This window comes from Kitasatospora sp. NPDC057940 (assembly GCF_042887425.1).
GTDB lineage: Bacteria > Actinomycetota > Actinomycetes > Streptomycetales > Streptomycetaceae > Kitasatospora.
On record NZ_JBHVPH010000009.1, the window covers coordinates 168,666 to 258,352 of the forward strand.

Genomic DNA, 89,687 nt, shown 5'->3' on the forward strand with positions numbered 1-89,687 from the left:
GGTCTCCTCGACGGCGTCCATGTAGATGCCGCCGTTCCACTGCTCGAAGTGGTTGCCGATGAAGAACGGCGCACGGTTGCTGTTGTAGGCGCGGTCGAAGCCGGCCAGGTAGGAGTCCTTGGCCTGGGTGCGCCAGTCGTTGTACTTGGACGGGTCGCCCTTGGTGCTGCCCGCGGACTGGTTGGCCAGGATGTTGTAGTCCATCGACAGCACCTGGAAGGTGTGCCCGGGGAACGGGATGGACTGCAGCGGGAAGTCCCAGACCTTGCCGTCCTGCACCTTCTGCGGCCATATTTGCAGGCCGCCGGAGGAGCTGGCGTCGTACTTCCAGCCCAGCTTCGCGACCGTCGGCAGGAGCGCCTTCTGGCCCTCCAGGCAGGGAGTGCGGCCGCCGATGAGCTCCTTCTTGTAGTCGAAGGGCAGCGGGTCGACGTCGGTGAAGCCCGTGTTGGTCCGCCACTGGGTCACGAAGCCGATCGCCTGGTCGATCTCGCTCTGCCAGTCCTCCGGGGTCCACATGTTGACCCCGTTCTTGTCCGGGCGGCTGGAGCAGAAGTGCCCGTTGAAGTGGGTGCCGATCTCGTGCCCGGCCAGCCACGCCTGGCTGACGAGCTTGAGCGTGCTCTTGACCGCGCCGTCCGACAGGTACGGGATGTCGGAGGCACCGACCGAGTGCTTCGGCGGGTGGTACAGGTCGGCCTTGCCCTTGGGCAGGGCGTAGATCCCGGAGAGGAAGAAGGTCATCGTGGCCTTGTACTGCTCCGCCAGCTTGAGGAAGCGGGGGAACTGGCCGTCGTCGGTGCCACCCGCGCCGTCCCAGGAGAACACCACGAACTGCGGCGGCCGCTCGCCGGGCTTGAGCTTCTCGGGCTTCGGCTGGTTCGGCTGCGGGCCGGTGTCGGCGTTGGAGCCGTCGCCGATCGGAGTGCCCTTGGGCACCCCCGTCGTGGTCGGGTCGGTCGTGCCCGCCGGGGTGGTGCCCGGGCTGCCGCCGGTCGTGGGGGAGGAGGAGTTCTGGCTCGAACCGGATCCGCTGCTGGAACAGGCTGCGACCGCGCCGAGGGCCGCGGTCGCAGCGGTCGCACTGAGCACCGTCCTGCGCGAGATGCTGGTCATGGTCTCCCCTGGGTGCCGATGCCGGTGGTGAGGGCGGCCCGGGGCCGCACCGGTCAAATCGGGCAATTGATGAATTTTCCGCCGTTAGCATGCCATGTGGCCACAGTGGCCACCAAGGCCGTCGACCCTCTACGAGAGTCAACACGTCAGCAGGACCGGGCTGGGCTGCAAGGATTCGTCGTCTGTTGCCGTCCTGTGACGCTTCGCTCCTCGCGCCGCCAGGGGAGTACGGTACCGCCGGTCCGGTGGGGCGGGTCAGAGTTCGTCAGCGCTCGGTACGACTCGTCGCCCGTCCGGGCAGAGCTCGCCGATGGCGAGGGTGCGGCGGGGTGCGGCGAGGGGTGGCCGGGTGCCCCGGGGTCGGGAGCGCTGGCCGAGGCGCAGCGGTCAGAGCGCGGCGAGCCGCCGGTTGCGGCGCACTATTCGCGCGATCGCGGTGCTGACGATGGTGGCGGCGGTGCAGGACACCGCGAGGCTCAGCCAGGCGGTGTCGAACCAGTGGCTGTTCAGCCAGCCCAGCGTCACGATGTAGGCGGCCCAGACCAGCGCCGCCAGCGCCGACCAGTGCAGGAATCGGTGCGGGTGGGCGGGGGAGTGGCCGATGGCCACGTCCAGGACGGTCCGCCCGGCCGGGACGAACCGGGCGACCACCACCATGGCCGCGGCTGCCCCGTGGGGGCGTTCGACCAGGGCCTGTTGGACCCTGGTCACGCTGGCCGCCAGTTCCGGGCGCTGGGCGAGCCGGCGCTGGAGCAGCGGGGCGCCGCGCCGGGCGAGGTGCAGGAGGAGGAGGTCGCCGAGGAACGAGGCCACTGCCACGCCCAGGCCGAGCAGCACCGGGGCGCCGTCGATCCGCGCCGTCTTGAGCACCGCCAGGATGACCAGTGTTCCGCTGGGGATGAAGGGGAGGAGGGCGTCTCCGAGCACGGCGAAGAGCGCCAGGGCGCAGATCCACGAGGATCCGATCGCCGCCACGAAGTTCAAGGCCTGTACTCCCTCCACGCCGCCCGGGGGAGCAGGTGGCTGCTGAGGGTCAACGCTAGCGCCTCGACTTTTCATGCCATGAAGCACCCCGGTATGCCATGGGTCACAGACCCCGGCCCCGACCTGCGCAAAGGCGCGAGCCCCCGGGGCGGGGTGCCGCTCCGGGGGCTCGCGGGGATCGATCGGCGCTGGTCCAGCCCGACGATCTTGCTGGCGGAACGCGGATCCTGTTGGGCGATCCGGTCCTGTCCGCCAGCCTGCCGGACGCCGACCGCCGGCCGCGAGCCCTCCGCCTGGCGACTTCCGGCGCTGGCGTGAAGTCGCCAGGCGTGTCCGCGCGCTGGCTCTCCGTCATCCGAACGGTCGGTGGGCGGCACCGTACCGGGCCGCGCCCGCCGGCGCCGAACGGGGCCGGAACGAGTCCGGAGCGAGTCCGGCGCGCAGGCCGGAACGTTCCGGGTGCGGGAACAGCCGGCCCGGCGCGGTGGTTGACCCCGGTCGGCAGCAGCGACCGCCGGGCCACCCGAGACCCGCGGTCGCCCACCAGGGCCGGCTCACGAAAGCCAGAAGGGCGGACGGCATGACCACCGAGGACCAGCAGGAGCACCCGACCGAACCGCGGACCGGCGCGGCGATCCGGGGCACCGCCCGCGGCACGGCGCCCGCCCCGCTCTCCATCCTCGACCTGGCGACCGTGGGCGTCGGCTACACGCCCGCCGAGGCCCTGGCCGCGACCACCGCGCTGGCCCGCAACGCCGAGCAGTGGGGCTACCACCGCTTCTGGGTGGCCGAGCACCACGGAATGCCGGGAGTGGCCAGCTCGACCCCGGCCGTCCTGCTCGCCCACCTCGGCGCCAACACCACGACCCTGCGACTGGGCTCGGGCGGTGTGATGCTCCCCAACCACGCCCCGCTGGCCATCGCCGAGCAGTTCGGCCTGCTGGAGGCCCTGCACCCGGGCCGGATCGACCTGGGCCTCGGCCGCGCCCCCGGCACCGACCCGGCCACCGCCCGGGCGCTGCGCCGCGGCCGCGCCGAGGGAGCCGACGACTTCCCGCAGCAGCTCGCCGAGCTGACCCACTTCCTCGACGGCGACTTCCCCTCCGGCCACCCCTACGCCCAGCTGACTGCCGTCCCCCAGGGCGACGGGCGCCCGCCGGTCTGGCTGCTCGGGTCCTCCGGCTTCAGCGCCCAGCTGGCCGGCCGCCTCGGCCTGCCGTTCGCCTTCGCCCACCACTTCAGCAGCGTCAACACCATCCCGGCGCTCGACCTCTACCGGGAGTCCTTCCGACCCTCCGCGGTGCTCGCCGAGCCCTACGCGCTGATCGGTGTGAGCGCGGTCGCCGCCGAGGACGAGGGCGTGGCCCGTCGCCTCGCCCGCTCCGCGGCCCTCGGCATGCTCCGGCTGCGGCGCGGCAACCCCGGCCCGATCCCCACCCCGGAGGAGGCCGAGGCCTACCCGTACAGCCCGGCCGAGGCGGAGTTCATCGACAGCTGGCTCGACAACGTGGTGCTCGGCGCCCCGGGCGAGGTCGCGGACGGGCTGGAGGCCCTGCGCAAGCGGACGGGCGTCGACGAGCTGATGGTCACCTCGCACATCCACGGCCACGAGGCCCGGCTCCGCTCCTACGGCTTGATCGCCGAGGCGTACGGCCTGACGGCGGAAGTCTGACGGCCGAGGCCTGAGCGCGGGAGGTCTGAACGCGGGAGGTCTGAACGGAGTGGCCCGGCCGCCGGGCCCGCAGCGGGTCCGGCCGGACCGGCCCCGGTTACCGGCTGGCGTCCGGGCCGGGGCGGCCCTCGCGGAGTATGGCGGCGACGAGCTCGGCCTCGCCCGGCCGAGCGAAGTACCAGCCCTGGGCGGTGTCGCAGCCGGTCAGCCGCAGCCGTTCGGCCTGCGCGGCGCTCTCGATGCCCTCGGCGGTGACGGTCAGGCCGAGGGTGTGGGCCAGCTGCACCATCGCGCCCACGATCTGCTCGTCGGCGTCGCTGCGGCGGGAGCCGAGCTCGGGGAGGTCCGAAGGGTTCGTCGTCGGGGCCGGGTCGCGGAACCCCTCGATGAAGGTGCCGTCGAGCTTCAGGACGTGCACCGGCAGCCGGGAGAGGTAGGCCAGGTTGGAGTAGCCGGTGCCGAAGTCGTCGATCGCGATCCGCACGCCCATGTCCGCGAGGGCCTGGAGCGCCTGCAACGGCCGTCCGCCGGGGCCGAGCAGGGCGCTCTCGGTGATCTCCAGCTGGAGCAGCCGGGCCGGCAACCCGGTGCGTTCGAGGGCGCGGGCGACGTCGGCGACCACGTCGGAGTCCCAGATCTGGCGGGCGGCCAGATTGACGCTCACGAAGGTCTCGGTCTCGGGGAACTCGGTGAGCCACTGCCGGGCCTGGCGGCAGGACTCCTCCAGCACCCAGGTGCCGAGGGGCACGATCGCGCCGGTCTCCTCGGCGAGCGGGATGAAGCGGTCCGGCGAGAGCGTCCCGTAGCGGGGGTGGCGCCAGCGGACGAGGGCCTCCGCGCCGTGGACGGCTCCGTCGGCCAGGCCGACCAGCGGCTGGTATTCGATGGTGAACTCGCCGCGCTCCAGGGCGGGCCGCAGTGCGGTGGCGAGGAGCTGGCGGGTCAGCTGGTGGGCGCCGCGGTCCGGGTCGTAGAGGGTCCAGCGGGCGCGGCCGTCGGCCTTGGACCAGTAGAGCGTGGCGTCGGCGTCCTTGACCAGGTCGGTGGGGGTGGTCTCGTGCACGGACCGTTCGACGACGCCGACGCTGGCCGTGATGACCAGCCGGTGTCCGGCGACGTCGAAGGGGTGTTCCAGTTCCTGGAGGATGCGGGCGGCCAGGTCGGTCAGTTGGTCGCTGCCCCGGCTGTCGGTGACCAGGACGGCGAACTCGTCACCGCCCATCCGGGCCACCAGGTGGGCGTCGTGCTCGGAGAACCCGCGGCGCAGCCGGGCGGCGACGGCGATCAGCAACTGGTCGCCGATGTGGTGCCCGAGCGTCTCGTTGATCGCCGCGAAGCCGTCGAGGTCCAGATAGCAGACGCCTACCCGGCGCCCGTCCGCCGGTGCGAGAACGCTGTCGCTGGTGTCAGGGGTGTCGGGGGTGCCGGGATCCTCGGCGGGATCGGCAGTCGGGGTGGCCCCAGTGGCCCCGCTGGCCGTGACGCAGGCGGCGTCGAGCCGTTCGAAGAAGGACGTCCGGTTGGGCAGCCGGGTCAGCGGGTCGTGCAGGGCCTGGTACTCCAGGCGGTCACCGAGCCGGCGCTGCTCGGTGATGTCCTCCACCAGCGCGAGGGTGTAGAGCGGTTGGCCGGCGCCGTCCCGGATCAGCGAGACGGTGACCTTGCTCCAGACGGTGCGGCCCTCGCGGTGCTTGAGCTGCTTCTCCACGCGGAACCGCTCCCGCTCGCCGTGGACGAGCTCGGGGAAGAGCCGGTGCGGCATGCCCTCCGGATCGATGATCTCGTGCAGGTGGGTGCGGACCAGTTCGCCGACGCCGCGTCCGATCAGGGCGGCGAAGGCGGGGTTGACCTCGATGATCCGGTCCTCGGGGTCGATCAGGGCCATCCCGATGACCGCGTCGCAGAAGGCGGCCCGGAAGCGGGATTCGCTGGCCCGCAGCGCGGCCAGCAGCCGGTCGTTCCCGCCGTTGTCCTGGCCGGGGCCGGCGACGGTGCTCCGGTGGGTGCCGTCGGTCAGCGGCGCCGAGCAGGTGGGGCAGAGCAGCATCCCGGGGTCGTCCAGCACGGTTCCCGCCGCACTTGCCGCACTTGTACTCGCCGCACTCGTCGTGTCGAGGGCCCGGCCGCCGGCCGGGACAGCACCGACGGCCGTGACGGAACCGGCGACGCCGACCGGACCGACCGGACTGATCGAACCGACCGGACCAGCCGGACTGGCCGGACCGACGGTGCCGATGTTCGGGCCCAGGAGGGGTGTTGTGAGGTGACGGTGGTGCGGTGTTTCCTCGTGCCGCACGCCCGGGTGGTGTGCGTCGGCCCCCTCGTTCTGGCCCGGCACGGCATGCTCCCGTCCGCTGCTGACGCTGGATGCTGGTCCGGCCGGCCAATCGGGACTCCGGCGGCCGGCTCCGCACTCTGTCGAGGTCCTCGGAGTCGGTCCGGTGCGGGGCGCCCGCCGTGGGGCGCTGTCGCGCGGAGACCCGCGTGAAGAACAGGGCGCTGCGGCCGATCATAGGCCGCGGCGGCAACGCGCGGTGACCGCCGCCAGGGTGATTCGCCCGCTTTGTGATCATGTGAGGCGGTACATGCAGACGCCCCCGGTGCACATCACATGATGTGCGCCAGGGGCGCGTGCGCCGAGGTCGCGCCCCCGGGCGCCGACCGCGCGCCCGGAGCGGCCGGAGCGCGCCGGGATCCCCTCGGGATCCGTCGGGGCGTCAGGCCAGCTTGGCGGTGAGGGTGATGGTGGTGCCGGAGAGCGCCTTGCTGACCGGGCAGTTGGCCTTGGCGTCCTCGGCGGCCTTGGTGAAGTCGGCCTCGTCCAGTCCGGGCACCTCGCCGGTGACGGTCAGGTGGATGCCGGTGATGCCGGTGCCGGGCTGGAAGGTGACGTCGGCCTGGGTGTCCAGCTTGACGGGCGGGGTGCCGGCGCCGGTCAGGCCGTGCGAGAGGGCCATCGAGAAGCACGCGGAGTGAGCGGCGGCGATCAGCTCCTCCGGGCTGGTCTTGCCGTTGGGCTGTTCGGCCCGGGCCGGCCAGGAGACGGGGTACTCGCCGATCCCGGACGAGGCGAAGGTCACCTGCCCCTTGCCGTCGAGCAGGTTGCCCTCCCAAGCGGTGCGGGCGGTGCGGGTGGTTGCCACGATCGGTACCTCCATTACTGAGGGACTGCTGAGTCGTCACTTCCGGTCATGCGCGCACCAGCCTACGGGGCGGCCCCGGCTCGGCCCGGGGCGGCACGGGGCGGCGCGGGCCCGGATCGGTACGAGCCGACGGACGGCGCGGGCGATGTCCGGATTGTGGACTGATCCGCCAAAAGGTGCGGCTCCACCACGGGGGCCCTGTTAGATTTGCCCGGGCCCGAGCCCGGCCGTCGTACGGCCGGGTGCCCACTTCAGACACCGGGAGCCGCCCCGATGACGGACCACCCCACGACCCCTGACGCAGGCCTGCCGGACGAGGTCGACGCCGCCGTGCGGGCGGAGCTGACCAGCCTGCGCGAGAGCATCGACAACATCGATGCCGCGGTGGTCCACATGCTGGCCGAGCGCTTCAAGGCCACCCAGCGGGTCGGCCGGCTCAAGGCCGAGCACAAGCTGCCGCCGGCCGATCCGGCGCGTGAGCGCGACCAGATCAAGCGGCTGCGGGAGCTGGCCGCCGGGGCCAAGCTGGATCCGGTCTTCGCCGAGAAGTTCCTGACGTTCATCATCGCCGAGGTCATCCGGCACCACGAGGCCATCGCCCGCGCTTGAGAGCACCCCTGAGGGGGTCGGTGGCGAGCCGTCGAGGGCGGCCCCGGCGCCGCCCGGCCCGGACTTGTCGGGGGCGGCTAAACGCCGGATTTCGTGAGGCTCCGGGGTTGGCGTAGCGTGCAGGTTCCCCCAGCCGGAGAGGTGGAGCAGCGACGATGGCGGTGAACCTGCCCGAAACGCCGAGCGATGCCGGGTCCGGTCCGGCCCCCGCCGCCGGACGCGGCCCCGGTGCTTCCGGCGCCCCTGACGCGCTCGGAGGCCGTGCCGAGGCCCGCCGCCGTGCGCGCGGTTCGCGCGGCCGCAAGGCCCGGCGGACCGGGCGCAGGCCCCGGCCCTGGTGGATCGAGATCCCGGCGATGGCGGCGGTGGGCCTGGTGGTCGCGCTGCTGATCAAGACCTGCCTGTTCCAGGTGTTCACCATCCCGTCCGGCTCGATGGAGAACACGCTGCGGATCGGCGACCGGGTGGGCGTGAACAAGCTGGCGCCGCTGACCGGCTGGAAGCCGGAGCCCGGGCAGCCGGTGGTGTTCAAGGATCCGGGTGGCTGGCTCCCGCCGCAGCCCATCGACTCGAACCCGTTCACCAACGCGGCCGGTTCGGTGCTGAGCTTCGTCGGCCTGGTGCCGCCGAAGGACGACAACTACCTGGTCAAGCGGGTCATCGCGACCGGTGGCCAGACCGTGCAGTGCACGGGCACCACGCTGACCGTCGACGGGAAGAAGGTCGACGAGCCGTACCTGCACCCCGGTGACGACTCCTGCGCGGGCCTGGACTTCGGGCCGGTGACGGTGCCCTCGGGTCACGTCTGGGTCGAGGGCGACCACCGCAGCGACTCGGCGGACTCCCGCTACCACCAGCGCGGTCCCGGGGGCGGGGCCGTGCCGGTGGACAACGTGGTCGGGCCGGTGTCGGCCGTGGTGTGGCCGCTCAACCACCTCGACTGGTTCGGCTGGGTCGGCCGCTGACCTACCGCTCGGCGGCGACCCGCTCCGGCGAGCCCGGGGCACCCCCGGCGTCCGGAGTACCCCCGGCGTCCGGAGTACCCCCGGCGTCCGGAGCACCCGCGGCGTCTGCGGCCTTCGCAGGCTTCACTGCCGCCGGCTTGCCGGTCTGCGCCGCGAAGGCGCCGGTCAGCACGAGCAGGCCGCCCGCGATCTGCGGCAGACCGAGGTGCTCGCCGAGCAGCACCCAGGCCAGCACGGTGGCGACGACCGCCTCCAGGTTGGCCACCACCCCGGCGACCGGGGGCGAGAGGTGCCCGACGGCGATCACGCCGGTCAGGTAGGCGAGCACGGTCGCGATCAGGATCATCCAGGCGGCCGGGAGCAGCGCGGGCAGGGTGTGCCCGTTCATCACCACGGATCCGCCGAGCGCGCTCCAGTCGGCCTGCCAGGGCCGGGTGAAGACGGTGAGCAGGACGGCGCCGATCAGCAGCCCGAACGCGCTGACCGCCAGCGGGTCGACCGGGCGCTCGCCCCGGCGTCCGGCGTCGGCGAGCACGAAGTAGCCGACCTGGCAGCAGGCCGCGCCGAGGGCGAAGAGCACGCCCAGCGCGTCGAAGCTCAGGCCGTTCCAGACCTCCACCACGCAGGCCAGCCCGGCGACCGCGACGCCGGCGCCGATCGCGGCGCCCCGGCTGATCGGCTTGCGCTGGACGAACTTGACGTAGCCGATGAGCAGCGGCGGTCCGAGGTACTCGATGAGCAGGGCGACGCCGACCGGGATGCGGGAGATCGCCGCGAAGTAGCAGGCCTGGACGCCGGCCACGGCGAGCAGGCCGAACCCGATCAGCAGGCCGGGGCGGCGCAGGACGGCGTCCCGGTGGCGGTAGGCGATGGGGAGCAGGGCCACGGCGGCGCCGGTGACCCGGAGCCAGACCACGTGCAGCGGTGAGAGGCCGGCCTCGATCAGCGGTTTCGCGGCGGTGCCGGAGCCGCCGAAGGCGAACGCGGAGACCAGCGCGAGGCTGAGGCCGAGGGTTCTGCCTGTGGGGAGGGTGGGCGAGGCCGTTGATCTGTGCACCGACGCATTGTGGCAGTCATACCGGGCGTTCAGTAAGGTGCCATTTCGTCATTTGGTCCTGCACGGAACTGTGCGCAGTGGCGCACTCACCCGGCCCGCGCGCGGCCCTGCGCCGCCCGGGCGCCCCCTCGGTTCGCCCGGGCCCCCGCCGCCGCTACCCGGCGTTCGCCCCCGCCCCGGTGAGCGTGTCCGGCCCGCCCGTGGGCTGGGTGGTCGGCTGCGTGGTCGGCGCCGTGGTCGGGCCGGTGGAGGGCGTCGGCCGTCCGGTGGGCCGTCCGGTGGGCCGCGTCGTCGGCGGGGCGGTCGGCTGCTGGGTGGCCGGGGGCGCGGTCGGCGGGCTGGTCACACCGCCGCCGCCGGAGTTCGAGCCGCCGGCCGGCGTGGTCGGGCCCGAGCCGGCCCCGGCCCCGGTCCCGGCGCCGTCGCTCGGCGGGGTGGTCGGCGCCGCGGGGGCGGTCGAGGCGCCGTTCGAGCCGGTCCCGGTCGACGCGGTGCTGCTCGGCGAGGACGGGGCCGTCGGCAGATCGGTGGCGCCGGAGGAGTCGCCGCCGTCGGCCGGGGTCTGGAAGTCGCTGACCGGCACGCCCTTGAGCGCCGCCTTCATGTAGCTGGTCCAGATCTGCGCCGGGAACTGGCCGCCCGCCGCGCCGTCGATCCCGCCGACGCCGCTCAGGCTGACCTGGGCCCCGCTGCTCGGATCTTGGCCGAACAGGCCCACCGAGGTGACCAGCTCGGGGGTGTAGCCGACGAACCAGACCGACTTCTGGTCGTCGGTGGTGCCGGTCTTGCCGGCCACCGGGCGGCCCAGTGCCTTCGCTCGCCAGCCGGTGCCGCCCGGGTCGCTCACCACGCCCTGGAGCATCGAGGTGACCTGGTTCGCGGTGTCCGCGCTGATCGCCTGGGTGGTCTTGTGCGCGGGCAGCGGGACGGCCTCGCCCTCGCGGTCCACGGACTGCACCAGCCACGGGGTGATCTGCTTGCCGCCGTTGTCCAGCGTCGCGTACACGCCGGCCATGTCGAGGACGCTCGGGGTGGCCGCGCCGAGCGGGATGGACGGCACCGGGTCGAGGCCCGGGGTGCTGCCGGGCAGGCCCAGCGCGATGCCGGTGTCCTTGACCTTCTGGAGCCCGGTGTCCTGGGCCAGCTGGGCGAACGCCGAGTTGACCGACCAGTCGGTGGCCTGCTGGAGGGAGATCTGGCCGTAGCTCCGGTCGCCCTCGTTCGGCGGCGCGTACGGGGTGCCCTTGCCGCCGCGGACCTTGCGGCCGCTGGTGCCGTCGTAGACGGTGCGCGGGGTGACGGTCCGGCCGTCCTGGGTCTTGGCGTTGTTCTCGAACGCGGCCGCCAGGGCTATCGCCTTGAAGGTCGAGCCGGCCTGGTAGTCCCGCCGGGTCGCGTTGTCGACGTAGTGCTTGACGTAGTCGACGCCGCCGTAGAGGGCGACGACCGCGCCGGTCTTCGGGTCCACGGAGACGGCGCCGGCCTGGGCGGCCGCGTCCTTCTTCCGCTTGTCCGGGTTCAGGGTGTCGTGCAGCTGCGCCTGGACGGAGTCCTGGAGGGCCTGCTGGCGGGCCGGGTCGATGCTGAGCTTGATCGTGTAGCCGCCCTTGGCCAGCTCGGTCTCGCTGATGATCTGGTTCGAGGTGAGGTACTGGGTGGCCTCGTTCACCAGGTAGCCGGTCTGGCCGGACAGGCCCGGGTTGGGCTGCGGGTCCTTGACGTCCGGGAAGGTGGTGGCGGACCGTTCCTCGGCGGAGAGCCAGCCCTCCTTGACCATGCCGTCCAGCACGTAGTTCCAGCGGTTGACGGCGTTCTGCTTGCCGGCCGGGGTCGCGGTGGCCACGTCGTAGGCGCTCGGGGCGTTCAGCAGGGTGGCCAGGTAGGCGCCCTGGGCGGGGTTGAGCGCGGAGGCGTCGACGCCGAAGTACGCGTGGGCGGCGGCCTGGATGCCGTAGGCGCCGCGGCCGTAGTAGGAGGTGTTCAGGTAGCCGGAGAGGACGTCGTCCTTGCTCTCGGTGGCGTCCACCTTGATGGCTATGAAGAGTTCCTTCACCTTGCGGGTGACCGACTGCTTCTGGTTCAGGTACGTGTTCTTCACGTACTGCTGGGTGATCGTGGAGCCGCCCTGGGTGCCCGCGCCCTTGGCGGTGTTGACCGCGGCCCGGAGCAGGCCCTGCACGTTGACGGCGCCCTCGTGGTAGAAGTTGCGGTCCTCGGCGGCCAGCGCGGCGTGCTGGGCGGCGGGGGAGACCTTGTCCAGGCTGACGTTCTGCCGGTTGGTCTGGCCGGTGCGGGTGATCACGGAGCCGTCGGCGTAGAGCCAGGTGTTGCTCTGCGCGGTCGCGGCGGCGTGCGCGTCGGGGACCTTCACCAGCGTGACCCCGAGCACGAACAGGCCGACGCCGAGCAGCAGGGCCGCGGCGAGGCCGAGCAGGCTCATCCGCCAGGTCGGTATCAGCCGGCGCCAGCCGGTGCGCTTCGGGCGGCGGGGCTTCCTGCCGCCGGTCACGGGGGCGGCGCGCTTGAAGCGTTTGACCGGTCGGAGGCCTGTCGACGGCGTGCGACGGCCGCTCTGGGCGTTCTCGGACAAGGCGCGGCCTTTCCTGCGGGCGGACCGGGTCAGCCTGCACGGACGGGGACATCGGTGGTTAGGGACCTTTGTCCCGATTCCGGTTTACTGCCCTGGACGAGCCGGGCGGGCCGATTGGCTCCACCGGAACGGCAATCGAGACCGACATCACACGCAAAACGGACGTCGAGGGCCAAAAAATTGAGGAGCCCCTCGCTGCTGCGAGAGGCTCCCCAAATGTCTGTGCGCCGCCAGGGACTCGAACCCCGGACCCGCTGATTAAGAGTCAGCTGCTCTAACCAACTGAGCTAGCGGCGCCTGCTGACCTGGAAAACAATACACGGTCCCGGCGGGTGCCTCGAACCGCCCGAAACCGCCCGCGGCCGCGCGGGAACCGACCCGCCGCCGAGGTGTCCGTTTCCGCCCGGTTGGGGTGCAGTTCGCCGCCGGTTAGGGTGGAACGGTGCCCAGCCCCAAGCCCGGACACCCGAACGCGCGGAAGGCGGTCGCCGCGCTGCTGATGCTCAGCGCCACGGCGTACACCGCGTGGGTGCTGGAGGTCGTGCTGAGCACCGGACTCGACCCGGTGCAGGCGTACATCAGCGAACTCGCGGCCGAGGACCAGCCGCTGGGCGGCCTGTTCCGGGCCACCGACCTGGTCGCCGGGCTCTGTGTGCTCGCCGCGGCCGTCACCGCCCTCGCCGGCGGGCAGGCCGGGCCGCGCGGTGCCCGGCGCGGGTGGGCGGTGGTCGGCTGGTCCGCCCTCGCCCTGTTCGGCGCGGCGACCGCCGCCGACTCCCGGCTGCCGCTCAGCTGCGCCCCCACCAGCGACGAGATGTGCGCCGCCCGCGAGACCGCCGGACTCGTCCCCGCGACCCACACCGCGCACGCCGTCACCAGCAGCCTCGCCATGCTCGGTGCGCTCGCCGGGCTGGCCGCGCTCACCGTCGCCGCCCGCCGCTACGGCTGGTGGCCGCCGGTGCGCCGGATCGGGCCCTGGCTGCTCGGCGCCGAACTGCTGGCCACCGGCTGGAGCCTGGCCGCGATCGCCGCCTTCGAGGCCGGGCGCGGCACCTGGGCGCTCGGGGCCGGCCAGCGGCTCCAGGTGTTGCTGGTGGCGCTCTGGCTCGCCGTCCTGGCGCTGAGCCTGGCCCTCCCCGCGGGGGTGCCGGGCGACGGATCCACCTGGTGGGACGCTTCTCCGCCGTACCGGGAGCCCCGGCCGGCCGAACGGCCCCCGGGCCGGGAGTCGGCATGACCGCACCCGACGACCCCCGCGCCCGGGCGCGCTTCCTGCGCGTCGACGGCGTCCCGCTGCACGTCCGCACCGAGGGCGGCGGCCCGGTCTGCCTGCTCACCGGGGGCCTCGGCAGCAGCTGGTTCGACTGGGACCTGGTCGTCCCCTTCCTCACGCCCTACCGCACCGTGGTCCGCTTCGACCGGCCCGGCTACGGGCTGAGCGCCCCCGAGCCCGCCACCGGGCGGCCCGCCCCGACGGCCGCCGGCGAGGCCGAGCGGATCCGCGCGGTGCTGGACGGCCTCGGGCTGCGCGGGCCCTGCACCGTCGTCGGCCACTCGCTGGCCGGCTTCCACGTCGAGGCCTTCGCCCGGCTGCACCCCGACCGGGCCGCCGGGCTGGTCCTGGTGGACGGCAGCGTCGAACCGGCGGCCCGGCCGTACCCGGCCCCCGGCGCGCGCGACCTGGCGGCCCGGGCGCTCGCGGGCGCCGCCACCGCCGTCGCCGTGCCGTACCTGCTCGGTCCGGCCGCCCGCCGGCTGACGGCCCGGCTGTCCACGGTCTGCCGCGAGGACCTCGCCCCGGCACCGCTGGTGCGGCACTGCTACCGCACCGGCCGGGCCCTGCGAGCCCTGCTGCGGGAGAACGCGCGCTACCTCGACCTGGCCGCCGAGGTGGACGGGCTGCGGCGCACCCGGCCGCTGCCCGAGGGCCTGCCGGTCACCGTGCTCGCCGCCGACGACGGCTGCCGCAGCCGCCGTACCGAGGAGTGGCTGGCCGGCCAGCGGGAGCTGGCGGCGCTGCTCGGGGCCGACTACCGCACCACCGCCCCGGCCGGGCACCTGGTGATGTTCGACCGCCCGGACGCGGTGGCCTCCGCCGTCCTGGACACCGGTTGAGGCCGGGCATCCGTTGGGGCCGGGCGCCTGCTGAGGCGCTCACCGAAACGCCCGCTGAAACGCCTCAGGCCGCCCACCGAAGTGAGCGGCCTGAGACCTTGCCATGTGCGCCGCCAGGGACTCGAACCCCGGACCCGCTGATTAAGAGTCAGCTGCTCTAACCAACTGAGCTAGCGGCGCCTGCTGACTCGGAGAACTTTACACGGCACCCGGTCGATCCGCCGAATCGCTTTCGAGTGGTCACCCGCAGTGATCGCCCGCAGTGATCGCCCGCAGTGATCGCCTGCAGTGATCACATGCGGCGATCACTGCGGGCGATCGCAGGCGGCCGGCTACGACTCCGGGTAGTGGCAGGCCGCCTGGTGGTCCTGCGCGGGGGTGTCGCCGAGGAGCGCCGGCCGCTCCTGTTCGCACCGCGTGCGGGCGGCCGGGTCGGCGAGGCCGGCGTACACCGGGCAGCGGGTGCGGAAGGAGCAGCCGGTGCGGCGCTCGGTGGGGGAGGGCGGGTCGCCGGCGAGCAGGATGCGGTCGCGGGCGCGCTCGGCGGCGGGGTCGGGCAGTGGGACGGCGGAGAGCAGGGCGCGGGTGTACGGGTGTCGGGGCCGGTCGAAGACGGCGGAGACCTCGCCCTGTTCGACCGTCCGCCCGAGGTACATGACGCTGACCCGGTCGGCGAGGTGCCGGATCACCGAGAGGTCGTGCGAGACGAACAGGTAGGAGAGGCCGAGTTCGGCCTTGAGCGCTTGCAGCAGGTTGAGCACGCCGGCCTGGATGGAGACGTCCAGGGCGGAGACCGGTTCGTCCAGGACCAGCAGTTTCGGCCGGACGGCCAGGGCCCGGGCGATGGAGACGCGCTGGCGCTGCCCGCCGGAGAACTGGTGCGGGTAGCGGGCGGCGTGGTCCGGGTCGAGGCCGACCTGGTGCAGCAGTTCGGGCACCCGGCGGGCGATCTCCTCGCGGGCGGCGTGCTGGGCGCGCAGCGGTTCGGCGATGATGTCGCCGATCGGCATCCGCGGGTCGAGGCTGGCCATCGGGTCCTGGAAGACGATCTGCAGTCGGGCGCGCAGCCGGTGGGCCTCGGCGCGGGAGAGCTCGGCGGTGTCGTGGCCGAGCAGTTCGATCCGGCCGGTCTCGGGGGCGGCGAGGTTCAGCAGTTCGAACAGCGTGGTGGACTTGCCGGAGCCGGACTCCCCGACCAGGCCGAGGGTCTCGCCCTCCCGGAGGTCCAGGTCGACGCCGTCCACCGCGTAGACCTCGCCGACCCGGCGCTTGAACACCGTGCCCTTGAGGAGCGGAAACGTTTTGCCAAGGCCGCTCACCGCCAGCACCGGCGCCCGCGAGCTCCGGTCCCCCAGGCCACCCCGGTTCTCCGGAGCGGCCGACGGGGCCGGAAGTGCCGGCACCGGGTAGACGTCGGCCGGCGCGGGCCGCCGCTCGGCCAGCTCCGCCGACCGGACGCAGGCCGCCAGGTGGCCGTCGCCCCCGGCCAGTTCCGGCTCCGCCGCCGAGCAGCGCTCCTCCGCCAGCGGACAGCGGGCGGCGAACGGGCAGCCCGGCGGCAGGTCGGCCATCGGGGCGGGTGCCCCGGGGATCGGGACGAGTGGGCCGCCGAGCCCGTCCAGTCGGGGCACCGCGCCGATCAGGCCGAGCGTGTACGGGTGGCGCGGGGCCGCGAACAGCTCGTCCACCCCGGCGGTCTCGACCACCCGCCCCGCGTACATCACCGCGACCCGGTCGGCCATCCCGGCGATCACCCCGAGGTCGTGGCTGACCAGGACGAGGGCCGCGCCGGTCTCCCGCTGCGCGGTGCGCAGCACGTCCAGCACCTGGGCCTGGATGGTGACGTCCAGCGCGGTGGTCGGCTCGTCGGCGAGCAGGATGTCGGGGTCGTTGGCGATCGCCATGGCGATCATCGCGCGCTGGCGCATGCCGCCGGAGAACTCGTGCGGGAAGCTGTCCAGGGCCCGTTCGGGGGCCGGGATGCCCACCAGGTCGAGGAGTTCGGCGGCCCGGCGGCGGGCGGCGGCCCGGTCGACCCGCTGGTGGATGCGGACGGCCTCGGCGATCTGGTCGCCGATCCGGTAGACCGGGGTGAAGGCGGACAGCGGGTCCTGGAAGACCATGGCGATCCGGCGGCCGCGGATCGCGGCGAGCTCCTTGCCGGGCAGCCCGACCAGTTCCCGCCCGTCCAGCCGCACCGAGCCCTGGACGCCGGCCGTCCTCGGCAACAGCCCGAGGACGGACAGCGCGGTGACGGACTTGCCGGAGCCGGACTCGCCGACGATGCCGAGGGTCTCGCCGCGCCGCAGGGTGAGGTCCACCCCGCGGACGGCGGGGACGGGGCCGTGCGGCCCGGCGAAGTCCACCCGCAGGTCGCTGACGGCGAGCAGGGGGGTGTCGACGGTGGTGGTCACGGCTTCTTCCTCCGGGCGGAGCGGCGGCGGGGCGCGCCCCCGGCGGTGGGGTCGAGGGCGTCGCGCAGCCCGTCGCCGATCAGGTTGACGGCGAGGACGAAGAGCACCAGCAGCCCGGCGGCGAAGTAGAACAGCCAGGGGAACACCGGGGCTTCGCTGGTCCCGGCGGCGAGCAGGGTGCCGAGCGAGACGTCCGGCGGTTTGACGCCGAAGCCGAAGTAGGAGAGCGCGGTCTCGCTCATCACGGCGCCGCCGACCGCGATGGTGGCGTCGATGATGAGGAAGGAGGCGACGTTCGGCAGGATGTGGCGGGTGATGATCCGTAGCGGCCGCACTCCCATGAACCGTGCGGCGCGGACGAATTCGCGCTCGCGCAGCGAGATGGTCATCGAGCGGACCACCCGGGCGGTGATCATCCAGTTGAACAGGGCGAGCAGCAGCACGAAGGCGATCCAGCCGGCGCTCTTCAGCCGGGGCGAGACGATGGTGATGATCAGGAAGCTGGGGAAGACCAGCAGCAGGTCCACCGCGAACATCAGCGCGCGGTCGGCCCAGCCGCCGAAGTAGCCGGCGCAGGCGCCGACCAGGGAGGCCAGCACGGTGGAGAACAGCGCCACCAGCAGGCCGATGACCAGCGACTTCTGCAGGCCGCGGACGGTCTGCGCGAAGACGTCCTGGCCGATCCCGTTGGTGCCGAACCAGTGCTCGGCGGACGGCGGTTGGTGCAGCGCGCCGAAGTCGGGGGCGGCGTAGTCCCAGGGCGTGAGGTACGGCCCGCCGAAGGCGAGCGCGAACAGCAGCAGGACGATCACGGCTCCGGCGACGGCCCCGCGGGCGGCGAGCAGCCGGGCGAGGACGAGCCGGGCCCGGCCGGTGGTGCGGGGGGCGGCGGCCGGGGCGGCCGGTTCCACGGCGACGGTGGTCACGTCAGTTCACCTCCGGTCAGGACCGCACGCGCGGATCGAGGGCGGCGTGCAGGGTGTCGGCGAGGAAGCCGGAGGCGAGGACGACGACGGCGGTGAACAGGTTGACGGCGACGACCGAGTTGACGTCCTGTTCGTTGATCGACTGGATCAGCCACTCGCCCATGCCGTGCCAGCCGAAGATCGTCTCGGTGAAGATCGCGCCGGTGAAGATGCCCAGGAAGCTGTAGGCGAACATGGTCGACATCGGGATCACCGCGGTCCGCAGCCCGTGCTTGACCAGCGCCCGGCGGCGGGTGAGCCCCTTGGCCTCGGCGGTGCGCAGGTAGTCGGAGCCGAGCACGTCGAGCATGGTGCCGCGCTGGTAGCGGCTGTAGGTAGCGAGGCCGCCGAGCGCGAGCGAGATGGTGGGCAGCAGCAGGTGCAGCGCCCAGTCGGCGAGGTGGGCGCCGAGGCCGCCGGTCAGTCCGGGGGTCTCGTAGCCGGTGAACGGGATGACGTCGTGGCCGGCCGCGTCCTTGGCGGCGATGGCGCCGTTCTTGAGGAACAGCGCGACCAGGAAGACCGGGGTGGAGAGCAGGACGAAGGAGAGCACGGTGAGCAGCCGGTCGGAGATCCGGTACTGGCGGACGGCGCTCCAGGCCCCGGCGGCGATGCCGAGGACGATGCCGAGCAGGCTGCCGAGCAGCAGCAGTCGCAGCGAGACCCAGACCCGGCGGCCGAAGTCGTCGGTGACCGGGGTGTCGTGGATGGTCCGGCCGAGGTCGCCGTGGAGCAGTCCGTCGGCCCAGTGGCCGAAGCGTTCGACGACCGGGGTGCGGTCGTTCAGGTTGAGCGCGGTGAGCTGGCGCTCGACCGACTCGGCGGCCGGGCGGGGCACCTTGGCGTCGAAGTAGGTGCGCGGCTGGAGGGCGGTCGCGGAGATCGCGTACGCCAGGAAGACGGCGGCGATCAGCAGCACCGCGTAGTAGCTCAGGCGCTTCGCCAGGTAACGGAGCATCAACGGCCGCCCGGGGTGGGGGAGGGGCCGACGCGTCTGGTGGGCATCGGGTGGTGGCCTTCGGTCGGGGCCCGTTCAGGCCTTCGGACGGCAGGGGGACGGGCGGTACGGGGAAAGCGCAGGTCAGAGTCTGGCAGCGGTGCGCGGCCGGGGTGTTGCGGCAGTGTTGCCGCGGATGACTTCTGGATCAGGCGTGCGGTCCTCCCCCTGGTGACGGAACTGATCGGCTGTTACGTTCTGCTGGCCCGGTGCCGACTTGGCTGCCCACGCTCAAGCCCCGCCACACCTCACGCGGCACAACTGCCCGTTACCGCCCGTTTCGAAGACCTCACCAGGGGGACTCCATGGACGCTTCCACCACGGCCCGCCGCCTCGGCCGGGCGACGGCCCTCGCCGTCGCCGTCGCGCTGGCGGTCACCGCGTGCACCTCGGGCGGGGGCGGCTCGGCCGACAAGGTGGCGAAGAGCGAGCCGCCCCGGCAGGACTCCCAGGACATCAACGCCAAGCCGCTGGACCAGGTCAAGGACGGCGGCGAGGTGCGGTTCCCGCTGTACCAGTGGATCACCCAGTGGAACCCGTTCCAGGTGGACGGCACCTACGGCGACGCGGTCTCGATCATGCGCGCCCTGGAGCCGTCGCTCTTCAATACGGACGCCTCCGGCACCTTCCAGCCCAACGCCGACTACCTGCTGGACGCCAAGGTCACCTCGACCTCGCCCGAGGTGATCACCTACAAGCTCAACCCCAAGGCCAAGTGGTCGGACGGCAAGCCGCTCAGCTACCTGGACTTCAAGGCCGACTGGCAGGCCAGCAACGGCAAGGACCCGGCGTACAACATCGCCGACCCGTCCGGCTACGAGCAGATCTCCGCCGTCGAGCAGGGGGCCGACCCGAGCGAGGTGAAGGTCACCTTCTCCGAGCCGTACGCGGACTGGCAGAACCTGTTCCGCCCGCTGATCCCGGCGGCCGGCATCGCCACCCCGGACGACTTCAACAAGGGCTGGGTGGAGAAGATCCCGATCACCGCGGGCGCGCTGAAGGTCGGCGTGGCGGACAAGACGGCGCAGACCCTCACGCTCGTCCCGGACCCGGCCTGGTGGGGCACCAGGGCCAAGGCGGACAAGATCACCTTCCGGGTGATGACCCAGTCCGCGACCACCCAGTCGTACCTCAACAACGAGATCGACCTCGCCACGGCCGGCACCGCCGCCGCGTACGGGCAGCTCAAGGACGCCAAGGACACCGCGATCCGGGCCGCCAGCCCGTGGGACGAGGTGCACATCTCCTTCGGCTCCGGCGGCGCGCTGGCCGACCAGAAGGTCCGCCAGGCGCTCGGCAAGGCGCTTGACCGGTCCGCGCTGATCAAGATCGCCAACAACGGGGTGCCGGTGGAGTTCAAGCCGCTCGGCAACCACATCTTCATGCCCAACCAGACCGGCTACCAGGACAACTCGGGCGAGTGGGCGAAGTTCGACGTGCCCGCCGCCAAGAAGCTCCTGGACGACGCCGGTTGGAAGGAGGCGGGCGCCGGCCAGCCGCGCACCAAGGACGGCCAGTCGCTGCAACTGCACTGGACGGTCAACGAGTCCACCCCGCAGGCCCAGATCGACCTGGCGACCGCCGCCGCCGCGATGTGGCTGCAGGCCGGGGTCAAGGTGAGCCTGGACAAGGTGCCCGCCAACGACTTCTTCACCAAGTACGTGAACCCGGGCAAGTTCGAGATCGCGAGCTGGCGCAACACCGACTCGTTCCCGCTCTCCAAGAGCCTGGGCAACTTCCGCCTGCCGGTGGGGGACAACACCTTCAACAACCCCTCGCGGATCGGCAGCCAGGAGGTCGACGACCTGCTCAAGAAGGCGGCCGGGACGGTCGACCCGGTGGAGGCCGCGAAGCTCTACAACCAGGCCGACGCGAAGATCTGGGAGCTCGGCCACACCGTCGAGCTCTACCAGCGGCCGACCGTGGTGGCGACGCGCAAGGGCCTCGCCAACTACGGCGCCTTCGGCCTGGCCGGGGAGGACTACGCCAAGGTCGGCTGGGAGAAGTAGCCCCCGCCGCGGACGCGGCGACAGCGACCGGGTGGCAGGCGCTGGCGAGCAGCGCGGTGATCACGAGGCCGGTGGCACGGACACGGGAAGGTCGGCTCCGCCGCCCCCGCTCTCCTGCCACCGGCCTTGACCTTCCGCGTTGCCCGCAGGCCGCCCGTGTCGTGGGGCCCCGCAAGGCCCGCGCTCGCTTCCAACCGGGGACGAATCTAGCGGGGCCGTCCGGCCGGCCGCGGCGCAGCGCGCGGGGCGCGCCCGGAAACCCGCCGCGCTGTCACCCGGTTCGCGCACCGGGGCGTCAACTACGGCTGACGGCAAGGAAAAAAGGGGACGAAAGGCGCAATCGATCCCGGGACCGCGAACCGCTGCGCCCGTCGCGCCGGTGCGTGCGCGGGGCCCGGGCCGCTGCCAGGATGCGCGGGACAGCCAGCCCCTCCCGACCCCGGAGCAGCACCGATGGCCAGCGAATCCGCCGCCGCCCCCCACCCGCGCCCCGTCGACCCGCCCCCGGTGCGCCGGATGGTCCCGCGCGACCGGGACGAGCCGCACCGGGTCGCCACCCCGCTGGAACTCTTCTTCGACCTCTGCTTCGTGGTCGCCGTCGGCCAGGCCGGGCGCGAACTCGCCCACTCCCTGGCGGCCGGGCACTACGGCGACGGCCTGCGCGGCTACTCGATCGCTTTTTTTGCCATTTGGTGGGCCTGGATGAACTTCACCTGGTTCGCCTCCGCGTACGACTGCGACGACGTGCCGTACCGGGTCACCACGCTGGTGCAGATCGCCGGGGTGCTGGTCCTCGCGGCCGGGGTGCCACGGCTGTTCGCCACCCAGGACCTGACGCTGTCGATCGCCGGGTACGTGGTGATGCGCCTGGCGATGGTCACCCAGTGGCTGCGGGCGGCGGCCAGCGAGCAGGGCGAGGCGCGCCGGGTCGCCGTGCGGTACGCGGTCGGGATCGCGCTCTGCCAGGTGGGCTGGGTGGTGGTGCTGCTGCTGCCGGACGCCGCCCGGCCGGAGGTGATCCCGCTCGGGGTGCTGTGCGAGCTGGCCGTTCCGGTGGTCGCCGAACTGCGGAAGCAGACCTCCTGGCACCCGCACCACATCGCCGAGCGGTACGGGCTGTTCACCCTGATCGTGCTCGGCGAGACGGTGGCGGCCGCGACGGTCGCGGTGCAGTCGGCGGTGGACGAGCACGAGGAGCTGGGCCGGCTGCTGCCGGTGGCGGTCGGCGGCCTGCTGATCTGCTTCTCGGCCTGGTGGATCTACTTCGCCCGGCCGGTCCACGAGCACCTGCACTCCAGCCGGCAGGCCTTCGTCTGGGGGTACGGCCACTACCTGGTGTTCGGGTCGGCCGCCGCGATCGGCGCCGGACTGGAGGTGGCGGTGGAGTCGGCCGTGCACCAGGCGGAGATCTCCGCGACGGCCGCCACCGCGACGGTCACCGTGCCCACCGCGCTCTACCTGCTCACCGTCTGGCTGCTGCACTCCCGGCACACCAAGACCGGCCTGGCGCAGGCGCTGGCCCCGACCGCGGCGGTGCTGGTGCTGGCCTGCACCGCGTTCGGGGGCTCCGGTGTGCTGGCGGCGGGCCTGGTCTGCGCGCTGACCGTGGCGGTGGGTCTGCTGCTGCACAGCCGGGAGGGCTGACGGGGGCCGATTCTCGGGCGCTCGGCCGTCGTCCACCGGACGAGCGGGAAGGCGGTGCTCAGGCGCAGTCCAGCAGGATCGGCTCGTGCCGGGCCAGCCAGGCCAGGTAGGCCGGGTTGACCTTGGCCAGGTCCAGGTAGGCGGCGCGCAGTTCGCCGTACAGCGCGTCCAGCGCGGGCTGGCTGAGCGCGCGCGGGCGCCAGGTGAGCAGCAGCCGGACGGCCAGCGGGTCCCCGTGCACGGGGCGCACCACCGTGCCCGGCCCGGGGGCGGAGGTCGGCTGGCAAGGGCGGACGGCCTCGCCGGAGGCGACCAGTTCGGCGGCGGTGGCGTTGTCCCGCACCTGGACCACCCGGGGGTTGAGCCCGGCGTCGCTGAACACCCGGCGCATCGCCGCGTACTCGTGGTCGGCGGTCGGGTCGACCATCCAGGTGTCCTCGGCGAGGTCGGTCAGGTGGACGACCGGGCGGGCGGCGGCCGGGTGTCCGGCGGCGAGCGCGACGAACTGGGGCTCACGGGCCATCAGCACCCGGTGCTCGGCGTCCGGCGGCACCCGTAACGGGAAGCCCTCGCTCTCGTAGACGAAGGCCACGTCCAGCTGGTCGGCGGCGACCATCCGCAGCAGGGCGCTGGCCGAGACGTCGACGTGGATGGTGGTGTCGGTGTCCGGCAGCCGTTCGTGCACCCGGCGCAGCCAGGCGGCGACCGCCCGGCTGCCGACGCTGCCGATCCGCAGCCGGCGCTGCCGCCCGGGGCCGGCCGCGTCGCGGGCCTCCTGGCGGGCGGCGGCCACCAGCGCGGCCATCTCGGTGATCACCGGCCGGGCCCGGGACAGCACCGAGTGGCCGAGCGCGGTGGGCCGGCTGCCGGTCTGCTCGCGGGTGAACAGGGTGCCGCCGATGGCCCGTTCGATGCGGTGCAGCTGGGTGGTGAGGGAGGGCTGGGTCATGCCGAGCTGGAGCGCGGCCTTGCGGAGGCTGCCGGTGTCGGCGATAGCGCACACCACCCGGAGGTGTCTCACGTCGAGCTCCACGCCCGGAGCATAGACGCCACCCGGCCGTATCGCCAAGGACATGACAGAACAAAACGCGGCAGGAGGGCGCGCTGCGGGCCCCGCCGGTATGCGGCGGAGCTATCGCCGGTTGACATCATCCGCCGCGGGCCCGGGCGGGTCGAAGCTCAGGGACAGCGAATCCGCCCCGGCCCCACCGGGGCGCCCCCACCGTCGCCGCAGCCGTGTCCGGCCCCCACCGGCCCCGGCGGTTCGGCGTACCGCGAATCCGGAGCCCCCACATGAAGCGATCCGTGCTGTCCACCGCGCTCGGCCTGGCCCTCGCGGCCGGTCTCGCCGTGCTGCCCGCCACCGTGGCGTCCGCGGCCACCCCCGGCCCGGCCGTCCAGGGCTACACGCCCTCGACGTACGCCGGCTCGGCCGCCGAGGCCGCCGACAACCAGGCGTTCTTCCACGCCGTGATGGCCTCCGCCAAGGCCAAGCAGGCGGCCAACCCGTGGCTGCAGACCGTCACCGTCACCTACGACACCGCCAGCGCGCCCTCCTTCACCAGTCAGATATCCCAGGCCGCGCAGATCTGGAACAGCTCGGTCAGCAACGTCCGGCTCCAGGCGAGCAGCGGCACCGGCGACTTCTCCTACTACGAGGGCAACGACAGCCGCGGCTCCTACGCCAGCACCGACGGCCACGGCCACGGCTACGTCTTCCTCGACTACCAGCAGAACCAGCAGTACAGCTCGCTGCGCGTCACCGCGCACGTGCTCGGCCTGCCCGACAACTACTCCGGCCCGTGCAGCGAGCTGATGTCCGGCGGCGGCCCCGGCCCGTCCTGCACCAACCCCTACCCCGACAGCAACGAGCGCGGCCAGGTCGACAGCCTCTGGTCGAACGGCGTCGAGTCCGTGAACTAGGGGAGCCTGACAACTCGTCGCGGCAGCAGGGAAGTTGCCGATGCCCTTCGGGCGCGGCGGGCCGCCCGGCCGGAATCGGGCGGCCCGCCGCTCGGTTGCTTCCCCGATCGGGAGCCTAACCGCCGGTGGAGCGGAATGCCAGGGGCACGCGCGAGTCAAGGCCGGTTAAAGACATCTCAAATCCCTTTGCGACAAGGGGTATTGATCAAAGCTATCGCGGGTTGACATCATCCGCCCGCCCACCGGGCTGTCCGAAGCTCTGGGGACATCACCCGCTGACCAGGTGTCCCCCAGGGCCGGCCCCCAACCGGCCACGGCACCACCGGAATCGGAGCCCCCACATGAAGCGATCCGTGCTGTCCGCGACCCTCGGCCTGGCCCTCGCGGCCGGTCTTGCCGTGCTGCCCGCCACCGCCGCGTCCGCGGCCACCCCCGGCCCGGCCGTCCAGGGCTACACCGCCTCGACGTACGCCGGTTCGGCCGCCGAGGCCGCGAACAACCAGGCGTTCTTCCAGGCCGTGATGGCCTCCGCCAAGGCCAAGCAGGCCGCCAGCCCGAACCTGGCGACCGTCGTCGTCACCTACGACGCCAGCTCCGCACCGAGCTTCCGCACCCAGATCGCCAACGCCGCGCAGATCTGGAACAGCTCGGTCAGCAACGTCCAACTGCGGGCCGGCTCGGGCGGCGACTTCTCGTACTACGAGGGCAACGACAGCCGCGGCTCCTACGCCAGCACCGACGGCCACGGGCGCGGCTACGTCTTCCTCGACTACCAGCAGAACCGGCAGTACAACTCGGTCCGGGTGACCGCGCACGAGACCGGGCACGTGCTCGGCCTGCCGGACCACTACTCCGGCCCGTGCAGCGAGCTGATGTCCGGCGGCGGCCCCGGCACCTCCTGCACCAACCCGTACCCGAACAGCACCGAGCGCAGCCGCGTCAACTCCCTCTGGGCGCGCGGCTGATCGTCCGGCAGGCGCACCCCGGTCCGGCCGCAGTCCGCAGCGGCCGGGCCGGGGCGCCGTCGTCCGGAGGCCGTCGCCCTTCGGCGGGCTGTCGTCCGGGGCGTTGTGGTCCGGGGTGTTGTGGTCCGGGGTGTTGTGGTCCGGGGTGTTGTGGTCCGGGGCGTTGTCGGTGCCGCGTGCGAGCATGCGGGCGAGACCCGTTCGCCCCCGACCGTGAGGTGCCGCCGCCATGCCGCGTTCCGCCCCCGACCAGCTCACCGACCTGCCGTACGCGGACCTGCTCCGCCCCCACACCGGGCGGCTGCGCAGCGACGAGCGCTACGACACCACGCACTTCGACGGCGGCGAGCACACCGACGAGTCGGCGGCCGGGGCTGCGTTCCTGGAGTGCGCCTTCACCGGGGTCGCGCTCAGCGGGGTCAAGCTGCGCCAGGCCCGCTTCAACGAGGTCTGGGTGCAGGCCGGCCGCTGGGTGGCCTGCGACCTGAGCGACACCGAGTGGCAGGACAGCGCCTTCGTCGGCGGCGTGCTGGCCGGGGTCGCCGGATACGGCTCGGCACTGCGCCGGGTGGTGTTCCGCGGCTGCAAGCTGGAGGCGGTCAACCTGCGGGCGGCCGTGCTGCGGGACGTCGTGTTCGAGGACTGCCTGCTGCGCGACGTGGACTTCGGCGAGGCCAAGCTGACCGAGGTGTCCTTCCCCGGCTCCACGCTGGAGGAGGTCCGGCTGCGCGGTGCCACCCTGAAGAAGACCGACCTGCGCGGGGCCGCCCGGCTCGGACTCGCGGACGGCCACCAGGGGCTGCGCGGCGCGGTCATCAGCTCCACCCAACTGCTGGAGCTGGCACCGCAGTTCGCCCAGGCGCTGGGAATCGAGGTCAAGGACCGCTGACCAGCCGCCCGCTCCGTCCCTCCTCGGCGTTTCCGCCGCCCGTTCAGCCCGGCGTCGCTCGGTGACACCCGGACGAACAGTCCGCCAACCCTGCCGCGCGCATCTGGTGGGCGCCTCCGGCCGGGGTGGAAGATGCTGCGCGATCGATGAGCCCCGACTTGTGTACACAACATCGCCAGATCGCCACTGAAGGGACGGGCCGGGCCGATGGCCGAGCTGAGTCGTAGGAAGTTCGTCACGCTGTCCGGTGCCGCCGCGGCGGGACTCGCCGTGGCCGGCACCAGCGCCGCAGGGGCCGCCCCCGGCGCGCCCGCGGTGGCCTCCACCGCCACGCTCCAGCAGACCGGCACCATCAACGACGTGCAGCACGTGGTGATCCTGATGCAGGAGAACCGCAGCTTCGACCACTACTTCGGCACGCTGCGCGGCGTGCGCGGCTTCGCCGACCGCAGCGCCATCCAGATAGCCGGCGGCTACAGCGTCTTCAACCAGCCCAACGGCCTGCTCGGCCGCCAGTACCCGTGGCAGTTCAGCCAGACCAAGCCGGCCGGCGGCGCCGACCCCGAGCGCCTCGCTCAGTGCAACGGTGACCTCAGCCACGGCTGGAGCGATCAGCACAAGGCCTGGAACAGCGGCAAGATGGACTCCTGGGTCGCCGCCAAGGGCAACGTCCGCACCCTCGGCTTCCTCACCCGCCAGGACATCCCGTTCCACTACGCGCTGGCCGAGAACTGGACCATCTGCGACGCCTACCACTGCTCCGTGCTCAGCGCGACCGGCCCCAACCGCACCTACCACTGGTCCGGCCAGATCGACCCGGCCGGCAGCGCCGGCGGCCCCGCGTACGACGGCGGCGACGAGAAGGGCCTGCACTGGCAGACCTACGCCGAGGCGCTGGAGAGCGCCGGCGTCAGCTGGAAGGTCTACCAGAACGCCGCCGACAACTACGGCGACAACGCCCTCGCGTACTTCACCCAGTTCTCCGGCGCCCCGGCCGGCAGCCCGCTGGCCGTCAAGGGCATGGGCTCGGTGCCCAAGGCCACCGGCCGGACCCCGGACGACATCGCCGCCGCGATCAGGGCCGACGTGCTGAACGGCACCCTCCCGCAGGTCTCCTGGATCGTCCCCGACCAGGCCTCCTCCGAACACCCGTACGCCACCCCCGCCGACGGCGCGCACTTCGTCCACCTGGTGATCGACGCGCTGAACGCCGACCCGAACGTCTTCAACTCGTCCGTCCTGTTCATCAACTACGACGAGAACGACGGCTTCTTCGACCACGTCCCGCCGCCGGCCGCCCCCGCTGGCACCCCGGGCGAGTTCTACAACGGCACCAACATCGGCCTCGGCTTCCGCGTCCCCATGATCGCCGTCTCGCCCTGGACCCGCGGGGGCTGGGTCAACTCCGAGACCTTCGACCACACCTCCGTGCTGCGCTTCCTGGAGACCTGGACGGCCGCCCTCGGCACGCCCGCGCAATGCCGGAACATCAGCGACTGGCGCCGCCGCGTCTGCGGCGACCTGACCAGCGCGTTCGACTTCGCCAACCCGGTCTACGGCCTGCCCGGGCTGCCCGACACCTCGCAGACCATCGGCCTGTCGGCGTGCGGCCCGCTGCCCAACCCGGCCCCGGTCAACAACCAGCTGCCGGTCCAGGAGGCCGGCACCCGGCCGGCCCGCGCCCTGCCCTACCAGCCGAACGCCAACCTGGACCACCTGGAGTTCGGCTCCGGCGGGGTGATGAAGGTCTGGATCGCGATGGACAACGGGGGTGCGGCAGCGGCGAAGTCCGCCCACTTCGCCGCCTACGCCAACGCCTACCGCAGCGGCGGCCCCTGGCAGTACACCGTCGACCCGGGCGGCAACACCAGCGACTTCTTCAACTGCGGCACCAACTTCGGCGGCGGCCCCTACGACCTGACGGTGGTCGGCCCCAACCGCTTCCTGCGCCGCTTCAAGGGCGACGCCACCAAGGCCGGCAAGAACGCGGCCGTCACCGCGTCGTACGCGGTCGAGCCGGGCACCGGCAAGCTCGCCGTCTACTTCAAGCTCGCCAACTCCGGTGCGACGCAGATGACCTTCACGATCGCCTCGAACAACTACCGCACGGACGGCCCCTGGACGTACCAGGTCCCCGCCGGCGGCAACGTCACCGACTTCTTCAACGCCGTGGCCTACAACAACGGCTGGTACGACTTCACGGTGACGGTCGACGCCGACAGCACCTGGTCCCAGCGCTTCACCGGCCACCTGGAAACGGGCACCCCCAGCGTCACCGGCTGACGCTCCGGGCCCCGCTCCCCGACCCTCGGGTAGCGGGGCCTCGGGTGCGTGATCGGAGGGCGCCGGCTGTTCGGGGCGGCCGGATGGCGTAGGTGGTGAATCCGGCCTGCTCACCGGTCGGGACGAATCCTGCCTTGAGGAGGACGCGACCGGAGGCCGGGTTGTCCGGATGGTGTTTGGCGTGTATCTCGGGCAGTCCGAGGTGGCCGAAGCCCAGGGCAAGAATCCTGCGGACCGCCTCCGTGGCGTGTCCCTTCCCCCAGGCATCCGCGCGCAGGATGTAGCTGAGCGCGGCGACGGGGCGGTCCAGGCGGAGCTTGATGATTCCGAGCAGGTCGCCATCGAGGTCGATCCCCAAGGCATGGACCGAACACGGGGATTGGACGGCGTAGGACTCCGAGGCATGTGCGGCGCGGCGGGCTTCGGCGGCGTCCATCGGGCCTCGGCGGAGGAACCTGGTCGATTCCGGGCTGTAGATCCGCTGGAGGGCGGCGGAGTCGTTCCGGGTCAGCTCTCGCAGCACGATCACCCGCCCACCGCCTGCACCACGGTGATCAACTCGGCGGCGGTCGGCCGGTCGTCGGGCCCGGCCAGCAGGACGGACCGCAGCCGGGTCTGGAGTGCGGGCCAGGGCGTCAGAGAGGAGAGAGGGACGGCTTTGGCGGCGATGGCCTCGCGAATCACCTTCATCGGCGTGCCCCGGCCGAGTCCGGCGGACTCGTAGTCCAGCGGCCAGTGGCCCGTGGCGCACGTCCACAGGGTGCCGGCGAGGGCGTGGACGTCGGCAGCCCGTGTCGTGTCGACGGGTTGGGGGCCCGTGATGATCCGGGTGGCCAGTTCGGGGGCGGTGAGGTGGACCATCGTGCCGTCGAAGGTCATCCACGGAGTCGTACCGGCCTTCCGGGACCAGGCGAAGTCGAGGAGGCGCACGGTTCCGTCATCACCGTGGATGCCGTGCTGGGGCTGGAGGTCGCCGTGCACCCATCCTTCGGCGTGGAGGACGGCCACGGCGCGGCACAGCCCGACGGCAGCGGCCAGGGCGTCGTCCCGTCCTCCTTCGCCCTTGCGCACGGGACGGAAGACCTGCCAGGTGGACGGTCCGGCCAGCCATGGGGTGACGAACCAGACGCCGCCGTCGAACCGGCCGGCCGTCACGGTGTAGCCGGGGAGCTGGTCCAGCACGGAGGCTTCGCGCGCGGTGACCTCGGCTGTCCCGCCGGTGCCGACCTTGATGCTCGCGATGCCTCGCGGCCCGGTCGCCTTCCAGACGGACGAGCCCCGCCGGCTGCTGATCTCCTCCAGCTCCAGCTGCCCGCATGCAGCCTCCGCGACCTTCAGGGCTTCGGCGGCCTCGGGAGCGAACTCGCCCATTCTCTTACTGCCTTCCACTCGCAAGGGATGTGCTCGAACACGTCGTGGCCGCCGTCAACGGCCCCGCCCACCGCCGCCGCGAGATCGGGCGTGCTGGTCAGGAGCTTCGGGTCCAGGAGACGGATGGCCGCGCGTACCGGGAGGAACGAGAACGGGGCCGACGGGATGTCGTGCCCGGCCCTGTTGGTCTCGGCAGCCCCCTGGACGAACTTGCCGAACATCACGCCGACCGGCCCGTAGAGGTTCTTCAAGGCCCAGTGTGGCCAGGCCAGCAGCTCGCGGTGGTCGGCGTCGGCGCACTGCCCGATCAGCACCACGTTCTCGCAGGCCAGCGCGCCGAAGGGTCGGGCCATCAGGGGACGAATCCATTCGGCAGCCTGTACGCCTGCGTAGAACAGTTCGGCTTCGACGGCGTACCGGCGAGTGTCGGGCGAGACCTCGTAAACGGTCCACCCGGTCATGCCGCGCGCTGCGGATGGCCGGAGGAACGGGCAGTACTGCTGCATGGCGGGGAGATAACCGCTCACGTCCACGCCGGCCGGGTGCTCCGTCCGGGCCTCGGTGAGGCGGAGCGCCCCGGCTGTCGGCCGGGACGCTCCGTCAGACGGTGCGGTGATCACCGGGTGGTCGCCGCCGGGACCAGGTCGTCGCCGTCGCCGGGCGCGGGCGAGCAGTCCCACTCGGCCCAGACCTCGCCCGTCTCGCGGTAGCGGGCCAGGGCCACGGTGTTGACCGTGCCGTCGGCGTCGGTGAACCAGGTCTCCGGCAGGGGGCCGTACGCCTCCTCGTACGCGCCCACCCAGGAGATGAAGCCGAGGCCCGCGTTCTCGACGTGCGTCAGCTTGCGTCCGCCGTGCCGGATGGTGAATGCCTCGTGGGCGGCCGGATCGCTGAGAAGCCGGTGCCACGCGTTGTCGATGGCGGCGGAGAACATCTCCGCCGCGGCCTGACCCGCGTCGATCCGACGCGCGGCGATCGTGAAGAACTTGCCCAGTTCGTTCAATTCGGTGATGGACTTGATGGTGGCGGTGCTCATGGCCTCTCCCATCGGGTTGGCGCTGCTCGCGTGGAGCGGGCGAGCAGTGGTGCGGGAAGGTGCGCCACCCGGCAGGTTTCCACGGAACCGAGGGGGATCGGATTACCTCGCGCCGGGCGGCGGACCACCAGGTTGGCCGTCAGAGGTTCGGGCGCTCAACGTGCTTGCATCCGTTTGCAGAACTTCAGCCCAGAGAGTCGATCGCCCTGGTGATCAGGGCCCGCACTTGTGCGCCGTGCACCGCGAATCCCATGAGCCTGTCGAACGCCTGAACGTAGAGGCCGACTTCGCTGGGTGCGGTGAGCGTCACCTGGGCCGAGAGCAGCTCTACCCCGGCTTCTGCATCGTCGAAGACGTTGAAGGTCTCCACTGGCCACATGGTGCGCTCTGCGGCGAAAGGGATGAGGCCGAACGAGACGGCTGGCAGGGACATCACCGTCAGCAGGTGCTGCAGTTGCTCAGCCATCGTCTCGACACCGCCGAGGCGGTAGTACAGGACGGATTCCTCCACCAGGATCGCGAAGCGGTGGTGACCGGTGCGGATGACACGGGATCTGGCCAGACGGGCCTTCACGGCCTCGGCGACATCGTCGGGGGTGCGCCGGAAGTCGGCCACCGTGGCGAGCAGTGCGGTGGCGTACGCCTCGGTCTGCAAGACGCCGGGTACCACGCGGGACGAATAGGCGCGGAAGTGTCGCGTGCGCTCGTAGAGCGGTACCGCTGATTCCTGCAGCATACGAAGGCCGGTACGGGTGAGCCTGCGCCACTCGACGTACATGGAGTCCACCGCGCGGTTGGCGGCGATCAGATCCTCGGCCTGGTCGTCCGCACCGCAGGCTCGGCACCACGCTCGGATGTCCTTGTCGGATGGCGCGGTCTTGGCATTGATGATGCGGGAGGTCTTCGCACCATTCCACCCGCACAGGGTCGCCAGCTCCTGCCCGAGAAGTCCGGCGTCCAGCATGATCTCTCGCAGCCGCGCGGCGACGGCTAGACGGGCCTCTTGGGCGCTGGAGGACGGGGAGACGGGCATGAGCTGGCGGTCCTGATCCAAGGCGGGTCAGACGGTGTACTTCTCGTGCGGGATACCGCGCTCCCAGACAGCCTCGAAGGCGGCGGCGCAGAGTTTGGCCACCGCCGGGTCGTCAGTGAGTGTGGGACCGGCAGAACTTCCGTCGCCGGTGAAGTGGTTGAAGCGAACCACGGTTTCGTCGAACAGCCAGAAGTCGTTACCGGGCAAGGCGATGTCCGATGCCTGACGGCGCGGCAGCCAGCGCACCTGCTCGCCGGCCGCCAGGTTCACGACCGTTCCGGCGTGCTCGTACCGGATGTAGTCGGTGACCGGCTCGGAGACGATACGGGCGCGGCGCACGACCACGCCGCGGGCGACTGCCTCCCGGATCTGCGCAACCCAGCCGGACCATCCTTCGGATTCCGGGTCGGTGTCGACGTGGCCAGTGCGCAGGAACTCCGCGAATTCCTCCACCTCGCCGGCGATCCCGTAGCTATCCCTCAGCTCCAGATGGACCGCCGACCTGTGGGCCTGCCTCAGCATCGCCGAGAAGTCCGGCACGTTCTGCATCGTCGAGCGCCTTCCTGATGATCCCCGCCATACGCAGCGGGATGCGGGTCACGTTCTCGTGGTCGGGGATACCAGGGGAGTGGCCGGGCACCCACTCCGTGCTGCCGATCTTCGTCAGCAGGGCCCCGCCAGGCCTCCAGCCCTGAAGGACCAGCTCCTTCTCCTCGTCGTCCACCCACACCATCGGGCTCTCGTCCTTGCCGGTGTTGGGGTCGATCCCGCCGAACCGTAGGGTCATGGTGCCCTCCCGTGCCAAGTCGGTTGCGCGGTTTTGCATGCCACCGTTTCGCGGGACGCGACGGAGCGTCAAGGGCGCGTTTCAGCATGGACGTTCTGGCTGTCCGCAGCGCCGCTGCGACTGTGGGGCGCAGGTCCGAAAGGCGCCGAAACCGTGTCAGTCAGGGTTCGTCCGCGATTTGCGGGATCGAGCCCTGGGCTGGGGCTCAGCCGCTGTGATCGGGAATCCTGCTTCATTCGGGCAGTTTGATGCACGAACCACGCATGTGCGTGGGAGTCCGTGTCAGGCGGTGCCGAACTCGCCGGCTCGGAGGGCGGAGGCGAAGGACTGCCAGGCCTCGGCCGGGAAGGGGAGGGCCGGGCCCTCGGTGTCCTTGCTGTCTCGGGCGGGGACGGTGTCGGACGCGATCAGGTTCCCCGCGGCCTCGATGCAGTCGCCTCCGTTGCTGCTGTGCGAGGACTTGAACCACTGAGGCTCGGCGGTCGCGGCAGGTCCCCCGAAGGCCTTGTCAATTTCGCGTGCCAGGCGTTCTGTTGGGTGACGTCGGCCGGTTTCCACGGCCGACGCGTGCGTGGGTGAATGGCCGATGGCGCTCGCCAGATCCTCCTGCCGTCAACCCCGTTCCTCTTGTGAGCTGCGGAGGAACGTGCCGAACTCGGCGGCTGGAGACGAGCCAGGGGCCGGCTCGTCCTTGGTCATGAGCCACTCTCCAGGCACGTTTGAGAGGTTGAAGGACGTCCAATGCTAGAGGACAGTGGCGACCCCGGGTAGTCATCAAGCTACGGAACGGAGTCAGTCGTGGTGAGCAAGAAGCCCCTGGCCGGGCCGCTCCACCGTCCGCAGGCCGGCGAGTCGGCCGAGGGCGGGACGGCCGACGAGGAGCCCCTCATCCGGTGGGCCACCCTGCGGCGACTCAGCCGGGACCGCCGCCGATGACCGACCACCCCTCCTGTCCCGCACCGGACTGCTGCGCCCCGGTCGATCTGCTCAACGACGCCAACGCCGCCGGACGGACGTGGAACTGCCCGAACTGCTCCCGGTGGGGCGTCGCCTGGTCGGCGGGCTACCTGGCGAACCAGCCGTTCGAGGATCCGCTGGTCGTCCTCGGTCGCCGGAAGGTCCGGAAGGTGGTGAACCGTGAGGCCGAGGTCGGGCCGCGCGATCCTCGGCCTGATGCGTAGGGCCCCGGCCGCCCGACCGACCCGACCGAGATGACGGCTCAGACGAACGGGCCGCGCGGGAACCACGGATCGCGGACCTCCCGGGGCCCGTCCGGAGTCAGCAGGGTGAGGGTGTACGGCGAGGCCGCGTACTCGGCGAGCTGGACCGAGCCGTAGCGGGTCTCCAGTTCGGCCTGCACCGGGACCGGCAGCCTGCTGAGCGCCCGCCGCAGCTGCAGCGCGTCCCGGCGGCTGATCGGGTGCGGGGTGCGCAGGACCAGTCGCAGCGGGCTCAGCGGCCCGGCGACCGGTAGGCCGGTGCCCAGTTCGTAGCCGACCGCGCCGATCGGACCCCAGGACAGCCGGTGGTCCGCGACGATCCGGCCGACCGCCGGCAGCAGGGCCAGCGCCGGGATTCCGGCGACCCGCTCGGGGTCCAGCCGCCCGCACCGCCCGGCCAGCTGTTCGGGGCGCAGTGTCCGGGCGACCGCGGCCCAGGGCGCCAGGGCGTCCAGCCGCTGCCCGGGGCGGGGTCCGCGCACGATCACCGGGATCCACTGTTCGGGCGCGGCCTCCGGGTCCCGGGTGCAGCGTTGCGGGTGCGGCACGTCCGCCGGGGTGCCGACCAGGGAGGGGGCCCGGCCGACCGTCACCCACGGGTGCACCCGCAGGACGGCCCGCGCCCAGTCCGGCAGTTCGCCGCCCGCCAGCGGGTGCAGCGAACTGGGGCACTGCATCAGCAGCAGGTCGTGGGTGCCGGGCAGCCGCCCGTCCAGCGCGGCCAGCGGCCCGACCCGTCGGCGCGGCCCGTCGTGGGGGTCCTCGGCGGTGCGACGGGCTTGGCGGGCGGAAGGTACGACGGTCACGGTGGGCTCCAGACGGTGGCGTCAGTTCGGCCGACGGCTCCAATCTGCGCCGGGTGCCCGCCTCCGCGCCACGGCCGTTGGGCGCGTTCACCAGGGACCAAAGGCTCAACGTGCGGCTCCGGGTGCCCGGTGTGAGAGTGGGGGAAGCCCGGTATCCGTCCGGAGGAGGAGTCATGGGAATCTTCGACAGGTTCCACCACAAGGCGCACGAGGCGACCGGGCAGGACGCCGCTGAGCGTGCCGCCATCGCCCACGACGAGGCCGCGGACGCGTACAGCCCGGAGATCGAGCGGGCCCGCGAGACCCAGGAGGCCCGCGAGTCGGAGCGGCGTGCCCGTGCCGTCCAGGAGGAGGCCGACCGGCGCGCGGCCGAGAACATGACGGCCGAGGGCGATCCCTGGGGCTGAGAGCCCAGGAGTCTCGACACCCTGAGACCTCCAGCAAGCCCAGGTCACCGCGCCCGCGGCGGCAGCGGCGGGCGCCGCAGGTCCGGCCGGGGGGTGTCCTCCGGCGGGGGCGCCGCGGCGGGCGCGTCCTCCAGCAGGTCCAGCGCCAGCTGGACGGCGGTGACCAGCTCGGGGTGGCGCCCGCGGGCCCAGTCGCGCGGGGTGCGCAGCACGTGCACGTCCGGTTCGACGCCGCGGTTCTCCACCGACCAGCCGAGTCCGCCCTCGAACCAGGAGGCGTTCTTGGGCACCGAGATCCGGGTGCCGTCGCCGAGGGTGTGCCGCCCGGTCATCCCGACGACCCCGCCCCAGGTCCGGTTGCCGACGACGGGGCCGAGGCCGAGCAGCTTGATCGCCGCGATGACCACGTCGCCGTCCGAGCTGGTCGCCTCGTCGGCGAGCGCCACGAGCGGGCCGCGCAGTGCGTGCCGGGGCCAGCGGACCGGCTGGCGGTCCCGGCCGAAGTCCCAGGCGAGGACGTGCCGGGTGAGTTTCTCCAGGACGAGTTCGGAGACGTTGCCACCGGCGTTGCCGCGCACGTCCAGGACGAGTGCGGGCTTGTCCAGTTCGCGCCGCAGGTCGCGGTTGAACTGCGCCCAGCCGGAGCCGCCGAGGTCCGGGATGTGCAGGTAGCCGCACCGGCCGTCGCTGAACTCCCGCACCAGGAGGCGGCGTTTGGCCACCCAGTCCTGGTAGCGGACGGCCCGTTCGTCGGTCAGCGGGGTGACGGTGATCCGCCGTACCGGGCCGTCGGGGCTGCCGCGCAGGGCGAGTTCGACGGTGGTGCCGCCGGTGCCGGCCAGCAGTGGCAGCGGGCCGCGCACCGGGTCCACCGGGCGGCCGCCGACGGCGAGCAGTTCGTCGCCGTCCCGGACGCCCTGGGCGGCGAGCGGGGCGCGGGCGCGCGGGTCGGAGGTCTCGCCGGGCAGCACCCGCTCGACCAGCCAGCGCCCGTCGGGGGAGCGGTGCGCGTTGGCGCCGAGCAGGCCGAGCGGCTGCTGGCCGAGCGAGGGCCCTTCGGCGCGCCGGGACGGGGTGACGTAGGCGTGCGAGGTGCCGAGTTCGCCGAGGAGTTCGCGCAGCAGGTCGGCGAAGTCGTCGGGTGAGCAGACCCGGTCCAGCAGCGGCTCGTACTGGGCGGTCAGGGCGGGCCAGTCCAGGCCGGACATCCGCTCGTCCCAGAACTGGTCCCGGACGATCCGGGCGGCCTCGTGGTAGGCCTGGCGCCACTCGGCGGCGGGGTGCACGGTGTGGGTGATCCGCCGCAGGTCGACGGTGCTGCCGGCGCCGCCGGTGACCGGGACGATCCGCAGGGTCCCGGCGGAGTAGACCGCGATGGAGCCGCCGTCCCCGGAGACGGCGTAGCCGTCCAGCTTGTCGACCAGGGTGGTGCGGGTGCCCCGGGCGAGGTCGAAGTACTCCAGCGAGGGGCGGCCGGAGGTGTCGTCGGGGCTGGCGAAGGTCTGCCCGAGGGTGCCGGAGATCGGCCAGCGCAGCCAGACCAGGCCGCCGCGCACCGCGTCGGTGGCCGAGTACTTGGAGGCGATCACCGGGAACTGGAGCAGCCGCTCGCCGATGCCCTGCGGGTCGACGTGGACGGTGCCGTCGCCGCCGCCGTTGCCGCGCGGGGTGCCGTCCTCGGCGGGCGCGGCGAAGGGGGACGGCGTGTCGGCGGTGAGCGGGACGAGGTAGGGGCGGCAGCCGAGCGGGAAGGAGAGGTCGCCGGTGTGCACGTCGTGGACGGGGTCGAAGCCGCGCCAGGACAGGAAGGCCAGGTAGCGGCCGTCCCGGGTGAACACCGGCTGCTCGTCCTCGAAGCGGCCGTCGGTGATTTCGGTGACCGGCCCGGATGCTTCGGTGCGGGTGAGCCGGATCCGGCGCAGCGAGCGCCCGGCCACCGGTTGGGACCAGGCGATCCAGTGCGAGTCGGGGGAGAAGCGGGCGCTGGAGACCGGCCCGTAGCCGGAGGCGGCGAGTTCGCGGACGGCGCCGTCGGCGGCGGCGACCAGCAGCAGCCGCCCGTCGGAGGCGGCGACGGCGAGGTGGGTGCCGTCGGGGGAGGCGGTGAGTTCCAGGACGCGGCCGATCCGGTCGGCGGCGAGCACCCGGTGGCGGTGCTTCTCCGTTTCCTCGTGCCCCGGCAGCGGCATCACCTCGATCGCGTCGGCGCCCTCGGCGTCGGTGATCCAGGCGGCCTCGCCGGTGTGCCCGAGGATCACCGGCAGCCGGGTCCGCACCCCGGGGGTGTCGGCGAGCGCGCGGGCCGGGCCGTCCTTGTGGGTGAGCCAGTACTGGCTGCCGCGCACGGTGATCACCCCGGCCCGGCCGCTCTGGTCGCAGGCCAGGTCCTTGACCTGGGAGGCGGCGCTGACCTGGTACGGGCGGCGGCCGGCCCGGGCGCCGCCGAGCGGGACGGCGAGCCGGCGCGGGGCGGGGGCGTCCAGGTCGTCCAGCAGCCAGAGGTCGCCGGCGTGCTGGTAGACGATCCGGGTGCCGTCGGTGGCGGCCTCGCGGGCGTAGTAGGAGGCGTGGTCGGTGTGCCGGCGCAGGTCGGTGCCGTCGGGGCGGCAGGAGTAGACGTTGCCGATGCCCTCGTGGTCGGAGAGGAAGGCGATCCGCCCGGCGACGGGCATGGGTGAGGCGAGGTGGCCGGGGTGGCCGGCCAGGATCTGTTCGCCGTCCGCCCAGAGCCGGCCGGTGGCGCCGCCCCGGTAGCGCTTCCAGGCGGCGGGCTCGTGCGGGGCGGCGCCGGTGAGCAGCACGGTGCGTTCGCGGCTCATCTGGGCGTCGCCGACGGGGCCCCAGGGCATCCGGCGGCCGGGGGAGCCGTCGGGCGGCAGGGCGTGCGCCCAGGTGTAGTGGCCGAACGGCTCGTGGTAGGAGGTGACGGCCAGTACCTCGCCGTCCGGCAGCCAGCCGCGCACCCGGGTGTCCTGGCTGCCCCAGTGGCTGAGCCGTTCGGCCTCGCCGCCCTCGACGGGGGCGGTCCACACCTCGGGGGTCAGGTTCAGCCAGCTGGTCCAGGCGAGGGTGCGGCCGTCGGGGGAGAAGCGGGGGTGGCTGACCCGGGTGCGGTCGCAGCTGACCCGCCAGGCCCGGCCGGTGGCGCCGTCGGCGTCGAGCGGGGCGATCCAGACGTCGTCCTCGGCGGTGAAGGCGAGCAGCCCGCCGTGCAGGTGGGGGTGGCGGAGGTAGCCGGGCGGGGTCACCCCTCCATCCTTCGACGGGGTGTCACCCCCGGCAACCGGGGCGGCCCGTCGGGGCTGTCGGGCGGCCGGCGCGTAGGCCGCGGACCGGTCTGGACCATTGACACCGCAGTGTCGAATCCACTTCAGTGGTCTAGTCCAACTTGGGTGCCAGGCCGGGCCGTTCCCCCCCCACTGGCGCGTGCTCCGGCGTGCCCTCGGACGTCCCCCACGACCGCGCCATCGCAGGAGCCCCCGCATGCGCAGAACCACACCCGCACCCGCCCCCGCCCGCCGGAAGCAGTCCCGTACGCTGCTCGCCGCCGGCACCGCCTCCGCCGTCGCCGCGGCCACCCTGGTCGGCGTCACCCTGGGCCTGGCGCCCGCCGCCTCGGCCGGCGAGTTCCTGGTCAACGGCGGCTTCGAGTCCGGCTCGCTCGGCCCCTGGAGCTGCACCGGCAACTCCGGCAGCGTCGTCACCAGCCCGGTGCACGGCGGCGGCTACGCCCTCGCCGCCGCGGCCACCGCGGGCGACACCGCCCAGTGCGGCCAGACCGTCGCCGTCGCCCCCAGCACCACCTACACGCTCAGCGCGTACGTCAACGGCTCGTACGTCTACCTGGGCGTCGACGGCGGCGGCCCCAGCACCTGGACCCCCGGCACCGGCGGCGGCTACCAGAAGCTCAGCCTCAGCTTCACCACCGGCGCCACCCAGACCAGCGCCACCGTCTACACCCACGGCTGGTACGGCCAGGGCACCTACTACGCGGACGACGTCTCGCTGGACGGGCCGGGCGCCCCCAGCCCGACGCCGACGCCCACCGGGTCACCGACGCCCACGCCGACCGCGACGCCCACCGGCACCCCGACGGGCACGCCCACCGGCACCCCGACCGGGACGCCGACGGGAACCCCGACCGGGACCCCCACCGGCACCCCGACCACCCCGCCGCCCGGCAGCCACGCCCTGGTCGGCTACCTGCACGCCAGCTTCGCCAACGGCGCCGGCTACACCCGGATGGCCGACGTCCCGAACTCCTGGGACTTCATCGACCTCTCCTTCGGCGAGCCCACCTCCGTCACCTCCGGCGACATCCGGTTCAACCGCTGCTCCGTCACCGACTGCCCGACCGTGGAGTCCGACGCCGACTTCAAGGCCGCCATCGCCGCCAAGCGGGCCCAGGGCAAGAAGGTGCTGATCTCGATCGGCGGCCAGAACGGCCAGGTCCAGCTGACCACCACCGCCGCCCGCGACACCTTCGTCAGCTCAGTCTCGGCGATCATCGACAAGTGGGGCCTGGACGGCCTGGACATCGACTTCGAGGGGCACTCGCTCTCCCTCAACACCGGTGACAACGACTTCAAGAACCCGACCAGTCCGGTCATCGTCAACCTGATCTCCGCGCTGAAGACCCTCAAGGCCAAGTACGGCCCGGGCTTCGTGCTGACCATGGCGCCCGAGACCTTCTTCGTCCAACTCGGTTACCAGTACTACGGTTCCGGCCCCTGGGGCGGCCAGGACCCGCGCGCCGGGGCGTACCTGCCGGTCATCTACGCGCTGCGCGACGACCTCACCCTGCTGCACGTCCAGGACTACAACTCCGGCTCCATCATGGGCCTGGACAACCAGTACCACTCGATGGGCGGCGCCGACTTCCACGTCGCGATGACCGACCTGCTGCTCAACGGCTTCCCGGTGGCGGGCAACGCGAACAACGTGTTCCCGCCGCTGCCCGCCTCCAAGGTGGCCATCGGCATGCCGGCCACCACCAACGCCGGCAACGGCTACGTCGCCCCGGCCGAGGTGAACAAGGCCCTGGACTGCCTCACCAAGCTGGCCAACTGCGGTTCGTACGTGCCGCGTGCGGGCGCCCAGCCGAACCTGCGCGGGCTGATGACCTGGTCCGTCAACTGGGACCAGTTCGGCGGCCGGGAGTTCTCCAAGAACTTCGACGGCTACTTCCGCCGCTGAGGTGACTCCGGGGGGAACCGTGCTTGAACCTGACACCGGTGTGAGGATCGAGCATGGTTCCCATGGCGACCACACAGCTCCCGACTCCCGTAGCCCGCACCCCTTTTCCCCTGCCCGCCCTGCTCGCCCTGGCCACCGCCGTCTTCGTCACCGCGCTCACCGAGACCCTGCCCGCCGGCGTGCTGCCCGGGATGAGCGGCGCCCTCGGCGTCAGCGAGTCGGCCGCCGGGCAGACCGTCACCGTCTACGCGCTCGGGACCGCCGCCACCGCGATCCCGCTCACCGCGGCCACCGCCGGCTGGGGCCGCAAGCGGCTGCTGCTCACCGCGATGGCCGGCTTCGCCGCCGCCAACACCGTCACCGCGGCCTCCACGAACTACCCGCTCACCCTGGCCGCCCGCTTCCTCGCGGGCGTCGCGGCCGGCCTCGCCTGGGCGCTGCTGGCCGGGTACGCGCGCCGGCTGGTGCCGGTCGAGCAGCAGGGCCGGGCCATGGCGGTGGCGATGGCGGGCGTGCCGGTGGCGCTGTCGCTGGGAGTGCCGGTCGGCACCTTCCTCGGCCAGGCGCTCGCCTGGTGGGTGCCCTTCCTGGCCATGACGGCACTGGCGCTCGGCGTGATCGGCTGGATCGCGGCCCTGCTGCCGGACCAGCCTGGACGACCCGCCGGTGGGCGCGCCCCGGTGCGGAGCGCGCTCACCGTGCCCGGGGTGGCGCCGGTGCTCACCGTGACGGTGCTCTTCGTGCTCGCCCACACCATCCTGTTCACCTACATCGCGCCCTTCCTCGACCGGACCGGCCTCGGCGACGCGACCGACACCGTGCTGCTGGTCTTCGGCCTGGCCTCGCTGGCGAGCATCTGGTTCACCGGCGCCCACATCCACCGCCGGCTACGGCAGTTGACGATCGGCGGCGCGCTGCTGGTCGCCCTGACCGCGGGCCTGCTCGGCCTCTGGTCGCACAGCACACCGCTGGTGTACGCCGCCGCCGCGCTCTGGGGCCTGGGCTGGGGCGGCGCCCCGACCCTGCTGCAGACCGCCGTCGGCGACGCGGGCGGCGAGCGGGCGGACGCCGCCCAGGCGGTACTGGTCACCCTGTGGAACGCCGCGATGGCGGGCGGCGGCGTGGTCGGCGGCCTGGTGCTGGGCCGCCTGGGCACCGGCGCCCTGCCCTGGACGGTGCTCGCCCTGATGCTGCCCGTCCTGGCGGTGGTCGCCGGCGCCCGCCGGCACGGCTTCCCGACTGGCCGCGGTTAGCGCAACTGCAGCCCGTTGGCCAGCAGTTCGGCGACCAGCTCGGGCCGGGCCGACGCGATCGAGCCCGCCGAGTACGGCGGCTGCGGGTCGTACTCGATGACCAGCTGGATCGCCTCCGCGGTCGCGTCCCCGGCCATCAGGCCGGTCAGCGTCAGCGCGAGGTCGATCCCGGCCGAGACCCCGGCCGCGGTCGCGTACTTGCCGTCGACCACGACCCGCTCCGTCCCGGTCGGCTCCGCCCCGAACTTCTTCAGCGCGTCGAGGCAGCACCAGTGCGAGGTGGCCCGGCGCCCCGCCAGCAGCCCGGCGGCGCCCAGCAGCAGGGAGCCCGAGCAGACCGAGGTGGTCCAGGTGGTGGTGGCGTCCACCGCGCGCACCCACTCCAGCACGGCCGGGTCGGCCAGTCGGGCCTCCGTCCCGGGCCCGCCCGGGACGAGCAGCACGTCGGCCGCGTCCACCTCGTCCAGGGCGGCCTCCGCGGTCAGCGACAGGGTCTTCATGTCGGTGCGGACCGGGCCGCGCTTCGCGGCGGTGAACACCACCTCGGCGCCGGGGATGCGGGACAGCACCTCGCAGGGGCCGACGGCGTCCAGGGCGGTGAACTGGTCGTAGAGCAGAACGGCGATGCGCATCAGTGTCCTCCAACGGGATCGGGTCGGAAACGGCGTCGGTACTCGGCGGGCGAAGCGGCCAGGGACCGGACGAAGGCGCGCCGCATCGCCTCCGGGGTGCCGTAGCCGCAGGAGCGCGCGATCTCCTCGATGCCGTCGGCGGTGTCCTCCAGCAGCCGCCGGGCGGCCTCCAGCCGGACCCCGTCCACGTACCGGCCCGGGGTCACCCCCACCTCGGTGGCGAAGGCCCGGGCGAAGTGCCGCGGTGACAGCGCCGCCCTGTGGGCCAGCGCCTCGACCGACAGGTCGGCCTCGGGGTGCTCGGCGATCCACCGCTGCACCTCGCGCAGCGGCTGCCGGACCGCCACCTGGGCGGCCAGCTGGGTGCTGAACTGGGCCTGGTTGCCCGGCCGGCGCAGGAAGACCACCAGGTGGCGGGCGATCAGCAGGGCGGCGTCGCGTCCCAGGTCCTCCTCGACCAGGGCCAGCGCCAGGTCGATCCCGGCGGTGACCCCGGCCGAGGTGGCGACGTTCCCGTCCCGGACGTGGATCGGGTCCGGGTCCACCTCGACGTCAGGGAACCGCCGGGCCAGCTCCTCGCAGTACGCCCAGTGCGTGGTCGCCCGGCGCCCGGCCAGCAGCCCGGCCTCGGCGAGCAGGAAGGCCCCGGTGCACACCGACACCACCCGCTCGGCCCGGCCGGCCAGCTCCCGGATGCGTGCGACCAGCGCACCGTCCGGGATACCGCTGCCCAGCCCGCCGGGGACCAGCAGGGTGTGTACGGGCCCGACCTCGGCCAGGTCCGCGTCCGGCAGCAGCCGCAGTCCGCTGTGGCTGCGCACCGGCCCGCCGCCCGGGGAGGCGGTGGTCACCCGGTACGCCCCCGGCTGCCCGGCGGCCGCGCCCGCCCCCGCGAAGACCTCCACGGGACCGGTCACGTCGAGGCTCTGCACGCCCTCGTAGAGGACGACGACCACGCTGCGCGCTCTCATGCGACCAGCCTGTCACCGGGCCGCGATGGCAGCAATGACCCGTTTCCCACCTTTCCTGCCACGACAGACCGGGGTTGCCGACGGGGATCGCGGAAACGCCGAGAGGCCCCTTGCTTTCGCAAGGGGCCTCTCGGCTGTCTGTGCGCCGCCAGGGACTCGAACCCCGGACCCGCTGATTAAGAGTCAGCTGCTCTAACCAACTGAGCTAGCGGCGCCTGCTGACGCGGAGAACATTACCTGGTCAGCAGCCGAAACACACAATCGGCCCGGGTGGCTGCGCGCGGGCCGTCACGGCACCAGGACCACCTTGCCCCGGACGTGCCCGGCGCCGACCAGCCGGTGGGCCTCGGCGGCCCGCTCCAGCGGCAGCGCCTCGGCGATCTCCAGCCGCAGCCCGCCCGCCTCCCACAGCCGCACCAGCTCGGTCAGCCGCGCGGCCGTGCGCGGCCCCCGCAGCCCCCGTGCGCCCAGCCGCTCGGCCTCCGCGTAGTCGACCACGGTGCCGATCCGGCTCCGGTCGGCGACCAGCTCGACGGAGGCCGCCAGCGCGCCCCGCCCGGCGGCGTCGAAGGCGGCGTCCACGCCCTGCGGCGCCACCGCCCGGACCCGCTCGACCAGCCCCTCGCCGTACGCGACCGGGATCGCGCCCAGGTCGCGCAGGTAGTCGTGGTTGCGCTCGCTCGCGGTGCCGATCACGGTGGCGCCCCAGGCCCGGGCGAGCTGGACGGCGACGGTGCCGACCCCGCCGGAGGCGCCGTGCACCAGGACGGTGTCGCCGGGGCCCACCGCGAGCAGGGTGAGCGCCAGGTGCGCGGTCTGGCCGGAGGCGGAGAGCGAGCCGGCCTGCTCCCAGGGCAGGCCGGCGGGCTTGGCCACCAGCTGGGCGGCGTCCACCGTGACGAGCTCGGCCTGGCTGTCCAGGAAGCGGAAGCCCAGCACCTCGTCGCCGACCTGCCAGCCGGAGCCGTCCGGTCCGAGCCGGTCCACCACTCCGGCGAACTCGTTGCCGAGGACGAACGGCGGCTCGGCGGTGGCCCCCGGCGGGCGGAAGCCCTCCCGGATCGCGAGGTCGACCGGCTGCACCCCGGCTGCGAAGACCCGCACCCGCACCTCGCCCGGCCCGGGTTCCGGGTCGGGCACCTCGGTGACGCGCAGGACCTCCGGACCTCCGGACCGCGTGACGGTGACCGCCTTCATGTCTGCTCCCGCCCTCTCGAATGTTCGACATTCGACCGCTTGACTGTTCGAATCAACTGTTCGGCCGCCCCCGATCCTCGGACCTGAAGTCCGCTTGAGGTCAAGCCACTGTTCGGCGTGTCTTCACTGATGGGCGCATTGTCAGATTTATCCTGGGCGGCGCTCAGCCGTCCGTTGTGGAGAGGAACGTTTCCGTGGGCCAGCTGCCCCTGTTCTTCCTGGTGCTGCTCGCCTCCGTGGTGACCATGCCGCTCGCACGCAAGACCGGAGTGCCGCAACCGGTCCTGATGACCCTGCTCGGCATCGTCATGGCGCTCGTCCCGCAGATCCCGGACGTCACCATCGAGCCCGAGCTGATCCTCCCGCTGGTCCTGCCGCCGCTGATCTTCGCGGTCGCCCGGCGCTCCTCGGTGCGCTACTTCAAGGCCAACGTCCGCTCGATCCTGCTGCTGGCCGTCGCCCTGGTGGTGGTCACCACGGTCGCGGTGGCCGGGGCGGTGCACTGGCTGCTGCCCGCCCTGCCGGTCGCCGCCGCGATCGCGGTCGGCGCGCTGGTCTCCCCGCCCGACCCGGTGGCCGCCGTCGCGGTGGCCGGCAGCGTCGGCCTGCCCCGGCGCCTGGTGTCGATCCTGGAGAGCGAGGGCCTGTTCAACGACGTCACCGCGATCGTCGTCTACTCGCTGGCCATCGAGGCCGTGGTCAGCGGCGACTTCTCGGTCGGCCACGCGGTGCTGCGCTTCATCCTGTCCGCGGTGCTCGCCGTGGTCGTCGGCATCGCCCTCGGCTGGGTCAACACCAAGCTCGCCGAGCGCCTGGACGACCCGACCCAGCAGGTCGCGCTCAACCTGCTGGTGCCCTTCGCCGCCTACGCCATCGCCGAGGAGATCCACGGCTCCGGCGTGCTCGCCGTCGTGGTCTGCGCGCTCTACCTCGCCGAGCGGGCCTCCGACGCCGACGCCGTCTCCTTCCGGCTGGTCGGCAACGCCTTCTGGGAGGTCGTCGAGATCCTGATCACCGGTGTCGCCTTCGGCCTGATCGGCCTGGAGCTGGCCACCGTGCTCAAGGAGGCCGGCCGCGGCTGGACCGGCTTCATCGGCGACGCCGCCGTGGTCATCGGCGTGGTCGTGGTGGTCCGGCTGCTCTGGCTGCTGCCGGCCGGCTGGCTGTCGAAGAAGCTGCGCAGCGGCGACGACGAGGACACCCCGTTCAGCTGGAAGGAGAGCGTGATCCTCTGGTGGTCCGGCATGCGCGGGGTGGCCACCGTCGCCCTGGCCCTCGCCATCCCGCTCACCCTCCACTCCGGCGAGGAGTTCCCCGAGCGCGGCCGCCTGGTATTCATCGCCTTCAGCGTGGTGCTGTTCACCCTGCTGGTGCAGGGCCTCACCCTGCCCTGGCTGGCCAAGCGGTTCGAACTGGACATCGATCAGGACAAGCACGAGCAGGCCGTCCGCCAGCTCTGGTGGCGGGCCGCCAAGGCCGGGCTCAGGCGGCTGGGCGAACTGGAGGAGCAGGACCGGCTGCCCGCCGAGGTGGCCGACCGCCTGCGGGACCGTCAGCACGACCGGCTGGCCCGGCTCTGCCCGGAGAACTACGCCGAGGAGGAGGCCGCCGAGGCCAAGCTGCGGCTCAGCCAGTGGCGGGCCGCCCGGGAGGTCGAGCAGGAGATGATCGCCGCCTCCCGGCGCGAGATGCTCGCCGCCCGCAGCGAACTCGGCGCCGACCCGGAGCTGGTCGACCAGGTGCTGCGGGGGCTGGACCTGCGCTCGGAACGCAAGTGACGGCCTGTCCGGCCCCGCCGGGCGGAATGTGCGCGACCGGCTCCGAGGTTGCATAGGCTGAGCCCGGGCAGGCCGTCAACGGAGTCGGCGCACCACCAGTACCCGCACGACCTCGCGAGACCCTCACCGCCTGGCCCTGCCGGTTTCTGCACCCAGATGAATCGAGGAACCACCGATGTCGGAGACCCGTGCCGACGCCCGCACCCCGCTCGACCGCACCCCGCAGTGGGCCGCCCTCGGCAAGCACCGGTCCGCGCTGGGCGAGACGCACCTGCGCGAGCTGTTCGCCGCCGACCCGGAGCGCGGCCGCCGCTACACCCTCCAGGTCGGCGACCTGCACGTGGACTACGCCAAGCACCTGGTCACCGACGAGACGCTGGAGCTGCTGCGCGAACTCGCCGCGGCCACCGGCGTCGCCGAGCTGCGGGACGCGATGTTCCGCGGCGAGAAGATCAACAACACCGAGCACCGCGCGGTCCTGCACACCGCGCTGCGCGCCCCGCGCGGTGCCGTGATCGAGGTCGACGGCGAGAACGTGGTGCCCGCCGTGCACGCCGTCCTCGACAAGATGGCCGGCTTCGCCGAGCGGGTCCGCGGCGGCGAGTGGCGCGGCCACACCGGCAAGCCGATCCGCACCGTCGTCAACATCGGCATCGGCGGCTCCGACCTCGGCCCCGCGATGGCCTACGAGGTGCTCCGCTCGTTCGCCAAGCGCGACCTCGACGTCCGCTTCGTCTCCAACGTGGACGGCGCCGACCTGCACGAGGCGGTCCGCGACCTCGACCCGGCCGAGACGCTGTTCATCGTCGCCTCGAAGACCTTCACCACCATCGAGACCATCACCAACGCGGTCTCGGCCCGCGACTGGCTGCTCACCGGGCTGGGCGCCGGCACCGAGGCGGTGGCCAAGCACTTCGTCGCGCTGTCCACCAACGCCGAGGGCGTGCGGGACTTCGGCATCGACACCGACAACATGTTCGAGTTCTGGGACTGGGTCGGCGGTCGCTACTCCTACGACTCGGCGATCGGCCTCTCGCTGATGATCGCCATCGGCCCCGACGCCTTCCGCGAGATGCTGGACGGCTTCCACCTGGTCGACGAGCACTTCCGCACCGCGCCGCCGGAGCAGAACGTCCCGCTGCTGCTCGGCCTGCTCGGTGTCTGGTACGGCGCGTTCTTCGACGCCCAGGCGCACGCCGTGCTGCCCTACTCGCACTACCTGTCGAAGTTCACCGCCTACCTCCAGCAGCTGGACATGGAGTCCAACGGCAAGTCGGTGACCCGCGACGGCTCGCCGGTGACCTGGCAGACCGGCCCGGTGGTCTGGGGCACCCCCGGCACCAACGGTCAGCACGCCTACTACCAGCTGCTGCACCAGGGCACCAAGCTGATCCCGGCCGACTTCATCGGCTTCGCCAAGCCGGTCGCCGACCTGCTCCCGGGTCTGGTCGCCCAGCACGACCTGCTGCTGGCCAACTTCTTCGCCCAGACCCAGGCGCTGGCCTTCGGCAAGACCCCGGAGGAGGTGGCGGCCGAGGGTGTGCCCGCCGAACTCGTCCCGCACAAGACCTTCCAGGGCAACCACCCGACCAGCACCATCCTGGCCGCCGAGCTGACCCCCTCGGTGCTCGGCCAGCTGGTCGCGCTCTACGAGCACAAGGTCTTCGTCCAGGGCGCGATCTGGAACATCGACTCCTTCGACCAGTGGGGCGTCGAGCTGGGCAAGGTGCTCGCCAAGCGGATCGAGCCGGTGCTGCTGACCGGCGAGGGCGCCGAGCAGTTGGACAGCTCCACCGCCGAGCTGGTCGCCCGCTACCGCGCGCTGCGCGGCCGCTGAGCCCCGGTCGGGCCGTCCGCTCCGGCGGGCGGCCCGGTCCTGTTCGCTCGTCCGCTCGTTCGCTGATTCGCGCGGGAAACGCCGAGAGGCCCCTTGCTTTCGCAAGGGGCCTCTCGGCTGTCTGTGCGCCGCCAGGGACTCGAACCCCGGACCCGCTGATTAAGAGTCAGCTGCTCTAACCAACTGAGCTAGCGGCGCCTGCTGACAGAGAAGACTTTAGCAGCGCCCGGGGTCCGCGCCAAAATCGAATACCGGCCGTCCGCCGTTCACCCCCCGGTCACGGCGGCCGCGCCGGCCGGCACGGCCGCAGCCGGCTCCCGGGCCGCCCGCACGCACGCCCACAGCACCACCGAGGCGCCCGGCAGCCACGGCTCCCGGTCCTCCGGGGCGACGATCCACCGGCCGGAGCCCAGCCCGGGGGAGTCCGGGCCGTTCACCATCCGCTGCACCGGCGGCACGGTCACCGCGTCGCCCTTGCCGTGGCACAGCAGGGGCGGCACGTCCCGGGCCCACTCCTCCCAGGCCAGCAGCCGGCGCAGCCGGGGCCCCGCGCCGGGCTGGACGAACAGCAGCGTCCGCCCCCGGTAGGAGGCGACCGGCCCGCAGCCCGGCCCGGAGGCCCACAGCTCGTCCAGCACCCGGCGGCCGAACAGCGACGGCATGCTGATCACGTCGAAGGCGCGCCCGCAGGGCAGCACCGAGGGCGCCCACGGCCGGGCCTCCCAGAGGGCGCGCATGCTGCGCGGGTACTCGCTGGCGGAGGCGAGCCAGGCCTCGCCGGCCACGGTGACGTACTCCACCGACTGATACGTCCAGATGTCCACGGACAGCAGCCTGTGCCGTCCGCGGGCCGGACGGGAGGGAAAGCGCGGTTTGCCGGACAGGACGACGGGGAACGGCGTACCCTTCCCCGCTCGCGCATATGCCAGCGGCCGATGCCGCAGCGTCGCAGCGCCGGAGCACCGGGGCGCGGCGCTCCGGTGCCCGTGCCCGGCTGCGCTCAGTCCTCGTGGCGGCGGGGCTGGAGCAGCCCGCGGCCGTACTCGATCATCTTGGCCGCGTAGTCGGGGGTCCAGTCCGCCCGCTGCGCGATCTCGGCGTCGGACAGCGCGTCGAAGCGGCGCGGGTCCGCCAGCTGTGCGGCGGCGACCGCCTGGAAGTCGGTGGCCCGCTCGGCGGCCGTCCGGAAGGCCAGGGCCAGCTCGGTGGAGCGGCGCAGCAGGTCCGCGGGGTCGTCGATCGACTCCAGATCGAAGAATCGTTCCGGCTCCGGTTCGGCGGACTGCGGCTCGAACAGCAGCTGCACCGGACGCAGACGCCGCGCGGGGTCGGCCTGACCGCCGTGGTCGGACGCCTTCGTGTGGGAGTCGGGCATGAACGGACACCTCCGGGTCTCGGTGGGGGTGGGCGGCGGCTGCTCCGGGCCGCGCCGCACGGCCGTGGCCGCCGTCCATTGTCGCGCGGCGGCGGCCGGTAACGGAACGGTGCGCGTGCGGGCGCTATTCCCCCGCACGCGCCGGGGTCGCGCTACTCCTTCGGGTGGTCGGGTGCGTGCGGTGGCGCCGGGGCGCCGGGGCCGTCGTTGTCCCGGGTGTTCCAGCGATCCACCACCCCAGGGAGAACCCATGCCCCTACGCAAGGGCCTCGCGGCCGGACTCCTGCTGATCGCCCCGGCCCTCGGGCTGGCCGCGGCACCTGCGGCCCGGGCCGCCGAGACGACCACCGTGGTGACCGGGCCGTGGAGCGGCCCGGGCGGCTGGTCGACGGCGACCTGCCCCCAGGGCTCCCACCTCACCGGGGGCGGCTACGCCTTCCGGCCCGCCGCCTCCGGCGACGCCGTCCTGGTCAACGCGCCGAACCCCGACGACCCGAGCACCTGGGCGGTGCGGGCCGGGCACGGGAGCGTCCAGGCCTACGCCGCCTGCGAGACCGAGACCGAGACCGAGACCGAGACCGAGACCGAGGCCTGACCCGCCCGGCGGCTCAGCCCAGCCGCACCCGGTGGCCGCTCAGGTGGTCCAGCACCTGATGGTTGGCCTCCCATCCGTCCGGGAAGGCGACCGGGACGCCCAGCTGGACCGGCTCGGTGGACGGGTGCTCGTCCAGCAGCGCGCCGATCCCGGCCCGGGCGACCACGATGCAGGCGTGCCGGTGCCGGGAGGCGAGCACGCACAGCCGGCCGGTCTCCAGGTGGAAGGCCGTCGCGTCGGGCCGTCCGGACAGCGGGTGCAGCACCACCGTGACGTCGTACTCGCGGCCCTGCAGCCGGTTGGCGGTGTCCACCGTGACGGCCGGGCCGGCCGCCTGGTCCACCGGGACGCCCACCTTGAGCAGGGCGGCGCGGACGGCCGCGGCCTGGTCCCGGTGGGCGGTGCCGACCGCGATCCGGTCCGCGGTGAGGGGCGCCTCGCCCTGTTCGGAGCGGGCCGTCAGCCCGCGCTCCAGCAACCGCCGGACGGTGGCCGCGACGGCCGCCACCGCCTGCGGATCGGTCCGCACGGTGTGCCGGGCGGGCAGCTCCAGCAGCGCCCAGCCGTGCTCGGCGGCCCGGTCGATCGCGGCGTCCAGCGCGCCGCCGTCCGGCCGGACGGCGGCGCTCAGCCGGCGGTCGTCCGGGCCGGTGCCGGAGCGGAACGGCGTGTACGGGTAGAACGCCCGCGAGATCAGCGGCGCCGCGCTGGCCGGCAGCCGCCAGGAGACCGGCAGCCGGTGCGGCTCGATCTGCGGGTTGTGCGCCAGCATGGTGACCACGGCGCTGCTCGACGGGTCGTACGACAGGCCCGCCCACTGCTCGGTGCCGACCACGGTGAACGGGTCCAGCTGGCCCGGGTCGCCGACGAACAGCGCCCGCTCGAACAGCCGGGCCACCGCGAGCAGGGCGTCCGAACGCATCTGGTACGCCTCGTCGACGATCGCGTGCCGCCACGGCGCCTCGGCCCGCACCCACTGCCACTTCGCCGAGGTGGAGACCACCACGTCGTGCTCGACCAGCTCGGCGACCTTGTCGGAGGGCGTGACGTTGGCGTGCTTCAGCACCTCCGGGCCGGGTCGGGCGTCGGCGGCGTGCAGCCGGCCGATCGTCAGGTCCGGTGCCTTCTCGGCGAGTCGGCCGACCAGGTCGTCCACCTGGCCGTTGGTCTGGGCGACGATCATCAGCCGCTCGCCGGCCTCGACCAGCTCCCGGGCCGCCCGCACCACCAGCGTCGACTTCCCGGCGCCGGGCGGGGAATCGACCACCACGCCGCGCGGGGCGCCGGCCGCCGGGTGGACGGTCGCGGCCAGGATCCGGGCCACGGCGGCGTCTGCGGCCGCGCCCGGTGCCTGCTCGGCGCTCGACTCGGCCATCATTCCCACTCCTCGGAGACGGACGGGGCGGGTACGGGCGCGGGTGCGGCGCCGGGCGGGCCGCCGTGCGTCCACGGGGTGTCGTCCGGCTCGGGCAGCGGCGCGGACTGGCGGACCGTCAGCTCGAACAGGGTGAAGGTGACCGGATCGCCGGGCTCGGGCAGGCTGCCCGGCTCGGGCTCCTTCCGGCGTCCCATGCCGGACAGCAGGCGCAGGGTGATGGTGCCCCCGGCCGGGTCGACCGCCGCGATCTCCGCCTTCTGCGGGGACCGGCCGCCGCCGGCCTCCGGCTGGGGGGAGCCCCATACCCGGTGCGCCTCCCGCCCGAGGTCCGCGTGCGGGCGGTCGGCGGTGCGCAGGGTGATCAGCGGGCGCGGCTTGGGGGAGCGGCCAGTGGTGTCGTAGTCCGGCACCACCTCGGTCACCACGCCGCTGAACGCCTCGCCGGACAGCCGGTGTTCGGCCATCGCCAGCGGATCGTCCAGCGCCTCCTGGACGTCCAGCCGGGTCTGCTCGCGCTCGCGCTGGGCGAGCTTGCGGGCGGCCGTGACGGCGTCGTCCTGCCGCGGCTGCGGCGGCTCGCCGGCCGCCAGCCGGTCCCGGTGGCCGGTGTAGGACCAGCGGTCGCCGGTCCAGCGTTCCGCCAGGTGCCCGGCGGGCGGCAGCCCGCGCAGCAGGTCCAGGCCGCGCCAGACGTCCCGCCAGGTGGGCAGCAGCACGGCCGCCAGCACCTCGCGCAACTGCTCGACCGCCGCCCGGACGGCCGCCCGGGCACGCTCGGCGGCGGCCTCGTCGCGCTGCTCGGCGCTGTGCTGAAGGGCGGCCGTGGCGGTGTCGTAGCGGGCGATCGCCGGGGCGAGCACGAACTCGTCGAAGCGCGGATCGGTGGCCGGGCCGGCCGGCGGGTGCAGCAGCTGCCCCCGGTCGTCCCGGGCGGACTCGGCGCGCTCGGCCGCCTCGGCACCGGTCAGGCCGTCCGGCGGGGCGTGCCAGGCCAGGTGGGCGGCCAGGTGCTGGTCCTCCAGATGGCTCTGGCCGGTGGCCCAGTGCCGGGCCAGCAGGCCGGTCATCGGCAGCAGCAGGCTGGTGCCCGGCACCTGGGCGCGGTCGGTGAGGTGGGTCAGCCAGCGGCCGAGCAGCGGCACCCGCACCGGCGCGGGGTACGGCCCCGGCTCGTCGTCCTCGACCGTGCGGCGGAACCGGGTGGAGCGGCCGAGCAGGGCCAGGTGCCGCACGCCCGCGCCGTTCGGCACGATCAGCTGCGGCGCGTCGGCGCACAGCTCGCGGAACACCTGGGTCTTCTCGCCGGTCTCCGGATCCTTCTCGGAGCCCTCGATCTGCTCCACGTCCTCGGCGAAGGACTCCAGGTACGGCAGCAGGTCGGCGGCCAGCTCGGCCAGGAAGTCGAACCGCAGGGTGCGGTTGAGCGGCTGCGGCACCAGGTGCAGCCGGGGTGCGTCCCGGTCGGTGCCCAGCAGCACCGCCAGCGGCGCTCCGGCCTCACCGGCGGCCGTCAGCGGCACGAGAATCATCGGGCGGTCGGACAGGTGCCGGTGCCGGACGGTGGCCAGCGGCTCGGCCCGCCCGCTGCGGACGGCCTCCAGCCGGGCGAGGGTGGTCAGCAGGCTCATGCGCCCGCCCCCGCCCCGGGCCCGCCGCGTTCGCGCACGGCCGTGCTGCGCCCGCTCATGCGCGGCCCGCCGTCGGGGTCTTGCCCAGCGCCTCGGCGCGCAGCGCGGCCGCGTAGGCCAGCCGCTCGGCCGCCTCGTCCACGTCGGTGTCGGTGTCCGCATCGGCGTCGGCGTTCTCGTCCACGGCGGCGGTGCGCTCAGTGGCGGCGATGCCGGCCTCGGCGGCGGCCAGGGCCCGCGTCACCGTCCGGATGCTGCCCAGTTCGCCGCGCACGCCCCGGCCGAGCTGCTCGACCCGGTCGTCGCAGCGGGCCCGGGCGCGGCAGTGGAAGCCGAGCTCGCAGGTGGAGAGGCAGTCCGGGCCGTACGCGGCGGGCACCGCCTCGACCGAGGCGGTCAGCTCCTCGGCGGAGCGGGCCGGCACGCCCTCCTCGTCGGCCGCCAGGTCGAAGTCGGCGCCCGCCGGCAGCTCCGCCAGCAGCCGGTCGATACCGGTCATCCGGCTCAGCTGGCGGCGGGTGGTGGCCAGTTCGCGGCGGACGTCGACGGCGACGGCCGTCGGCCGGTTGCCGAAGTCCTTCGGGCAGACCAGCAGCACGCTCGACCGGGGGCTGCCGGGCAGCCGCTGCTCGGTGTACGGGTCGACGTCGAGCGGGTGGCCGGCCAGCGCGGCGGCCGTCCGCTGGAGCGCCAGCACGTACACGGCGGCCTGGCGGGCGGCGGCGCCGACCTTGGCCGGGTCCGCGCCGCCGTCCAGCACCGGGAAGGACTTGATCTCGACCACCGTGCACCGGCCGCCGTGCACCACGATCGCGTCCGGCTCCAGGTAGGCGGTGCCGCCCGCCACGTCCAGGCGCAGCATCGGGTGGTCCAGCAGCGTCCAGGCGTCCGGGTCGGCGGCGGCCCGGGCCAGCGCCTCGACCGTCCGGTCGGCCCGGACGGCGGGCCCGGAACGGTGCAGCAGGTCCGGCACCTGCAGGGGGGTGCCGCCGTCCGCGGGGACGCCGAGGTGGCCGCGCAGCGGCTCCAGCAGCGCGGCGTAGTCGTCCGCCTTCAGCCGGGACTCGAAGATCACGCCGCGGGCGATCGCGAACGGGGACTGCCCGAACGGCGCGGGGCGGCCGAGCCGGGCGGCCAGCGTCGACTTGTCCACCCCCGCGGCGTCGAGCACGGCGCGGCGGTGGCAGCCCGGATTGGCGGCGAGCGCGGCGAGGGAACGGGCGTTCAGGCTGCGCTGCGGCGCGGGACCGCGCAGTTCGGCGAGCCGCTGGGCGAGCGGCTCAGCGTGCCCGGTGGACGGGACGTTCGTCGAGACGTTCATGGTGCGGCCCAGTGTCGCACCCGGGTCCGACAATGCGGTGCGGACCGGCCTGTTCCGGCCTGAACCGCGCGTGCGTGACAGGTGGGGACACTCCGCGACCCGGTCGGCCCGGACACCGAGGCCGTTTTCGGCCCGCCGCCGCCTCCGGACCGTTTCGGCCCGCCGCCGCCTCCGGACCGTTTCGGCCCGGCCCGCGATCGTGCCCGCCGTCCGGGTGAGGGATCATGGAACCCGGTGCTCAAGGGTGAGACCGACCGTTGCCACCGCCCCGCTGCGAGGAGCCTGCCATGCCCGCCCGAATCGTGCTGGTCCGCCACGGCGAGACCGAATGGTCGGCCACCGGCCGCCACACCGGCCGCACCGACATCCCGCTGACCGAGGAGGGCCGGGCGATGGCCCGCGCGCTCGGCGCCCGCCTCGCCAAGGCCCCCTGGAACGGGCTGCCGGACGCGCTCGTCTACACCAGTCCGCTCGGCCGCGCCAAGGAGACCTGCGCCCTGGCCGGCTTCGGCGACCGGGCGGTGGACCGCCCCGAGCTCCTGGAGTGGGACTACGGCCAGTACGAGGGCCGCACCGGCGCGGACATCCGCGCCACCGACCACCCCGGCTGGCTGATCTGGCGCGACGGCGTGCCCGGCGGCGAGAAGCTCTCCGAGGTGGCCGCCCGGGTGGACGCCTTCCTCGCCGGCCTCAACGAGGAGCACGGCGTCCCCGAGCCGGACACCACCGTCATGCACTGCGCGGACCGGGACGTCGTCCTGTTCGCGCACGGCCACCTGCTGCGCATCCTGACCGCGCGCTGGCTGGGCCTGCCGCCCGAGTTCGCCCAGCGCTTCAAGCTCGGCACCGCCGCGCTCTGCGTGCTCTCCTGGGAGTACGGCGCGCCGGCCGTGGAGGTCTGGAACGACCTCTCCCACCTGGAGGGCCTGACCGCCGGTCACTGACGGTCGGTCAGGACACGTGCCTCAGGCGGCCGCCGCCTGGTCGTACCCGGCCAGGAAGTGGCGCACCTCGGTCACGGCGGCGTGCGGGCGCAGCCGTTCGGCGGTGTCCGCCAGCATGCTCCGGATCCGGGCCGAGCGGACTTCGCCGAACAGCGCCACGGCGGCCGAACCGTGGTGCGCCGCACCCGCCAAGTCGCCCCGGCCGAGCCGGTCGTGGGCCAGCTCGGCGGTGTACAGCACCCGGTTGCGGACGAAGTGCGGCTTCTGCAGGGCTATGGCCAGCGCGGCCTGCTCGCTGGCGCGGTCCCAGTCGCCGAGTGCGGACCAGCACTGCGACTGCAGGCCGGCGATCTCCGCCTCGCCGAAGAAGGACATCCACTCCGGATCGTCCTCGGAGCGGCCGCGGCCGAACAGCGTGTACGACCGGGCGATCGCGCGTTCGCAGGCGGCGCGGTCCTGCAGCAGCGCCCAGCCGCCGGCCTCCCGCATGGCCAGCAGCGCGAGCAGCCGGGGGGAGTCCAGTTGGCGGGCGGCGACCTGCCCGGCCTGGGCGGCGCGCAGCGCCTCGCGGGGGCGGCCGGCGTCCCGGGCGAGGAAGGCGCTGTTGCAGAACACGTGCGCCTCCAGTGCGGCGTCGCCGGCCATGCGGGCGGTGGCGAGCGCCTCGGCGTAGAGCGAGCGGGCGTCCGCCAGCCGGTTCGAGTCGTGTGCCAACCAGCCCACCGAGATGGCGAGTTCGCCGGCCCCGGCCTGGAGCCGGCGTTCGGTCTCCGCGCTGTACTCGCCCTCGTTGAGCAGCAGGTAGGCGGTGCGCAGCGACTGCCCGGCGCGTTCGAACAGGGTGTCGCCGCCGTGCGCGTCGTCGGCCAGCCGGATCTCCCGGACGGCCTCCTCGACGCCGAGCACCTCGGCGGCGCCGACCTTGCGGGGTGGCGGTACCGGCCCGGGGCGGCCGGGCACGAAGGCGCCGGGGCCGGGCTCGAACAGCACCGGTGCGGCGGGGTCGGCGGCGGCACTGCCGGTGGCCGCGGCGGCGGCCACGGTCGGCCGGTCGATGCCGATCACGGTGGCCAGCGCGGTCGGGCCGCCGGCCAGGAACGTACGGCGACGCACGTCGTCGTTCTCCTCGTCGAGATAGGGCGATCCATCGGGCCCCCGGGGCACCGCGACGGCCTTCGGCCACGGGGGCCCGGTCGGAGCGGCTGGATCCGCGTACGGCGAGGCAGCGTACGGGAGTTGAGTGGAGAGTGGTGAGCGCGGGGCGGGCGGGGGCGGGAACGGTGGGTGGAGCGGGGGGGCTTCGGCCCTCCCGTCGGCGCCGTCCGCCGGGCGGCGGCGGACGGCGGTCCGGGGGGAGAAGCCGAGTTCGGTGAGCGTGCGATCCGGCCACATGTGCCGGAAGACCCGCTCGTAGGCGTAGTTGGGGCAGCGGATCTCACCGGATTCGACCCGCCCGACGTAGCGGGCGTCGCAGGAGACGTGCTCCCCGATCTCCCGGGCCGCCCGGCGCACGGCCATGGCGAACTCGCCGGGTGAGCGGTCGCCGCGCAGTGCGCGCATCACGGCGTTGGGTGACGGGCGGTTCGGCTCGGCCGGTGGGGTGGCTGCCATGGTGCGCTCCGTGGTCGTGCGGAGGGTGGTGGTGCGGGCGCGCGGCCGGCGGCGCCGGAGGTGCGCGGGTGTCGGGTGCGGGGGCGAAGTGCGGGTACGGTCCGGGTGTCGGCACGGTGGTGCGCGACGGTGCGGGAACGGCCCGGTGTGGCCGGTGGGGTCGTCGTGACCCGCCACCGACAGTACCGGGCGTGACCGGTCGACCACAGCCGGTTCGCGGGAGATGTGCCCCCAATTCGGTATAAAGCGGGCGTGGTTGCGGGTTATCCGCCATGAAATGCCATGCCTTGCTGTAAGGCGCCCCGTGGCCTGCGAGGTGTCAGCGGCGTTGTCCTGATACGTGGAAGCCCAGGCCGTCGCCCCGGCCTGCCGTCCGTCCCCGCGGCCCCCACCTCCCGGGTGGCGGCGCTTCCGACCCGACGAGGTACAGGAGGGCCCATGATGGCCACCGGACTGCCGCAGTACCGACCGGCCGCCGGCGGCGTGCTCGCCGGCGCCGCCCCCGCCCTGCTCCCCGACCCGGCCGACGACCGGTTCCCCGGCAGGGGCCCGGTCGAAGGCGGCCGCGCCCCCCGCGGCGGCCGGCACCCCGGCCACCGCCTCGGCCCCGGACCGGACCAGGACACCCTCGTCACCACCTGCGACACCGTGACGGTCGCCCTGCGGCACGGCCTGGAGGCGGTGGACATCCTGCGGCTGCGCAGGGCCTGCGGGGCCGTCCTGCAGAGCCGCAACGGCAGCACCGTCACCTTCCTCGTCCCCGCCGGCACCAGCGAGACCTGGCACTTGCCCGGCAGTTCCTGTACCGCCGGCGCCCTGCTCCCGACCGCCACCGACCCACGGTGGGTGATGCCCCCCTCCGGCGCCACCTGCGCCGCCCGCCCCACCGACGCCTGGGTGCTCCGATCCGCCCTCTGCGAGGCCGCCTGCACGCTCACCGCAGGCGGCCTCGGTCCGTTCTAGCGGGCGTGCCGTGCGGATCCCGCCGGGCCCGCGAGCCTGGCCCGCCCCTCCGGCCGGATCCACCTGGCACGCCCCCCCGAACCTCTCCGACCTCCCCCTGACCTCCCTGACCAGCGGGGCCGCCTCGCCCGGCGGCGATAATGGCGGTCATGGGACGAAGCAGCAGAGCAGCCCGGGGCACGGGCCGCGGCACCGAGCGCGACACCGGGCCGGACGTCACCGGCCCCGGCGGCCGCACCCACGCCCAGGGCCCGCTCACCCGCGCGGTCGGCTCCGGCCTCGCCGAACTGCGCCCCGACCGGGACCGCCCCGCCGCCTGGTCGCTGCTGATCGACGGCGCCCCGCAGTCCATGGTCGACCTCGCCGACCCCACCCACCTCGGTTTCGAGTACCAGCGTCGGCTCGGCCACCTGATCGACCTGGTCGCCCCGTCCGGCCGCCCGCTCACCGTGCTGCACCTCGGCGGCGGCGCCCTCACCCTGGCCCGTTACGTCGCGGCCACCCGGCCCCGCTCCCGCCAGCAGGTCGCCGAGATCGACACCGCGCTCACCGAACTCGTCCGCACCGAGCTGCCGTTGGAGCGCAGCTGGCAGATCAAGGTGCGCGGCGCCGACGCCCGCAGCGTGCTCGAACGCACCCCCGAGGGCAGCGCCGACCTGGTCATCACCGACGTCTTCTCCGGCGCCCGCACCCCGGCCCACTGCACCACCGTCGAGTTCACCGCCCTCGCGGCCCGCGCCCTCGCCCCCGGCGGCTGGTACGCGGCCAACATCGCCGACGGCTCGGCGCTGCCCTTCGCCCGCTCCCAGATCGCCACCCTCGGCGCGGTCTTCCCCGAACTGTGCCTGGTCGCCGACCCCGCCGTCCTGCGCGGCAAGCGCTTCGGCAACCTCGTCCTCGCCGGCGCCCACGCACCCCTCCCGATCGCCGACCTCACCCGCCGCGTCGCCTCCGACGCCGCCCTCGGCCGGGTCGAACACGGGCCCGCCCTCACCGCGTTCGCCGCCGGGGCCGTCCCCGCCACGGACGCCACCGCCGCCCCCTCCCCGGCCCCGCCCCCGGGTGTCTTCCGCTGACCTCCCGGTTGGCCTCCTGGCCGACCACCGGCGGGGCTGCCCACCGCCGCCTGAAATCCCCTGACGGCGATCCGGCTTGCGGCTGACGATGGCGGTCGCCGCCCCGGCCTGCGCCGGCCCGGCATCCCGACTCCGGTCCGGACCCGGAGCCGTTCCGGCCGGCGAGGAGTGCGACCCGGATCGGCAGCACGTCCGGTTCGCCCCCGGGCGTGCACGTCCGCGGCCGGCGCGGGAACCGTCGCCAGGAGCGTGAGCCCGGTCAGTGCCCGCGCGGCAGGCCGCGGTGCTTGCACATGGCCGCGCCGGTCAGCAGCAGCCCGGCGGCGATCGGCGCGAGGACGGCGGTCGCGGTGGCGGACCCGTCGCCCACGACCGTCACCGTGGCGGTGTCGGCGAGTACGAGGGTTTCGGACGGCTGGGCGGGTGCGCCGGGCCCGACCGGCGGGGCGATGGTGGCACCCGTCCGGTCACGGCTGGTGGCGGGCCCGGCCGCGCTCCGCCCGTCCGGGGCGGTGGCCTCCTGGACCGGGGGCGCGTCGGCCGCCCCGGACGGGCGGGTGGCGGCGGCAGGTGCGGCCGAGCGGCCTCCGGTGGCGCCGGACCGTGCGGCGGCGGGGAGTTCGGCGGGCCCGCCCTCCCGGGAGGCGCGGGTCTCGGCGGGGCGGCCCTGGGCGGGGACGGTGTCGACCAGGCCGGAGGCGATCGCGAAGGCGTCGGGGACGGCGGCCCGTTGCCCGGGCAGGGGGAGGCCGCCGGCCCGGATCCGGTCCTGGAAGACGCTGCCGACCGCGTCGGTGGTGCCGTCGATCCCGGCGTCGGGGACGGCGCCGGTCAGTTCCCCGACGAGCCCGGGGGAGGGGCGGTCGGCCTCCTCGGCCGCCGGGCGCCCGGGGTCGGCGGAGCGCTCGGCCGACGGCCCGTCGTACGCGGGCCGCCCGGCCTGGACGAGCCGGCCGGGCGCCGGCCCGGAGGCCAGGGTCCGGAGGACGGCGGGTCGGGTCTGGTCCGGCAGCGGGCCGGCGGAGGCGTCCTGCGCGCCGAAGCCCCCGAGTTGGAGGAGGAGGGCGCCGCCGGCGGCGAGGACGCGGGGCAGCCACCGGCCGATCGCGCGCCGTGCGCCGACGCCGCGGGGGGCGGGTTCCTGGGGCTTGGTCGCGTGATTGGCTCGCATGTGAGTTGAGAACGAGCGGACGGGTCGTGAGGTCACGCCCGCCGTCACGGACAGTCATCGTACGGGTGGCCCCGGGGCCGGGTCGCCCGGGGCCACCGGCCGTGGCGCGGTCAGGAGTTGGGGCGCAGCGTCCAGGTGACGGTCATCACACCGGTGACGGCGCCGTCGGCGCGGGTGATCTCGACGGTGACCGGGAACTCGGGGCGGCCGCCGGCGTCCAGCTCGGCGACGACCTCGGCGGCGGGCCGGCCGAGGACGGCGGTGGCGGTGACCTCGCCCATGGCGAGCTTCTTGTAGGCGATCTCGGCGTTCACCGCGAGCGGCACGGCCCGGGAGAGCTGGTCACCGAAGGCGGCGAGCACGATGCAGCCGCTGGCAGACTCGGCGAGGGTGAACATCGCGCCGGCGTGCGGTCCGCCGACGTGGTTGTGGTACTCGGGCTGGTCGGGCAGCCGCAGTACGGCGCGGTCCGGGGTGGTCTCCAGGTACTCCAGCTTGAGGGTGCGCGCCATCGGCACGGTGGAGTCGAGCAGCTGGCCGATCGAAGGTGTGGTCATGGCAGGAATGTTACTAGCCGGTAGCTTCTGGCGGCAGGCCTGCACCGGGAAAACCCGAACCACGGTGGAGAGTTGAGGGAACGCGAAAACGCCTGAGGGGCCGATCTCTCGAAGAGATCGGCCCCTCAGGCTCTGGGGTGAGTGACGGGACTTGAACCCGCGGCCACCTGGACCACAACCAGGTGCTCTACCAACTGAGCTACACCCACCATCTGTCCGGCTCGTTCCCGCTTCCGCGTTCCCGTTCCGACAGGAAGAACTCTACAGGATCCGAGAGGGTGCTCGCGCCAGGCTTTCGCCCGGGCGAACGCGGGCACCTCCCCCGGGCTCCTCGGGTCAGCCCTCCGGGGCCTGGTACTTCTCGGCGATGGCGCGCGCGGTGTCGGTGTCCGGCCCGGGCTGCGGGACGAACACCGCCTCGCGGTAGTACCGCAGTTCGTCGATGCTCTCGCGGATGTCGGCGAGCGCCCGGTGGTTGCCGCCCTTCTGCGGGCTGTTGTAGTACGCCTTCGGGTACCAGCGGCGGGCCAGCTCCTTGATCGAGGAGACGTCCACGATCCGGTAGTGCAGGTGCTTCTCCAGGGCCGGCATGTCCCGGGCGAGGAAGCCGCGGTCGGTGGCCACCGAGTTCCCGCACAGCGGCGTCCGGCCGGCCTCCGGCACGTGCTCGCGGATGTACGCGAGCACCCGCGCCTCGGCCTCGGCCAGCGTCACGCCCTGCTCCAGCTCCTCCAGCAGGCCGGAGGAGGTGTGCATCGCGCGCACCACCTCGGGCATGCCCGCCAGCGCCTCCGCCGGCGGGCGGATGATGACGTCCACACCCTCGCCGAGGATGTTGAGCTCGGAGTCCGTCACCAGTGCCGCGACCTCGACCAGGGCGTCCTGGTCGAGGTCGAGGCCGGTCATTTCACAGTCGATCCATACCAAACGGTCATTCACACAACTCACCCTACGGCGCGATCACGCGCCGCGGGGACCGGCGGAGCCGAGCGGGGCTCCGGGGCACAGCCCTCGGCCTGGTGCTCCTCCGCGCCGCCGTGCGGGCCGTGGCCGTCCGGCCGCTCGCCCTCCCGCCCGGTCCGGACCGCGTGACCGTCCCGGGTCGGACGGGCCTCGCGCGCCGCCCGGGCACTGTCGGTCGCCGCCGCCCGGCCGCCCTGCGGACGGGCCTGCGGCACCCGCGCCTGGCGACCCCGGAGCTCTCCGGCCCCGGTCGTCGGCTGCCCGGTGGGGGCGGGGGCCGGCACCCGGCCGCTCGCCGAGCCGTGGCCGCGGGCGGAGCCCGCCGCGGCACCCGGTTCGTCCGCGGGCCGTTCGACCGCACTGCGGTGCCCCTGCCCCTGGCCGCGCGCCCCCGGCTGGGGGTGGCCGTCCTCCGCCGCCGCGTGCTCCGCGGTGCGCGGTGGACGCCCCGCCCCCGACCCGGCCTGCGGCGGCACCAGCGGCGACCGCACCGGACCGCGCCCCGCACCCTGCTGCCCGGGGTGCGGCTGCTGTGCGGCCTGCTGGTGCGGGTACGGCTGCCCGGCCCGGGCGTGGAAGGACCGGTCGGCCGGCGTCCCGGCCTGCCCCGGCGCGAACGGGCCGGGCTGGCCGTGCGGGCCCTGCTGCCCCGCCGCGGCCGGCGACGCGCCGTGCGGCAGCGGCTGGCCGTGCGGGCCGCCCTGCGCCGGTGTGCCGTTCCCGGCCGGGAACGGGTACGCGGGCTGCGCACCGTGCTGGCTGCCGTGCTGTGCGCCGTGCTGCGTGCCGTGCGACCCGCCGAACAGCGCCGCGCCCGTCGCCGACCCGGCCGTGGCCGCCGCGTGCGGAAGGGCACCGGGCAGCCGCAGGTCGCCGCCGTGCGGACCGGTCGGCACCGCCGACTGCGGCCCGGGCCGGCGCGCCCGGTAGCTGGTCCGGTACGCGGCCGGCGAGACCCCGAGCTGGCGGCGGAAGTGCCCGCGCAGCGCCACCGGCGAACGGAACCCGCACCGGCGGGCGACGTCGTCCACCGACAGCTCCGAGGTCTCCAGCAGCCGCTGCGCCTGGAGCACCCGCTGGGTGATCAGCCACTGCAGCGGCGCGCTGCCGGTGAGCGTGCGGAACCGCCGGTCGAAGGTGCGTCGGCTCATGTACGCGCGGGCCGCCAGCACCTCGACGTCGAACTGCTGGTTGAGGTTCTCCAGCGCCCAGGTGACCACCTCGGCCAGCGGGTCGTTGCCGATCTCCTCCGGTAAAGACTGATCGATGTACTGGGCCTGCCCGCCGCCGCTGCGACGGCTCGGGACCACCAGGCGGCGGGCCAGCGCGTTGGCCGCCTCGGCGCCGTGGTCGCTGCGCACCACGTGCAGGCACAGGTCGATGCCGGCGGCGGTGCCGGCCGAGGTGAGCACGTCGCCGTCGTCGACGAAGAGCTCGCGCGGGTCCACGTGCACCCGGGGGTAGCGCTTGGCCAGCGTCGGCGCGTACATCCAGTGGGTGGTCGCCGGGCGGCCGTCGAGCAGGCCGGCGGCGGCCAGGACGAAGGCACCGGTGCAGAGCCCGATGATCCGCGCGCCCTCGTGGTGGGCCTTGCGCAGGGCGGTGATCGCCTCGACCGGCGGGGGCTGCGAGATCGAGCGCCAGGCCGGTACGACGATCGTGCCGGCCCGGGCGAGGGCCTCCAGGCCGTACGGAGCGGACAGGGTGAGGCCGCCGGTGGTGGCGAGCGGGCCGTCCTCGCCGGCGCAGACCAGCAGCCGGTAGCGCGGCACCCCGGCGTCCTGGCGGTCGACGCCGAAGACGGACAGCGGGATCGAGCTCTCGAAGATCGGGGCGCCGCCGAAGATCAGCACCGCGACGGTCTCCCGGCGGCGGCGGCCGGAGAGCTTGCGCGGGGCGGAGACCGTCATCGGGGTCGACGAGCCGTTCGCGCCCGGGCCGCCGCCGTGGCCCAGCGGGCCGTGGCCGGGGGAGCCCAGCGGGAGGCCGGCGAGCGGGCCGCCCAGGGAGCCGGTGGGGGCGCCGTTCAGGCCAGGAGTGCCGTTCGCCCCGTTCGTGCCGATCGCGCCGTTCGTCGCGCCCGTCCCCGGGTAGCCGGGGTAGGCCGGGAAGTCGGCGCCGTAGGCCTGCGCCGGGCTGACGACACCTCGGCTGACGGCCTGTCCGGAGTGCGACTGCTGGCCGCCATGCCCTGCTCCGCCGTGTGCTGACCCGCCGTATGCCTGCCCGCCGTACGCGGGACCGCCGTACGTCTGCCCGCCGTGTGCCGCTCCGCCGTGCTCTGCGGCCGCCGCCGGGGTGCCGGTGGCGGCGGTGCCGGTGGAGGGCACTGTGGGGTACGAGGAGTGCGAGGCGGCGCCCGGGGTGCCGGAGTTGCGGGTGGTGGCCGCGGTCGCGGAGGTGCCGGTGCTTCTCGCGGACCGAGCCGCGATACCGGCCGCCGCCTGGCCGCTGTCAGGACCCGCGTCGCTCCTGCTCACCCTGCTCAAGGCGCTCAAGCCCCCTCGGTGGTGTGGTGTGGGTGGTGCGGCACTGCTCGCCAAGATCGAAATCTATCGGGTTGACCATTGCCGTTGTGACAAGTTCACCATCCGACGCTATGTCGACATGGCAATTTGGCGTGATGCATTCGATCACGAAGCGTGGCACCCGTCGACCCTTCTGGGAAGAGGGCCGGTGCAACGGTGGCTGGTTGTCGCGGGGCCGGTCCTGGGGCGTCCGGCCCGCGCGCGCCCGGTCGGTGGGTCTGGGCTGCGGATTTGCCCAAGCGGGAGGGATTGGCGCGAAATTGACCGAAAATCGGCGGTGCACGAGAGGGCGCACGAAATGAGCTCGTGCGCCTCCCAGGCTTCATCCGGCCAGGGCCGGGGCGGCGAAACAGGGGCGTGACGTCCGGGTTACCGTCCTGCCGTGAACACCAACAGCCGGCTCGAACAGGCCAACGACAACGCCGCCGCCTTCTGGCTCGCCCAAGCCCGCGTGCACGGCTGGCGGTTCCGCACCCGCCCGGGCTTGACGGCGGTCCGCTGCGCCCGCACCCCGGAGGACTCGCACCGCTTCGTGGTCACCAGCCCTTATGTCGAACCATCACTGGTGGAAGGGGAGTTGGCGGACCTCCTGAAGGAGTGGGAGACCATCTGCTTCACCCTGGAGGACCCGTACGGCGCACTCGACCTGACCAGGTTCGGCGCCACCCGGATGCCGGTCATGCCGGTGATGGCCCGTGAACCCGGCCCGGTCGACGGCGTCCCGGCCGTCCTCCCCTTCCTCTCGGAGGCGCACGGCGGAGGATCCCTGACGGTCGATGAGGTGCTGGACGGCGATGCGTTCGCGCAGGTCGAGCGTGCGATCGTGGACGGCTTCCCGCTGCCCGCCCGGCAGCCCTGGACCCGTGGCGACGCGCTCCCGGAACAGCTCCTGCGCGAACCCGGGCTCCGGACCTGGCTGGGCCGCGTCGACGGCGCCACCGCCGGCACCTGCCTCACCTACGACGACGGCCGGGCCACCGGGGTGTACTGGGTCGCCACCCTGCCCAGCCGGCGCGGCCAGGGCGTGGCCCGCGCCGTGCTCCAGACCGCCCTGGCCCATGCGCACCCCGACCGCCCGGCCACCCTGGTCGCCACCTCGCTCGGCGAACCGCTCTACCGCAAGCTCGGGTTCACCGAGCAGGCCCGCACCTGCTGGTGGACCCGGACCTCCGCGCACGGCTGACGGCCGGGCCGCCCCGCGGCGGGTCGTCCCGAGGCGGTTCGTCGCCAGGTGCGGGGCGGGTCGCTAGTCGCGGTGCGGGGCGGTGCGGTGCGGTGGGGCGGGGCGGGGCGGGGTGTGTGAAGGGCGTGCGGGGTGGGGTGTACGAGGTGGCGCGCTTTCCAGGGGGGGCCGCTACGGGGCGGCCGCCGCCGGTGCCACGGCGAACGTGGTCCGGGCGGGCCCGGCCCCATCCGCCGCCGTGCGGACGGCCGTTGGGCGCGCCACCGCGACGGGGCGCAGCACGCTCGCCCCAGGGTCCGTCGCCGGGCCCGCGCCGGGGATCAGGCCAGGACGGCTGTCGGCGACCACGGCAAACTCGCCGGTTCGGTTTCGGACATCCGACCCCGCCGTCGAACCATCGGGGGCACTCGCCGTTCCGGCGTTCACGGCGGCAGGCGCGAACGGGCCGTCAGGGGCGGATTCCGTCAGCCGTGCGCCGGTCCGCGCGCTGGTGAGCGCCCCCGCGCGCACCGGCACCCCGGCGGACCGCCGCTGGCCCGGCCCGCCCGCGCGCAGGCCCGGCCTGGCCGACGGCGCGCCGCGTGCGGCGAGCACCTGCCCGACGGCCTCCGGCAGGCCGGCCGCCTTCAGCGTCGGCCGGTAGCCGATCTCGGCCCAGGGCCGGCCGTGGTGCAGCCAGACGCTGCGCAGGCCGGCCAGTTCGGCGCCGGCGATGTCCGCGGGCGCGTGGTCCCCGACCATCCAGGTGTGCGCGGCCCACGTCCCGGTGGGTGCGACGCCGCACCGCTGGGCGGCTATCTCGAAGATCAGCGGATCCGGTTTGACGCAGTCGGCCTCCTCGGAGATGACCCAGCCGTCGACCAGCGGCCCCAGCCCGGTCAGCCGGATCTTCTCCAACTGCGGCCGGGTGCCGCCGTTGCTGACGATGCCGAGCGTCCACCCGGCCGCCCGGGCCGCCCGCAGCGCGTCGACGTGTCCGGGCGGGCAGTGGATGTGGGAGTTGATGCCGCGTCGGTAGTGGGCGAGCAGGAACTCGGCGGAGACGTCCAACCCGTAGCGGCGCCGGACGGCGGACAGTACGGTGCTGCGCGGCACGTAGCCGCCGCCGTCGAGGGTGACGAACCAGTCGAGGTCTCCGGGCGGCAGGTCGCGCTCGGACAGGAAATCCTGAGCCCAGGCCCGGAAAGCGGCGTCCCTGGGGAGCAGCGTGTTGTCGAGGTCGAACAGGAGCAGGGGCATGCCGAGCATGGTGCCAGCGGCCGCGCCTATGCACCTGGCAAATGCCAGACCGCGTCGCGAAGCCGTACGTAGTGGCTGAAACGGGTTCCAGGACCCGGCATACGGGTGGGTCCGGGCGGGCCGACTGAGGCTGGCGGGACGTGACGGTTCGCGACGTGTCGCAACGGATCGTCGCCGATCCATGACAGTCCGGTCACGGTGTCCGGCAGGCCTGTTGCGTCACCCGGTCCGCTCAGTCAAGCTCCAGGGAACCTCCTTTCTGGAGGGGGCGCGTGGCCTGCGGGCAGGGCGCACTGCCGACGGCGGGCGCATCCCCCTTTCGCGGGAACAATGCCGCTCCGAGGCCTCACCGCTGGGCTGGGCCTCACACCCGTCGTACTCTGAAAGGAACAGGTCACATACGGTGCTGCGCGGCGCAGACCGACGTCATCCCGTGGGCGGGCCTGCTGCCCGGGCGGCGTTGTCCTCTCCTGTCGGCCCCTCTCCCATGAAGAGCCGTGAGCCATGGCTGGTTTTGAGTCCTTCCGACCGGTGGAGCCGGACGCGCCCCGCAACGCGGGCGCAGACGCCGGGGACGACGGCGGCCGCGCGGACCTCGCTCCAGCCGACGGCGACGCCGAGGCATCGGGTCGCCTGCCCGCCAGCAGGCAGGCCGATGGCCAAGCCGAGGGTGGCGCCCAGGCCGACGAGCCGGGCTGCGTACCGGCTGACGAGCACGGGGGCGAGCGTGGGGGCGAGCGGCCTGATGACCGTGTCGACGAGCACGCAGGAGAGCGGGTTGTCGGTGAGAGGGTTGCTGGCGAGCGGGTTGGCGACGCCGCCGCCCAGCGAGCCGACGAAGCCGACGAACCGGCCGGCACCTCGGGCGTCACTGGTACCGCCGATCGCACCCCGGGCGCCGAGGAAGCAGGCCCGGAGCCGGGCGCTCCCCGGGGCCTCGTGCGCGCCGTGCGCGGCCTGGTCCGACGAGGCCGCCTTGCCCGGCACGACCGTCCAGGGCCTCGCCAGCGGCGTGGCGGGCACCCGGCCGACCCCGGAGGGTCTCCGGTGACGGGCCGCCTGGGCCCGGGCGCCGAGCGCCCGGAGGCGTCCGGCCTGCCCGGCGCACACACTGGTTCGACGGCCCGGGACGCGTCCGCACGCTCCCTCGACCCGGTCTTCCAGCACGGCGTGGTCGTCGGCTTCGACGGCTCCCTGTCGAGCGAGCGCGCCCTCGCGTACGCGGTGGGCATGGCGCGCCGTTCGCAGTGCGGCCTGGTGATCGTGCATGTCGCCAACCGCCTGCCCGCCACTGTCTGGGCAGGCTGTGAACCTCCCGTCTTCGTCGACCTCCCCGACCACCGGACCGAGGTCCTGGGCCTGGAACTCGCCTGCGCGGACTTCCTCGCCGGGGTGCCGTGGATCCTGATCGAGCGTGGCGGCGACATCTGCCACGAGATCGAGGAGGTCGGCCGTGAGTACGCCGCCGACGCGATCGTCGTCGGCACGACGCACGGCCTGCTCGGCAAGATCTTCGGCTCGGTCTCCGGGCGGCTGGCGCGGCGGGCCAACCGCCCGGTGATCGTGATCCCCTGACGCCCCGTCGGGCGCGGCGTGTCCGCGCCCCCGGAGAGGTCTCCCCGTGGTCGGCCGATGGCATCGGCCGCTACTGGCGTCGACCGCTCCGCCGGCGCCGGCCCGCCCCGCCGCGTCGGGCGCTCCTCAACGCCGCCTGAGGAGCGGGGTGTTGCTCCGGTGGGGCCGGATCAGAACCCGGCGCCGATCTCCCGGGCGATGAGCATGCGCTGAACCTCCGATGTGCCCTCCCCGATTTCCAGGATCTTGCAGTCGCGCCAGAAACGGGCGACCGGGAACTCGTTCATGAAGCCGTACCCGCCGTGGATCTGGGTCGCCTCGCGGGCGTTGTCGACGGCGGCCTCGGACGAGTACAGCTTCGCGATCGCGGCCTCCTTCTTGAACGGTTCGCCGTGCAGCAGCCGGGAGGCGGCGTCCCGCCAGGCCAGGCGGGAGGTGTGGGCGCGCAGCTCCATGTCGGCGAGCTTGAACTGGATGGCCTGGTTGGCGCCGATCGGCCGGCCGAAGGCCCGGCGCGTGCCGGCGTACTTGACGGACTCGTCGACGCACCCCTGGGCCAGGCCGGTGGCCAGGGCCGCGATCGCGATGCGGCCCTCGTCGAGGATCCGCAGGAACTGGGCGTAGCCTCGGCCACGCTCGCCCAGCAGGTTGGCCGCGGGAACGCGGCAGTCGGTAAAGGACAGTTCGCGGGTGTCGGATGCGTTCCACCCGACCTTCGAGTACTTCTTCGATACCTGGAACCCCGGGGTCCCGGTGGGCACGATGATGGAAGAGATTTCGCGCGTTGGCGAGCGGAATTCGCCTTCTTCACTCGAACGAGCGATCGGTTCCGTGAGTGCGGTGACGGTGACCAGACCGGTGATGTCCGTGCCGGAGTTGGTGATGAAGCACTTGGTGCCGTTGATGACCCACTCGTCGGTGGTCTCGTCGTACCGCGCGGTCGTGCGGGTCGCACCGGCGTCCGAGCCGCCCTCGGGCTCGGTCAGGCCGAAGGCGCCGAGGAGTTCGCCGGAGGTCAGTCGGGGCAGCCACTCGCGCTTCTGCTCCTCCGTCCCGAACCGGTGGATCGGCATCGCGCCGAGCGAGACGGCCGCCTCCAGGGTGATCGCCACCGAGGAGTCGACCCGGGCGAGTTCCTCCAGGGCGATGCCCAGTGCGAAGTAGTCGCCGCCCATGCCGCCGTACTCCTCCGGGAAGGGCAGGCCGAACAGGCCCATGCGCCCCATCTCGCGGACGATCTCGTAGGGGAACTCCTCCCGCTCGTAGAACCCGCCGATCTTCGGCGCCACCACGTCCTGGGCGAACTCGGCGACGGTGCGCCGCAGGTCCTCGTACTCGCTGCTGAGCCGGTGGTCGAACACGGTGATCCTCCTGGAGCCCGGCCGGGGTGGCCGCGGGCGTGAGCGGGACGACCGGCGTCCGTCTGACGGTGTGACGGTCGCACGGTGTGGTTGGGCGATGAACGTGGTGCCCGGTGCCGGCCGCGGCCGGGATTCCGCGCGGCCGGCACCGGGGAGCGGTGGTGGGGCGGGGTCAGCCCCGGGCGGCGCCGAGCAGTGCCTGGACGGCGCGGGACGGGCTCGGACGGCCGAGCCGCTCGGCCATCCATCCGCTGGTGGCGACCAGCGCGCGCAGGTCGACCCCGGTTCGGATGCCGAGCCCGTGCAGCATCCACACCAGGTCCTCGGTGGCCAGGTTGCCGGTGGCGCTCTTCGCGTACGGGCAGCCGCCGAGGCCGCCTGCCGACGCGTCCACCGTGGTGACCCCTTCGCGCAGGGCCGCCAGGGTGTTGCTGAGCGCCTGGCCGTAGGTGTCGTGGAAGTGCACGGCGAGCCGGTCGGCCGGCACCCCGGCCCGCGCGAAGCCGGCCAGCAGGGCGCCGACCTGCCCGGGGGTGGCCACGCCGATGGTGTCGCCGAGGCTCAGCTCCGCGCAGCCCATCTCCAGCAGCCGCACGCCGTACCCGACCACCTGGGAGACCGGGACCGGGCCCTCCCAGGGGTCTCCGAAGCACATCGAGAGGTAGCCGCGGACCGCCAGCCCGGCCTCGGTCGCCCGCGCCACGACCGGGCGGAACATGGCCATCGCCTCGTCCGCCGAGCGGTTGAGGTTGCGGCGGGCGAAGGTCTCGGTGGCGCTGGCGAACACCGCGACGTCGGTGGCGTGGTGGGCGAGCGCCCGGTCGAGGCCGCGTTCGTTGGGCACCAGCACCGGCAGCCGAAGGCCGGGGTGGCGCTCCGGCAGGCCGGCGAGGCGGGGCATCAGCTCCTCGGCGTCGGCCAGCTGGGGGACCCATTTCGGGTGGACGAAGCTGGTCGCCTCGACGGTGCGCAGCCCGGCGGCCGCGAGCCGGGCGATGAACTCCGCCTTGACCTCCACGGGCACCAGGGCGCCCTCGTTCTGCAGCCCGTCGCGCGGTCCGACCTCGTGGATCCGGACCTCCTCGGGCAGGCCGGGGGCGCGGACGGGGTCGGGCAGGCCCAGGTCCAGCGCGTCGGGCTCGCGGGCGGGTGCGGTCATGACCGCGCTCCGGCGGCCGCGGGGGCGATCTGCTCGTCGGCGCCGTCCACGGCCGGGGCGACCACGACCAGCAGTTCCTCCATCGCGACGGTGGCGCCGGCGGTGGCCCGCAGCTCGGCCACCACGCCGTCGTGCGGGGCGGCGATCACGTGTTCCATCTTCATGGCCTCCAGCACGAGCAGGGGCTGGCCCTTGCGGACCGTTTCGCCCGCCGTGGTCTTGACGACGGTGACGGTCCCGGGCATCGGGGCGGTCAGGGCGCCGTGGTGGGCGGCGGTTCCGGCGGCGCGCTCGCCCACCGGGTCGTGGGCGTGCAGCGACCAGGCGTCGCCCTCGACACCGAGCCAGGTCACCGGGCCGGCGGCGAGGCCGGGAGCGGCGTCGGTGGCCAGCGCGAACGTGGTCTGCAGGCCGTCGACGGTCAGGTGCAGCCGGTCGGCGGTCCGGGTCGCGCGGGCGCGGTGGACGGGACCGGAGCCGAGCCGGAGCTCGACCTCGCGGGTGAGCTCGGTGGGATTGTCAGTGGCATCGGCTACGTTGCCCGCAGTGATCGAACGGATGCGCACCGAGACCGGATCCTGGCCGGGGGTACGGAGTCGGTGGGTGGTCCAGGCGGGGGTGCCGCTCAGGCGCCAGCCGGAGGGAAGGGAGAAGGGGTCGGTCCAGCCGCCGGGGTCGGCGGCCGGGGTGAGGTCCAGGTGCCGTGCCAGCGCGGCCGCGTAGTAGAGGAGGTGGGCAGGTGGTGGCGTCTCGGCCGTCAGCGGGTCGGCAGCGGTGGCACCGGCCTCGTGCGCGTCATCGGCCTCGTTGGCCTTGTCGGCCTCGCCGGTCGCGTTCGCGCCGCTCGGCGCGTTCGCCGGGGAGTACGGCGAGGTGAGCAGGGCGGGCTGCTGTTGGGCCGTCTGTTCCACCAGGCCGGTGTCCAGTCGGCCGGCGACGACCTCGGGGTGTGCGAGCAGCCGTCGCAGGAAGCCGATGTTGGTGGTGACGCCCAGGATGCGGGTGTCGGCCAGCGCGGCGCGGAGCCGGCGCAGCGCGGTCGGGCGGTCGGGCCCGTACGCGATGACCTTGGCGAGCATCGGGTCGTAGGCGCTGGTGACGACGGATCCGGGGGCGACTCCGGAGTCGACGCGCACGCCCTCGCCCTGGGGCTCGTCCAGGACGAGGATGCGGCCGCCGGTGGGCAGGAAGTCCCGTTCCGGGTCCTCGGCGCAGATCCGGGCCTCGATGGCGTGGCCCAGGAAGGAGATGTCGGACTGATCGAAGGAGAGCCGTTCGCCCGAGGCGATCCGCAGCTGCCACTCGACCAGGTCGAGTCGGGCTGAATCGTCGCCGATGGCGATGGCGAGTTCGGTGACGGGGTGTTCGACCTGGAGGCGGGTGTTCATCTCCATGAAGAAGAAGTCCCGCACCCCCTCGGTGGAGGCGGTGGCGGGGGAGTCCGGGTCGATGCCGGGAACGATGAATTCCACGGTGCCGGCCCCGGTGTAGCCGCAGGACTCCGCGGCGCGGACGGCCGCGGCGCCCATCGCGGCGCGGGTCTCGGCATTGAGCAGAACGGAGGGGGCTTCTTCGATCAGCTTCTGATGGCGGCGCTGGAGGCTGCATTCGCGCTCGCCGAGGTGGACGGTGGTGCCGTGGGCGTCGGCGAGCACCTGCACCTCGATGTGGCGCGGCCGGTCGACCCAGCGTTCCAGCAGCAGGGTGTCGTCGCCGAAGGCGGTCCGGGCGACGCGGCGGGCGGCGGCGATCTCGGTGGGCAGGTCGGCGCGGTCCCGTACGAGGCGCATGCCCTTGCCGCCGCCTCCGGCGGACGGCTTGAGCAGGACGGGGTAGCCGATCTCCTCGGCGGCGGCGAGGAGATCCCCGTCGGTGGGCGCGGTGGCCTGGCTGCCGGGGACCACCGGAACGCCGGCGGTTCGGACGGCTTCCTTGGCGTTGATCTTGTCGCCCATCAGCTCGACCGCACCGGGAGGAGGTCCGATGAAGACGAGGCCGGCGTCGGCGCAGGCGCGGGCGAAGCCGGCGTTCTCGGCGAGGAAGCCGTAACCGGGGTGGACGGCCTGGGCCCCGGTGCGGCGGGCGGCGGCGAGGATCTGGTCGGTGCGCAGGTAGGTCTCGGCCGCCGAGCTGTCGCTGCGGTCGGCCGGGCCGAGCCGGACGGCGACGTCCGCCTCGCGGACGTGCGGCGCGTCGGCGTCGGCGTCACTGAACACGGCGACCGAGCGCACGCCGAGCCGCCGCAGGGTGCGGATCACCCGGAGGGCGATCTCGCCGCGGTTGGCGACCAGAACTGTGTCGAACATGGGAGGTGTTCCTCCGGGTCGAGGGGAGCCGTACGAAGGAGAAGGAGGTGGCGGCAGGGGCGGCGGTGGAGGGGAGGGCGCCGGCCCGGGCGGTGCGCCGGCGCCGAGGGAGTCACGCCCGCAGGAGCGGGGTCACACCGACAGGAGAGGAGAGGTCGCGCGGAAGGGGCGGGTCACACCCGCCGGGGCGGGGTCACATCCGGAAGACCCCGTACGGGCCGGGCGGCGGGAGCGGGGCGTTGGCGCAGGCGGTGAGGGCGAGGCCGACGACGGTGCGGGTGTCCATCGGGTCGATCACGCCGTCATCCCAGAGGCGGGCGGTGGCGTAGTAGGCGTTGCCCTGGCGCTCGTACTGCTCGCGGACGGGGCGCTTGAACTCCTCCTCCGCCTCGGCCGGCCACTGCTCGCCGTGGGCCTCCAACTGGTCGCGGCGGACGGTGGCGAGGACGGACGCCGCCTGCTCGCCGCCCATCACGGAGATCTTCGAGCCCGGCCACATCCACAGGAAGCGAGGTGAGTAGGCCCGGCCGCACATCGAGTAGTTGCCGGCTCCGTACGAGCCGCCGATCACCACGGTCAGCTTCGGGACGCGGGTGCTGGCGACGGCGTTGACCATCTTGGCGCCGTGCTTGGCGATGCCGCCCGCTTCGTACTGCCGGCCGACCATGAACCCGGTGATGTTCTGCAGGAAGAGGAGGGGGATGCCGCGCTGGTCGCACAACTCGATGAAGTGGGCGCCCTTGAGGGCCGACTCGGAGAACAGCACGCCGTTGTTGGCGACGATGCCGACGGGGTGGCCGTGGATCCGGGCGAAGCCGGTGACCAGGGTCGCGCCGTACTCGGCCTTGAACTCGGCGAACCGGCTGCCGTCGACCAGTCGGGCGATCACCTCGCGCACGTCGTAGGGCGTGCGCGGGTCGACCGGGACGGCCCCGTACAGGCCGGCCGGGTCCACGGCCGGCGGCTCGACCGGGGTGAGCGGCCACGGCCTGGCCGAGCGCGGGCCGAGCCCGGCCACGATCGTGCGGACGATGGAGAGGGCGTGGGCGTCGTCCTCGGCCAGGTGGTCCGTCACCCCCGAGGTGCGGGAGTGCAGGTCGCCGCCGCCCAGTTCCTCGGCGGTGACCACCTCTCCGGTGGCGGCCTTCACCAGCGGCGGCCCGCCCAGGAAGATCGTGCCCTGGTTGCGGACGATCACGGCCTGGTCGCTCATCGCCGGGACGTACGCCCCGCCGGCGGTGCAGGAGCCGAGCACGGCGGCGATCTGCGGGATGCCCGCGGCGGAGAGCCTGGCCTGGTTGTAGAAGATCCGGCCGAAGTGGTCGCGGTCCGGGAAGACCTCGTCCTGCATGGGGAGGAAGGCGCCGCCGGAGTCCACCAGGTAGACGCAGGGCAGCCGGTTCTCCAGCGCGACCTCCTGGGCGCGCAGGTGCTTCTTCACGGTCATCGGGTAGTAGGTGCCGCCCTTGACGGTGGCGTCGTTGGCGACCACCACCACCTCGCGTCCGGCGACCCGGCCGATGCCCGCGATCACCCCGGCCGCGGGCGCCGCCCCGTCGTACATCCCGTCGGCGGCCAGCGGGGCCAGTTCCAGGAAGGGCGAGGCCGGGTCGAGCAGGGTGTCCACCCGGTCGCGGGGGAGCAGCTTGCCGCGCGCCGTGTGCCGGGCGCGGGCCCTGGCACCGCCGCCGAGGGCCGCCGCGTCGAGCTTCTCGCGCAGCTCGGCGACGAGGGCCCGGTGCGCCTCGGTGTTGGCGCGGTAGGCGGTGGAGCCCGGGTCGACCGCGGTGCCGAGCCGGGGCGCGGGAGCAGCGGCTCCCGGGGGTACGGCACCCGGCGCCGCCGTGGTGCCGACCGCTGCGCTGCCATGGACGCCGGTGGGTACACCGGCGGTTGAGATGACCATTCCCAAGAGCTCCCTTGCCCTCGGCACCAGGTGGGCGGCCGAATGCGGTGCGCCCGTGGACCCCACGTTAATTAACGTTAACTTACGCGCCCAGGTTAACGGCCGATAACCCCACTGTCTACGATGGGCAGCATGCCGAACGTCCCCGCAGCCTCCGCGCTCCCACGCCGCGACCAGATCCGTCGGGAGGCCGCGCGACTCTTCGCGGCCCGGGGTTTCCTCGGGGTGGGTGTGGACGAGATCGGCAAGGCCGTCGGCATCAGCGGCCCCGGGCTCTACCGCCACTTCGCCGGAAAGGACGCGATGCTCGCCGATCTGCTGATCGGCATCAGCGAGCGCCTGCTGGAGGAGGGGCGGCGCCGGGCGGGCGGCGGTGACGGTCCGGCCGCCGCGCTGGACGCGCTGATCGGTGGCCACGTCGACTTCGCCCTCGACGACCGCGACCTGATCACCCTCCACGACCGCGAGCTGCTGAACCTCAAGGAGGAGGACCGCCGCACCGTCCGCCGGCTCCAGCGCGGCTACGTCGAGCTGTGGGTGGACGTGGTCCGGCAGGTCTATCCGCAGCTGACGGGCCCCGCCGCCGAACCGGTGGCCAGGGCTGCCGTCCACGCCGTCTTCGGCCTGATCAACTCGACCCCGCACAGCCTCGGCCCGGGCCCCGCCCAGGACGAGCGCTCCGGCCTCCAGCGCGACGGCATGGCCGTCCTGCTGCACGCCCTCGCCCACGGCGCCTTCGCGGCGGCGGCCGAGTCGGTGTCCGCGCAGGCCTGAGCCCTGCGCTCCCGGAGAGCCCGCCCGGCGGTCCAGGCCCAAGGGGTGGCGGTCCGGCTCCGGTTCCGGGGTCGGAGCCGGAGTCGGGGGTCCAGGACCACCTGAGGTCTAGGACCAAAGGACGGTGCTCGCCCGCCCCTGGCCGCTGGGCCTTCGGCGGGTCGTCCGCGACCCTGGAGTCAGGCGACCCTGGAGGCGGGCGGGGTCGGCGGGCCGTGCGTGCGTTCGACCGGGACGCGTTCGGTCGGGAATCACCGCAGGCCGCAGGCTGTTGGCCAGTCCGCCGGACCGGACGATCCGGGCTGCCCCGGCCCGCTCCGGCCCCATCCGGGCCGGAAACGCCATGGCGGCCACCCGACGAAATGGTTAGCATCCCTAAATATGCCTGAGACTCACGGATCCACGGTGGAGCAATCCCCGAGCGGCTCACCGGACCCCGGCGCGAGCCCGAAGCCGGACGGCGACCACCCGCAGCCGGCCAGCGACCACCCGCAGGCCGTCGGCTGGCTGCGCCGCCTGGTCGGCTACTGCTGGCGTTCCCGCCGCAGCGTGCTGCTCGCCTTCGGCGCCTCGCTCGTCGGCATGGCCGTCACCTCGCTGGTGCCGCTGGTCACCAAGCTGATCATCGACGACGTCATCACCGCGCACACCCGCTCGCTGGTTCCCTGGGCGGTGGTGCTGCTGCTCGCCGCCGCCGTCGTCTTCGGGTGCACCCAGGTCCGCCGTTACTACGGCGGCCAGCTCGCCCTGGACGTCCAGCACGACATGCGCAGCGACCTGTTCCGCTCGCTCGGCCGGCTCGACGGCCACCGCCAGGACCGGCTGGACACCGGCCAGGTGGTCGGGCGCGCGACCTCCGACCTCCAGCTGATCAACGGCCTGCTCTCGATGCTGCCGATGATGACCGGCTACCTGCTGATGTTCGTCATGTCGCTGGCCGTCATGGTCTGGCTCTCCCCGCCGCTCACCCTGATAGCCGTGGTGATGGCCCCCGCGCTGTGGTGGATCACCGTCCTCAGCCGCAAGCGCCTCTTCCCCGCCACCTGGGCCGCCCAGCAGGAGGCGGCCGCCGTCGCGGGCGTGGTGGACGGCGCGATCGGCGGCGTCCGGGTGGTCAAGGGCTTCGGTCAGGAGGCGCAGGAGCTGGACAAGCTGGAGCGGGCCTCCCGCAACCTGTTCGCCGCCCGGCTCCGGTCGATCCGGCTCAACGCCCGCTACAACCCGGCGATGCAGGCCATCCCGGCGCTCGCGCAGGTCGCGGTGCTGGCCTTCGGCGGCTGGCTGGCCGTCGACGGCCAGGTGTCGCTCGGGACCTTCGTCGCCTTCTCCACCTACGTCGCGCAGATGACCGGACCGGTGCGGATGCTCACCATGGTCATCACGGTCGGCCAGCAGGCCCGGGCCGGTGTGGAGCGCGTCCTCCAGCTGATCGACGAGCGCCCGCTGGTCCAGGAGCGCCCGGACGCGCTCACCCTGGACCTCACCGGGGACGGCACCCGCGAAGGCGCCGCCACCGGCGTCCGCGAAGGCGGCACCGAAGGCCCCCGCGCCACCGAAGGCCCCCGCGGCACCGCAGAAACCCGTGCCACCACAGGCCCCCGGACCGCCGACGTCGCCCTGGAGTTCGACCAGGTCGAGTTCCGCTACGACCCCGAGCACCCCGCCCCCGTCCTGCACGGTCTCAGCCTGAAGCTGGCCCCCGGCGAGACCCTCGCCCTGGTCGGGGCTTCCGGCTCCGGCAAGTCGACGGTGGCGCAGCTGGTGCCGCGCTTCTACGACCCGGCGGCCGGCGCCGTCCGCCTCTACGGCCACGACCTGCGCGACCTCACCCTGGACTCGGTCCGGTCGGCGGTCGGCATCGTCCCCGAGGAGAGCTTCCTGTTCTCCGAGTCGGTCCGCACCAACATCGCCTACGGCCGCCCGGACGCGACGGACGAGCAGGTGGTGGCGGCCGCGCGGGCCGCCCAGGCCGACGAGTTCGTCCGCGCGCTGCCCGACGGCTACGAGACCAAGGTCGGCGAGCAGGGCCTGACCCTCTCCGGAGGCCAGCGCCAGCGGATCGCGCTGGCCCGGGCGATCCTCACCGACCCCCGGATCCTGCTGCTGGACGACGCCACCTCGGCGGTGGACCCGCAGGTCGAGGCCGAGATCCACGACGCGCTGCGTTCGGTGATGACCGGCCGCACCACGCTGCTGATCGCCCACCGCCGCTCGACCCTGCAGCTCGCCGACCGGATAGCCGTCCTGGATCACGGCCGGCTGCTGGACATCGGCACGCACGAGGAACTCGACGCCCGATGTCCCCAGTACCGGGCTCTGATCACCGACCCCGAGGCCGGCCGCACACTCCGGTCGTCCGAGGCCCCGCAGACCTCCCAGCAGGTCTCCGCACAGACCTCCGCGCAGACCGTCGAGCAGACCTCTCCGCAGACCCCCGAGCAGCCCGCTGGGCAGCAGACCCCCGAGCAGCAGGCCGCTGAGCGGACCGAGGCGCGGTCCACCTCCGAGCCGGTCGACGAACCGGCTCCCACGCAGGCTCCCGCCCCGGCCACCCCCGACCTCCCCACCCCCGCCCTGGTCAAGGCGGCCCGCACCGCCGACCCCGACCTGCTGGCCAAGGTCGCGGCCCTCCCGCCGGCCGCCGACTCCCCGGCGGTCCCGCGCGCCGGGGCCGAGGCCGGCGACCCGGACTTCACCCTCCGCCGCCTGCTGCGCCCCTTCCGCCTCCCGCTCGCCCTGGCCCTGCTGCTCGTCGCGCTCGACGCGGCCTCCGGTCTGGTGCTGCCGGTGCTGATCCGGCACGGCATCGACCAGGGCGTCAGCAAGGCCCTGATGTCCGGGGTCGCCGTGGCCGCGCTGGCCGCGCTGGTGGTGGTGCTGCTGGACTGGTTGGTGCAGAGCGCCGAGAACCGGGTCAGCGGCCGTACCGGTGAGCGGGTGCTCTACCTGCTCCGCCTCAAGATCTTCGCCCACCTCAACCGGCTCGGCCTGGACTACTACGAGCGTGAGCTTTCCGGCCGGATCATGACCCGGATGACCACCGACCTGGACTCGCTGACGTCCTTCCTGCAGACCGGCGTGGTCACCGCCGTGGTCAGCCTGCTGACCTTCGGCGGGATCTTCGCCGCGCTGCTGATCATCGACGCCGGCCTGGCCCTGGTGGTCTTCGCGGTGCTGCCCCTGCTGGTCATCGCGACGCTGGTGTTCCGCCGGAAGTCCAGGGACCAGTACGAGCTGTCCCGGGACCTCATCAGCACCGTCAACGCCGACCTCCAGGAGAACGTGGCGGGCATGCGGATCGTCCAGGCCTTCCGCCGCCTGGACACCAACACGGACCGCTTCGTCGCCCGGGGCGTCGCCTACCGCGAGGCCCGGGTGCGCGCGCAGCTGTACATCTCGCTGTACTTCCCGTTCGTCCAGTTCCTCTCCAGCGTGGCCGCCGCGCTGGTGCTGATCGTGGGCGCGGCCCGGGTCGACGCCGGGACGCTGACGGTCGGCGCGCTGGTCGCGTACCTGCTGTACATCGATCTGTTCTTCGCACCGGTCAACCAGCTGTCCCAGGTGTTCGACGGCTACCAGCAGGCCTCGGTGGGCCTCGGCCGGATCCGCGAGCTGCTGCGCACCCCGACCGCCACGGCCGAGGCGGCCGACCCCGTGCCGGTGCCCGAGGGGCTGCGCGGCGAGATCTCCTTCGAGGGTGTCGGCTTCGCCTACAACGGCGGCGCGGACGGCGCCCCGAACGTGCTGACCGGTGTGGATCTGCACATCCCGGCCGGGCAGACGGTGGCGCTGGTGGGTGAGACCGGTGCCGGCAAGTCGACGCTGGTGAAGCTGGTCGCCCGGTTCTACGACGCGACGGAGGGCACCGTGCGGGTGGACGGGGTCGACCTCACCCGCTTCGACCTGGCGCAGTACCGCCACCGGCTGGGCGTGGTGCCGCAGGAGGCGTACCTGTTCGCGGGCACGGTGCGCGAGGCGATCGCGTACGGCCGGCCCGACGCCTCGCCGGCCGAGGTGGAGGCGGCGGCCCGGGCGGTCGGCGCGCACGACATGATCGTCCGGTTGTCCGGCGGCTACGACCACGAGGTCGCGGGTCGCGGCCGCAACCTCTCGGCCGGCCAGCGGCAGTTGATCGCGCTGGCCCGGGCCGAGCTGGTCGATCCGGACATCCTGCTGCTCGACGAGGCGACCGCGGCGCTCGACCTGGCCACCGAGGCGGTGGTCAACCAGGCCGCGGACCGGCTCAGCGGCGGCCGCACCACGCTGGTCATCGCCCACCGGCTGACCACCGCCGAGCGCGCCGACCGGGTCGTCGTGCTGGACCACGGCCGGGTGGTCGAGGACGGCACGCACACCGAGCTGCTCGCCCGGGGCGGCACGTACGCCCGGCTCTGGCAGGCGTTCATCGCGGACGGCCACCCGGCGGTCGAGGCCGTCGCGGCGGGGTAGCCGACTGCCCGCGACCAGTCTGGCGGACCGTCGTCGGCGGCCCGTCAGGCTGATCGTCAGGCGGCGATCAGCGAGGCCAGCAGGCCGGTGGCGTCGATCCCGTGCGGCAGGTCGCTGACCTGTCCGTCGCCGACCTCGACCACGCGCCAGCCGGAGCCGTCGGCCCGGCTGGCGAGGTCGGTGGTGACGAAGCGGCAGCCGAGCATCCGGACCAGGGGGCGGACGCCGGTGAGGTCGGGTTCGACGTCGTGGTGAGGCGCGTCGGGGTGCGGCCCGACCAGGACGGGTTCGCCGTCCAGCCACCACACCCGCGCCTCCACGGCCCGCCCGCTCCCACGGCCCGAACGGTCATCCGGCCCTCCGCCCGACCCTCCATCCGGCCCTCCGCGCGGTCCTTCGCCGGAGCCGTCACCCGAGCTGCCGCCCGGCCCGTCGGCCGGCCGCTCGAACTCCTCGTACCGCCGCAGCACCACCCCGCCGGTCAGGAACTCGCCCTGGAGCTCGACGAACCGCGCCACCACCCGTCCGACGCTCGCCAGATCGGCCAACTCGGGGATGTAGCAGGCCTCGTGCCACTCGTGTTTGCGTGACTTCACGTAGTCCTTGACGATCGCCGGCCCGCTCCCGCCGAGCCGGGCCGCGGCCGCCGCCAGCTCTTCCGGTCCGGGCACCACGGCAGCGGCGGTGGGGATCCACGTGCTGGGCGGAGTCGCCCCCTCGAACACGCCGTACCAGCCCGGCAGTTCATGCGCCGTCGCGTAGCCGGCCGGGCTGGTCAGCAGGGCGCAGCCGCGCGCGGCGAGCGCGGTGGCGAAGCCGGTGTAGCGGGCGGACGGAAGCATCCAGCCCCGGTACCAGAGCGGACCCCGGTCCTGCGGCACCTGCCGGACCGCCTGCCCGGCGTGCCCGGCGAGCAGCGCGGCGTGGTCGACCAGGTGGTGCTCGCCGCCCAACTCCCGCAGCAGCCTGGCCTCCCAGGCGAAGTGCGGGTCGGGCCGGCGCGGGTTGAGCGGGTCGGCGGGGAGGAGGATCGCGGGTACGGGCATGGCCGTCAGGGTAAGGCCCGGGCGGGGCGGCGTCGGCGGCTTTCGGCGCGTCAAACCCGCTCGACGGCCCGGCCGGGTGCTGGGAGAGTGATCCGATGCGAAATCTGCTGAGACTCCGTAGACGTGTCCCCCGGCAGGCGGCTCGCACGGTGGTCCTGGACGAGGACGGCTCGGTCTTCCTGCTCCGTTCGGACAACGACGAGGTCGGCGTCCACTGGACCATGCCGGGCGGCGGGCTGGAGCCCGGCGAGACCCCGTGGACCGGTGCCCGGCGCGAACTCTGGGAGGAGACGGGCTGGAGCGACCTCGAACCGGGCCCGCTGCTCTGCACCTGGGAACACGACTTCACCTGGCACGGCACCCCGGTCCGTCAGCACGAGCACATCTACCTCACGGGCGGACCGCACCGCGGCCCGGTCGGTGACGTCAGCGCGGTGCACGCCGAGGACCGGATCCTCGACTGGCGCTGGTGGACCCCGGCCGACCTGGCCGACGAGAACGCCGACGCGCTCTGGCCGCCCCGGCTGCCGGAGTTGCTGGCCGCCGTCCGCGAGGGCTGGGCCGTCGACGGGCGCCCCCCGGTACCCGTCGACCTCGGCTTCATCCCGAACGTTCCGCCCAGCCGCTGACGACCACCCGCTGACCGCCGCCCGCTGACCGCTCCCCGACGCGCGGCCGACAGTCGATCTCCTGACTGCCGCCCCCTGACCCGTCGCCGGCAAGCCTTGAACACAGCGCGCTGCTACGAGCGCACGCGCCCCTACGGGCGCCCGCCGCGTCGTGCCCGCCCGCCCGGGCCGGATTCCCAGCCGCGCAGGTCCAGCTCCCGGTCGTGCAGCGCGCAGGGGTTCATCAGCACGGTCAGCTGCGCGTCGGCCAGGTGCTCGAAGGCGAGCCCGGTGGCGGACAGCAGTTGCTCGGTCGGCACCGAGACGGCGATGGCGGGGCGCCAGGAGGGCAGCACGATCAGGCTGGTGCCGCGGCCGATCCGGACCGGTTCCGCCGTCACCCGGATCGGCGCCCGCTCCTCCGGGCGGCCGACGGCCTCGGGCTGGTTCGGGCTGCCGCCGATCAGGATGCCGAGCGGTGTCTCGGCCCGCGCCGCCTCGGGGCCGGCGGCCGACGGCGCCGCCACCGCCCCGGTGCCTCCGACGGGTTCACCCGAACCGGGTGCGGCTGCCGCCCGGACCTCGGCCAGGAGAGCGGCGGAGGTCGCGGGTGTCGTAGGTGCGGTCCCGACCGGTTCGGTCGCGGCCGTCTCCCGTGCGGTCGCCCCCTGCCCGGTCGCGTCGGCCTGCGGGTGCATCCGGCGCAACCGGCGCGAGGGCGCGGGGCGCCGGGATCCGGCAGCCCGGAGTTCCTCGCGCGCCGCGCGCAGCACGGGCACGGCCCGGTCGCCTTCGGGCGCGACAGCCGGCCGACCGAACCGGCCTGCCTCGGTTCCGGCCCGCCCGTCCACGGCCTCGGCCCCGCCACCCGGAACGTCTCCACGGTGCTGAACGCCGACGCCGCCCGCGTCGCCCGCGCGGCCCCCACGGACCTCGCCGTCCCCGTCCCCGCCGTCCCCGCCGTCCTCGGCGCTCTCGGCGCTCTCGCCGAGCAGCGCCCGGACCTCCGTGGCCGGTCGCCGGCACGCGGCCGCCAGGTCGGCGACCGAGCGGCCCTGGGCGCGGGCGGCCCGCAGCCGGTCGGCGAGCGCCGCCCGCAGCCGCGAGGTCGTCGGATCGTCCGTAGCCGCCTCGCCCCCCGCCGCGAGTCCGCCGTTCCCCGCGCCGTCCTCCCGTCCGCGCGGCTGCGGAACGGAGTCGTGGCGTGAGCCGCCCGCCTGGCGCGGCCCGCCGGCCGTGCCGGACGGGGCGGCGCCCGGAGCGCCGGCCGGGCCGGTCTCGGCGGCCGTCGCGATGGAGCAGCGCGCGGCGTGCGGGGGCGCGGATCCGGCGCTGCCCCCGGGCGGGCCGGGCAGGGACGGGTCGGTTGCGGCGGAGTGGAGCGAGGTCATCGGCACGGGCCCTTCGGCGGACGGTCCGGATGATCCTCCCGCACCGCGCGACCAGCTCCAAGAGTCAACTCCGGGGGTGTGCGCGAGACCACTGCCCGCCCCTACGCCCCGTGTCGGCTCAAGTGCCGGGCGCGACGAAGCCCTTGAGGTCGGCGAGCACCGCGTTGGCGGCCATGACACCGAGCCCGAGGAACCAGGTCTCGTCCGAAACCGGCCGGGCCTGACCGGACTTGACCGCGCCGAGGGTCTTCCAGAGCGCGCCGCCGAGCACCGCGTCCTGGTTGGTGGAGCTGGGGCTGCCGTACACGCCGTAGAAGATCCAGTCGGCGTCGGCCTTGTCGATCTGCTCCGGGCTGACCTCCACCGCGAGTTCCTTGACCTGTTCGATCTTGGGCTGCGGCAGCGGGACGTCGGTGAGGATGGTCCCGATGAAGGACAGCTCGGCGTACAGCCGGGTCCGGCCGGGCATGAAGCGCAGCGGCGTGATGGTGGGCCGCTTGTCGCCGAGCTTGGCGCCGATCGCGGTGGCGGCCGCCTGGTACGCGTCGAGCTGGGTCTTGGCCTCGGCCTCCAGGCCGAACGGGCTGGCGTTGAGCTGGAAGTTCTGCTTCCAGGGGTAGCCGGGGCGCAGCGAGAAGACGGTCGGCGCGATCTTGGACAGCTGCGCGTACTGGTCCTGGGCGCGCAACTGGCTGCCGAGGATCAGGTCGGGCTTGAGCGCGGCGATGGCCTCCAGGTTGAGGCTGTTGATGGTGCCGACGTTGGCCGGGTTGCCGGCCTTGTCCTTGAGGTAGGACGGCAGGGACTTGGAGCCGTCGGTGTAGACGATGCCGACCGGCTGGATGCCGAGTGCGACGACGTTGTCGAGTTCGCCGGTGTCCAGGACCACGACCCGGGTGGGCTTGGCGGGGATGACGGTCTCGCCCATGGCGTGCTTGACGGTGCGCGGGTAGACGCCGGGGGCGGCGTCGGTGCCGAAGCCCTTCATCTTCTCGATCACGGTGGCGTAGTCGTCGCCGCCCTGCTTGACCGACTTCTGGTCGGGCGATGCGCCGCCGGTGCCGGGGGTCGCGCCGCCGGAGCCGCCGTTGGCGCCCGAGCCGCCGGAGCTGCCGCAGGCGGTGAGCAGTCCGCCGAGGCCGAGGACCGCCCCGCCGGCGATCCCCGCGGAGAGGAACCTGCGGCGGGAGGGGGTGCGGGGGACGAGGACCAGGTCGTCGGGGTGGGGGGCCACGCGACGCTCCTTCGAATCGAGGTTAGGTGAGGCAAACCTATCCGAAGCGTCCGAGGGGGGGCGTAGTGGCCCGTCCGGGCCGAGGGCGAACCATCTCAAACCTTGACATAAGGGAGAAATTCTCTTGACCCTGATCCTTTGAAACCAAGGTACACCGCTTAACGTGCCGTTAATGCTGCACCTTTACGGCCATCGCTGAGAACGAATCGAAGCAAGTGGTTTAGATCACCAAGGGTTGGTCTACTCAACCTTCCATGCTCGCGCCTAGGGTGCGCTGGTGTTTGATCAGCAGCTCTCAGAGCACGGAAGCAGCGGCCGGGCAATGGCGCCCGACGCTCCGCAGGGTGCCCCGGTCAGTGGCATCAGTGGTGGAGTCCCCGACCCGGGGACAGCTGGGGGAGCGGGGGACAAGGGTCTACGGGGCAACTCGGTGGGCCTGCTGGGCAGTGTGGTCCTGGGCGTTTCCACGGTCGCCCCGGTCTACTGCCTGACCGCGACACTCGGGCCGACCGTCACCGCGGTCGGCGTCCAGATGCCCGCCGTGTTCCTGGCCGGCTTCCTGCCGATGCTGCTCGTCGCGTTCGCCTACAAGGAGCTGAACAAGGACTTCCCGGACTGCGGCACGTCCTTCACCTGGACGGTCAAGGCCTTCGGCCCCCGGGTCGGCTGGATGGCCGGCTGGGGCCTGACCGTCGCGACCATCATCGTGCTCTCCAACCTGGCCGGGGTCGCGACCGAGTTCCTCTACCTGATGCTCGGCGAGATGACCGGCAGGAGCTGGGTCGCCGAACTCGACCAGAACCAGGCCGTCCACCTGCTCACCGTCGTCCTGCTGATCGCCGGTGCCACCGCGATGAGCTACCGGGGGATGACCGCCACCAAGTGGTTCCAGTACAGCCTGGTCGGCCTCCAACTCGCCGTGCTGGTGCTCTTCTCGGTCATCGCCATCGGCAAGGCCGCCGCCGGCGACCTGCCCGACTCGATCGGCTTCTCGTTCTCCTGGCTCAACCCGCTCCAGGTCAGCTCCTTCAGCGCCTTCACCGCGGGCCTGTCGCTGTCGATCTTCATGTACTGGGGCTGGGACACCTGCCTCACCATGAACGAGGAGACCCTCGGCAGCGCCAAGACCCCCGGCCGCGCCGCGATGGTCTCCATGGTCACCCTGGTCGGCTCGTACCTGCTGGTCGCGATCTCCGCCCAGATGTTCGCGGGCGTCGGCTCCACCGGCTCCGGCCTCAGCAACCCGGAGACCTCGGACAACGTCTTCGCCGCGCTCGCCCGTCCGGTCCTCGGCTCGCCGTGGAGCGTCCTGCTCTTCCTGGCCGTCGTCGCCAGCGCCGCCGCCAGCCTCCAGACCACCTTCATCCCGGTGGCCCGCACCCTGCTCGCGATGAGCGCCTACCGTGCCGTGCCGCCGCGCTTCGGCGCCGTCCACCCTCGCTTCCGCACCCCCGGGTACGCCACCGTCGCGGCCGGCATCGCCACCGCCGTCTTCTACGTCGGCATGAGCCTGATCAGCGAGAACGTCGTCCAGGACACCATCCTGGCGCTCGGCCTGATGATCTGCTTCTACTACGCGCTGACCGCGTTCGCCTGCGTCTGGTACTTCCGCCGTTCGCTGCGCACCGGCGCCCGCGACCTGTTCCTCAAGGGCATCGCCCCGCTGCTCGGCGGCGTGCTGCTGAGCGGGGTCTTCCTGCAGACCCTCACCGACGCCTGGAACCCGGACTACGGCAGCGGCGCCGTCTTCGGCATCGGCTCGGTGTTCGTCATCGGCGTCGGCATCCTGCTGCTCGGCGCCGTCCTGATGACCGGCTACGGGCTGGCCAGGCCGGATTTCTTCCGCGGCGAGACGCTGCGCAAGGACACCCCCGCGCTGGTCGTCGAGGACTGAGAGGAACTGGAGGACCGGGAGGACCGGGAGGACCGGGGGCGCCGAAAACCGACCACGCCGCCGGGCACCGAAGCTATCCTCGACCGCATGAAGCTCTACGCGGGCCAGTGCTGGTGGCCGTCCTGAGGGACGGCCACCCCACCCGCTCGACCAGGGCCGTCCGGAACGGACGGCCCTTTCGCGTTTCCCACGGAACGGGCCCCGCCCCGGACGGCCGCCACCACTGCCGTACCGAGGAGAAACCCGATGACCACCGCGACCACCGCGACCACCGAGCCGACCGCGACCGCCGAGCCGACCGCGACCACCCCGACGACCCTGTCCGTGGCCACCACCGCCACCTTCACCGCCGACCCGGCCGGCGACCGCGTCCTCACCGGGGACCGCCCCACCGGACCGCTGCACCTCGGCCACTACTTCGGCACCCTGCACAACCGCGTCCGGCTCCAGAACCAGGGCGTCGAGATGTTCGTCGTGATCGCCGACTACCAGGTCATCACCGACCGGGACATCGCCGACCGGCTCGCCGAGCACACCGAGAACCTCGTCCTCGACTACCTCGCGGCCGGCCTCGACCCCGACCGCGCCACGATCTTCGCGCACAGCGCCGTCCCCGCCCTCAACCAGTTGCTGCTGCCCTTCCTCAGCCTGGTCAGCGTCGCCGAACTGAACCGCAACCCCACCGTCAAGGACGAGATCGCGCACTCCCGCCAGTCCGCCGTCAACGGGCTGATGTTCACCTACCCCGCCCACCAGGCCGCCGACATCCTCTTCTGCAAGGCGAACCTCGTCCCGGTCGGCCAGGACCAGCTGCCCCACCTCGAAGTCGCCCGCACCATCGCCCGCCGCTTCAACGAGCGCTACCCGCACACCGACGGCGGCGCCGTCTTCCCCACCCCCCGCGCACTGCTCTCCGACGCCCCGCTGCTGCGCGGCACCGACGGCGGCAAGATGAGCAAGAGCCGGGGCAACTCCGTCCCCCTCGGCGCCACCGAGGACGAGACCGCCCGGATCATCCGCGGCGCCAGGACCGACGCCGACCGCCGGATCGACTACGACCCGGCCGACCGGCCCGAGGTCTCCGGCCTCATCCTGCTCGCCGCGCTCTGCCAGGACCGCGCACCCGAGGAGATCGCCGAGGAACTCGGCGACGGCGGGGCGGCCGCGCTCAAGCGCACCGTCACCGACTCCGTCAACGAGTACCTCCGCCCCCTGCGCGCCCGCCGCGCCGAACTCGCCGCCGACCGAGGCCACCTGCGCCAGGTCCTGCGCGACGGAGCCGAACGCGCCAACGCCGTCGCCGACGCCACCCTCGACGAGGTCAGGAAGGTGATGGGGGCGATCTGAAGAACCGCCCCGCACCTCCGGCGCACCCTCGGGGCACCCTCGGCCCGAAGACGCCGGCCCGAAGGCGCCGGCTCGCGGACATCGGCCCGTCGACACGGGGGCATATCGTCACCGGGCGGCCTCGACCACGCCGAGGCCGCCCGTACCCGGCCTCCCCCGAAAGGCGTCCCGGCCCATGGACCAGCACCCGACCACGTCCGGCCAGGGTCTGACCCGCCCGCCGCACCTGCGCCCCGGCGACCACATCGCCGTCGTCGCCCCCAGCGGCCCGATCGACTCCCAGCGACTCACCGACGGCTGCGCGATCCTCCGCTCCTGGGGCCTGCGGGTCACCGTCGCCCCGCACGTCCTCGACGCCCACCCCACCCTCGGCTACCTCGCCGGCACCGACGCCGACCGCGCCGCCGACCTCCAGTCCGCCTGGCTCGACCCCACCGTCGACGCCGTCATCTGCGCCCGTGGCGGCTACGGCGTCCACCGCATGGTCGACCTGCTCGACTGGGACGCCATGCGCGCCGTCCCGCCCAAGCCGTTCATCGGCTTCAGCGACGTCTCCTCCCTCCAGGAGGCCTTCGCCCAGCGGCTCGGCATCGCCACCCTCTACGGGCCGATGAGCGCGGCCGGCTCCTTCATCACCGACGGACCGACCGCCGAGCACCTGCGCCGCACCCTCTTCGAGCCCACGGCCACCACCGTGCTCACCTCACCGACCGCCACCGCCCTCGTCCCCGGCCGCGCCCGGGGCGTCACCGCGGGCGGCTGCCTCCACGTCCTCGCGGCCGAGCGCGGCACGCCCGCCGCCCGGCCCTCCTACGCCGGCGGCATCCTGATCCTGGAGGACGTCCACGAGCAGCCGTACCAGCTCGATCGGCTCCTCACCCAGTTCCTGCGCTCCGGCGCGTTCGACGGGGTCGCGGGCATCGCGCTCGGCTCCTGGGACGGCTGCGGACGGCTCGACCGCGTCCGGGACGTCATGCTCGACCGCCTCGCCCCGCTCGGCATACCCGTCATCTGGGAACTCGGGTTCGGCCACTGCCCCTCCACCCTGACCGTCCCGCTCGGCATCCCCGCCGTCCTCGACGCCGACGCCGGCACCCTCACCCTGGAGGTGCCCGCCCTCGCCGAGCGGTGAGGCCCGTGCCGGCGGTGAGTAGGGTGCGGCCATGAACGAGGACCGCCTCACCGCCCTCGCCCTCGGCTTCCTCCGGGGCCCGGGCAGCAACGCCCGCACGATCCTCGGACTTGCCGGCCCGCCCGCCGCCGGCAAGTCCACCCTGGCCCGACACCTGGTCGCCGAGATCGAGCGCGCCGAGGGCCCCGGCAGCGCCGCGTACGTCCCGCTTGACGGCTTCCACCTGTCCGCCGCCCAACTGGACCGTCTCGCCCTGACCCACCGCAAGGGCGCCCCCGCAACCTTCGACGCCCACGGCTACGTCGCCCTGCTGCGCCGCATCGCCGCCGACCGCTTCCAGGACATCTACGTCCCCGACTTCGACCGCACCCTCGACGAACCGGTCGCCGCCCGCCACGTCGTCCGCCCGCACACCCGCCTCGTCATCACCGAGGGCAACTACCTCGCCTCCACCGACACCCCGTGGCCGGAGGCCCGCCGCCTGCTGCGTGAACTCTGGTACGTGGACACCGACGACGCCCTCCGTGAGGAGCGCCTGCTCCGCCGCCACCGCGACGGCGGCCGCGACGAGGCCACCGCCCGTCACTGGGTGACCGGCAACGACCATCCCAACGGCGAGTACGTGAAAGCCGGCCGCGCACTCTGCACCCGGACCGTCCCCGGCAGCGGTTTGCCCGCGACGCCGACCGGGGGTAGTGTTCTCTAGTCGCTCGGCAGGGAGCACCGGACACGCATCGGCGCGGACGGTCCCGGGGCGGCCAATCCTTTTGAAACACCATTTCCTGGTTCGGGCTGGGTCGCGTCTTCTTGCGGCTTGGTTCTTATTCGGCGTGTTCGTTTTATTGGATTGCGGCCGATTCGCTTTTCGGAGCAGGGATCGGCTAGAGTTTGAAACGTCGGACGGGGCGTCAAGCCGCAGAAGACACCAGCGAGTTGGATGAACGAAGCGCCGGAAACGGAGCGGAAAACATCTGGTAAGCTGGAAACACGAAAGAACGAAGCGCCCGGAGGGCCCGCTGGAAGGCGGTCCGAAGGAAGTGTCCGTTCCTTGAGAACTCAACAGCGTGCCAAAAGTCAACGCCAGATATGTTGACATCCCCGGCCTCAGA

72 protein-coding genes, 5 tRNA genes and 1 pseudogene (1 of these 78 only partly in view) are annotated in these 89,687 nt (G+C 73.5%); 31 read left to right on the plus strand and 47 right to left on the minus strand.

Features of this window, described 5'->3' with window-relative positions; translation table 11 throughout:
• Both ACFVTF_RS17220 and ACFVTF_RS17225 read right to left on the minus strand, forming a co-directional pair.
• On the minus strand, positions 1-1,116 hold the 5' portion of the coding sequence (locus tag ACFVTF_RS17220) for a hypothetical protein (protein WP_371518799.1). 165 nt of this gene lie to the left of the window's left edge; 1,116 of the gene's 1,281 nt are visible here — the first part of the coding sequence; it begins with the start codon at positions 1,114-1,116; its stop codon lies off the left edge, out of view.
• Between the two features lie 387 nt (positions 1,117-1,503).
• Positions 1,504-2,091, minus strand: coding sequence for a VTT domain-containing protein (locus ACFVTF_RS17225; protein ID WP_350882667.1), 588 nt, complete (start codon positions 2,089-2,091; stop codon positions 1,504-1,506).
• A gap of 589 nt (positions 2,092-2,680) precedes the next feature.
• Here ACFVTF_RS17225 and ACFVTF_RS17230 point away from each other — a divergent pair.
• Positions 2,681-3,772, plus strand: a complete 1,092-nt coding sequence (locus tag ACFVTF_RS17230) for an LLM class flavin-dependent oxidoreductase (RefSeq protein WP_371518801.1) — start codon at positions 2,681-2,683, stop codon at positions 3,770-3,772.
• A 97-nt stretch (positions 3,773-3,869) separates the two neighbouring features.
• Here the strand turns inward: ACFVTF_RS17230 and ACFVTF_RS17235 are convergent, their stop codons facing one another.
• Positions 3,870-5,819, minus strand: a complete 1,950-nt coding sequence (locus tag ACFVTF_RS17235) for a putative bifunctional diguanylate cyclase/phosphodiesterase (RefSeq protein ID WP_387814407.1) — start codon at positions 5,817-5,819, stop codon at positions 3,870-3,872.
• Positions 5,820-6,489: 670 nt separating this feature from the next.
• Positions 6,490-6,915, minus strand: coding sequence for an OsmC family protein (locus ACFVTF_RS17240; RefSeq protein WP_371518802.1), 426 nt, complete (start codon positions 6,913-6,915; stop codon positions 6,490-6,492).
• Between the two features lie 273 nt (positions 6,916-7,188).
• Here ACFVTF_RS17240 and ACFVTF_RS17245 point away from each other — a divergent pair, with 273 nt between their 5' ends.
• Together ACFVTF_RS17245 and lepB are read left to right on the plus strand one after the other, a co-directional pair.
• Entirely contained in the window at positions 7,189-7,524 is a 336-nt protein-coding gene (locus ACFVTF_RS17245; protein WP_371518803.1) for a chorismate mutase, read from the plus strand.
• Between the two features lie 155 nt (positions 7,525-7,679).
• Complete coding sequence (gene lepB, locus ACFVTF_RS17250; protein WP_387814306.1) at positions 7,680-8,489, plus strand: signal peptidase I; 810 nt, start codon at positions 7,680-7,682, stop codon at positions 8,487-8,489.
• A 1-nt stretch (position 8,490) separates the two neighbouring features.
• On the opposite strand, the gene ACFVTF_RS17255 is transcribed toward lepB, so the two are convergent.
• The 3 genes from ACFVTF_RS17255 to ACFVTF_RS17265 all read right to left on the minus strand — a co-directional run bounded on the left by ACFVTF_RS17255 (position 8,491) and on the right by ACFVTF_RS17265 (position 12,433).
• Positions 8,491-9,546, minus strand: coding sequence for a DMT family transporter (locus ACFVTF_RS17255; RefSeq protein ID WP_387814308.1), 1,056 nt, complete (start codon positions 9,544-9,546; stop codon positions 8,491-8,493).
• A 154-nt stretch (positions 9,547-9,700) separates the two neighbouring features.
• Entirely contained in the window at positions 9,701-12,136 is a 2,436-nt protein-coding gene (locus ACFVTF_RS17260; RefSeq protein ID WP_387814310.1) for a transglycosylase domain-containing protein, read from the minus strand.
• Positions 12,137-12,359: 223 nt separating this feature from the next.
• Positions 12,360-12,433: transfer RNA gene (locus ACFVTF_RS17265), tRNA-Lys, on the minus strand.
• A 202-nt stretch (positions 12,434-12,635) separates the two neighbouring features.
• Here ACFVTF_RS17265 and ACFVTF_RS17270 point away from each other — a divergent pair.
• Both ACFVTF_RS17270 and ACFVTF_RS17275 read left to right on the plus strand, forming a co-directional pair.
• Entirely contained in the window at positions 12,636-13,373 is a 738-nt protein-coding gene (locus ACFVTF_RS17270; protein WP_387814409.1) for a DUF998 domain-containing protein, read from the plus strand.
• Positions 13,370-14,251, plus strand: coding sequence for an alpha/beta fold hydrolase (locus tag ACFVTF_RS17275; protein WP_387814312.1), 882 nt, complete (start codon positions 13,370-13,372; stop codon positions 14,249-14,251). Before ACFVTF_RS17270 ends, ACFVTF_RS17275 begins: the two co-directional genes overlap by 4 nt.
• Positions 14,252-14,357: 106 nt before the next feature.
• Here the strand turns inward: ACFVTF_RS17275 and ACFVTF_RS17280 are convergent.
• The 4 genes from ACFVTF_RS17280 to ACFVTF_RS17295 form a co-directional block, all read right to left on the minus strand.
• Positions 14,358-14,431, minus strand: a tRNA-Lys gene (locus ACFVTF_RS17280).
• Between the two features lie 152 nt (positions 14,432-14,583).
• Entirely contained in the window at positions 14,584-16,665 is a 2,082-nt protein-coding gene (locus ACFVTF_RS17285) for a dipeptide ABC transporter ATP-binding protein (protein WP_387814314.1), read from the minus strand.
• Positions 16,662-17,591 carry an ABC transporter permease gene (locus ACFVTF_RS17290; protein ID WP_350882605.1) on the minus strand — a complete coding sequence of 310 codons (930 nt, stop codon included), beginning with the start codon at positions 17,589-17,591 and terminating at the stop codon, positions 16,662-16,664. Before ACFVTF_RS17290 ends, ACFVTF_RS17285 begins: the two co-directional genes overlap by 4 nt.
• A gap of 16 nt (positions 17,592-17,607) precedes the next feature.
• Positions 17,608-18,588 carry an ABC transporter permease gene (locus tag ACFVTF_RS17295; RefSeq protein WP_350882603.1) on the minus strand — a complete coding sequence of 327 codons (981 nt, stop codon included), beginning with the start codon at positions 18,586-18,588 and terminating at the stop codon, positions 17,608-17,610.
• Positions 18,589-18,932: 344 nt separating this feature from the next.
• Between ACFVTF_RS17295 and ACFVTF_RS17300 the strand changes: the two genes are divergently transcribed.
• A complete protein-coding gene (locus ACFVTF_RS17300; protein WP_387814317.1) occupies positions 18,933-20,636 on the plus strand; it encodes an ABC transporter family substrate-binding protein in 1,704 nt (567 codons plus the stop codon).
• A 453-nt stretch (positions 20,637-21,089) separates the two neighbouring features.
• Complete coding sequence (locus ACFVTF_RS17305) at positions 21,090-22,280, plus strand: low temperature requirement protein A (RefSeq protein ID WP_387814318.1); 1,191 nt, start codon at positions 21,090-21,092, stop codon at positions 22,278-22,280.
• A 58-nt stretch (positions 22,281-22,338) separates the two neighbouring features.
• Here the strand turns inward: ACFVTF_RS17305 and ACFVTF_RS17310 are convergent, their stop codons facing one another.
• Positions 22,339-23,313, minus strand: a complete 975-nt coding sequence (locus ACFVTF_RS17310) for a LysR family transcriptional regulator (protein ID WP_363619979.1) — start codon at positions 23,311-23,313, stop codon at positions 22,339-22,341.
• Positions 23,314-23,573: 260 nt separating this feature from the next.
• On the opposite strand from ACFVTF_RS17310, the gene snpA (ACFVTF_RS17315) reads away from it, so the two are divergent.
• The 4 genes from snpA (ACFVTF_RS17315) to ACFVTF_RS17330 all read left to right on the plus strand — a co-directional run bounded on the left by snpA (ACFVTF_RS17315) (position 23,574) and on the right by ACFVTF_RS17330 (position 28,340).
• A complete protein-coding gene (gene snpA / locus ACFVTF_RS17315) occupies positions 23,574-24,203 on the plus strand; it encodes a snapalysin (protein WP_387814319.1) in 630 nt (209 codons plus the stop codon).
• Between the two features lie 341 nt (positions 24,204-24,544).
• Positions 24,545-25,168, plus strand: a complete 624-nt coding sequence (gene snpA, locus ACFVTF_RS17320) for a snapalysin (RefSeq protein ID WP_371518820.1) — start codon at positions 24,545-24,547, stop codon at positions 25,166-25,168.
• 229 nt (positions 25,169-25,397) lie between these two features.
• Complete coding sequence (locus ACFVTF_RS17325) at positions 25,398-26,057, plus strand: pentapeptide repeat-containing protein (RefSeq protein ID WP_063349277.1); 660 nt, start codon at positions 25,398-25,400, stop codon at positions 26,055-26,057.
• 207 nt (positions 26,058-26,264) lie between these two features.
• Entirely contained in the window at positions 26,265-28,340 is a 2,076-nt protein-coding gene (locus ACFVTF_RS17330) for a phosphocholine-specific phospholipase C (RefSeq protein WP_387814320.1), read from the plus strand.
• On the opposite strand, the gene ACFVTF_RS17335 is transcribed toward ACFVTF_RS17330, so the two are convergent.
• The 8 genes from ACFVTF_RS17335 to ACFVTF_RS17370 all read right to left on the minus strand — a co-directional run bounded on the left by ACFVTF_RS17335 (position 28,330) and on the right by ACFVTF_RS17370 (position 33,167).
• Positions 28,330-28,869 (minus strand): GNAT family N-acetyltransferase, encoded by a 540-nt coding sequence (locus tag ACFVTF_RS17335; protein WP_387814322.1) that lies wholly within the window; start codon positions 28,867-28,869, stop codon positions 28,330-28,332. The genes ACFVTF_RS17330 and ACFVTF_RS17335 overlap by 11 nt on opposite strands.
• Positions 28,866-29,711 carry a hypothetical protein gene (locus tag ACFVTF_RS17340; protein ID WP_387814324.1) on the minus strand — a complete coding sequence of 282 codons (846 nt, stop codon included), beginning with the start codon at positions 29,709-29,711 and terminating at the stop codon, positions 28,866-28,868. Before ACFVTF_RS17340 ends, ACFVTF_RS17335 begins: the two co-directional genes overlap by 4 nt.
• Positions 29,675-30,217: a hypothetical protein gene (locus ACFVTF_RS17345; RefSeq protein WP_387814326.1), complete on the minus strand. Its 543-nt coding sequence runs from the start codon at positions 30,215-30,217 to the stop codon at positions 29,675-29,677. The genes ACFVTF_RS17340 and ACFVTF_RS17345 overlap by 37 nt, the downstream gene beginning before the upstream one ends.
• A gap of 110 nt (positions 30,218-30,327) precedes the next feature.
• Entirely contained in the window at positions 30,328-30,747 is a 420-nt protein-coding gene (locus ACFVTF_RS17350) for a hypothetical protein (RefSeq protein ID WP_387814328.1), read from the minus strand.
• 184 nt (positions 30,748-30,931) lie between these two features.
• Entirely contained in the window at positions 30,932-31,780 is an 849-nt protein-coding gene (locus ACFVTF_RS17355; protein ID WP_387814411.1) for a helix-turn-helix domain-containing protein, read from the minus strand.
• Between the two features lie 27 nt (positions 31,781-31,807).
• Entirely contained in the window at positions 31,808-32,329 is a 522-nt protein-coding gene (locus tag ACFVTF_RS17360; protein WP_371518835.1) for a DUF6879 family protein, read from the minus strand.
• Positions 32,253-32,567, minus strand: coding sequence for a hypothetical protein (locus ACFVTF_RS17365; RefSeq protein ID WP_387814330.1), 315 nt, complete (start codon positions 32,565-32,567; stop codon positions 32,253-32,255). Before ACFVTF_RS17365 ends, ACFVTF_RS17360 begins: the two co-directional genes overlap by 77 nt.
• A 282-nt stretch (positions 32,568-32,849) precedes the next feature.
• Entirely contained in the window at positions 32,850-33,167 is a 318-nt protein-coding gene (locus ACFVTF_RS17370) for a DUF397 domain-containing protein (protein WP_387814413.1), read from the minus strand.
• Positions 33,168-33,368: 201 nt separating this feature from the next.
• Between ACFVTF_RS17370 and ACFVTF_RS17375 the strand changes: the two genes are divergently transcribed.
• Positions 33,369-33,503: a hypothetical protein gene (locus ACFVTF_RS17375; RefSeq protein ID WP_387814332.1), complete on the plus strand. Its 135-nt coding sequence runs from the start codon at positions 33,369-33,371 to the stop codon at positions 33,501-33,503.
• Positions 33,500-33,748 carry a hypothetical protein gene (locus ACFVTF_RS17380; protein ID WP_371518841.1) on the plus strand — a complete coding sequence of 83 codons (249 nt, stop codon included), beginning with the start codon at positions 33,500-33,502 and terminating at the stop codon, positions 33,746-33,748. Before ACFVTF_RS17375 ends, ACFVTF_RS17380 begins: the two co-directional genes overlap by 4 nt.
• 38 nt (positions 33,749-33,786) lie before the next feature.
• Here the strand turns inward: ACFVTF_RS17380 and ACFVTF_RS17385 are convergent, their stop codons facing one another.
• A complete protein-coding gene (locus ACFVTF_RS17385; RefSeq protein ID WP_387814334.1) occupies positions 33,787-34,593 on the minus strand; it encodes a phosphoribosyl-dephospho-CoA transferase MdcG domain-containing protein in 807 nt (268 codons plus the stop codon).
• A 173-nt stretch (positions 34,594-34,766) separates the two neighbouring features.
• On the opposite strand from ACFVTF_RS17385, the gene ACFVTF_RS17390 reads away from it, so the two are divergent.
• Positions 34,767-35,000 (plus strand): hypothetical protein, encoded by a 234-nt coding sequence (locus tag ACFVTF_RS17390; protein WP_387814336.1) that lies wholly within the window; start codon positions 34,767-34,769, stop codon positions 34,998-35,000.
• A 44-nt stretch (positions 35,001-35,044) separates the two neighbouring features.
• Here the strand turns inward: ACFVTF_RS17390 and ACFVTF_RS17395 are convergent, their stop codons facing one another.
• On the minus strand, positions 35,045-38,248 hold the full coding sequence (locus tag ACFVTF_RS17395) for a S41 family peptidase (RefSeq protein ID WP_387814337.1): 3,204 nt from the start codon (positions 38,246-38,248) through the stop codon (positions 35,045-35,047).
• 235 nt (positions 38,249-38,483) lie between these two features.
• Here ACFVTF_RS17395 and ACFVTF_RS17400 point away from each other — a divergent pair, with 235 nt between their 5' ends.
• Together ACFVTF_RS17400 and ACFVTF_RS17405 are read left to right on the plus strand one after the other, a co-directional pair.
• Positions 38,484-40,196 (plus strand): chitinase, encoded by a 1,713-nt coding sequence (locus tag ACFVTF_RS17400; protein WP_387814339.1) that lies wholly within the window; start codon positions 38,484-38,486, stop codon positions 40,194-40,196.
• A 62-nt stretch (positions 40,197-40,258) separates the two neighbouring features.
• Positions 40,259-41,449, plus strand: a complete 1,191-nt coding sequence (locus ACFVTF_RS17405; protein WP_387814341.1) for an MFS transporter — start codon at positions 40,259-40,261, stop codon at positions 41,447-41,449.
• Here the strand turns inward: ACFVTF_RS17405 and ACFVTF_RS17410 are convergent.
• From ACFVTF_RS17410 to ACFVTF_RS17425, 4 genes are all read right to left on the minus strand, one after another.
• Entirely contained in the window at positions 41,446-42,081 is a 636-nt protein-coding gene (locus ACFVTF_RS17410) for a DJ-1/PfpI family protein (protein ID WP_387814343.1), read from the minus strand. The two genes, ACFVTF_RS17405 and ACFVTF_RS17410, sit on opposite strands and share 4 nt — an antisense overlap.
• Positions 42,081-43,052, minus strand: a complete 972-nt coding sequence (locus ACFVTF_RS17415; protein ID WP_387814345.1) for a GlxA family transcriptional regulator — start codon at positions 43,050-43,052, stop codon at positions 42,081-42,083. Before ACFVTF_RS17415 ends, ACFVTF_RS17410 begins: the two co-directional genes overlap by 1 nt.
• A gap of 141 nt (positions 43,053-43,193) precedes the next feature.
• Positions 43,194-43,267, minus strand: a tRNA-Lys gene (locus ACFVTF_RS17420).
• Between the two features lie 73 nt (positions 43,268-43,340).
• Positions 43,341-44,249, minus strand: coding sequence for an NADP-dependent oxidoreductase (locus ACFVTF_RS17425; protein WP_387814347.1), 909 nt, complete (start codon positions 44,247-44,249; stop codon positions 43,341-43,343).
• A gap of 194 nt (positions 44,250-44,443) precedes the next feature.
• On the opposite strand from ACFVTF_RS17425, the gene ACFVTF_RS17430 reads away from it, so the two are divergent.
• Both ACFVTF_RS17430 and pgi read left to right on the plus strand, forming a co-directional pair.
• The gene (locus ACFVTF_RS17430; RefSeq protein ID WP_371518858.1) at positions 44,444-46,027 is read left to right on the plus strand and encodes a Na+/H+ antiporter; all 1,584 of its coding nucleotides are present in this window, start codon (positions 44,444-44,446) and stop codon (positions 46,025-46,027) included.
• Positions 46,028-46,202: 175 nt separating this feature from the next.
• Complete coding sequence (gene pgi, locus ACFVTF_RS17435) at positions 46,203-47,864, plus strand: glucose-6-phosphate isomerase (protein ID WP_387814350.1); 1,662 nt, start codon at positions 46,203-46,205, stop codon at positions 47,862-47,864.
• A gap of 124 nt (positions 47,865-47,988) precedes the next feature.
• On the opposite strand, the gene ACFVTF_RS17440 is transcribed toward pgi, so the two are convergent.
• The 3 genes from ACFVTF_RS17440 to ACFVTF_RS17450 all read right to left on the minus strand — a co-directional run bounded on the left by ACFVTF_RS17440 (position 47,989) and on the right by ACFVTF_RS17450 (position 49,239).
• Positions 47,989-48,062: transfer RNA gene (locus ACFVTF_RS17440), tRNA-Lys, on the minus strand.
• Positions 48,063-48,130: 68 nt separating this feature from the next.
• The gene (locus tag ACFVTF_RS17445; RefSeq protein WP_063349288.1) at positions 48,131-48,688 is read right to left on the minus strand and encodes a bifunctional DNA primase/polymerase; all 558 of its coding nucleotides are present in this window, start codon (positions 48,686-48,688) and stop codon (positions 48,131-48,133) included.
• A 176-nt stretch (positions 48,689-48,864) separates the two neighbouring features.
• Positions 48,865-49,239: a hypothetical protein gene (locus ACFVTF_RS17450; RefSeq protein ID WP_363583584.1), complete on the minus strand. Its 375-nt coding sequence runs from the start codon at positions 49,237-49,239 to the stop codon at positions 48,865-48,867.
• A 250-nt stretch (positions 49,240-49,489) separates the two neighbouring features.
• Here ACFVTF_RS17450 and ACFVTF_RS17455 point away from each other — a divergent pair, with 250 nt between their 5' ends.
• Positions 49,490-49,834: a hypothetical protein gene (locus tag ACFVTF_RS17455; protein ID WP_387814353.1), complete on the plus strand. Its 345-nt coding sequence runs from the start codon at positions 49,490-49,492 to the stop codon at positions 49,832-49,834.
• 13 nt (positions 49,835-49,847) lie between these two features.
• Here ACFVTF_RS17455 and ACFVTF_RS17460 read toward each other — a convergent pair whose 3' ends face one another.
• From ACFVTF_RS17460 to ACFVTF_RS17470, 3 genes are read right to left on the minus strand one after another with little or no spacing between them, the layout of a single operon-like run.
• A complete protein-coding gene (locus tag ACFVTF_RS17460) occupies positions 49,848-51,212 on the minus strand; it encodes an AAA family ATPase (RefSeq protein WP_387814355.1) in 1,365 nt (454 codons plus the stop codon).
• Positions 51,209-52,840 carry a hypothetical protein gene (locus ACFVTF_RS17465; protein WP_387814357.1) on the minus strand — a complete coding sequence of 544 codons (1,632 nt, stop codon included), beginning with the start codon at positions 52,838-52,840 and terminating at the stop codon, positions 51,209-51,211. The genes ACFVTF_RS17460 and ACFVTF_RS17465 overlap by 4 nt, the downstream gene beginning before the upstream one ends.
• A gap of 55 nt (positions 52,841-52,895) precedes the next feature.
• Positions 52,896-54,161 (minus strand): hypothetical protein, encoded by a 1,266-nt coding sequence (locus ACFVTF_RS17470; RefSeq protein ID WP_387814359.1) that lies wholly within the window; start codon positions 54,159-54,161, stop codon positions 52,896-52,898.
• A gap of 287 nt (positions 54,162-54,448) precedes the next feature.
• On the opposite strand from ACFVTF_RS17470, the gene ACFVTF_RS17475 reads away from it, so the two are divergent.
• Positions 54,449-55,105 (plus strand): histidine phosphatase family protein, encoded by a 657-nt coding sequence (locus tag ACFVTF_RS17475; RefSeq protein WP_371518874.1) that lies wholly within the window; start codon positions 54,449-54,451, stop codon positions 55,103-55,105.
• 21 nt (positions 55,106-55,126) lie between these two features.
• Here ACFVTF_RS17475 and ACFVTF_RS17480 read toward each other — a convergent pair whose 3' ends face one another.
• Positions 55,127-56,716 carry a tetratricopeptide repeat protein gene (locus tag ACFVTF_RS17480; RefSeq protein WP_387814361.1) on the minus strand — a complete coding sequence of 530 codons (1,590 nt, stop codon included), beginning with the start codon at positions 56,714-56,716 and terminating at the stop codon, positions 55,127-55,129.
• 438 nt (positions 56,717-57,154) lie between these two features.
• On the opposite strand from ACFVTF_RS17480, the gene ACFVTF_RS17485 reads away from it, so the two are divergent.
• Together ACFVTF_RS17485 and ACFVTF_RS17490 are read left to right on the plus strand one after the other, a co-directional pair.
• A complete protein-coding gene (locus ACFVTF_RS17485; protein ID WP_371518879.1) occupies positions 57,155-57,679 on the plus strand; it encodes a hypothetical protein in 525 nt (174 codons plus the stop codon).
• 140 nt (positions 57,680-57,819) lie between these two features.
• Positions 57,820-58,755, plus strand: a complete 936-nt coding sequence (locus ACFVTF_RS17490) for a spermidine synthase (protein ID WP_371518882.1) — start codon at positions 57,820-57,822, stop codon at positions 58,753-58,755.
• Between the two features lie 259 nt (positions 58,756-59,014).
• Here the strand turns inward: ACFVTF_RS17490 and ACFVTF_RS17495 are convergent, their stop codons facing one another.
• The 5 genes and pseudogenes from ACFVTF_RS17495 to ACFVTF_RS17515 form a co-directional block, all read right to left on the minus strand.
• The gene (locus ACFVTF_RS17495; RefSeq protein ID WP_387814363.1) at positions 59,015-59,926 is read right to left on the minus strand and encodes a hypothetical protein; all 912 of its coding nucleotides are present in this window, start codon (positions 59,924-59,926) and stop codon (positions 59,015-59,017) included.
• A 110-nt stretch (positions 59,927-60,036) separates the two neighbouring features.
• Positions 60,037-60,483, minus strand: a complete 447-nt coding sequence (locus tag ACFVTF_RS17500) for a DUF4442 domain-containing protein (protein ID WP_371518886.1) — start codon at positions 60,481-60,483, stop codon at positions 60,037-60,039.
• Positions 60,484-60,616: 133 nt separating this feature from the next.
• Positions 60,617-60,692, minus strand: a tRNA-His gene (locus ACFVTF_RS17505).
• 127 nt (positions 60,693-60,819) lie between these two features.
• Positions 60,820-61,422 carry an oligoribonuclease gene (gene orn / locus ACFVTF_RS17510; RefSeq protein ID WP_063349299.1) on the minus strand — a complete coding sequence of 201 codons (603 nt, stop codon included), beginning with the start codon at positions 61,420-61,422 and terminating at the stop codon, positions 60,820-60,822.
• 931 nt (positions 61,423-62,353) lie between these two features.
• A pseudogene (locus ACFVTF_RS17515) lies at positions 62,354-63,356 on the minus strand (helix-turn-helix domain-containing protein); the annotation flags it as partial.
• 1,000 nt (positions 63,357-64,356) lie between these two features.
• Between ACFVTF_RS17515 and ACFVTF_RS17520 the strand changes: the two are divergent.
• On the plus strand, positions 64,357-65,157 hold the full coding sequence (locus ACFVTF_RS17520; protein WP_387814366.1) for a GNAT family N-acetyltransferase: 801 nt from the start codon (positions 64,357-64,359) through the stop codon (positions 65,155-65,157).
• 171 nt (positions 65,158-65,328) lie between these two features.
• Here the strand turns inward: ACFVTF_RS17520 and ACFVTF_RS17525 are convergent, their stop codons facing one another.
• Both ACFVTF_RS17525 and ACFVTF_RS17530 read right to left on the minus strand, forming a co-directional pair.
• The gene (locus tag ACFVTF_RS17525; RefSeq protein WP_387814368.1) at positions 65,329-66,396 is read right to left on the minus strand and encodes an HAD-IA family hydrolase; all 1,068 of its coding nucleotides are present in this window, start codon (positions 66,394-66,396) and stop codon (positions 65,329-65,331) included.
• 426 nt (positions 66,397-66,822) lie between these two features.
• Positions 66,823-67,419: a hypothetical protein gene (locus ACFVTF_RS17530; RefSeq protein ID WP_387814370.1), complete on the minus strand. Its 597-nt coding sequence runs from the start codon at positions 67,417-67,419 to the stop codon at positions 66,823-66,825.
• Between the two features lie 72 nt (positions 67,420-67,491).
• Between ACFVTF_RS17530 and ACFVTF_RS17535 the strand changes: the two genes are divergently transcribed.
• Positions 67,492-67,971, plus strand: a complete 480-nt coding sequence (locus tag ACFVTF_RS17535) for a universal stress protein (RefSeq protein WP_387814415.1) — start codon at positions 67,492-67,494, stop codon at positions 67,969-67,971.
• A 170-nt stretch (positions 67,972-68,141) separates the two neighbouring features.
• On the opposite strand, the gene ACFVTF_RS17540 is transcribed toward ACFVTF_RS17535, so the two are convergent.
• The 4 genes from ACFVTF_RS17540 to ACFVTF_RS17555 all read right to left on the minus strand — a co-directional run bounded on the left by ACFVTF_RS17540 (position 68,142) and on the right by ACFVTF_RS17555 (position 74,703).
• Positions 68,142-69,332 (minus strand): acyl-CoA dehydrogenase family protein, encoded by a 1,191-nt coding sequence (locus ACFVTF_RS17540; RefSeq protein ID WP_371518894.1) that lies wholly within the window; start codon positions 69,330-69,332, stop codon positions 68,142-68,144.
• A 172-nt stretch (positions 69,333-69,504) separates the two neighbouring features.
• Positions 69,505-70,491: a hydroxymethylglutaryl-CoA lyase gene (locus ACFVTF_RS17545; protein WP_387814372.1), complete on the minus strand. Its 987-nt coding sequence runs from the start codon at positions 70,489-70,491 to the stop codon at positions 69,505-69,507.
• Positions 70,488-72,797: an acetyl/propionyl/methylcrotonyl-CoA carboxylase subunit alpha gene (locus ACFVTF_RS17550; RefSeq protein WP_387814374.1), complete on the minus strand. Its 2,310-nt coding sequence runs from the start codon at positions 72,795-72,797 to the stop codon at positions 70,488-70,490. Before ACFVTF_RS17550 ends, ACFVTF_RS17545 begins: the two co-directional genes overlap by 4 nt.
• Before the next feature lie 193 nt (positions 72,798-72,990).
• A complete protein-coding gene (locus ACFVTF_RS17555) occupies positions 72,991-74,703 on the minus strand; it encodes a carboxyl transferase domain-containing protein (protein WP_387814376.1) in 1,713 nt (570 codons plus the stop codon).
• Positions 74,704-74,835: 132 nt separating this feature from the next.
• Here ACFVTF_RS17555 and ACFVTF_RS17560 point away from each other — a divergent pair, with 132 nt between their 5' ends.
• Positions 74,836-75,477, plus strand: coding sequence for a TetR/AcrR family transcriptional regulator (locus ACFVTF_RS17560; RefSeq protein WP_107452927.1), 642 nt, complete (start codon positions 74,836-74,838; stop codon positions 75,475-75,477).
• Positions 75,478-75,858: 381 nt separating this feature from the next.
• Complete coding sequence (locus ACFVTF_RS17565) at positions 75,859-79,926, plus strand: ABC transporter transmembrane domain-containing protein (RefSeq protein WP_387814378.1); 4,068 nt, start codon at positions 75,859-75,861, stop codon at positions 79,924-79,926.
• Between the two features lie 56 nt (positions 79,927-79,982).
• On the opposite strand, the gene ACFVTF_RS17570 is transcribed toward ACFVTF_RS17565, so the two are convergent.
• The gene (locus ACFVTF_RS17570; RefSeq protein WP_387814380.1) at positions 79,983-80,972 is read right to left on the minus strand and encodes an ATP-grasp domain-containing protein; all 990 of its coding nucleotides are present in this window, start codon (positions 80,970-80,972) and stop codon (positions 79,983-79,985) included.
• A 95-nt stretch (positions 80,973-81,067) separates the two neighbouring features.
• Between ACFVTF_RS17570 and ACFVTF_RS17575 the strand changes: the two genes are divergently transcribed.
• On the plus strand, positions 81,068-81,601 hold the full coding sequence (locus ACFVTF_RS17575) for an NUDIX hydrolase (RefSeq protein ID WP_387814382.1): 534 nt from the start codon (positions 81,068-81,070) through the stop codon (positions 81,599-81,601).
• A gap of 131 nt (positions 81,602-81,732) precedes the next feature.
• Here ACFVTF_RS17575 and ACFVTF_RS17580 read toward each other — a convergent pair whose 3' ends face one another.
• Positions 81,733-82,971 carry a hypothetical protein gene (locus ACFVTF_RS17580; RefSeq protein ID WP_387814384.1) on the minus strand — a complete coding sequence of 413 codons (1,239 nt, stop codon included), beginning with the start codon at positions 82,969-82,971 and terminating at the stop codon, positions 81,733-81,735.
• A gap of 118 nt (positions 82,972-83,089) precedes the next feature.
• Positions 83,090-84,205, minus strand: coding sequence for an ABC transporter substrate-binding protein (locus ACFVTF_RS17585; protein WP_387814386.1), 1,116 nt, complete (start codon positions 84,203-84,205; stop codon positions 83,090-83,092).
• Positions 84,206-84,527: 322 nt separating this feature from the next.
• On the opposite strand from ACFVTF_RS17585, the gene ACFVTF_RS17590 reads away from it, so the two are divergent.
• The 4 genes from ACFVTF_RS17590 to ACFVTF_RS17605 all read left to right on the plus strand — a co-directional run bounded on the left by ACFVTF_RS17590 (position 84,528) and on the right by ACFVTF_RS17605 (position 89,284).
• A complete protein-coding gene (locus ACFVTF_RS17590; protein WP_387814388.1) occupies positions 84,528-86,099 on the plus strand; it encodes an APC family permease in 1,572 nt (523 codons plus the stop codon).
• A gap of 246 nt (positions 86,100-86,345) precedes the next feature.
• Positions 86,346-87,446, plus strand: coding sequence for a tryptophan--tRNA ligase (trpS, locus tag ACFVTF_RS17595; protein ID WP_387814390.1), 1,101 nt, complete (start codon positions 86,346-86,348; stop codon positions 87,444-87,446).
• Positions 87,447-87,621: 175 nt separating this feature from the next.
• The gene (locus ACFVTF_RS17600) at positions 87,622-88,578 is read left to right on the plus strand and encodes an LD-carboxypeptidase (RefSeq protein WP_387814392.1); all 957 of its coding nucleotides are present in this window, start codon (positions 87,622-87,624) and stop codon (positions 88,576-88,578) included.
• A 31-nt stretch (positions 88,579-88,609) separates the two neighbouring features.
• Positions 88,610-89,284, plus strand: a complete 675-nt coding sequence (locus tag ACFVTF_RS17605) for a nucleoside/nucleotide kinase family protein (protein WP_371518921.1) — start codon at positions 88,610-88,612, stop codon at positions 89,282-89,284.
• The last annotated feature ends 403 nt before the right edge of the window (positions 89,285-89,687 follow it).

Coding starts and splice junctions, on each gene's coding strand:
- ACFVTF_RS17230 (WP_371518801.1), top strand. CDS start 2,681: ATGACCACCGAGGACCAGCAGGAGCACCCGACCGAACCGCGGACCGGC.
- ACFVTF_RS17485 (WP_371518879.1), top strand. CDS start 57,155: ATGATGGCCACCGGACTGCCGCAGTACCGACCGGCCGCCGGCGGCGTG.
- trpS (WP_387814390.1), top strand. CDS start 86,346: ATGACCACCGCGACCACCGCGACCACCGAGCCGACCGCGACCGCCGAG.
- ACFVTF_RS17460 (WP_387814355.1), bottom strand. CDS start 51,212: ATGATGGCCGAGTCGAGCGCCGAGCAGGCACCGGGCGCGGCCGCAGAC.
- ACFVTF_RS17550 (WP_387814374.1), bottom strand. CDS start 72,797: ATGTTCGACACAGTTCTGGTCGCCAACCGCGGCGAGATCGCCCTCCGG.
- ACFVTF_RS17545 (WP_387814372.1), bottom strand. CDS start 70,491: ATGACCGCACCCGCCCGCGAGCCCGACGCGCTGGACCTGGGCCTGCCC.
- ACFVTF_RS17580 (WP_387814384.1), bottom strand. CDS start 82,971: ATGACCTCGCTCCACTCCGCCGCAACCGACCCGTCCCTGCCCGGCCCG.
- ACFVTF_RS17425 (WP_387814347.1), bottom strand. CDS start 44,249: ATGAAGGCGGTCACCGTCACGCGGTCCGGAGGTCCGGAGGTCCTGCGC.
- ACFVTF_RS17400 (WP_387814339.1), top strand. CDS start 38,484: ATGCGCAGAACCACACCCGCACCCGCCCCCGCCCGCCGGAAGCAGTCC.
- ACFVTF_RS17270 (WP_387814409.1), top strand. CDS start 12,636: ATGCTCAGCGCCACGGCGTACACCGCGTGGGTGCTGGAGGTCGTGCTG.
- ACFVTF_RS17345 (WP_387814326.1), bottom strand. CDS start 30,217: ATGCAGCAGTACTGCCCGTTCCTCCGGCCATCCGCAGCGCGCGGCATG.
- ACFVTF_RS17590 (WP_387814388.1), top strand. CDS start 84,528: ATGGCGCCCGACGCTCCGCAGGGTGCCCCGGTCAGTGGCATCAGTGGT.
- ACFVTF_RS17365 (WP_387814330.1), bottom strand. CDS start 32,567: ATGACCCTACGGTTCGGCGGGATCGACCCCAACACCGGCAAGGACGAG.
- ACFVTF_RS17275 (WP_387814312.1), top strand. CDS start 13,370: ATGACCGCACCCGACGACCCCCGCGCCCGGGCGCGCTTCCTGCGCGTC.
- ACFVTF_RS17330 (WP_387814320.1), top strand. CDS start 26,265: ATGGCCGAGCTGAGTCGTAGGAAGTTCGTCACGCTGTCCGGTGCCGCC.
- lepB (WP_387814306.1), top strand. CDS start 7,680: ATGGCGGTGAACCTGCCCGAAACGCCGAGCGATGCCGGGTCCGGTCCG.
- ACFVTF_RS17350 (WP_387814328.1), bottom strand. CDS start 30,747: ATGAGCACCGCCACCATCAAGTCCATCACCGAATTGAACGAACTGGGC.
- ACFVTF_RS17560 (WP_107452927.1), top strand. CDS start 74,836: ATGCCGAACGTCCCCGCAGCCTCCGCGCTCCCACGCCGCGACCAGATC.
- ACFVTF_RS17380 (WP_371518841.1), top strand. CDS start 33,500: ATGACCGACCACCCCTCCTGTCCCGCACCGGACTGCTGCGCCCCGGTC.
- ACFVTF_RS17340 (WP_387814324.1), bottom strand. CDS start 29,711: ATGGGCGAGTTCGCTCCCGAGGCCGCCGAAGCCCTGAAGGTCGCGGAG.
- ACFVTF_RS17525 (WP_387814368.1), bottom strand. CDS start 66,396: ATGCCCCTGCTCCTGTTCGACCTCGACAACACGCTGCTCCCCAGGGAC.
- ACFVTF_RS17565 (WP_387814378.1), top strand. CDS start 75,859: ATGCCTGAGACTCACGGATCCACGGTGGAGCAATCCCCGAGCGGCTCA.
- ACFVTF_RS17575 (WP_387814382.1), top strand. CDS start 81,068: ATGCGAAATCTGCTGAGACTCCGTAGACGTGTCCCCCGGCAGGCGGCT.
- ACFVTF_RS17470 (WP_387814359.1), bottom strand. CDS start 54,161: ATGAACGTCTCGACGAACGTCCCGTCCACCGGGCACGCTGAGCCGCTC.
- ACFVTF_RS17355 (WP_387814411.1), bottom strand. CDS start 31,780: ATGCCCGTCTCCCCGTCCTCCAGCGCCCAAGAGGCCCGTCTAGCCGTC.
- ACFVTF_RS17410 (WP_387814343.1), bottom strand. CDS start 42,081: ATGCGCATCGCCGTTCTGCTCTACGACCAGTTCACCGCCCTGGACGCC.
- ACFVTF_RS17405 (WP_387814341.1), top strand. CDS start 40,259: ATGGCGACCACACAGCTCCCGACTCCCGTAGCCCGCACCCCTTTTCCC.
- ACFVTF_RS17245 (WP_371518803.1), top strand. CDS start 7,189: ATGACGGACCACCCCACGACCCCTGACGCAGGCCTGCCGGACGAGGTC.
- pgi (WP_387814350.1), top strand. CDS start 46,203: ATGTCGGAGACCCGTGCCGACGCCCGCACCCCGCTCGACCGCACCCCG.
- ACFVTF_RS17450 (WP_363583584.1), bottom strand. CDS start 49,239: ATGCCCGACTCCCACACGAAGGCGTCCGACCACGGCGGTCAGGCCGAC.
- snpA (WP_387814319.1), top strand. CDS start 23,574: ATGAAGCGATCCGTGCTGTCCACCGCGCTCGGCCTGGCCCTCGCGGCC.
- ACFVTF_RS17235 (WP_387814407.1), bottom strand. CDS start 5,819: ATGCTGCTCTGCCCCACCTGCTCGGCGCCGCTGACCGACGGCACCCAC.
- snpA (WP_371518820.1), top strand. CDS start 24,545: ATGAAGCGATCCGTGCTGTCCGCGACCCTCGGCCTGGCCCTCGCGGCC.
- ACFVTF_RS17415 (WP_387814345.1), bottom strand. CDS start 43,052: ATGAGAGCGCGCAGCGTGGTCGTCGTCCTCTACGAGGGCGTGCAGAGC.
- ACFVTF_RS17480 (WP_387814361.1), bottom strand. CDS start 56,716: ATGGCAGCCACCCCACCGGCCGAGCCGAACCGCCCGTCACCCAACGCC.
- ACFVTF_RS17300 (WP_387814317.1), top strand. CDS start 18,933: ATGGACGCTTCCACCACGGCCCGCCGCCTCGGCCGGGCGACGGCCCTC.
- ACFVTF_RS17500 (WP_371518886.1), bottom strand. CDS start 60,483: ATGACCACACCTTCGATCGGCCAGCTGCTCGACTCCACCGTGCCGATG.
- ACFVTF_RS17295 (WP_350882603.1), bottom strand. CDS start 18,588: ATGCTCCGTTACCTGGCGAAGCGCCTGAGCTACTACGCGGTGCTGCTG.
- ACFVTF_RS17360 (WP_371518835.1), bottom strand. CDS start 32,329: ATGCAGAACGTGCCGGACTTCTCGGCGATGCTGAGGCAGGCCCACAGG.
- ACFVTF_RS17325 (WP_063349277.1), top strand. CDS start 25,398: ATGCCGCGTTCCGCCCCCGACCAGCTCACCGACCTGCCGTACGCGGAC.
- ACFVTF_RS17600 (WP_387814392.1), top strand. CDS start 87,622: ATGGACCAGCACCCGACCACGTCCGGCCAGGGTCTGACCCGCCCGCCG.
- ACFVTF_RS17475 (WP_371518874.1), top strand. CDS start 54,449: ATGCCCGCCCGAATCGTGCTGGTCCGCCACGGCGAGACCGAATGGTCG.
- ACFVTF_RS17490 (WP_371518882.1), top strand. CDS start 57,820: ATGGCGGTCATGGGACGAAGCAGCAGAGCAGCCCGGGGCACGGGCCGC.
- ACFVTF_RS17555 (WP_387814376.1), bottom strand. CDS start 74,703: ATGGTCATCTCAACCGCCGGTGTACCCACCGGCGTCCATGGCAGCGCA.
- ACFVTF_RS17455 (WP_387814353.1), top strand. CDS start 49,490: ATGCCCCTACGCAAGGGCCTCGCGGCCGGACTCCTGCTGATCGCCCCG.
- ACFVTF_RS17605 (WP_371518921.1), top strand. CDS start 88,610: ATGAACGAGGACCGCCTCACCGCCCTCGCCCTCGGCTTCCTCCGGGGC.
- ACFVTF_RS17390 (WP_387814336.1), top strand. CDS start 34,767: ATGGGAATCTTCGACAGGTTCCACCACAAGGCGCACGAGGCGACCGGG.
- ACFVTF_RS17570 (WP_387814380.1), bottom strand. CDS start 80,972: ATGCCCGTACCCGCGATCCTCCTCCCCGCCGACCCGCTCAACCCGCGC.
- ACFVTF_RS17305 (WP_387814318.1), top strand. CDS start 21,090: ATGGCCAGCGAATCCGCCGCCGCCCCCCACCCGCGCCCCGTCGACCCG.
- ACFVTF_RS17495 (WP_387814363.1), bottom strand. CDS start 59,926: ATGCGAGCCAATCACGCGACCAAGCCCCAGGAACCCGCCCCCCGCGGC.
- ACFVTF_RS17465 (WP_387814357.1), bottom strand. CDS start 52,840: ATGAGCCTGCTGACCACCCTCGCCCGGCTGGAGGCCGTCCGCAGCGGG.